Below are 109,989 nucleotides of genomic sequence, written 5' to 3'. Positions count from 1 at the left end.
CGGTAATGCTCCAGTACGACGTTCACTTGAAGGTTGTTGAGATTGATTTATTTTGATGATGAGTGTGATGTATGTCTTCTATTTAGCTTGGTCAACGTCAGCATAAACAGGATGTCTGTTCACTCCTTCACTCACTCGCTGCGCTCGTTCGCTCAGTCGTTCACCGAGACATCAATAAAAGAATGATTGTGTCGTTTGGACACCTCGCTCGCTTCACTCGCTCGGTGTAGTGGCACTAGCTTTTTTGTCTATCTATAGAAATCAGATGTGTCTTACCTACTACGTAGTAGGGGGGTAAATCCAAAAAGCCAGTCATTGCAGGTATTTATGGCTGTCATCATCCCAAAGCATTGGGTCGTTCAAATATTCCCGCTGGTCTTGCGCCATCTCTTCCTCCCTTACTTGTTGTGCAGCCTCAGCATCTCTTCTTTGTTGCTCTAGATCAACTCTGCCTGATTCAGGGTGTATTCGTTTCCATTCACTACTTGCTTCTGCAAGTTCCTTGACCTGCTTTGCCTTTAGCTTCTTAAGTTCTAGCCTTGTTTGATCAGCAGCTTTCTTTCTTCCTTGTTTTATCAATTCCAATTGCTCAAAGGGCTTCATTTTTTTTGGATCTGATTTGTCTAATAAATCATCGGCAACGATTAAGCTTGCGGTGTCCCAATCAACTCTGTAATTACGAACAATACTTAGCTCCAAATAAAATTTGACATCCTCAACGGAATTATCATCCAGCAGGTCTTCAAACCACTGTTCTTGGGCTGACTCATAGTCAGATATTTCTTGGTCTATTTGTGCTCTCATCGACCAAGGCATTGAGCCGCTTTCCTTCTTCCTTTCATGCCGCTCCTCATCCTTGATTTCATTTAAGTAATCAAATAGCTTTTGAGCCTCTTGCAGGGCTTTCTTCAGATTCGCAACTTGCTCGTTGGGTGGTTTTCCTTGGTTGTCTCGACTCCATTGATGCGCACTGGCGTCTTTGCTGACGATCCTGCAGTTCTCAATACTTGTGATCTCGTTTCGTCTGATGCCTAGTTGTAGCCAGATGATTGATAAGCGTATGAACTCTGAATCTGTAATGCCTAGTTCCTTTGCTGCCTTTGCCGCTGCTAGCTGCTCCTTCTTTGGAAGCTTCCATCGCCTCTCTGAAGATCGCCCCTCATGGCCTTTTTCTCTTGATGCCGAGCATGCATATCTAAATGCCATTTCGTGCGGCTTCTTGGGGCTCCTAGATGCTTCATAGAGTGCTATACGGACAGCCTTGGCTTCGTCGCATTTCAATGTATTAGTTAGTCCAACGAGCATTTGCATTTCTTGCTGACTAAACAAAGCTCTCGGTGTGGAACTTGCACATTTGTCCGAGGCTGTACTTGCTGGGTGCTTTGATGCATCGCATCTCCATTTATTGATCGGGAAATAACCCTTTGTTTTGCCTGAGTTGTACTTGTTGTATCTAGGTGTAGACATATGCGCGGGTGTGTATTTGCTAGTTAGTCCTTAAAGATGCCTGCAAGGCTCTATAAGGCGTGTTGGTGAGTGTGAATAGGGGATTTCATCGCTTGAGGTATTTCAGGCGCCTAGTAGGTGATTCTGAGTGGACTCAGTAGTCATGATGATTTCATTCTTCATTGAAAAGATCGACAACGTTGCTGGAATCTTTCCTTTTGCCAAGTCTTGGCATTGTGATCTCCCTTCCTTTCTTGCGCAGGTTTAGACGTGCATAAGTCTTTTGTGTTTCCATCACGCTGTGACCTGCCATCTCGGCTACTTCAAAGACAGGTGTTCCTTTGAGAAGGTGGTCCTCAATGAACGTTGAGCGCATCGAATAGATCGTGTACGGATGCGGTGAGAAACGATGTCCACGCATCTTGTCTTTGACAGCGTTACGAATGTCAGCCCATCCCCTCGTGTAGCTGGAATAGGAGTAGCCCTTCAGGTCGTTGTGTGGGTTGCTGAAGACCACCGTTTCTGGGGTGACCTTCAGGCTGATTCCTCGCTCCTTCATGTATTGCTGCTGAAGCTTCTTCCAACGCTTCAGCTCTTTTGCGATGTTTGCTGGGATCTCGCGTGCCTGCTGGGTTTTGGAGCGAATTGTGTAGATGTACGCGACCTCCCAGGTCACTCGTTTCCCTTCCGACTCGCTGTACCTTCCCTCGTCAACGATCTCGATCTGCTTCCAGGTGAGCTTGTTGATCTCCTCGGGTGACATCCCCGTGTTTTTGGCAAAGAGAATCCAGTGCCAGAACAGGGTTCTCCAGTAGTGAATCCTGTGGTTCTGGAGCTTTTTGGCGCTGTCTCGCCAGTGGCCTCTCGCGTACTTCACGATCGTTTCCCAGTCCTCAGCGCAAATGGCCGGGTTGGCGAGCTTGTCGGTCTGCTTGACCTGCCCTCGCTTGAGGAAGTCCCTGTCCATCAGCAGCTCGGCAGCTAGTAGCCGGTGCTTGACCAGGTAGTTCTTGCAGAAGTCTTTGACGATGGTGATCTCACCGTTCCGAGTTAGCGGCGTCGCTTCAGCTCGGAAGATCTCGTAGTCCCTGAAGGTCGAAAGCTCGATCTGGTTTGTGTACAGGACGTTCTTGTACTGCTCCAGGTACGGCAATAGATGGAGCTTCAGTGCCAGTCGCTTCTGGGTAAGGGTCCTGTTGCTCAGCAGTCCGACATCCACTCTTCGCTGCTCCTCCCGCAAGAAAGCATCAATGGCGTTCTCAATGCGTTGCCTTTTGGGAGCCCTGCGGACCGTTTGATGAGCGATGTACTGCTTGGCTTCTCCAGGGTTGCCTGAGGGGCTTCTGAGCAGCTCTGAGACGCTCTCAGGTGGTTGCTCCTCCTGGAGTTTGAAAGCGATCTCTACAGCTGCTTGTACGGCTTCTTCAATGGTTGTTGCACCTGGGATTCGGCGAGTTTTGTATCGACGTTCCCCTGGGATCTTTTCTTTGTAGAAGTACGAGCCGGCTGAAGTACCAGAGCCATATCTGATCACTTGGCCGCGGCCATTCAGCACCTCTTGTTTTTCAACAATGGTTGGCATCGCTCGGCGCTTGCTTGTGTGAATGCTGTGTGTATGGCAGGGTCTGAATCCTGCAAACACAAGCTATAGCCTCAACCCACTTCACGCCAGGTGAAGTAACTCATTGTCGGCCGGCTCAGGTGGGGCGGAGAACGATCCCCAGCATGACCAGCCCAGCTGTCGCGAGCCAGAACATCGGCACCACCACCTGCTCAGATGTTCCACCCAGTTCGAAATGGTGATGGAGAGGGGCCATTCGCAACACCCGGCGTCCCACACCATCCGGCCCCTTGGTCGCCTTGAACACCCACACCTGGATGATCACCGACAACGATTCAGCCAGGAAAACACCACCCATCACCAGCAGCGGCCAGAGGCTGTTGGTCAGCAACGCCACGGCACTGAGTGAAGCACCCATCGCCAGGGAGCCCGTATCCCCCATAAACACGCGTGCCGGGTTGCGGTTGTGAATCAGAAAGCCGAGCCAGCAACCGGCCATCGCCATGCAGAACGCTGCCATCGCAGGGTCACCCTCGTTGCCGCCCAGCATCAACTGCAATCCCAGACCTGTGAAGACGAGTGCCCCGCAGCCTGAGGCGAGGCCGTCCAGTCCATCGGTGAGGTTGGTGGCGTTGCTTTCCGCAAGGAACACAAACAAACCCAGTGGCCAGATCAGCCAGCCAAAAGCAATCACCATGCCGAGGGGCAGGTTCACCGTGTCAGGGATCCATCCCTGCCAGGCTGACCAGCCCAGAAACACCATGGCTGCTGCACTTTGCAGCAGAATTTTCCCTCTGGGTTTCAGGCCTGTGTTGGTGCGTTTGGTGAGGCTGCTCCAGTCATCGATGCCGCCAATCACCATGTAGGCCAGCGTGACCAGGCCAACAGCCAATAACTGGGCGGCGCTGCGGCCTTCCCAGCTGATCAGGCATCCTGCAATCACCCCGACGGGGACCACTAGTAGGCCACCCATCGTTGGTGTGCCGGATTTACTTTGATGCGCTTCAGGACCCTCGGTTCGGATCACCTGGCCCATCTTCAATGCCCGCAGTCGCGGTGTTCCCCACCAGGTGACAACGGCAGAGATCAGCGTGGCCGTGAGCAGTGGCAGGCTCAGCAGGCTGTTGGGAATCCAGCGGTCTGATGCAAAGGCCGCCATCACGACGGCCATGATCAACACAGCAGCGGGAACACGTCCGTCGAGACGAGTGGATCGATCTGCAGAAGCGCTCAAGTCCCGTGGACGAATCGCAGGGACCTTAAATCAGTCTTCCCAGTTTTCTTCGTTCTCTTCCTCGGCCTTGTAGTCCTCTTTCTCGCCCATCAGCGCGGAGAGCTCCTCCTCTTCCACCGTGCTCACCTCGGGTGAACTGGACTCCTCGTCCTCCACCAGGCGACCGCTGGTTTCCAGCCAGCTCAACAAATCCGGTTCCTCTCGCAGCGGAAGCACCGGTGCAGGCTCTTTGCGTCCGTAACGGGTCAGGGCCGGGTTGACGTTGTCGAGGCCGCTCAAGTCCGTGAGAGCTGAGGACAAGATCTTCAGAGCCAATACTTCATCATAGAAGACTGCGCATTTCCTGTTTTTGAAGAAAGCGGCGATTCTCGCTTCCGTCTGGGGAATCTCTCTGCTAATCAGTACGATTCTGCGTGTCTGGGGACAGCAGCATCCGCAGCCTCTGCAGCCCAGTGCCGTTCCTGTGCTGGCTCTGCTGTTCGTGCCTTCAGGGCTGATGGCCGGATGGCTGCTCTGGTCGTCCCGCGGGAGTGGAGAATCGGAGTAGTTCCGATACAGATCAGGAGTCCGCTTGATGGGACGCGCCAAGAAGGTTGTGCTCGCGTATTCCGGAGGTGTGGACACCAGTGTCTGCATTCCCTACCTCAAGCAGGAGTGGGGAGTCGACGAGGTGATCACCTTCGCTGCAGACCTCGGTCAGGGTGATGAGCTGGACCCGATTCGCCTGAAGGCTCTGGACGCTGGTGCAAGTCAGTCTCTGGTTGGTGATCTGATTCAACCTTTCATAGAGGAGTTCGCTTTTCCAGCGATCCGGGCCAATGCTTTGTATGAAGGCCGCTATCCACTCTCCACAGCACTGGCTCGTCCGCTGATCGCCAGACGCCTCGTGGAGGTAGCTCGTGAGGTTGGCGCCGATGCCGTGGCTCATGGCTGCACCGGCAAGGGCAACGATCAGGTGCGCTTTGACGTGGCGATTGCTGCCTTGGCTCCTGATCTGAAGGTGCTCACACCTGCCCGTGAATGGGGAATGAGCCGCGAGGAGACCATTGCCTACGGCGAGCGTTGTGGGATTCCCGCTCCAGTGAGCAAGAAGTCTCCCTATTCAATCGACCTCAACCTGCTGGGCCGCAGCGTTGAGGCGGGTCCTCTTGAGGATCCGATGGTTGCGCCTCCGGAGGAGGTGTTTGCGATGAGCGTGTCCGTGGATGCGGCGCCGTCTCAGGCTCAGGAGATTGAAATCGGCTTCGAGGCAGGGAACCCTGTGAGCATTGATGGCGTGCGGCTGGCTCCGGTTGAGCTGATTCGTGAAGCCAACCGTCTGGCTGGAATGCACGGCATCGGCAGGCTCGACATGATCGAAAACCGGGTGGTCGGCATCAAGAGCCGAGAGATTTATGAAACTCCCGGTTTGCTCCTGCTGATTCAGGCCCATCAGGAACTGGAGAGCCTCACACTGGCTGCCGATGTGCTTCGCACCAAGCGACAACTGGAGATGCAGTGGGCGGATCTGGTGTATCAGGGCCTCTGGTTCGGACCGCTCAAGGAAGCTCTGGATGGATTCATGGATCGCACTCAGACCCACGTGAATGGCATGGTCCGCCTTCGACTGCATAAGGGCAATGCCATCGTCACGGGGCGCAGGTCCAGCGACAGCAGCCTCTACGTTCCTGAGATGGCCTCCTATGGCAGCGACGATCAATTTGATCACCGTGCTGCAGAGGGTTTCATCTACATCTGGGGGTTGCCCATTCGGCTCTGGTCGGCAGCCCGACGTCGTTAGTTATTTGTGAGTTGCGGACTGAATCAGGCGGCGTTCCGATCGGATCGCCGTTGAAGGTTCTGTCGTGTGTTGCGCCAACGTTCCAGGAAGGGAACGGGAATGTCGCTCAGCGGCTTGGAACGCTCCTCAATCAGGGGCAAAGCAGGTTCACCATGCATCCGCTGCGCTCTCGCCAGCAGCCGGTAACGCTCCATCAGTGGTTCGAGGCGTTGCTGAAACTTGCGCTCAAACATCTCTGGAAGCTCACTCAGCAGGGATTCATAACCCTCGATCATCTGTTCGAGCTCAGAGATGCGCGCTCGCAGAGCATCGGTTTCGAGTTCGTGCTCTCGGTCGGCCTGCACCACGTCCAGTGATGGGTTCCAGAGAGGCAATGGTGCCTGATGGTCGGCTTCCTGGGGCTGCATGACCGAACGGTATCGCCCGGTCAGCAGTTGATCAATGCCCTTGCTTCAAGCAGAAGCTTCGGCTGTTTCAGGCTGTGCTGCGGGTTCAGTGCCTGGAGCCACGCGGGGAGCCGGGAGAGGTCCGTCTTGCTTGACCGTGAGATAGCGGATGACGTCTTCGCTGAGGCGCATGGCTTTCTCAAGAACAGCAACCTGCTGTCCATCACCGTTGTGGCTCAGCTGAACGTAGATGCCTTCCTTATGTTTCGCGATCGGATAGGCGAGGCGACGCTTGCCGCGCATCTGGTTGTCCAGAACATCAGCACCGGTTTCCACCAGGATGTCGCGGTACTTGGTGAGATGAGACTCGACTTCCTCTTCCGGAATGTCCGGACGAAGGATGTACATGGTCTCGTAGTAAGGCGTCTGGGTCATGGAGACAGATCCGACAGGGACTGAAGGCTCACTGCGTGAGCGACGGATCCAACAGCCTATCTCCTTGGGGTTGACACTCTCAGTAGAGCTGCATGCGGACTGCCTGGCTCAACCCGGGAAGATCGGGCTCTCTGCCGCGGATGCATTCGATCAAAGCGAAGAGCACCACGGCCAGCACCGCCACCACCACCGTGCTCGAAAGCGTGCGCAGCATCAGACCACTGCTGAGCGGTTGCAGCAGGATGGCAAAGGCGTAGCCGAGCAGCACCACGATGATGTCCACCAGCAGGGCCTGGAGCGTGTTGAAGCGAAGGAAGTAAGGCACGTTTGGATTGCGCACGACAGCCAGGAACAGCAGGAAGAACACCAGCAGATTTCCGAAAGGGATGCCCCGCTCGAGCAGCACCAGAGGCAATGCAGGCAGCGTGAGCCACTGCATCCAGGGGAACTGACCCATCAGATGGCTTCCGAAGGGAATCGCATCGCTCCAGGGCAGCACATACACCAGCAGACCCAGGAACCGTTGCCAGACGGGAATGGCCATCGCAGCCTCGATAGTGGCCCGAGCGTAGAGCGTGTGATTCGATTCGGTTCGGGGATCGTTCGGGTTAAGCCTGATGCACATTCAGGCTTCGAAGAGCGCCTTCCCGCATCTGATCAACCGGCACATCTGCGCGACCTGACCATCGACGCAGGGCGGCAGCTCCCTGCTGAACCAGCATTTCCAGGCCATCGATGGTGTGGCATCCGCGCTGTTGACCCAGTGCAAGCCAAGGCGTTGGTCGTGGCGTGTAGATCAGGTCGTAGAGGGTCACGGATGCATCAACACCTGCCCAGAGATCACTGCCGAGCGGCATGGCGTTGTCACCTCCATGGCCCTGCATTCCCACAGGAGTGGTGTTCACCACAAGTTTCGATCGCTGCAAGACCCTGCTGAGCGGTTCCGGATCGAAGCTCATGGCGATCAGCGGCGCGCTGTCGCTGCCCTGGCCTGCACGCAGGTCGTTCAGAAAGTCAGCCAGCGCATCAGGGCGTCTGCCGGCGACATGGATTGCGGTGAGGGGAAGTTGCTGCAGCCCTGCTACCACGGCCCGGGCGCTGCCACCGCAGCCCAGCACGACTGCTTCGGCACCCTGCCACTGCTCTGCTTGCAGCTTCAGTGGCGCCAGAAAACCCTCCATATCAGTGTTGTGGCCATGCCAGCCTCCTTCTTTGAGGGGTGTGAGCGTGTTCACGGCACCCAGTCGTTTGGCGAGAGGGCTCAGCTCTCGGCAGAGACCCACCACCTGCTGCTTGTGCGGAATCGTCACGCTCAGGCCGCGGCACCCCACGGCTTGCAATCCATCGAGCACCGCCTTCAGATCTTCAGCGTCACAGGGAAATGCCATATAGCGCCAATCAAGCGCCATGGCTTCTAGGGCGGCGTTGTGCATCACCGGTGACAGGGAGTGGCTTACGGGTTGTCCCAGCAAGCCGATCACTGCAGTGGTTCCGCTGATCATTCGGGGAAGCGCGATCCTCTCCACCAGCCTGCTGCTTCATCGGTCTGTTCGGGAACCACACCTCGCCTGGAGGCATTGCCTCTGCCGAAGATGCAAGGGATCTAATCAGTCATTACGCGGAGCAAGGAGGCACGGATGGGCAAGGTTGTCGGCATCGATCTCGGAACCACCAACAGTTGTGTGTCGGTGATGGAGGGCGGCAAGCCCACCGTGATCGCCAATGCCGAGGGCTTCCGCACCACGCCGTCGGTCGTGGCCTACACCAAGAACCAGGATCAACTGGTGGGTCAGATCGCCAAGCGCCAGGCGGTCATGAATCCCGACAACACCTTCTATTCCGTGAAGCGTTTCATCGGCCGTCGGGTTGATGAAGTGAATGAGGAGTCGAAGGAAGTCAGCTACACGGTGGAGAAGGCTGGCTCCAATGTGAAGGTGAAGTGTCCGGTTCTTGAGAAACAGTTCGCCCCTGAGGAGGTGTCTGCCCAGGTGCTGCGCAAGCTTGCAGAAGATGCCGGCAAGTACCTCGGAGAGTCTGTGACCCAGGCGGTGATCACCGTTCCCGCTTACTTCAATGATTCCCAGCGTCAGGCCACTAAAGATGCGGGCAAGATTGCCGGCCTTGAGGTGCTGCGCATCATCAACGAGCCCACCGCTGCGGCTTTGGCTTACGGGCTCGATAAAAAGAGCAATGAGCGGATTCTGGTGTTCGACCTCGGTGGTGGAACCTTCGACGTGTCGGTTCTCGAGGTTGGTGATGGTGTCTTTGAGGTTTTGTCGACCTCCGGTGACACCCACCTCGGCGGTGATGACTTTGACAAGGTGATCGTTGATCACCTGGCCGACACCTTCAAGTCCAATGAAGGCATCGATCTGCGTCAGGACAAGCAAGCTCTTCAGCGCCTCACCGAAGCTGCTGAAAAAGCCAAGATTGAACTCTCCAGCGCCACTCAGAGTGAGATCAATCTGCCGTTCATCACGGCCACCCCAGAAGGGCCGAAGCATCTCGACCTCACCCTGACCCGAGGCAAGTTCGAGGAACTGGCGTCCAAATTGATTGACCGCTGTCGTGTGCCTGTTGAGCAATCGCTCAAGGACGCCAAGTTGTCGTCCGGTGAGCTGGACGAGATCGTGATGGTGGGTGGTTCCACCCGGATTCCAGCAGTGCTCGAACTGGTGAAGCGAGTTACCGGCAAGGATCCCAATCAGACGGTGAACCCTGACGAGGTGGTGGCCGTGGGTGCGGCTATCCAGGGCGGTGTGCTCGCCGGTGAAGTCAAGGACATCCTGTTGCTGGACGTCACCCCTCTTTCTCTGGGTGTGGAGACTCTCGGCGGTGTGATGACCAAGATGATCACCCGTAACACCACGGTGCCCACCAAGAAGTCTGAGACCTACTCAACTGCCGTGGACGGTCAGACCAACGTGGAGATTCACGTGCTTCAGGGTGAGCGCGAGATGGCGTCCGACAACAAGAGCCTCGGAACCTTCCGTCTTGATGGCATTCCCGCTGCTCCCCGCGGCGTGCCTCAGATTGAAGTGACTTTCGACATCGATGCCAACGGCATTCTCAGCGTCACCGCCAAGGACAAGGGCAGCGGCAAGGAGCAATCCATCTCCATCACCGGAGCCTCCACCCTCAGTGACTCCGAGGTGGACAGCATGGTCAAGGATGCCGAGGCCAATGCCAGCGCTGATAAGGAAAAGCGCGAGCGCATCGATCTCAAGAACCAGGCTGAAACCCTCGTTTATCAGGCTGAGAAGCAGATGGAGGAGCTCGGCGACAAGGTTGATGCAGCCGCCAAGACCAAGGTGGAGGAGAAGCGCACCAAGCTCAAGGAGGCCACTGAGAAGGAGGATTACGACGCGATGAAGACCCTGCTTGAGGAACTGCAGCAGGAGCTTTACACCGTTGGAGCCTCTGTTTATCAACAGGCTGGCGCTGAAGCCGGTGCAGCTCCCGGTGGCGACTCAGGCGCGACTCCCGGAGGGGGTTCTGGATCTGGTGAGTCTGGCGATGATGTGATCGACGCTGAATTCACTGAATCCAAGTGATCCTTGAAGGCCAATCACACGTGGTCTGAATCCTTGTGTTGTCTTCCCCGTCTGTGATCAGACGGGGTTTTTTGTTGCATAAAAAGGGAGCATTCGTTCCCTTTTGATTCGCGAGTTGGTCTAGACGCAGTTGATCTAGAGGTTGCGATCGTTCAGTTGATGGAATCGGCAGCAGCTTTGGCTTGGCTCACAACTTCAGGTGGCAAAGAGACGTAGCCCAGATCAGGGGCTTGCGACTGTGCTTCCTCGGAAAGCATGTAGTTGAAGGTCTGCTTCAACAGTGCCGTTTTGTCGTCGTTGCCTGTCTCATAGGCCAGCACCCAGGTGAAGGTGACGATCGGATAGCCCCTATTGGGATTGGGGTTGCCTCCGATCAGATCGGGGCCGAGGTCAATGGAACCCAGAGCTTCGCTGGCTGTGGCATTGGTGGGTTTCACCTGTTCACCCGAAGCGTTCTGCACTGCAGCGGCCTGGAGATCACCCTTCACATAGGCCAATTCCACATAACCGATGCCTCCAGCGATTTGATTCAGCTGGGCGGAGACACCCTCATTGCCTTTGGCTCCAACACCGGTTGGCCATTTGACCGACTTGTCTGCACCAACCTCCTTTTTCCATTCAGGGCTAATAGCTTCCAGATGTTTCGTGAAGTTGTAGGTGGTGCCGGAGCCATCGGAACGGTGAACCACATTGATCGCCTTGTCGGCACATCCGAGTGTGCTGTAGTTCGTGATCTGCCCGAGAAAAATGCCTGCCAGTTGTTGCTGGGTCAGTGATAGATCGCAGCCGGGGTTGTTGTAAGCCACGGCGATCGCACCCGCGGACATTGGGATTTGCACCACACCACGACTCACCTTGGCGACGGCTTCAGGTTTCATCGGCTTGTCGGATGCGCCGAAATCGACGGTTTCCGCCGTGAATTGACGCACACCAGCACCCGATCCCACGGATTGATAGTTGACCATCACGCCTTGGGGCGACAATCCCTGAAACCATCGCTGGTAAATGGCTGCAGGGAAGGAAGCGCCTGCTGCGGAGAGCTTGCCCTGGACTTTTTCATCACTACCACCACTTGTGGAGCAAGCAGCCAGGCTGAGCCCTGCGGCCACACCCGACATGACAGTCAGCGTTCTCGTGAGAAAAGAGCGTTGCATGAACTCTTCTGAAAAATTGGTGGAGAGTGAAGAACACTCGGATTGAACTTATTGCAATGCGAGGAGTCCAGATTTAAGGGCTGGTTATCGTTTCTTTATCAATGTGTTGGCCAACCCATTCAGCGGTTGCGGGTGCCAGCAACACGCCGTTGCGGTAGTGCCCTGATGCCAGCAGCAGTCCAGGTTCGAGCTCTTCCAGTAGAGGGGCAGGTTTGTCTCGGGGTCGGGCACGCAAGCCATGCCATTGGCCGAGCAGTTGAGCATCGTTAAGCCAATTCGGGGCTAGCTCGTTCAAGCGTCTCATGGTCTCTGTGGCGGCGGGATCCGCGTTCACGCCAGGTTCCAGCGTGGCTCCGATCCACAGGCGATCGTGTCTGTGCGGAATCAGATTGATGCCGCCGCAGGTGAGCACTGCTGGCCACCCTGTCCATTGCTTGGTTGGTTTGTTGAGCTGCAGCTCCAGCACCTGTCCAAGCACGGCATCCATGCGGCGTTGATGCCCAAGGCTCTGCAGCAGTTTGGTGCTGCCCAAAGCAGAGCAGATCACCACTAGATCCACGGCTTCGTTCCGTCCTTCAGCGGTGATGAGGCGCCACTGGCGCCGGGCTGTGCTGCCAGGGCGTTGCAGTTCCACGACCTCTGTCGCCCGTCGCTCCACGTTGTGTTGAATCAGGCTCCGCCTCAGGGCCTTCAACAGCAGCAGAGGATCAACCCGTCCATCACGTTCGGAGAGCATTGCCCCGTTACCAGCCTGGGGCCAAACCGGATCAGTCTCATCAAGCCTGTCGTTGGCGATGAACTGCAGTCCTGAATCGGGTCTTGCATCCGCAAGCTGTTGCATCCGCTGGGCTTCTTCTGCATTGCCGGCAAGTTGGATCAGCGGAGTTTCCAGCTGCAGAGGTGACTCTGGATGATTCAGTTGTTCAACCCACGCTGGCCACAGCGTCATGCTGCGTTGGCGCAGTCTCCAGGCCCTGCCGCTCGAACGGCGGAAGGCGTGGCCCATCAGCACGCCTAATGATGCGGTGCTGCCATTCAGATCACGATCAGCTGGCCTTTCTGGGATTGGCGTAGCCAGTGATGGGTCCACCAGCACAACACTGTGACCTTGCTCGGCAAGTTGCCAAGCGGTGCCGGTGCCGGTGACCCCGGCACCAATGACTGCGATGGATGCGATCAGCTCAGGGCCTGCTCGGGGATGACTGCGGCGTAATTGGCGAAGTCAGCCTCAAGATCGTCGTAAGCCTTCTGAAGTTTGGCGCTGTCCTGCAGACGAGCGGCTTCATCGAGATCAGCCATGGCGTCCTTCAGGGACGTTGCCAATTTGTTGGCTTCTGCTCGGTCCTGGGGAAGCAGCCGCTGATTGATGTACAGCATTTCGCGGCCCACTTCCTGCATGGGGCCGTGGATCAAGTTGCGAGTGAAGGTCCAGTCGCGTTCGTCGACGAGCTTGGCCAGTTCAGGCAGCCGTTCCCTGGCAGCCGTGAATCCTTCCACCTGGCGGCGGATCACAGCCATATCCTCTGGGCTGATGGTGGCAGGCTTGGCATTGGCGCTGCCATCACAAGCTGCGAGGCCGAAACAGAGGGCCAGGCAGAGGCAAAAGGCGGCCACGCGGCGCAGGGCGCTCAGCATCGGAGTTCAATTGAGTGGTGGCGATTTTAACCGCCACCTAAATTCAATTGGTCGGTTGCTTTACGAGTGTGAGCTCATGAGGGTGGACCAGGTGCCGTTGGCTTCCGTCCTCAGACCTCTGCAGCGATTTTTCGACGAAGACAAAGTGGAAGCCCTGATGGCCTCGATTCGCCAGGAGGGTTTGCGCGAACCGATTGATCTGCTGGAGGTGGATGGTCAGCTTTGGGGTTTCAATGGCTGTCACAGGGTTGCCGCCCATGAACGTCTTGGCCTGCCAACCATTCCTGCCCGGATCCGACAGGCCACATCCAGGGACTTGAACCTGCATCTTCGCTGAGACGCAGGCACGCCCCGGCGCAGAATCAACGTTGTCATCTCTTTGACATCCTTGTCTTCCGCTTCGGTCATCCTTCAGCTGATCTGTCCGGATCGTCCGGCACTCGTGAGTGAACTCGCCGGTTGGGTGGCTGCGAACGGGGGCAATATCCGTCATGCGGATCACCACACCGATTCCGGTGCTGGTTTGTTTCTCAGCAGGATTGAGTGGGATCTTGAGGGCTTTGGTCTGCCGCGCCAGGCGATTCCATCAGCAGCGGAGTCTCTGGCACAACGGCTCGGGGGCGAGGCTCAGTTGCACTTCTCCGACGATCATCCCCGTGTGGCGATTCTGGTGAGCAAGCAGAGTCATTGCCTGCTTGATTTGCTCTGGCGTGCCCGCAGTGGAGAACTGCCGATGCAGGTTCCCATCGTGATTGCCAATCATCCTGATCTTGAGAGCAGCTGTAAGGAGTTCGGGGTTCCTTTTATTCATGTGCCTGTGACCCGCGAGACCAAGGCTGAAGCTGAGCAAACCATTCTTGAGCTGCTGATCAAACATCGGGTGGAGCTTGCTGTGCTCGCCAAGTACATGCAGGTGCTAAGCGGTACCTTCCTCGAACAATTTCCCAATGTGATCAATATCCATCACTCATTTCTGCCTGCTTTCAAGGGCGCACAGCCGTATCACCGTGCCTGGGAACGGGGCGTGAAACTGATCGGTGCGACGTCCCATTACGTCACCGAAGAACTGGATGATGGCCCGATCATTGAGCAGACGATCGCTCATGTGAGCCATCGCGATGAGGTGCAAGACCTGATCCGGAAGGGTCGTGACACTGAGCGACTCGCTCTGGCCAGGGCTTTGCGCCTTCATCTCTGCCGACAGGTGATGGTCTATCGCGGCCGTACGGCAGTGTTCGCGTGATGGTCTGGCTGGATCAAGGTCGACCCTCTCTGGCGTCTGCGCGTGGTTGGCGCTGCTTTCAGCTCGGCCTGTTTCTGCTGCCGTCGTCAGCTCTGCTGGGAAGTCTGCTGCTGTTCCCAGCCCTCTTGTTCGGTTGCGCTGGGCGTGAACGACCCTCTTGGCGTGACCCCTGGAATGCTCCGCTGCTGCTGGCTTCAGGCCTGATGATTCTTGGTTGCTTTGGCGCCTATGACCAGGGACTCGCCTGGGTGGGGCTGGGAAATTGGCTTCCTTTTTTCTGGGGTTTCTGGGGTTTTCAGCCGTACGTGATGAGTGGTGAGGCCCGGCGCCGCTCTTCCCTTTTGCTTGTGGCAGGCAGTGTTCCTGTGGTGGTGACCGGTCTTGGCCAGCTCTGGTGGGGATGGCAGGGACCGTGGCAACTGCTTGGTGGATTGATCGTGTGGTTCATGGCAGCAGGTGGCCGTCCAGAGGGGCGTCTTTCGGGACTGTTTGATTACGCCAACATCGCCTCCGCCTGGTTGTCTTTGGTGTGGCCACTCACCCTGGCTGCTCTCGTGCAGCAGGGATTGAACCGCTGGCGTCGTGTGGTGGTGCTGATCCTGGCCGTGTTGTTGGTGGTGGCGTTGGTGCTCACGGAATCCCGCAATGGTTGGGGTGCACTCGTGCTGGTGGTGCCGTTGGTTCTGGGTCCACCCAGCTGGCCCTGGTTGATTCCTCTGCTGGCGCTGGCGCTTTTGCCGGTGTTGCTGTCCGTGCTTCCCGGGGTGCCGCTGATGCTCCAGGATCCTGCCCGGACTCTGGTGCCTGAAGGTCTCTGGGCTCGCCTCAACGACAGTCAGTACGCCGGAGAGCGGGTCCTGGCTTCCACGCGCATCAGTCAATGGAACGTTGCGCTGCAATTGATTGGTGAACGGCCGTGGCTCGGTTGGGGAGCGGCAGCGTTCTCAGTGATCTATCCCCTGCGCACCGGTCAGTGGCATGGCCATGCTCACAATCTGCCGCTGGAGCTGGCGATTGGTCATGGTCTGCCGGTGGCCGTGCTGCTGGTGGGTTTTGTTGTAGCCCTCTTGGTGGTGAGTCTGCGCCGAGGACTGTCTGGGCTGTTCGACCGGGCTTGGTGGACGGCGCTGTTTGTGCTGATGGTTCTGCATGGCACTGATCTGCCCTTTTTTGACAGCCGTCTGAACATTGCCGGTTGGATTCTGCTGGCGGGTCTGCGAGCGTCCTTCAGTCCTGAACTGTCGGAGCGGCTCCAGCTAGAGACAGGCTCTGATGCTTGAGCAAGGTTTTTCGTCCTAGCGGTCCGTTGAGATGGTCCCAGGGCAGCACGACGGCTTCATCCCAGTTGTCGTGTACCACCTGCTCCCATGGAGGGGGCAAAGGCAGATCAACTCCACCGCTTCTGGCCCCCGGCAGTTCGCCGGCCCTGCAGCTGCGGTAGGCCTTCTTCCAGCCTCCGAGGCTTTCCTGTGATCCTCGGACTGCGGCGATCACCGGAGCCAGACGGCGGTCACTGCGAGAGAGCAGGGCTTGGATCACACTCCAGCCGTAACTCTCCGGCCGTAGATCAATTCCCTTCGGCTTCAGTCGTTTGGCCAGTCGTTTGAGGCGTTTGTCGGCTTCAGGTCTCACGCCCTGCCATTGGAAGGGGGTCTGAGCCTTGGGCACAAAGGTGCTCACTCCCAGGGTGAAACGCAAACCAGGGGTGGTCTTCTTGAGCTGAAGCAGCAGATCTGCGGTTGATTCCACATCCTCCTCCTGCTCACTGGGAAGCCCCACCATTCCGTAGAGCTTGAGGGCACGCAGTCCACCCTCTTTGGCATGGCGCGCAGCGGCACTGATCTCCTCATTGCTCAGCTTTTTGTTCACCACCTCCCGGATGCGTTCGCTGCCGCTTTCAATGGCGATCGTGAGTGATTTGCTGCCGCGTCGGGCCAGTCCGCTCGCAAGCTCCGTCGTCACGGTGGCTGCCCGCACCGAACTCACACTCACTCGCACGTCATCAAAGCGGTCATGACCGAGCCAGCTGAGCAGGTCTGCGAACTGTGGATGCTGAGTGACTGATGCACCCAGGAGTCCCAGCCTGCGCGTTGCCACCAGACCTTTCTCCACAGCAGGGATCAGGCCGTCGTCTAGAGAGGGCGTGCGGAAGGGAAGCGTGAGATAACTGGCCAGACAGAAACGGCACAGTTCCGGGCAGCTGCGCACCACCTCCACCATGTGGATATCAGGCCACGCGGATTCCGGGGTGATCACCGTTGAATGGCTGAGGCTGTTGCCACGCCAGGTTTGCTTGCTGATTGTTGCTGGTAGATCTGCTTCGATCGGGTCGATGCTTTGCAGACAGCCGTCATTGCCGTAGCGGGGTGCGTACAGCGATGGCACGTAAATCCCAGGCACCTGAGCCAACCGCCGCAGGCGCACGGATCGTGATTCAGACCGCACCTCTTGAAGCGCGTCGATGAAGCTGGGCAGCAGCTCTTCGCCGTCGCCCAGCAGGATCACATCGAAAAAGGGAGCCAGAGGTTCGGGGTTTGCGGTCAGCACAGGACCGCCACCAAACACTATTGGATCCTGATCCGAGCGCTGTTCGCTCCAGATGGGAATTCGTTGCTGCTCCAGCAAATCCAGCAGTACCGGACCATCCAGTTCCCAGCTGAGGGAGAGTCCGAACAGATCGCACTGCCGATGTGGTGGATCGCTCTGATCGGTGAACAGGCGCCGCACATCCAGATCAGACCGCATGGCCAGGGTGGCCCAAACGATTTGATAACCGAGGCTGGTGATTCCCACTGTGTAAGTGCTGGGAAAGGCCATCACCGCACGCAGGGCTCCGGTTTCCGGCACAGCCGGATCAAACAGCAGCGTTTCCTGGTTCAGGAGGGCCTGGGCTTCAGATGTTCATCCTGAAGGATCAATGATTCAGATGCTCCAGCCAATGTCATCAAGGTTGTACCCCCGCGACGTGAAGATCTACAGACACCTGTTGTTTGTCTGAGCCATGAATGCAGGGTGCTCCTATGGATCAGGCCTTTTGGTGTTGTTTTTAGGAGGTGTTGATGGTTTGGGAGGGTCAAACTTTCTGCGTCGAATCGATCCCTCCCAAGCGTGGTGAATGCCACCGCGTCGTTCCCTGCGGGCTTCCAGGTGATCCTCCTCCAACAGCTCCATGCCCAGCTGGCGCTCATAGATCGAGCGGTCATCAAACAGACGTGCCACAAGGAAGCTGGCCAGGCAAGCCACCAGGATCGGCTTGAGGATCAGCAGATCCTTGGTGAGCGCAAAGGCCAGGAACATCGCCGTGATCGGTGTGCGTGAACAGCTGGCTACGAAGGCACCCATCCCGGCGAACACATAGGTGCTGGGCACATGTCCGGTGAGCGCTTCCACCCAGATGCCGCAGGCCAGACCGATGGCGCCTCCCAAGGTGAGCATCGGATAGAACAGCCCGCCTGGAGCCCCTGATGCAGCAGCCAGACCGGTGCTGAAGAAGAGCACGATGAAGGTGCCAAGCGCCATGGGGATATCGGCCTTGCCATCAGCGATCAGGTGCTGCAGCCCTTCCAGGTTGTGAAAATCCTCAGGCAGAAAGGCGTACACACCGCCCAGAACGCCACCACTGATCACCATGCGCAGCACCAGGTGATCGCCGAACCAGGCATTGCCCTTGCGTTGCATGGCGAGCACATAGCGGCAGTAGAGCTCCGCCAGCACCCCAACCACGACGCCAAGCCCGATCAGATAGCCCAGATCGATCGGCAGGAAGTTCACCAGTGGTGTGTATTCCCGTTCCAGCTGGAATCCCTGTGTGGCATCGAGGCCCCCTCCACTGGAATTGAGGCCTGCCAGACCCAGAACGTCTGCCCAGGCATCGGCCCAGAAGGTGGTGACAATCACCAGCAGCAACACCACCGGTCTGGCGGAATGCAGCAATTCCTCGACCGCGTAGACGAAGCCTCCGATGGGGGCACTGAACACTGCTGCGATACCGGCGCCGCCGCCGGCGGCCACGATCAAGCGGCGGAAGGCCACGGGTGCTTTCAACCAGCGCGCCATCTGCCATGCCACGGAGCCGCCCATTTGAACCGCAGGTCCTTCCGGGCCGAGAGGGAAGCCGCTGCCAATGGCCACGATCCCAGCCACCAGCTTCACCAGGCCCACCTGAAGCCCCATCGGCACCGCCCGGTGTTTCAGGAATCCCATGATGTGGGTGATGCCTGAGCCGCCAGCGGCTGGGGCCAGGTAGGCCACCATCAGCCCTGAAGTCAGGCCGCCTAAGGCTCCGAGTCCAGGCAGAACAGCCCAGGCCGGCAGATCCGCCAGCAGTTCCAGTCGCCAGCCACTCAAGACTTTGATGCCGGCTTTGAACAGCACACCGGTCAAGGCAGCGCCAAGGCCGGTGAGCATCAAGGCCAGCACCACAACCCACCAGCGTCGTTCCAGCAGACGTCGGATGCTGCGGCTGGAGCCGAGCTGGTGGCGGCGTTGTTTTAGTTCACTGAGAACGACCATGGAATGGCCAGTCGGGGATCAGGCCCCGGCCAGCATCTGGGCCTCCTCATCTGCGCTGACAACTCGACCCTGATCCTCGAAGCCACTGATCTGGTCAAAATTCAGATAGCGGTACAGCTCATCGGACAGAGGATCGATCTTTGCGGAGGCGATGCTGCGGTACTCGTCCGCTGTGGGGATCCGGCCCAGCTGGGCACAGACCGCTGCCAGTTCGGCGCTGCCTAGGTAAACCTGGGCGCCTTTTCCGAGGCGGTTGTTGAAGTTGCGGGTGCTTGTAGAGAACACGGTGGTGTCGTCCTCGACTCTGGCCTGGTTGCCCATGCACAGGGAGCATCCCGGCATCTCCATGCGTGAGCCGGCCGCTTCGAAGGTGGCGTAATAGCCCTCGGCCTTGAGGGTCTCTTCATCCATGCGGGTGGGAGGGCACACCCAGAGCCGGGCCTTGTTTTCACCGGCTCCCTCGAGCACTTTGGCCGCGGCTCGGTAATGGCCGATGTTAGTCATGCAGGAACCGATGAACACCTCCTGCACCGGCGCTCCAGCCACCTCGCTGAGCAGCTTCACGTTGTCGGGATCGTTCGGGCAGGCCAAAACGGGTTCGGTGAGTTCATCGAGGTTGATCTCAAGCACCTCGGCGTATTCGGCATCGTCATCAGCGCTGAGCAGCTGGGGATTGGACAGCCAAACCTCCATCTCCTTGATGCGGCGGGCCAGGGTGCGCGCATCGCTGTACCCACGCGCAATCATGTTTTTGAGCAGGGCCACGTTGCTGCGCAGATATTCGCTCACCGTTGCTTCGGAGAGCTTGATCGTGCATCCGGCACAGGAGCGTTCGGCGCTGGCGTCGGTGAGTTCAAAGGCTTGCTCGAGCTTCAGATCAGGGAGGCCTTCGATCTCCATGATTCGGCCATTGAACAGATTCTTTTTGTTGGCTTTCTCCACCGTCAGCAGACCGCGTTGAATGGCGACCCAGGGGATGGCGTTCACAACATCACGCAGGGTCACGCCGGGCTGCAGAGAGCCGCTGAATCGAACCAGTACCGATTCAGGCATGTCGAGGGGCATGGCGCCAATGGCCGCAGCGAAGGCCACGAGGCCAGAGCCGGCTGGGAAGGAGATGCCAAGTGGAAACCGGGTGTGGCTGTCACCGCCGGTGCCCACGGTGTCGGGCAGCAGCATGCGGTTCAGCCAGCTGTGGATGATCCCATCTCCGGGCCGCAGCGCAACGCCGCCGCGCTGAGCGAAGAAATCGGGCAGGTCCTTCTGGGTCTGAAGATCCACAGGCTTGGGATAGGCCGCGGTGTGGCAGAAGCTCTGCATCACAAGGTCGGAGGAGAAGCCCAGACAGGCCAGCTCCTTCATTTCGTCTCGAGTCATCGGCCCGGTCGTGTCCTGGGATCCGACCGTGGTCATCAGCGGCTCGCAACTGGTGCCTGGGCGCACACCTGTGAGGCCGCAGGCCTTACCCACCATTTTCTGAGCCAAGGTGAATCCCTTGCCAGTGTCTTGCGGAGCGCTGGGGCGGATGAATAGCTCGGAAGGCGGCAAACCAAGCTTGGCGCGCACCTTGTCGGTGAGGGCTCGACCGATCATCAGCGGAATGCGGCCACCGGCACGCACCTCATCACTGATCGTGGCTGGCTTGAGTTCGAAGCGGCTCACCACCTCACCATCCCGTTCGATCGTGCCTTGGTAGGGGCGAATGGTGATCACATCTCCGGTGTTCAGACCGGTGACATCACATTCGATCGGCAGCGCGCCCGAGTCTTCTGCGGTGTTGAAAAAGATGGGGGCGATTTTTCCGCCCAGAATCACTCCACCGGCTCGCTTGTTCGGGACGTGCGGAATGTCATCGCCCGTGTGCCATAGCACCGAGTTGATGGCGCTCTTGCGTGAGCTTCCTGTGCCGACAACATCGCCCACGTAGACCACGGGATGGTCACCTTGCTTCAGCCTTGTGATCGTCTGAAGGCCTTCAGGGTCTCGGGTCTCCAGCATCGCCAGGGCATGCATGGGAATGTCCGGACGGGTCGTGGCATGGGTTGCCGGAGAGAGATCATCGGTGTTGGTTTCGCCTTCGATCTTGAAGACGGTCACGGTGATGGACTCAGCCAGCTCCGGTTTGGAGGTGAACCACTCAGCTGCTGCCCAGCTGTCCACCACCTGTTTGGCGAAACGGTTGTCTGCCGCCAGCTCCATCAGTTCGTTGAAGGCGTCGTACACGAGCAGGGTGCGGCTCAGGCCCTCAGCGGCACATCCAGCCAGCTCTTCATCGCTGTGTTTGAGCAGCTCAATCAGGGCGGCGACGTTGTAGCCCCCCACCATTGTTCCAAGCAGACGGATCGCTTCCAGCGGTGACACCAGCGGGCTGGTCGCTTCGCCCTGCGCCACAGCACTCAGCCAGGTTGCCTTCACGTAGGCGGCTTCATCCACCCCAGGTGGAATGCGTTCACTCAGCAGATGCAGCAGTTCCTGCTCTTCTCCAGCAGGAGGGTCCTGCAGCAGCTCTGTGAGCGCTTTGGCCTGGCTGGCATCGAGTGGCAGCGCTGGGATCCCTTGGGCCAGGCGTTCTGCAGCGTTCTCGCGGTAGGTGCTCAGCATCGGAATCGGCGCAGGAACGGCAAAGGCACTTCATTCTCCTGCGTCACCGTTCCATGCTCACGCCATGCGCTCTGGAGCAGCTTGCGTAACGTGACCTTATTGATTGCTCAGGGCATGACCACCACTCACGATCTGCATGTGGTGGATACCCTGCCACTGGTTTCACCGGCTTTGCTGCACGGGGATTTCCCAGCCGACGCAAGGGCCACTGAAACTGTCGCCACCGCCAGACAGCGCATCCAGGCCATTCTCCGGGGAGAGGACCACCGCTTGCTGGTGATCGTTGGCCCCTGTTCCGTGCACGACGTGGATGCGGCCCTTGACTACGCCCGCCGCCTCGCCCCCTTGAGGTCCCGTTATGCAGGGGAACTGGAGGTGGTGATGCGGGTTTATTTCGAGAAGCCTCGAACGACTGTGGGCTGGAAAGGATTGATCAACGATCCCCACCTCGATGGTTCCTACGACATCAATACCGGTTTGCGGATGGCGCGCTCTCTGCTTCTGGATCTCGCCCGGGACGGCATGCCCACTGCGACGGAATTGCTGGATCCAGTGGTTCCGCAGTACATCGCCGACTTGATCAGCTGGACTGCGATCGGTGCCCGCACCACAGAAAGTCAGACCCACAGAGAGATGGCCTCTGGTCTTTCGATGCCCGTGGGCTACAAGAACGGCACCGACGGCAGTGCCACCATCGCCATCAATGCGATGCAGTCAGCCTCCAGTCCTCATCATTTCCTGGGGATCAACTGCGAGGGGAATGCGTCCATCGTGAGCACCACCGGTAATCCCTATGGCCATCTGGTGTTGAGGGGAGGCAACAGCGGTAGTAACTACCACCTGGAGGCGGTTCAGGAGGCATGCTCGGAATTGGCCGGAGCTGGCCTGCCGGATCGTTTGATGGTCGATTGCAGTCATGCCAATTCCAACAAGGACTATCGCCGCCAGGGCGAGGTGCTCAGGGCTGTGGCTGCTCAGGTTCAGAAGGGATCAACCCATGTGATGGGTGTGATGCTGGAAAGCCACCTGGTGGAAGGCAATCAGAAGATCAGTGCTGATCGCTCCTCACTCACCTACGGACAGAGTGTCACTGATGCCTGCATCAGCATTGAAGCAACGGCTGACTTGCTCGCTGAGCTGGCTGAATCCGTGAAGAAAGCTGGCACTCCTGCATCCGGGATTCCGGTGGCTTGAGCAGTGATCAAGGTGGCGGCCGTTCAAACGGTCATCCACATCCAACTCAGCCCCACCGCTATCGGCACAGTGAGGTTGTCGATTCCCCAGCGGCCCCATTGTTCCAGGCCAACGGCCAGAGCACAAACAGCGATCAAACGCAGGGGATGCAGAGGACTCTGGCTGATCAGCACCAGCAGGAGCAACACCAATGCCGTGACCAAGCCCATCGTGACCGTGCCGGCAACGGATTTCCGCTGTTGCCACACGGTCCAGCTGGGAGATGTCATGCCTCGGCCCACAAGGCCCGCCAGCCCATCGGCAAAGGCCATCACCAGCACTCCGGCGCAAACCGCAACCGCTTGTTCGGGCCAGAACAGCAGCAGCAGCAGACTGATGGCTAGGCCATACGCCACGGTTCCGTAGCTGTTGCGGTCAACATCCTCAACAGCAGGTAGAAGTTGAATGCGGTGATTGATCGCGGTGATCACGGTGACGGCGAAGGCCACTGGCACTGCAATCGATGCTGGAATTGAGAGCCACCAGGCCAGGACAACGACAGGACCGGTGCCGATGTGCACGATCTTGCGACTGAGCTCTCGTTGTTCGGGCCATCGCTTCCGACAGATGAGAGCTGCTGAGAGCACCAGCAGCATCCAGATGCCGATGATCAGCAGGGACGAGAGCAAAAACTCAGGCCGCCTGCTGATGGTTGGTCATCACACGCAACTTCAAGATGGCCTTGGCTTCCAGCTGCCGCACCCGTTCCCGCGACACATTGATTTGACGGCCGATTTCAGCCAGCGTCAGTGGTTCGGCTCCATCCAGTCCGAAGCGCAATTTGAGGATTTTTTGCTCACGCTCATTCAACTGAGAGAGCCATCCGCCCAGGTGCTCCTTCTGAATGCTGCGATCCATTCCCTCCATTGGCTCAGCACCATTGGGATCTGGAATCAGTTCACCGAGCGTGCTGCGATCTTCTTCGCCACGGGCATGGGCATCCAGGGATGCGCAGGGCGCGCTTTGGGCAATGAGGTCTTCGAGATCGCGCGGTTCGATGCCCATCGCGCTTGCCAGTTCCAGTCGATTCGGTTGCCGACCGAAGCGGTGAGACAGCTCACGCGTGATGCGGCGCATCTTGGAGAGCTTTTCGCTGATGTGAATCGGCAAGCGAATGGTGCGTGCGCTGTTGTCAATCGCGCGAGTCATCCCCTGGCGAATCCACCAGTAGGCATAGGTCGAAAATTTGTAGCCCATGGCAGGGTCGAACTTGTCGACGGCCCGCTCCAGGCCGATGGCTCCTTCCTGAACGAGATCGAGCAGCTCCAGGCCCTGGTTCTGATATTTCTTGGCAACGCTCACCACGAGGCGGAGGTTGGCGGCCATCATCCGATCCCGGGCACGCTTGCCCATGCGGATGCGGTGACGCTGCCTGGGAGTGCGATCCTCCTCAGCAATATCGAGTAGCTCCTTCATGGCTTGCACATGATGAGCAAGCTCGATTTCTTCGGCTGCAGTGAGCAGTGGAACTCGTCCAATGCTGCTCAGGTAATAACCAATTGAATCAGTGGCCAAGCGCCCGCTTTGACGTGACGAGCGACTGGAAGTTGAGCGTGAACGTGCACTGCTGTCACGACGACCAGTGGTCGGCAACACAGGCTCTGATGAAGCAACTTTTTGAGTTACTCCTTCAGATTCCAGAGGGATCCCCATCATCCTGGCCTCCTGAAAATTAGATTTGCGAAAAATTTAGCACCCGGAGCAAAGAGTGAAGTGATTAATTCGAAAGTTTTTACGAATCAATGATGCAGTGTTAAGTCTCGTGGATCGAATATGAAATAAAGACAAAAAGCACAATTTCGCTGTATCGATGAACACGGGTCTTGCTTGATCAGTTTTTCGCGACCAGCCCTTTTCTCCAGGTTTCAATCAGGCTCAACTGCGAATTACACTCTTCGCCCTTTGGATGGCGCTGACTGAAGGAACCATCGGTCTGCATATCGAATGATCCACGGTTGTCATCGAGATAGATCTGCATCAAGCGTTCCAGTTGCTCCCGAAGCGCTGGTTCTTCAATGGGTGTCACAGCTTCAACGCGTCTGTCCAGATTTCTTGGCATCCAATCAGCGCTGCCGATGTAAACCTCCGGTTCGTTGTGATTGGCGAACCAGAACAGGCGTGAGTGTTCAAGAAAGCGACCGATGATGCTCACCACGCTGATGTTGTCGCTCACGCCCTCGCGACCTGGGTACAGGCAGCACATGCCGCGCACAATCAGTTCGATCTTCACGCCTGCCTGGGAGGCTTCGTAGAGCAGGGCGATGATGCCTGGATCCACCAGTGAATTCATCTTGGCTCGGATATGGCCGCCGCGGTCGTGCTGAGCATGTTCAATCTCACGGCGAATCAGATGTTCCATGCCTTTACGCAGTGATACCGGTGCAACCAGCAACTTGCGGAACTCCTGCTGTTTAGAGAAGCCGGTGAGGTAATTGAACAATTCCACCAGATCCTGGCCGAGTTCGGGTCGTGCCGAAAGCAGGCCAAGATCGGTGTAGAGGCGTGATGTCTTCGAGTTGTAGTTACCGGTGCCGATATGGACATAACTGCGGAGACGTTCCTTTTCCTTGCGCACAACCAGCACGATCTTGGTGTGGGTTTTTAGGCCCAGAACTCCATAAACGACATGCACTCCTGAGCTTTCCAGGTGTTTCGCCCACTGGATGTTGTTGTCTTCATCGAAGCGTGCTTTGAGTTCCACCAGCGCCATCACCTGCTTGCCGTTTTCCGCAGCACGAATCAACGCGGCGATGATCGGTGAATCCTTTGAGGTGCGATAGAGGGTCATCTTGATCCCCATCACCAGAGGATCGTCGGCGGCCTGGTTGATGAATTCCTCCACGGATGTGGAGAAGAGGTCGTAGGGGTGATGCAGAAGCACATCGCGGCGGCGGACCACCGAAAAAATGCTCTCAAATTCCTCCTCTTTGATGGAGCCGTCTTCGAGCATGTTGCGCTGGGCGCGACGCAGTACCGAGGGTGTCTGGCCCGAGTGGGACTCGTTCTTGAGATTCGCCAATGGGATTCCCATCAGACCGAACAGATCGTCGAGCCCCAGAGGACCGTCAACCCTGTAGAGATCGGCTTCCTCAACGGACATGCCATCCATCAGCATCTCGACAACGTCCTGTGGCATCCCCTCGGCGACTTCGAGCCGCACCACTTCGCCTCCCATGCGGCGTTTGCGCAGGCCCTGCTCAATGGCGATCATCAGATCATCAGCTTCCAGGTCGCGCAGTTCCAGATCCGCATCCCGGGTGACGCGGAAGAAGTAGTGCCCCTCGATGCTCATGCCTGGAAAGAGAAGGCCGAGGTTGAAGGCCACCACCTGTTCAAGGGGAACGGCCGTGTGAACTGCCTCAGATTGTTCAGCTGCGAGGTCGGTGGGTATGGCAACGAATCGAGGCAAGATCGTCTGAGGCACCTTCACGCGGGCCAGCAGCCGCTGACCGGTGTCCGGATCGTCAATCAGAGCCGCCACATTCAGGCTGAGATTGCTCACGAAGGGAAACGGATGAGCCGGATCCACTGCCAGGGGGGTTAGCACTGGAAAAATCGCTTTCTGGAAGTAGTTATCAACCCAGAGTCGTTGGCGTTCGTTGAGCTGTTCGTAATCGAGCAGATGGGCGCCGTGGTTGTGCAGTTCGGATCTGAGCTGGCTGCGGTAGTGCTCTTGCTGCCGTTTCAGTAGGGGTGCGAGATGTTCCCGTATGGCTTGCAGCTGTTCCAGTGGTGTGCGTCCGTCCTCGCTGCGCTTATCAATGCCCGCTTCCACCTGGGCCTTGAGGGAGGCCACTCTCACCATGAAAAATTCGTCGAGATTGTTGCTGAAGATGGCACTGAATTTGGCCTGCTCCAGCAACGGGGTGCGTTGATCCAGGGCCTGAATCAGCACGCGCTCATTGAAGGCAATCCAGCTGAGCTCTCGGTTGATATAGAGGTCGGTGGAGAGAGCGTTGTCACTCATCGGGTGACCAGATGTGCATGAACCGACTCGCGAAACGTAGCAATCGTTCAGAGGCCGGACTGCAGGTTTTTTGATGTTCTGCAGCTGGTTGCGTCATTGCGACCTGGAGGGCAGCGGGCTGCCTCCCACCAGCAGCATCACCATGATCAGCAGACAGGCACTGCCAACGAAGGGACTGATCTGTCCCAACAGGTCGTAGCTGAGTCCGGCCAGAGGTGGTCCCAGGAAACTCCCCAGGCTCTGCAGTGCCTGAAGGCTGCCCAATGCCGTGCCCTGTCCCTCCGAGTCGAGGCGGCGCGACACAAGACTGCGCAGGCTCGGGGTGACCAGGCCTGTTCCGGTGGCGAGGATGGCCACGGAACTGAACACGCCGATCTGAGCCTGTTGAGGTGATGTTGAGGGAATCAGCAGGCATCCAAGGATCACCAAGCCCAGACCGATCAGGGTCAGTTTCCATTCTCCGAGTTGTTTCACGAGGGGACCGATCAGGCCTCCCTGCACCACGGTGGCCACCACGCCCACAATTAGGAAGGCGGTTGTGGCGAGCTCTGGCCCCCAGTTGAAGCGCTGTTTGAAATAGAGCACCAGGATGGCGGTGAAGCCGTTGAAGGCCAGAAAGAACAGGAAGAAGCTGAGACAGAGTCGCCCGACAGCGGGGTTGCCAATCACCTTGGCGATCTGGGCGAAGGGGTTGAGGTCTCGTTTGCGCGGCATGGCTTGGCGCGCCGAGCGGGGATGGGTCTCCGGAAGCAAACCCAGCACCACCAGCAGGTTGAACAGGGCGAAACCGGTGGCCACCCAGATCGGCACGGTCACGTTGATGCGGGCTAGCTGTCCTCCCACGAACGGTCCGATGATGAAGCCGAGACCAAAGGCCACCCCGATCAAGCCGAAAGCGCGTGCCCGTTGTTCCTCGGGAGTGATATCAGCCAGCACTGCTCCAGCGGTGGCTGCGGTTCCGCCGCTCACACCATCGATGAGGCGAGCGCCGAACAGCAGCATCAGCGGCAAAGTGGCGCCCTTGGGCCAGTCCATGCTCACGGTAAGGGCGAACAGGCCCAGACCCAGTACCGAGCCTGCAACGCAGGTGGCGATCACGGGCCGGCGGCCGAAGCGATCACTGAGGGCTCCGATTAGGGGTGTGGCAGCAAACTGCGCGAGTGCGTAGCTGCCGGCTAGCAGACCCAGTGTGCGCCCATCGGCGTTGAAGCTCGCCAGTAGGAATGGCAGCAATGGGAAGACGATGCTTTCGCTGAGTCGGTCATTGAGCAGCGTCAGAAAGGCGCTGAGCAGAGTGGGGACACGTGGTTGCTGCAAGGCAGCCGCTGGGCAGGTGAGACTCACATTCCCATAGGCACTGGCCATGGTCCTGCGTTTGATCGTTCCAGATGACGAGATTCTTCTCCGGGAGATCTATGCCGATGCCATCGAGAGTCAGGCTCCACAGTTGTATTCGGATCAGCAGGTGAAGTCCTGGGCAGCACTCGCCTGGTTGCCGGGTGTGCTGGATCAAACCCTGAAGCAGGGTTCCGGCTGGATCAGTGGTGAGGATGCCGCTTTTGCGATGCGTTACCCGCAGGACCGGCTTGCTCTTCTCTATTGCCGGGGCCGTGCGGCACGTCAGGGCCACGGCAAAGCGCTACTAGAGAGACTTGAAGCCGATGCGATCGCGGATGGCGTCAGATTTCTGCGCACCGAAGCCAGTCAGTTCAGTCGTCCGTTGTTTGAGCGCTATGGCTGGAGCCTGGTTGCTCCGGAAACGATCACGATCGCTGGAGTGCCCTTTGAGCGCTATCGGATGCACAAAGCACTGGGCAAGCTGCGTAGCTGATCAAGCTGATCAAGGGCCCGACCCTGTTCCAGCACTGTGGTCGCCCGCTCAATCCCCGAGTCAAGACTCTCGCTCAGGCCAGCATTCCAGAGGTAGGCACCCGCATTCCAGCGCAGAGCTTCGCTGAGGGGACCACGGTTGCTGAGCGCTTCGAGGGCCTGGCTCTTCCAGGTGCTCTCCGACGACCACTCCACGTCTGCGTTGTGGCATCCGTGATCGCGGGGGTGAAGGATCAGACGTTCAGCCTGACCATCGCGGACACGGGCTGTGATGCAGGCCCGACCGATGGGAAGATCTGTTCCTCCTTCCAGGCCTTTCACAGTGAGCAGGTCGGTTTCGCCTGCAAGTCTGAGCGCTTCCCAGGCCCGGCTTTCGGTTGGTGGGTGCACAAACCCACTCACCAGAAGGTGGTCTCCCTGGTGGGCCGTCCATAGGAGCTCGAGGCTGGCCACGGGAGGCCGTTTTCCCAGTTCTTCCCGGTAATGAATCAGTGTTTCCGCGATCGCGAAATGATCCGGTTGATGAATGAGCGCGAAGCCATGTGTGTTGAATCCTTCCTGAACAGTGCTCAGGGGCATTCCACCCAGATTCAGATCCAGAAGGCGGAACAGATCGATGGCTGTGATGCCGTATTTGATCGGCATGCGGTCACCCCCCTGCAGCACGACCGGTTGACCGCAAGCCACCAGCACAAGGCTGGTGAGTGGGTAGATGGGCGCAGTTCTGGTCCGACCGTCAAATGGCATGCCGAAGCAGAGCGGTCTTCTCTGATCGGCAGGGCTGTGAACAACGGGCCCCATCGATCGATAGGTGTCGAGCATGCCGGTGAGCTCTTGGGGCTCCGGCCGGCGTATGCGGTGCGCAATCAGGAAAGCGCCAATTTGTGCCGGCGTGGCCTCCTCCCTGAGCATGAGTGCCAAAGCATCGGCAGCTTCCTCTCGACTCAAGCCTTTGCTGGTGTGTTCGCCGCTACCGACTTTGCGTAGGTGCTGTTTAAAGCGCTCGCGGCCAGTGCCGACAGTGCTTGTCAAGGGCCTTACCAACGCTTCATGCAGTGTTCTGCAGCGAGGTCACTTTCAGGGGTAGCGATTGCTACCGATCGCTTCACGTAAGCATCGAGAGCCCTTCGAACCGTCCATGTTGAGGATGGCTGGGGTTATGGCGCCCATCGGCGTAATAGAGACGCTCAAGTACCAAACTTGTGGTGACGCTTGAGTTGTGATTCTGGTGATTCAGCAGTGTCGCGAGTGTGCGAAAAAGAGTGTTCATCGATCACACGATCAGCGAATTCAATAGAGCAGTTCTGAATCGATCGAGATGTAGTCAATGCATCCAAAATAGGTTTTGGTTTTGGTTGCCTTTGTAGCTGTTTTCTGCTGCAAGGCGCGACAGTCTCTTTTTCGATTTCAGTATTGTTTATGACTGTTTCGCCCATGTCCACGCCATCATTGGCGGCCCCATCGCCCTCCACATTGACCGCCTCGTTGATGGCTGCCAAAAAGGCGAAAGGGATGAGTTTCGCGGATCTTGAGGCGGCTCTTGGGCTTGATGAGGTGTGGATTGCTTCTCTGTTCTATGGACAGGCCACAGCCTCTGCCGATGAGGCGGAGAAGCTGGCGTCCTTACTGTCGTTGGACCCCGCAATCACAGCTGCGATTCAGGAGTTTCCGACCAAAGGCAGTCTTGAGCCTGTGATTCCAACCGATCCCCTGATCTATCGCTTTTACGAGATCATGCAGGTGTATGGCATGCCCCTGAAGGATGTGATTCAGGAAAAGTTTGGAGATGGAATCATGAGTGCTATCGATTTCACCCTGGATGTGGACAAAATTGAAGATCCGAAGGGTGATCGGGTTCAGATTACGATGTGCGGAAAGTTTTTGCCCTACAAAAAGTGGTGATTTCACTTTTTGGTTTTCACTGAAGTCATGCAATAAAGTTTTAAGCCCGACATTTGTCGGGCTTTTGTTTGCTCAGGTTCGAAATTGCTGTTGCAATTGTTGGCAGGCCAATTGTTTGCGTGATTCACTGCTGAGCGTTTGGCTCAGCTCTTTTAGCCAACGTTGACTGATCGGAGTTGCGATGCAGCCAAGGGCACGGAACGCAGCAGCAGCGACATCGTCGGATCCGGTTTTGCACAGATTCGATAGGCGTTCACTGATCACCGCCCCATCCCTGCGTTGCAACACCCGAATCGTGGCGATCACCACTGGATCGCGGAAATCGTTGAGGGGTTCAGTGCACAACTTGAGTAATTCCTCGTCGCTCAGGCTATGAGCGCGGAAACCCACTAACTGCAATCCCGCCAAGCGATGATGTTGTCCGGGGTGATGCAAACACTCCTTCACCACATGTTCTGGAACATCTGCACCCCAGCAAGACAAAGCCTCAAGGATGCACAGGTTGAGTTCAGCTAATTCGGAGCTGTTTTTGAGTTGATCAAGCAGCCAGTCTCTCGCTGCTTGCTGGTGGCACAGTCCAGCTGCCAGCACAAGATCGGGAAGTGCTCCATGCTGCTGAATCAATTGTTCAATGATTGGCCAGCCTTGTTCAGCCAGCATTCCAAGTTTTTCGCAGAGCGCACGGCGTAGCTCAACTGAAAAGCTGGGAGAGTAAACCTCCCCCAGCCATTCGGGCTCCAAAGGAGCACGTCGTGATTTTGAAAGCCGTTCCCAGAGAACGGCTTCATTCACGGGTAGAGACACAGAACATCAATCAGCGGGCGCCAAGCTCAGCGGCCAGCTCGCGTTCCAGTTTGTCATCATGTTCGCTTGGCAGCACGTTACCGATGTTGGTGCGGTGGGTGCTGTAAAAGAGCATGCCGATGAACACCATGCCGCCAATGATGTTGCCAATGGTGACGGGCAGGAAGTTCCAGAAAATGCACTTCCAGAAGGGAACTCCAGATCCGAGGATTGGCCCTGCGGTGTGCAGAAACTGATTCACCACAATGTGCTCCATTCCCATTGATTGGAATGCTGTGATGGGTAGCCAGCAAGCCAGAATCTTTCCAGGCACACTTTTACTCACCAGGGCCATGGTTACACCGAGGCAAACCAGCCAGTTGGCGATCAAGCCTCGAATAATGGCCAGGAAGAATCCCATCGACTGAAGGTTCTCATATTTGACAACAACGTTGGTTTTATTCAACGCGATGATTTTCGCTGCTACCTGTTGCCACATTCCGCCACCATCAGCAGCTGATGCTGGATCAACCGTTCCTCCACTGGTGAGGCTGATCGCCATCAGAACTGCCACAACCGCAGTTCCAATCCAGTTACCGAGCCACACCCAACCCCAGTTTCTAAAGGTTGCACCCCAGGTGCTTTTACCTGCCCAGGTGGCCATTGGTAGAAGAGCGAAGTTGCCTGTGACCAACTCCATGCCAAACAAGACAATGCTGGCGAAACCGAATGGGAAGAGCAGGGAGCCCAGCCATGGTTGACCACTTTTGAGCCCCACTGTGAGTGCAAGGATCACGGCCAGACCAAGGATCGCTCCCGAATAAAATCCTCTGAGCAAGAGGTTTTTAACGCTGACGGTGGATTTCTTGCCACCGGCACCGATCATGCCGTCGACAAGTTCATTGGGTAGGACGTAGTCCATCTGTGAAGCAGTCACACTCATGAGTTCAATGCGGTTAAGAGGGAATGAAGCGGTTGATGAAGTCCTGAGATCAACAGTTAACGGCTGATCTTGTTCATTAATCTGGAAAATGCATCCTGCTTATGCGCAGCCCGTGAAATCGGTTGTTTATCTTGGCCAGCTTTTGTAAACCAGTTGACCAGTCTTGAGAACAAATCGCTGTTGCTAGACATGAATTAATACTGCAAATTTGTTGTGTGATTGGTTTGGCTGTGATGGCCTCAAAAAGTCAGCACCAACACGGCAAAACGATTGATCTGCTCAGCTGTTTCAACTTTTGGTTCGTGGTTTTGCGCCGAACCGTTCAATCAGCACTTCGCGCAGAACCTCTTTGATGTTTTCAGCTGGAATGGCCTTCTGATGGAGTTCACCCACCGTTGGATTGGGTCCCTGCGATCCACCAAGGGTCATCGTGTAGCCATCATCTGTTTTGCCCTCACTGTTTTTGGCTTTGGCGCCTGTTAGGCCGATTGCGCCCATGTACGCCTGGCCGCAGCTGTTGGGGCAACCTGTCCAGTGAATTTTCAGTTCTTCTGGCAGATCAAGCTCCTGATCGAGCTCTTTGGCAGCTGCCAAGGCTTGATCCTTGGTGTTGGTGAGTGCAAATCCGCAATACGTGCTTCCTGTGCATGACACGGTGCCAGCCGAAATCGCACCAGGTTTGAGTGGAAATCGTGCGAGCAGTGGGTCGCTTTCAAAAGCTTCGACCTGTGCTTGCGGCAGTCCAACAATGATCACGTTCTGATCTTCAGTGAGCCGCACTTCTCCGCTTCCGTAGGTGATGCTCGCCGTGGCCAGATCATGAAGATCCTGCGCTGTTAGGCGACCAACCGGAACGTGGAGACCCGCAAAGACCAGCCCATCCTGTTTCTGCGGGTGAATGCCGTAGTGCGACCGGGGCGTGGTGTCAAACACAGACCCTGGGTCGGGTGTTAGAGGCCCGAACTGTTCTTCAACCTGATTGCGGAAGTTGTCGTGGCCAACTTCATCGAGATACATTCTGAATCGACCTTTTGGGCGTTTGTTGCGTTCTCCGTTATCTCTCCAGAGACGAATCACCGTATCGGTCATCCGACAAATTTCATCTGGCTTGACCCAGGCATTCAGCGGGATGGCATAGGCATTCATCTGTGATGAAAGAATGCCGCCAATCCATACACCGAAACCCATCACACCATCTTTTTCTACGGGATGGAAAGCAATGTCGTTGTGAAGAAGGAAATTGTCTTTTGCACCGGCAACTGCCGTATTCCATTTTCTGGGAAGATTGGAATATTCAGGATTTCCTTTGCGGTGATTCGTTAAAAAGTTTTCAAGTTCATCTGTGTAAGGTCTGGTATCGAGGATTTCCTTTGGATCAATCCCGGCGATTGGGTTGCCGGTGACATTACGAGGATTATCAAAACCCGACTGGATCGTACTCAGATCAGCTTCTTCAAGGCGCTTGAGGATTTCTGGCAGGTCGCCAAGAAGCACTCCTCTCAGTTGCAGGTTCTGCCTGGTGGTGATATCACAGCTGCCGTTCTCTCCGTAGCGCTCAACAATGGAGCCGATAACGCGCAATTGTTGAGCGGAGAGCACACCGTTGGGAACCCGCAGGCGCAGCATGAATTTGCCGGGTGTTTTCGGCCGCCAAAACATTCCATACCATTTCAATCGCAATTGAAGGTCGGTTTCATCAACCTGCTCCCACCCCATTTCGGCAAATTTCTCAATTTCACTACCAACGAGCAGGCCATCTTTGGCCGACTTGTTCTGTTCGATCTTATTCAGCTTCTTGCCATCCAGATAGGGCCTGGAAGGAGAGCTAATCGTCATGATCTTGTTCAGCGAGGGGCGAATGATTGGTCATGAAATGCTGCTGATCAATCAAAGGGTCCAGATGACCTGCGCTTCAAAAAGAAGGTGAGCGCTCTTGCGGCAGTTAAGAGGCTTGTCAGGGGTCTGTCGGTAGTGGATTGAACAATTTCCCCAGCCGACTGTTCAATTCAGGTGGGATGGACGAATTGGTGACTGTGGCTACATCTCATCCGCCCGACGGAGCTCTAGAAGGCTGCCTTTCGCGGACTCAGTATTGACGTCCAACTTCGCCAATCATTCGGATCGCTCCGTAGCGAAGCATCTGCCAGACGCGTTTCATGGCGGCGAAATCCCGGTCGAGCTCACTTTTGAACTGGGCGTCCCTGTGGTGACTTCTGCGTCTGTCATCGGCATGCCAATGACGGTGAGCCCTTTCCGAGCGATAGCTTTGAACGGTGGAGTCTCGCTGGAACCGACCTTCAGGGACAGTGCGATCGATGGATCGACGGCGCGACATGGCAGCAGGAGGAATGACAATCCATCGATGACAACAGTCAGTTCGACCTTTGATCCGTGGCCATTGCTACGGAATAGCGATCTTGGTTGTCAGCGAGCGATCAGATTGGTTGTGCATGGACGCTCAGGTGGCGTCGTTCCTGAATCATTGATTGAGCTGCAGCAGGCGCTCCAGCAGCGTCGTCAGGCTCCTGTGCAGCTTGAAGTGCTCACTTCCGAGACAGCACCTGCGTGTCCAGAACAGCCCAGTTGGTTGGTGCCTTTGTTGTTATGGCCGGGATCGCATGCGCGTGCGGATGTGCCTGAGATCAGACATCGCATGCAGCGTGAAGGTGCGGACGTTGAGTTGCTTCCTTTCCTTGGGTCTTGGCAAGGCTGGTGGGCTCTCGTGGCTGAAGCACTTCAGCCCTTTGCTGCTCAGGGCTCAGTTCTGGTTCATCACCCATTGAGTTCTGAAGAGGCCGATCGTTTCCTCCAGGAGTTGTCCGAGCGCATGGGGCTGCCTCTGCTGCCCTTCGACGATTGGTCTGACTATCAGAAAATCCACCCCGAGGCTCACCCACTGATGCTTGCGTTGGCCCCCAATCGCATGACGGAGGCACTGAGCGAGGCTGGAGGTCTTCCACCGCTTCTTGACCTCGCTCTGATTCGTCAGGGCCTGATCGACTTGCTTGCCGCTCTGCCGTGACGACTGCTGAACTCACCGGAACCGTTTATCTCGTCGGTGCAGGCCCTGGAGATCCCGATTTACTCACTGTGAGGGCCCATCGCCTGTTGGGTCGCTGTGATGCATTGGTCTACGACTCCCTGGTTCCTCGCGAGGTTCTTGACCTAGTGCCCGAGCACTGTGAGCGCCATTTCGTGGGCAAGCGTCGTGGGCATCACTCCGTTCCCCAGCCGAGTACGAATGCGGTGCTGGTGACGTTGGCAGCCCGCCACCGCTGCATTGTGCGTCTCAAGGGCGGGGATCCCTTTCTGTTTGGACGCGGTGGTGAGGAAGCTGCGCATCTGGTGAAACACGGCGTTTCGGTGCAGGTGGTGCCAGGGGTGACCGCTGGTATTGCCGCACCCGCCTACGCCGGTATTCCTGTGACCCATCGTCGCGCCGGTTCCTCTGTCACCTTCGTGACCGGTCATGAGGAGATCGACAAGCGCCGTCCCAGTGTGAATTGGCGCTCATTGGCTACAGCCAGTGATGGTCTGGTGATTTACATGGGTCTGCATAACCTGCCGAAGATCGCCGCTGAGCTGGAGGCAGGTGGTCTCAGTGCTGAGACCCCAGTGGCTGTGATTCAGCAGGGGACTGTGGCCGGGCAGCGTTGTCTCAAGGCGACTCTCTCAGACGTTGCTGCGCGCACCCGCAGTGAAGGCTTTGCCTCGCCCTCCGTGATTGTGGTTGGAGATGTGGTGAATGAGCAGGTGGAATCCTGTGCGCCACGGCCTGCCGATGTCACCATGCCGATCCCGTTCTGATGGTCAGGTTGGTGGCTGATCTGCGGATTCCTTCAGCCTTGATCTGAGCTGCACCAGGTTGCAGGGGTGGGTTTCGCTGTTCAGCTGGGCTGAGATCAGTCGCTCCCAGGCTGTGGTGACGGCATCCTGTGATCCAGGCAGAACGAAGATGAACGTGCCGTTGGCCACTCCCGCGAGGCAGCGACTCTGCAGGCTGCTCGTGCCGATGGTCTGGAACGAGAGCATTCGGAACAGTTCGCCGAACCCATCGATGGTCTTGTCCAGCAAGGGGCCGATCGCTTCAGGGCTGCCGTCGCGTCCCGTCAGGCCTGTGCCGCCTGTGGTGATCACCACGTCAACGGCTGAATCGACGATCCATTGGCTGACGAGCGCTCGAATCCGATAGCGGTCGTCCGGACAGATTGCACGAGTCTGCAAGTGATGACCGGCATCGATCAGTCGTTGCTGAAGCAGATCTCCGCTCGGGTCGTTCTCCAGGGTCCGACTGTCTGAAATCGTCAGCAGGGCAATGGACAGCACGCAGCGTTGATTGAGGTGTGATCGACAAACGCTAGAACCGTGAAGCTTTCGTGTGGCACGGATGAACCAGAGTCAATCCGATGCGCCAGCTTCGGTGAAGGTGTTGTTGTTTGCTTCACTGCGGGACCAGGCGGGTTGGTCTGATCGTTGTATTGCACTGAATGCGCCGGCTGTGCAGACAGCCAGAGAGATCTGGGATCTGCTTGAACTGGGTGACTTACCTCAGGTGGTGCTTGTTGCCATCAACCAGGACATCGTCAGCGCCGATCATCCAGTGCAAGCGGGGGATGAACTGGCTTTCCTGCCGCCATTCACAGGAGGTTGATCGTGCTGCCGAATCCTGACGAGGTGCAGATTGTCATTCATGACCAAGCCATCTCGGGTGTCGTGCAGCTCGACGACTGGTTGCGGTCCCAGATGGATGCCGCCACCGCGATCTTCATGGGCCGCGTGCGTGATGTCGCCATGGATGGACGACCGCTGGAGGCCCTGGAGCTCAGTCACTATCCGGGATTGTGCGAACGTTTGATTGAGGCCTCCGCTCGCCAGCTACTGCAGCACCATGGTTGCCGTTCCGTGCTTGTGCTGCACCGAGTCGGCAGGTTGCTGTCTGGAGAGTTGATCGTTTTGGTGGCGGTCAGCGCTGATCGGCGTGGACCTGCACAACGTTGCTGTGCAGCCTTGCTTGAGGCTCTCAAGCATGACGCTCCCTTTTGGAAGCGGGAATGGAGCAATGGCGTTGGGACCTGGCTGTCGGAAAACACAGCGCTTTGACCCCAAGGGTGTTTCAGAGCAATCGCCGACGCAGCAGTTGTGCCCAGAGCTGATCTCCGCGTTCCAGGTCGCCTGACTCCGCAGGGATCTCCAACAGCAGATCCGCATTCTGGAGGGAGCCGATGCGTGAGGAGGCCTGGGATCCATCGACTCGGGCACGCAGTTCTCCGTCAGCAGAGCAGATCAAAGAAGCCCGGGCCAGTTCCGGCCGTCCTGGCCTGCGCCGGTAAGGCGTCTCAAGGCTTACCCGCAGTCGTGGTAACAGCTCCGGTTCCTGCTGGCCCTCCAGCAGCTGCAGCGCTGGCCAGAGCAGCTGCAATGCTGTGACGGCTGCTGCAACGGGATTGCCTGGCAGGCCAAAGAACGGCACGTTATCGCCCACGCAGCCAAAGGCGAAGGGCCGACCCGGCTTGAGGAACAGTTTCCAGAAGTCCACCTCGCCAAGCTCCGTCATCAGCGGTCGGATCCAGTCGCTGTCACCGGCGGAGACACCTCCGGTGCTCACCAACACATCACAACTTGAGCCCAACTCAACGATCGTTTTGCGCAGGACTTGCGGTTGATCAGCTACCACCCGGCAATCCCACGCTTGATAGCCAAGACGCTTCAGTAGGCCTTTCAGCAAGGTGCTGTTGCTTTCCCAGATGGCTCCCTCAGGTCGTCGTTCACCCGGAGACACCAATTCATCGCCGCTGATCAGCAGCCCGATGCGTGGTTGGCGATAAACATTCAGTTGCTGGACGCCACAGCTGGCAGCTTGGGCAAGATCTGCAAGTCCGAGGCGTTGTCCCGGCATCAGCAAAGTGGACCCTTGACTGCATTCCTCGTTGGCCGGCCGGATCCATGGGTTGGCCGAGGCCTCCTGTTTCAAGCAAAGACTGTCGTTCACCCTCTGCACCAGTTCCTGGGGCAGAACCCAGTCAGCTCCTTCAGGCAAGGGTGCACCGGTGAGAATTCGAATGGCTTCGCCGTGGGCAAGTACAGAGGGGTAGGGGGCGGCCGGTGCGGATCGACCCACCAACGTCCAGGTGTCATCAACGGCTGGTTGCTGACTTTGGCCCAGGGCGTAGCCGTCCATGATCGAGGCCCTGAAGCCGGGAACATCGGCCCTGGCCAGCACGGCAGCTGCGTTCACGCGTTCCAGAGCGTCTGTTAATGGAACCGTCTCGATGAACGCTTGAGCACGTCGTGTTGTTCCCAGTTGGATCGCGTCCAGCACACGCATTCGAGCATCTGCAAGCTGTAGGCCCTCACGGCCATAGGGGTCAGCAGCTCCAGCTGCCATGGCGACCCCCATCCTTGTGCAACAGCTGAATTCGGTTGATCGTCATGCCCGGCTCAACCGACTTCAACATGTCGTAGAGAGTGACCAGCCCGATGGAGACGCTGGTGATCGCTTCCATCTCCACGCCGGTTTGACCGGTCGTGCGACAGCTGACCCGCACAGTCAGGCCGGGCAACGATGGGTCCGGTTCAATTTCCACGTCGATGCCGCTCAGGGGCAAAGGGTGGCAAAGGGGAATGAGCTCGGATGTGCGCTTGGCGGCTTGAATGGCAGCAACGCGTGCCACGGCCATCAAGTCTCCTTTGGATGTTTCGCCGTTCAGCACCAGATCCAATGTGGATCTGCGCATCACCAGCGAACCCAACGCGGTCGCCTCGCGTTTGGTGATGGCACGATCACCGACTTCAACCATGTGCACCTCACCCTGATTGGTGAGGTGCGAAAGCTGTTCAGACATCGATGAATCGTGTGCTGACTGAGTTCGTCAGTGTTGATCAGCGCTCACCCAGCACCGACCACATTGCAGCCTGGGAGGTGATCACGGGCTCGACCTGGGTTGAAGAAGTTGACGTCTCGACTGGAGCGACTGAGGCTTGCTGGCTCCGGACCATCTGTATGGCCAGAGAGGCCACGATGAATGCGCCGATGAAACCTGCTGCAACGGTGATTGGGCTACGGCTTGCGCTGGTTGTTGAGTAGGAGCGAACCATTCGGAGATGGGCAATCTCCATTCACTATGGATAAAAACTGTAAGAACCGCTACTGAGCTCACTGAAACTTTGCAGTGACGACCCTTCTTGCTGGGAGTGAATCAGCAGGAGGCCGGAAGCGAGTCCCTCGGAGGCCAACCAGCCGTGGGCTGAGCCAAGAATCATTCCCAGACAGAGGGCGAAACGCATTGAAGTCATCAACGTTGAGCCGAGCATCTCTGCTTTGCGCTTCGTCGTTGGTCGTTGTTGCCACTGTTTCCAGCTAGAGATATGCAAACCGTTGTTGTTACTACCAATGCATCCGCAGCTGGATCAGTCGCGGCACTGTTTTGCATTCGAACAGGACTTCATCGGCTCCTGGCGATGTATCCCCTTATGTGTTCGCCGCAAACTTGATTTGGCAGGCATCAAGCTCAAGCTGAGTCACTGGTTGGCGATGAGTCATGAGCAGCGTCAGGGCCTCGTCGACTGGGGCGATTCCCCCGAGCACCTGGCGCAGATGCGTGAACATCTGCGCGCCTGCACCGCTGCGATGGTTGATGGCATGGTCAAAGATCTGCCTCCTGCCGTGCAGGAGCCCTGGCAGCGACCGGCTCGGCTTCCGGATCAGCTTCTGGATGCTGCTCGACTTCGTGGCATCGACCTGACGTCTCAGACCTGGATGAAGCTGCGGGAGCTGGATCGCTTCGCCCTCTGCAAGCTGGCGCGCCCTGGCCATGATCATCACAACCTTGATGCCGCGTTCAGCGAAGTGCTGGGATGAGCATCCTGCGCAGCCTCTCCAGTCGGCCGCTCTGTTGTTCGACCGGTTGCATCACCGAGACGGCAGGGGCAACCACCACCGCCGTTGCCTTGAGTTCAGGTTGTTTGGAGATCGGGCAGGCCTGATCGTGCATCAGGGTGTTGGCTTCACAGGCTTCGGATTGCGTGAACCCCCAATGCATCGGAAGGAAGACTGATCCCTTGCGGATCCGATCGGTCACGCTCACACGTGCTGTGAGCGTGCCTCGCCTGGAGGTGATCGCCGCCAGGCCCTCATCTTCGATGGCGAATTGTTCCGCATCACTGGGATGAATCTCCAGGCGGGGTTCCGGGTGCATGCTGTTCAGACGCTTCACTTTTCCAGTGCGCGTCATCGTGTGCCACTGACCGAGATAGCGACCAACGGTGAGCACCAGTGGATAAATCTCACAGGGTGGTTCCGCCAGTCCCAGCGGAGCATCCGACTGGAAGCGGGCACGCCCGTTGGCTGTTGGGAATCGCTTGCCGACGTACAGACGCTTGGCTGCTTGCGTCGGCTCATGGCCGAGGGGGAAAGGCCATTGCTGCGGACCATGCTCATACAGCAGCTGGTGGCTCAGCCCTGAAACATCGCAGATTCGGCTTGCGGACAGAGCGGCAAATTCGCTGTACACCTCTGCTGATGAGGCGTAGGTGAACTGATCGACGAACCCCAGACGACGTCCGAGCTCTGCGAAGACCTCCCAGTCGGGTCGGCTGTCGCCATGCTGTGGTCTGAACGCCGGGCAGAGCGTTACACGGCGCTCCGAATTGGTCATGGCTCCAGACTTTTCGCTCCACTGCGATGCAGGCAGCAGTAGGTGGGCGTAGTGAGATGTTTCCGTGTCGGCATAGGCCTCGCTCACCACCACGAGGGGGCAGCGTTCCATGGCTGCTTTCACCCGCTCGAGATCAGGCATGCTCACCAGGGGGTTCGTGGCAGCGACCCACCAGAGATCCAGTTCACCCCGCTCCATTGCTTCCACCTGTTGCCAGGCACTCAGTCCAGGTTCTGCAGCGATGGATCCTGAGGCCAATCCCCAGGCCTGCTCCACTTCGGAGCGATGGTCTGGGTTGGTCACCAACCTGTAGCCCGGTAGCAGGTGGGCCAGGCCTCCGGCTTCACGGCCGCCCATGGCATTGGGCTGGCCTGTTAGTGAAAACGGTCCTGCACCGGGCTTACCGATTTCACCGGTCAGCAAATGCAGATTGATCAGTCCACTCACGACGGCCGTGCCCTCTCTGCGTTGGTTTACGCCCATGGACCAGAGGCTGAGGATGCCTGCTCTGCGACTCCAGAGTCTGCCAACGTCGCGCAGTTCCTGTTCTGTGATCCCGCAGAGCTTGGCGGTCTCCTCAGCTGTCCAGGTATTGATCGTTTTGGCGTAGTCAGAGAAGCCTTCCGTCGCGGCATCGATGAAATCGCTGTCGAAGCCGTTGTCTTCAATGACGAGTCGAGCAAGACCGTGGAGCAGGGCGAGATCGGTGCCCGCGGCGATGGCTAGATGATGGTCGGCAATCTTGGCTGTGTCTGTGCAACGAGGATCCACGACAACGATGGTGAGGCCCTTGGGATCGCGTTTTTTGCGTTTGAGCAGACGCTGGAACAGCACGGGGTGGCATTCGGCCGTGTTTGTTCCGATCAGGAATGCCACGGAACAGTGATCGAGATCCTCGTAGCAACAGGGAGGACCGTCAGAGCCAAGGCTGCGGGTGTAGCCGGCCACCGCTGAACTCATGCAGAGGCGGGAATTGGCATCGAAATTGTTGGTGCCCAGAGCTCCTTTCAACAGCTTCTGAGCCATGTAGTAGTCCTCGGTGTGGAATTGGCCCGAGCCATACATGGCAATGGCATCGGCACCTTTGCCGCTGAGGGTGCTGCGAATCCGGCCTGTCAGGAGGTCAAAGGCACTGTCCCAGCTGATCGGCTGGAAATCATCATTGAAGGTTGGCCGGTAGAGGGGTTGAGTGAGCCTTCCCTTGGCCAGGGTCTCTCCCACCGTGGCCCCTTTGATGCAGACCTGTCCCAGGTTGGATGGATGCTGTTTGTTGCCACGTGCAGTCCACATCGGGTTGCCCTCGGCATCCCGTTTCACAGATTTTCCCGCTTCTCCCGGTGGCATCAGTTCCAGACCGCAGCCCACGCCGCAGTAAGGGCACTGACTCTGAATGCTCTTGCAGGGACTGGTCATCAAAGAATCCGATGGAATGCAAGATCCCCGGTGCTTTCATCACCAGGGATCAGTGATCTCAGTCGAGAGTGCTGATGGCTCAGCGAGCCATGGCAGCAGCTGATGACGAGGGACTTTCACCTTCATGCAACTCATCGAAGGATCCCTTGGGTTCCTTGAGGAAGAAGAAGCAGAAGAAAGCCACGATCAGACCTGCAATTCCCAGAATCTGGAAAAACGCACTGTTGGAGGCGGCGATCACCTCAGGGGAAGGATCCTTGCCTCCACCCATCCAGAGCGGCAGCAGGCTGAAAATGGTGAGGTAAGTCACGGCACCGACGTTGCCGTAGGCCCCAACCAGACCTGCCACCTGACCGGTGACGCGACGCTTCACCAGCGGCACGAGGGCGAATGTTGCGCCTTCCCCTGATTGAACGAAGAAGGAAGCAAGCATGGTGATCACCACGGCAATGAAGATGCCGGTGGAACCGCTGAATGTGCCCGGTTTGATCAGGCTCATCACCAGATAGCCGATGCCGAGGCCGGCTGTGAGAAAGCCCATGGTGTTTTTTCTGCTGCCGAGTTTGTCGGAGATCAGACCACCTGCTGGACGAGCGACCAGGTTCACGAAGGCGAAACAGGAGGCCAAGATTCCTGCTGTTGCTTTCGGCAGGTCGAATGTGGTTTCAAAGAACGTTGGCAGCATCGAAACCACAGCCAGTTCGGAACCGAAGTTCACGATGTAGGTGAGTTCGAGGATGGCCACCTGACGGAACTCATAACGATCTTCTTTGGGATACACCTTGGTTCCCATGATCAGTTCACGGTTGGTGCGGATGATTCCCCAGGTTTGGAAGATGAACCAGACAAGTACAGCCAGCAGGGCCAGTGGGTAAGTTCCAGCGTTCAGGAATCCAACTTTCTGAAGTCTCCAGCAGAGAACACAGAGAATTGCTGCGAAGGGAACATTCATGCCCAGCAATCCCCAGAAATCTCTCATCGAAGTGACTTCAAGACCTGCAGTCTTCTCAGGGCGTTGATATTCCTTTCCTGGAGGGGTGTCGGTGACGTTGAAGAAATAGATCACGCCATACACGGCCGAGATGATTCCCGTTAATGCAATCGCTCCTCGCCAGTTCAGGGTGGCGCCAGTGGGCAGTTCGAATCCCCCGGAGAAGGAGAGAAAGCCAGCCACTGCAACAAGACTCAGCGCTGAGAAAGCGGAGCCGAAATTGCCCCAGCCGCCATAGATGCCCTCCGCCAAACCGATTTCTTTGGGAGGGAACCATTCGGCCACCATGCGAATGCCGATCACGAAGCCGGCGCCCACGATGGAAAGCAGCAGACGGGACACCACCAGTTGATTGAAATCCTGGGCTGATGCAAACATCAGGCAGGGAATCACCGAGAACACCAGCAGGGTGGAATAGGTGCGTCGAGGGCCGAATTTATCCAGCAACATGCCAATGAGCACACGGGCTGGAATGGTGAGCGCAACATTGCAGATTGCAACTGTGCGGATCTGACCAACGGTTAGTCCGAGATCCGCTTTCACTGTTGTGGCGAGTGGCGCCAGATTGAACCAAACGACAAAAGTTAAAAAGAATGCAAACCAGGTGAGATGAAGTGTTCGGTATCTCCCCTGGAATGACCAGAGTTCGCCAAGCATGGGGTTTGTTGGTGTGGAGATTCAAACCCCGGCGTCGAAACGAAGGCACTCAGGATTTCAAAATGCGGCGCTCATGCAGACCGCCGAATAATTGCACCATTTGGTAGCTACATGAATCGTTGCATCGGTTACAAAATTTCAGCCCTGACAGCCCGGTGTCATTTATGTCTGTCGCTGATTTGGGTCTTTTGGTAGTCGTTGTAACTGCAATGTCGTTGGTCTGAGGTGTTACCAAGGCACAAGATCTTTGGCTCTATGTCTCGTCGTCTTCTGGGCGTTGTTCTTGCCGGTGGTGCCAGTCGACGCATGGGTGCAGACAAGGCTCTGCTGACCCATCCGGATGGATCGAGTTGGCTTGAGGCTCAGGTCCAACTGTTGCGCTCAGTGGGTCTTGAGGTTTGCGTCCTGACGGGTCATGGCCGTCATCAGGCGCTGCTCAGTTCCCGTGAAGGAGTGACTGTTCAAGCCGAGCCCTGGCAGCCGGCAGGTCCCCTCTGGGCCTTGAGCTGTGTCTTGCACGATCGTGATGATGAAGCGTTGCTCACGTTGCCTGTGGATATGCCCGGCTTGCGTTGTGAGGCATTGCAGCAGCTGATCCGTTGCTGGAGATCGCAGCCATCAAGGGCACTTGTTGCCGATGACGGCTCCAGGCTCCAGCATCTTTTTGGCATCTATCCATGCGGAGCGCTGTATCGCAAAGCGCTTGATGATGAGCTCACGGAGGGGAAGGGCCGTTGGTGCGGCTGGCTTGAACGGATTCCCCATGACACGGTGAAACTTCCTTCTGATCAGTTGGTCAATGTCAATCGGCCCATTGATCTGGCAGCGTTAACGGGATGATTGCCGCATCTCCCCCGATTGACCAGCGGGCTCGAGCGCTCGGGGTGCTGCGGATGTCGCTCACGGCACGCTGCAATCTGGCCTGTCCTTATTGCTGCCCCGATGCTGTGGATCCCCCAGGTCTGCTCAGCCTTAAGCAGCAATTGCGACTGATCCGGGTTGCTTCCCGGTTGGGGGCCCACACCCTGCGGCTCACTGGAGGCGAACCGTTACTGAGCGATCGGCTGCTCCCGCTGCTGGAGCAGGTTGCCTTGGGGCGTGCCACTCCTGGCAATCCTCTGCAGGGTCTGCGGCAGGTGGCACTCACCAGCAACGGAGTCTTGCTGACGCAGGAACGGGCCCGTGCTCTTCGTGCAGCTGGCCTCGAACGGATCACCATCAGTCTTGATGCGGTCGAGGGTGAGGTGGTGGCGCGCATGGCTGGCCTGCGCGGTGGGGAATCGGCTGGAAACCGTTTGATTCAGCAGGTGCTGGCGGGACTCGAGGCGGCTCGTTCGGCCGGATTTGACCCCGCTGTTGGCGCTTTGAAGCTCAATGCGGTGATCCAGCGGGGCGTGAACGACGATCAGTTGATTCCTCTAGCAATGTTGGCGCGTCAGCAACGGCTGGAGCTGCGTTTGATCGAATACATGGATGTGGGCAATCGCAACGGTTGGGCCATGGAGCAGGTTTTGCCTGCAGCCGTGATGGTCGATCGCATCAGCCGCCAATGGCCGTTGTCGTCACTCGGTCGATCACCTGGTGGTACTGCCCTTCGTTGGCGTTATCGCGATGGGGTCGCTGCCATTGGTGTGATCGCCTCCATCAGTGAGCCGTTTTGCGGAGACTGCAATCGACTGCGCATCACCGCTGACGGACAAGCCTTCACTTGTTTGTTTGCAGCTCGAGGAACGGATCTGAAACCGGCTTTGACGAGTGACGATGACCTGGAGCGAGCGATCTGTAATCTCTGGCAGCGGAGACTTGACCATTACAGCGAAGAGGGCAGGGCTGCTTCAGGCGCGCCACCTCACGCGGAAATGGCTTACTTAGGTGGCTGAACCGTTACCGAAGGCACCGTTTGAGCCGAGAAGTCTCGGTAAAAACAATTAAGTATTCGGGTCATGACTCGGCCCATCGGTGATGTTCGAACTGTTGTCTTTCGAGCGGTTTCGCGACACGCCTTCTGTGCATTTCTTTGACGTCACGGTTGAGACGTCCAATGCCCGTGACCTGGTGATTCACTCCGGCCCTGCCGTGAGCCCACCGGATGACCCCGAAACAGGGGCCTGGCAGTTTTATATGCATCCCAATCAGGAAGACAATCTTTTGGCCGCCAGTGGCGGACGAACGTTTTATTTGGTGAATCTGCTCTGGGAGCAGCCGTTTCACATTGTTCGGCTTGAAAGTGGTGGCGACATCCTGCGTATTCCTCCGCGCACGTTTCACCGATCCATCTCTGATCCTGATGGCTCTGTGGTGTTGAACCAGGCTGTTCGAAAGCCTGGAGTGTCTCTGGAGCATGAATTCCGCATCTACAACAGCGCGCGGATCCCATCGCTGATGGCAGCGACGACGTCGGCTGCTAAACCCCAACTGCATGGGGTCAGACCCCTGCCTCAAGCGGCTTAAGTCAGATTTTTACAAGTCATCTTCAGCGAGGACGGCTTGTATCAGCTCCAATCAGCGGATGTAGGCGACACCTCGGTATTTCAATTCGACTCTTGCTCGCTTGGCCTCTGCGTGGCGTGCTTGATAGACCTGCCGGCGATAAGTGAGCTTGATAGCTGGTTTTGTCGCACATTCTTTGCGCTGGTCGTAGGTGTGACCGCGATAGAGAAGCGTGCTCATGATCAGTTCTCCGAAGCAAGCTCAGGTCCCCGTTCCATGGCCTGAGTCGTACTGCGCTTCACCCAAGGATGAAGTGAACGTTGTGTAGTGATGACTACAAATTGATTGTGATTGGGTGGATTGTTGTGTTGGTGTTCAAGCTGATACCAGTTTCGAAAAGTTTTGGATTCAGTGGCTGTTGATGTTTTGTAGCTGTCTGAACAAATTGGTGAACAACTGGGTTCCACTCTTTTGCAGATGCCCGCCCAGTCGCTTCCAGTCTTTGCGAAGCTGATCGGCTCCGTTCTTTCCCATTGCGCTAACGATGTAAGCGGCGTCAGCTTGAATCCATCGCTCCAGGTTTGCTCCCGAAATTTCGAGGTGGCACTGAAGGCCAACGGCATGGCGGTCGATTTTGAACACCTGCTCGGGGCAGTGCAACGACGAACCAAGCAAGCTGGCGTCATTGGGGAGTCGGATCCGGTCGCCATGCCAGTGCAGGACCAGTGCACTGGGATCAAGGCCATGGAGCAGCGGTTCTTCGCTGGGGTTGACTAGCCAGTGGATGGCTCCAATCCCCAGTTCCTTCAGTGGTGCAGGGGGTTCTCCCACGCTGAGCGGCTCCACCGATCCTCCAGCCGCCACAGCCAGCAGCTGGGCTCCCAGGCAGATCCCCAACACTGGTTTTTTCTGCCGATGCCAGCGCGACAGCCACTCCAGTTCAAGCCGAAGCCAATCCATCTTTGGGTCGTTGCGCTGGTTCACCCCCATCGGTCCTCCAAGCACCACAGCAATGGTGTCTGGAGTGTTGTCCGGGTCGGGTAGGAGCTCGCCGAGATCTGGACGGATCGTCTGGATGCTCATGCCTCGTTGCATTGCGAGTTCATGGATTCGATCAGGACCCTCGTGATCAACGTGTTGAATCACCAGCAGGGAATGATTCACAACAAGAGGTAGCGCTGGGCGAGTGGCAGCACGTCGGCGGGCTCGCAGCTGAGCAGCCGGCCATCAGCGAACACCTCATAGGTCTGAGGGTCGACGCTCATCTTCGGCAGGGCGGAGTTGAGCTTCAGGGAGCTTTTGCTGACTCCGCGGGTGTCTGCGACCGCCACACAAGTTCGTTCAAGTCCCAACTGTTGTTTGAGATCGGCATCCATCGCAGCAGCGCTCATGAAAGTGAGGCAACTGGGGGCGAGAGCTTTGCCGTAGGCGCCAAACATCGGGCGGCCGTGCACTGGGCCCGGGGTGGGAATTGAAGCGTTGGCATCACCCATCTGAGCCCAGACAATCGAGCCGCCCTTGATCACCAGCTCAGGTCGGATGCCGAAGAAGCCTGGTTTCCAAAGCACCAGATCAGCAAGCTTGCCGGTTTCGATGGATCCCACTTCGCTGCTGATGCCATGGGCGAGTGCAGGATTGATGGTCACCTTGGCGATGTATCGCTTCAGTCGATGGTTGTCATTGCGGCTGGAGTCTTCAGGCAGCGGGCCTCGCTGCACTTTCATCTTGTGCGCTGTCTGGAAGGTTCGGGTGATTACCTCGCCGACACGACCCATCGCCTGGGAGTCACTGGCAATAATTGAGAAGGCACCAAGGTCGTGAAGGATGTCTTCTGCCGCAATCGTTTCGCGGCGGATGCGTGACTCGGCAAAGGCCACGTCTTCGGGAATTTTTGGATCCAGATGGTGGCAGACCATCAGCATGTCGAGGTGTTCCTCGAGCGTGTTGGTGGTGTAAGGCCGAGTGGGGTTGGTGCTGCTGGGCAGCACGTTGGTTTCGCCGCAGATTTTGATGATGTCCGGGGCATGTCCACCACCTGCGCCCTCGGTATGGAAGGTGTGAATCGTTCGCCCTTTGATGGCGGCAATCGTGTCTTCAACGAAACCGGCTTCGTTCAGCGTGTCGGTGTGAATGCAGACCTGCACATCCATCCGATCGGCCACTGAAAGGCAGGCATCGATCGAGGCCGGTGTGGTTCCCCAGTCTTCATGGAGCTTGAGGCCGCAGGCTCCGGCACGCACCTGCTCTTCGAGGGCTTCGGGAGTGCTGGCATTGCCCTTGCCGAAGAATCCCAAGTTCACTGGAAGCCCTTCGGCGGCCTGAAGCATCCTGCCGATGTGGAAGGCTCCGGGGGTGCATGTGGTGGCGTTGGTGCCGGTTGCCGGACCCGTGCCTCCACCCATCAGGGTGGTCACGCCGCTGGCCAGCGCCGTTTCAATCTGCTGGGGGCAGATGAAATGGATATGGGTGTCGATCCCACCTGCTGTGAGGATGTGTCCCTCGCCCGCAATCGCTTCGGTGCCGGGTCCTACAACGATGTTGACTCCTTGCTGTGTGTCGGGGTTACCCGCTTTGCCAATGCCAACGATGCGCCCGTCTCTCAGGCCCACATCGGCTTTGATGATTCCCCACCAGTCGAGAATCAGTGCATTGGTGATCACCGTGTCAACGGCTCCTTCAGCTCGTGCTGTTTGCGACTGGCCCATGCCGTCACGAATCACCTTGCCGCCGCCGAACTTCACCTCGTCTCCATAGACGGTGCAGTCTTTTTCCACCTCAAGGATTAGATCCGTGTCAGAAAGACGCACGCGGTCGCCGGTCGTGGGGCCGTAGGTCTCGGCGTAAGCCTGTCGGGAAATGCGGTAGGCCATGGCTCAGGTGTCGAGGGGTCCGTTGATGCAACCGTTGAAACCAATCACCCGACGGGCACCGGCGAACGGAATCAGGGTGACGTCGCGACTGTCTCCCGGTTCAAACCGGATCGCCGTTCCTGCAGGGATGTCGAGCCGTTGACCGCGGGCTGCGGCTCGGTCGAACTGAAGGGCTGCATTGGCTTCCGCAAAGTGGAAATGAGACCCCACCTGCACAGGCCGATCACCGCTGTTGGCCACGCTGATTGTGGTTGTGGGCCGGCCTGCATTGAGTTCAATCTCGCCGGGTTCGCAGAGAAGTTCGCCAGGAATCAATGGGTTCATGGGTCAGTGTTCAGCGGATCGGGTCGTGAAGCGTCACGAGCTTGGTGCCATCGGGGAAGACGGCCTCGATCTGCACCTCTTGCACCAGTTCGGAGACCCCTTCCATCACCTGATCGCGGCGCAACCAGGTGGTGCCTTCCTGCATCAGGTCCGCCACACTTTTACCGTCACGGGCACCCTCGAGGATCAGAAAACTGAGCCAGGCCACCGCTTCAGGGTGATTGAGATGAAGGCCGCGTTGGAGGCGTCGTTCGGCCAGCAGTGCTGCGGTCACGATCAGGAGTTTGTCTTTTTCCTGGGGACTGAGTTGCATGGCAAGCCCTGATCGACGTCAGTGTGTCGCCGATGGTCTGAGCGCATGGTTCGCAGTGAACAGTGATCGTTGCAAAGGCTCTTCCTGTAAGGGTTGTTCCTGCAAGGGCCAAACCCGTGGAATCTTTGGCTCGTTCAGGTTTCTCAACAAACGGGTCCGTCTCCAGATGCGGCTGAACCAGAAACGCGCATCTCTGCTGGATGGACCTGCATAGCGGGCGATGAATCCCTGCTGGAGGCCTCCGCATCGCATCGTTCCTTCAAGCCCCTCGCGATCCTCACGCGCAGCAGCAATCAAGTTTTTAAGGATGTGGGCATACAGGGGCATGGGAGCCGCCCAGACCAGAGTTCCGAACACCGGTTGTTGGTGCAGGCCATGCAGATCATTGAGGCTTGAGTTCCCCAGTTCGAGCCTGTCCACCAGTTCCCAGGACTGCGGCTCCGATTGGTTTGCGCTCACCCGTTGGATGCTCAACGACGAACGCCAGCGGCCTTGCTGCAGTGTTTCGCCAGCGGCGGTTCGGCCCAGTCGAACAATCTCTGCTCCCAGGAACGAGGCGTCTGTCGGTAGACGCACGCTGAGTTGCTGTTCATAGAGAGCGTTGGCGTAGACCACGAGTTCCTGGGGCAACCATTCCAAATCGCTGTGACTGCCGAGTTGGCAATTCACGTGTTGGCGTGCCCAGGATCCCTGCGGAGTCAGGCGGCTGCGACCGACGGAGCCATAGACCTTTTGAGCGGCGACGCTGGTGATCAGGCTGTGGCTGTTGGTCTCAAGAGCAATGTCGATGTTGAGCTGGTCGCCGCCCACCAACCCGCCAGCAGTGTGCAGCAGTGGGATTTCACGGCGGCCGTCAGCGCCGTCTTCTGAGCGCAGCAGTTTGAAGGGAGCACTGCAGCCGCCCTGGTGAATGGTGCGTTCACCTTGCTGGAAAAACTGCAGCCGGCAGTGTCCTTGCCAGGGATCGAGGCGTTGCATCACACCAAGCTCGATGCCCCCCAGCGATCACTCTGTAGCAATGCACACGAAAAGAGGGCTTGGTTCGTGGGCAGGCTCATGGCCAGACAGGGAAGGGTGGTGGTTGAACCTGTGATCGTGCTGGAGCACCGCTTGTCTGTTGGAGGATGGACCAACGCCGAGGCGGTGGGTCGTTTGCAACTGCCGCTCACCGCAGACGAACGCACGGTTTTGCGTGGCCGCCGTCGCACCCACTGCGGCAGGGAGTTGTTGCTGCAGTTGCCTCGTGATGGTGCTCTCCAGCCTGGTGATCTGCTTCTGGATCAATTGCGCAGTTTGCAGGTGGAAGTGATTGCAGCACCAGAACGGCTTTTACGGGTTCGCGCGGCTTCTACGCTTGAACTCCTGCAGGCTGCCTATCACCTTGGCAACCGTCATGTTCCGCTTGAGCTCCATGAACAGGAGCTTCTGCTGCTTGAGGATTCGGTGCTGGCCGTGATGTTGACGAGTCGTGGACTTCAGGTGAGCGCCTGTGAACGGCCGTTTGTTCCCGACGGTGGTGCTTATGGCGGTGTTCATTCGCATTCTCATGGGCTCGCTTCTGCATGACATCGCTCGCCTTGTTGCAGATGGTCAGTCCGGCGCTGCCCGTGGGTGCATTCAGTTATTCCGAGGGACTGGAAGTGTTGATTCAGTCCGGTGGTCTCAGGGATGAGCATGGGATTGAGCTGTGGCTCGCTGCAGAGCTTCAGCGGGGTGCCTTGCGCCTCGAAGCTGCAGCGCTCCCGGAGTTGGCAGCTGATCTCAGGCATTGGCAGGTCAGCGCTGATGCCAGTGCGCGAACCCGAGTGGTTGATCTGGATGGCTGGCTATTGGCGACGCGCGAAGCTGCTGAGCTGCGTGCCCAACAGCGTCAGATGGGTGGCTCTCTGCTTGAGCTGCTCGCAGAGATGGGTCACCCTCTGCCAGAAGCGCTTCCTCTGGCTTGGCCTGCTGCCTGGGCTTGGGCATCTGTTGCTCTGCAAGTCGCTGAGCGGGAGATGGTTGAGGGCTATCTCTACAGCTGGGTTGCCAATCAACTCAGTGCTGCTGTGCGTTTAGTGCCATTGGGGCCAACAAGAGCCCAGGTTCTGCAGCAACGCCTGCTCCCTCAGCTCGTGAATGTGGCTGAACAGTTGTCTGGTGTTCACCCCCATGAGCTTTGGAACAGTGGTGTTGGCGTCTCGATGGCGCAGCTGGCCCATGCTGAGTTGTATTCCCGCTTGTTTCGAAGTTGATGGCTAGCAAGCTTCGTTTAGGTGTGGCCGGACCGGTGGGCTCGGGAAAAACCGCATTGGTGGAGGCTCTTTGCAGGGTGCTGCGCGATCAGTTGCAACTGGCTGTGGTCACCAATGACATCTATACCCAGGAGGATGCTCAGTTTCTGACCCAGGCAGGGGCCTTGGAGCCTGAGCGGATCCGTGGAGTCGAAACTGGAGGATGCCCTCATACGGCGATTCGCGAGGATTGCTCGATCAATCGGTCTGCGGTTTCTGAGCTGGAAGCCCAGTTCCCCGACTTGGATGTGGTGTTGGTGGAAAGTGGCGGCGACAATTTGGCCGCCAGCTTCAGTCCTGAGCTGGTGGACTTGTGCATCTACGTGATCGATGTGGCTGCTGGTGACAAGATCCCGCGCAAGGGCGGCCCAGGCATCACCCGTTCAGATTTGCTCGTGATCAACAAGATTGACTTGGCACCCTTTGTTGGAGCCGACTTGGGGGTGATGGAGCGTGATGCTCAACGGATGCGTGCAGGCCGTCCCTGGTGCTTCACCAATCTCCAAAGCGGAGAAGGTTTGGATTTTGTTGTTGAATTTCTGATGCAACAGTTACCGAATTAAAAACGTATTCAAAAATTGTTATTACTTTTGCTGTCTTTGATACAAAACTAATGTTCGACGTATGTAGCTGCGAGCCCATCACTTGCTTGATGCACATTTGTCGCAATAGTTACTTTACTTAGACACTGTTTAAGAGCCTTAATGTCATTATGTTCTCGTTAATACAAAACTGATTTTGAATCAGTCTTACTCAGTCACTTCCGCCATTCGGCGAGCATCCTGAATTGAGGATTTCATGAGTAATTCTTTGTCCAAGCGGTTGTTTTCTGGCTTGGCTGCTGCCTCTCTAGGCCTCGGCGTCACAGCATGTGCAGGTGGCGGTCAGGCCACCAACGCCACCTGTGATGACGAAGGCAATTGCACAGTCACTGTTGGCATTCTTCATTCTCTGACAGGCACCATGGCCATCTCGGAGAAGACCCTCGTTGATACTGAGAAGATGGCCATTGCAGAAATCAACGCCGCAGGTGGCGTTGAGGTTGATGGCAAGCAATACACCATTGAAACCATCGTCGAAGATGGTGCTTCCACATGGCCGACCTTCGCTGAGAAGTCGAAGAAGCTGATCGACCAAGACAAGGTGCCAGTTGTTTTTGGTGGCTGGACTTCAGCCAGCCGGAAGGAAATGCTGCCGGTCTATGAGTCGAAGAATGCCTTCCTCTATTACCCGATTCAGTACGAAGGCCAGGAGTGTTCAAGCAACATCTTCTACACCGGCGCAACCCCGAATCAACAATCGGAGCCGGCCACCAAATTCATGTATGAGAAGTCGCCTGCTGCAGGCAAGGACTTTTTCCTGGTCGGATCGGACTATGTGTTCCCCCGTACGTCCAACACGATCACCAAGGCTCAGGTTGAGCAGCTTGGTGGCAAGGTTGTCGGCGAGGACTATCTGCCTCTAGGGAATACAGAGGTGGCTCCAATCATTGCCAAGATCAAAAAAGCTCTGCCTGATGGTGGTGTCATCATCAACACCCTTAATGGCGACCAGAATGTCGCTTTCTTCAAGCAGATTCAAGACGCTGGAATCACGCCGGCCAATGGTTATTACGTGATGAGTTATTCCATCGCTGAAGAAGAAATCAGCACGATTGGACCTGAATTTCTTGAGGGTCACTACGGCGCATGGAACTACATGATGTCGATTGATACCCCTGCTTCCAAGAAGTTTGCTGCGGACTTCAAGGCCAAGTACGGCGCTGATCGCATGGTTGCTGACCCGCAAGAGTCGGCATACAACATGGTGTATCTCTGGAAAGCTGCTGTCGAAAAAGCCAATAGCTTTGACGACGACAAAGTGCGCAAAGCACTGATTGGTATCGAGTTCGATGCACCTCAGGGTCCTGTGAAGGTGATGCCAAACCATCACCTTTCTCAGACGGTTCGGATTGGTCAAATCACCAAAGATGGCCAGTTCGCGATCCTTGAAGAGACCAATGGCCCTGTGTCACCACAGGCGTGGAATCAGATCCACCCTGATTCCAGTGGCTATGCCTGTGACCACACCGATTCTTCTAAGGGTGGTAAGTACAAGCTCTGATTCAGCTTCATACCTCGACTGATTGCTGATTGGTCTTCGGAGGAGTTCCTCATGGGACTCCTCCTTTTGTTGTTCCACCGACTGTTTCAGTCCCGACTTCCGTGCAACTGCTTTTTGAAAGCCTGTTCAATGGTGTCGCCATCGGTTCGGTCCTGCTGATGGCAGCACTTGGATTGGCGATTGTGTTTGGCCTGATGGGCGTGATCAATCTCGCCCATGGAGAGTTGATCATGCTCGGGGCCTATACGACCTATGTGGTGCAGCTCATTTTCAAGCTGCCTGCAATGCAGCCCTACTACAACGTCTATGTGTTGGTTGCGATCCCTCTCGCCTTTGTCGTCAGTGGTGTCGTCGGCATTCTTTTAGAGCGAACCGTCATTCGTCGTCTTTACGGCAGCCCTCTGGAAACATTGCTGGCCACCTGGGGAGTCAGTTTGATTTTGCAGCAGTTTGTGCGCAGTGTGCCGATGGCTTATGCCGCCGGATTGGTCCTCGCTCTGGTGAGCGGATTTGGTTTGCCATTGGTGCTTCCCGCTCAGTGGTTTAACGCGAAGCGTGCGCGTTTGATCCGTTTTGGATCTTGGCTTGTGTCTGCCTGTTTTGGGGTTTGTCTTGCAGGAGTTCTGGCTTCACAGATCAACCGCATAGCTCGAGCGGATGCACGCAATGTGGATGTCACGGCTCCGCAGTGGATGCGTGGCGGACTTGAGTGGATGGATCTGACTTTTCCTGTCCCTCGATTGGTGATCATCGTGATGACTGTTCTCGCGGTGGTCTGCGTCAGCTTGTTTTTGAATCGCAGTGTCTGGGGAATGCGCATCCGTGCCGTCACTCAGAACCGATCGATGAGTGATTGTCTCGGCATTCCCACCGACACCGTTGACGTGCTCACCTTTGGTATTGGATCCGGCCTCGCTGGCGTGGCTGGTGTGGCCGTGTCTCTGCTGGGGTCGGTTGGTCCCAATGTCGGGACGTCTTACATCGTGGGTTGTTTCATGGTTGTTGTGCTGGGCGGGGTCGGAAACCTCCTTGGCACGGTCTTTGCTTCCTTTTCAATCGGTTTGCTGACTGATCTGATCGGTGCAGGTCGCTTGCTCACGGTTTGGCCCGAGATGCCGGCACCGCTGGAGCAGTTGGTGACCTTTTTTGCCACAACGAGCATGGCCCAGGTGATGATTTTCGCCTTGATTGTGGTGTTCCTTCAGTTCCGTCCTGCCGGCCTTTTCCCGCAGAAGGGACGCATGGTGGAGGTCTGATCGATGTTGCCATCCTTTTCTCAGCGTCGCTGGACGATCGTCTGCTTTTGGGTGCTGACCATCGCCGTGATCGTGGCAGCGCCGGCTGTCTTGCCTGTGTTCAGGCTCAATTTGCTGGGACGATTTCTGTCTCTGTCGATCGTCGCTCTCGGGATCGATCTGATCTGGGGTTTTACCGGTCTGCTCAGCCTTGGTCAGGGAATCTTTTTTGCGCTCGGTGGCTATGCCGCCGCGATGTATCTCCAGCTCAGCAACGCAGGTGATCTGCCCAACGGCATCCCCGAGTTTTTTGGTCTTTATGGCGTCAAGGAGCTGCCATTTTTCTGGCACCCCTTCGCCTCACCTTGGTTCGCGCTGATGGCGATCTGGTTGATTCCCGGGATTCTTGCCGCTGTGCTGGGTGGCCTTGTGTTCCGTAATCGGATCAAAGGTGTCTACTTTTCGATCCTCACCCAGGCAGCGTTGCTTGTTTTTTACAACCTTTTCAATGGCCAGCAGAAGCTGATCAACGGCACGAACGGCTTGCAAACTCCGGCCACGAAATTGTTTGGCCAATACGTCGGCTCCGATTTGATGCAGCGATGGTTCTTCTGGGTCACCGCCGTGGTAGTGATTCTGATCTGGGCCTTGTTGCGTTGGGTTGTACGTGGCCGTTTTGGTGATGTGTTGATCGCGATCCGCGATGATGAACCGCGATTGCGCTTTGCCGGCTACAACCCAACGTTGTTCAAGACGTTTGTGTTCGGACTCGCTGGTGCATTGGCTGGCATAGGTGGCGCTCTCTACACCGTTCAGTCGGGAAGTGCGTCGCCGCAGTTCATGGAAGTGCCCATGTCGATTGACATGGTCATTTGGGTTGCGGTCGGAGGTCGCGGAACTCTGGTGGGGGCGATTCTCGGAGCTGTGGTGATTAATTTCGCCAAGAGTCTCGTCAGTGAGGCGATGCCTGAGAGTTGGCTCTTCATTCAGGGTGGTTTGTTCATCCTTGTTGTGACCGCACTCCCGGAAGGGGTGATTGGTTGGTTCCGAGGGGATGGACCAGGCAATCTTTTGAATCGTCTAGGACTCTCTCGCCCTAGTGCGACGTATCCAAGACTTGAACTGGATGGTCAGGAGGAGGTGCAGCCATGACCATGCTCTCAACAGGAGTTGAAGCTCTGTTGGAGCTGCAGCAGATCACCGTCAGCTTTGATGGTTTTCTGGCTCTGAGAGACCTCAACCTCAGCCTCACTCCTGGCGAACTTCGGGCGGTGATCGGCCCCAATGGCGCCGGCAAGACCACATTCCTTGATGTGATTACGGGCAAGACGGCACCAACGGAAGGCGATGTTGTTTTCAAAGGTTGTTCATTGCTGGGACGTCCAGAGCACCGCATTGCTCGCATGGGCATCGGTCGCAAGTTCCAGAGTCCAAGGGTGTTTGAACACTTGAGCGTTCAGGACAACCTTGTGCTGGCTGTGAATCAGCCGAAGCAGCCCTGGTCGCTGCTGGTCGGTGGCCTGAATGCCAGCCAGAGGGATCAGGTGCATCACTTGATGAGCATCGTCAACCTGCAGAACCGAGCTGACTGGGCTGCCGGTTCGTTGTCGCATGGTCAGAAGCAGTGGCTCGAGATTGCCATGCTTGTTGGCCAGGACCCCGATCTGTTGCTGGTGGATGAACCGGTTGCTGGTCTGACTGATGAGGAGACTGATCTCACCGCAGATTTGCTCAAGTCATTAGCTGGGGATCACACCGTGCTGGTGATCGAGCACGACATGGAATTCATTCGTCGTTTGGAGAGCCCAGTGACGGTGCTGCACCAGGGGCATGTGCTTTGTGAAGGAACGATGGATCAGGTTCAGGCCGATCCAAGTGTGATTGAGGTTTACCTCGGAACCACAGAGGAGGACAACGGATGACAACGCTTTTGGAAATGCGCGGTCTGAACACCTACTACGGGGAGAGTCACATTCTTCGCGATGTCGATCTAACCGTGAAGGCTGGTGAGATGGTCTGTCTGATTGGACGCAACGGGGTCGGCAAAACGACCTTGCTCAAATCTCTGATTGGCTTACTTCGACCACGTCGCGGTGAGATCGTTTTCAACGGTATCCCCCTCGATCGACAGGCTCCGCATCAGCGGGCGCGTGCTGGTTTGGGTTATGTGCCTCAGGGACGCGAAATCATTCCGCAGCTCACAGTTGAGGAGAACCTCATGCTCGGTATGGAGGCGTTGCCGGGAGGTCTTGGCCGCCAACGAGCGATTGATCCTTTCGTTTATGACTTGTTCCCGATCCTGAAGGATTTCCTGCCTCGCAAGGGCGGAGACCTCAGTGGTGGTCAGCAACAGCAATTGGCGATTGCACGCGCGCTGCTTGGAAAACCCAAATTGCTCCTATTGGATGAACCCACCGAAGGGATTCAGCCCAATATCGTTCTTGATATCGAATCTGCAGTGCAACAGATTATTTCCCAGGCTGGAATCAGTGTTTTGCTTGTGGAACAGCATTTGCACTTTGTTCGCCAGGCAGATCGTTATTACGCGATGCAACGTGGTGGCATTGTTGCCAGCGGCCCAACGCAAGAGCTGAGTCAAGCAGTCGTTGATCAGTTTCTCAGTGTTTGATCAAAAGGTTCAATAGCATTCGCCTGAATTAACTTGCCATGGCTGATTCGGGAACTTGATCATTGTCCATCGCGTAGTCGGCTGCATACGCTCGCACATCCAACATCTGACCTTGTGGCGACATCAGCCAGAGTTCCAGTCGAGCCTCTTGTGGGGCTTCAAACCAGAACATCTCTTTTGGCATGACAACCTTTTCCAGGTAAAAGTGTGATTCCCCAATGCACTTCACAATCACCATCTTGTTGGTGTTGTTGCGGTATACGCATTCGATCATCTTGTGGCAAAACTCATTCCCCTAATGTCGTCAAAATCTGACAGGTCAAATGTCTGATTCGTCACAAAACCAGCCTCTGCAATATTTCAATTTTACGGGCTTGATACCAAATCCTTTGATTCGGTAGTTATTGCAACATTGCCTGAAGTTCGCTGAGTAACACCCATCATTTTTTTGTTCGCTGATTGGCAAGAAAGGCCTTGCTTCATGCTCAGCCTCACGCTGCTGAGATTGTTGAAGCTTTGGCCTGATCTTCGAGTCTTGCTGGTGAATGGTTGGGACGTCTGAGTCTGATAGCGGTTGGTGTGTAGCTCGATGACTGGCGGCCGACTCTGCCAGCTTGTGCGAGGTCCATGGCAAAGGATGGATTACAGCTGTTGAGTCGCGACCAGCTGGGCAGCTGATGTGCGATCGGCGAGGCCAACAGACCGCTCAGGCTAGGGCGCAGCAGGTCTGCAAATCTGTGCAATGCAAGCTCTTCACCATGACGGTCGTAGGGAAGACGGTTAATGGCGGAGTCGAGCCCGAATTGACGCACTCTGTCTTCTCCGACACGCCGGTACAGAACCTCCAGGGTGGGTAGTTGATCCATCGACATCACGCAGCCTTCGTGTTCCATTAGGCTGCGCAGGACGGTGCAGAAGATTTCGCTGGCCATGCGTTGCAGGCCTTCGTCAGGTTTGTTCCCCAGGCTTTTGTGCTTGTGATCAAACAACCCCAGATCCACCTGCGTAATTCGGCTTGGTGCCACGTGGCGATACACCTCTGAGAGCAGTCCCATCTCCAGTCCCCAGTCGGAAGGGATCCGCAAGTTCATCGCCAGATCGCGGGTGAAGGCGAACTCACCTGCCAGTGGATAACGAAAGGTCTGGAGGTAGCGGAGGTAGGGCAGTGCTCCGAAAATCTGTTCCAGGCTTGCCAGTAAGGGGCCGACGAACAATCGTGTGGCGCGCCCCTGCAGGGCCTGGGTTTCTAGCGAGAGTCGGCTGTAGAAGGCCTTCACATAGGCCATGCCATGGGATGGGTTGAGCAGTGGTCGCAGCATTCGTTCCGGATAGCCAGAACCAAAGGTGCGGATGTCTGCGTCAAATAAGCCAATGACCTCAGCTTGCTGGCAGGCCACCCCGAGCCCTTGCCAGACAGCCCAGCCTTTCCCGGGCGGGCCGGTTAGATCCAGACCCAGGCTGCCCATGGAGGAGAGCACTTCATGCACTCCTGGGCCGTTGGTCCAGTGCACTTGCACTGGGAAAGGCATATTTGCAAAGAAGGCTTCTGCGGCATTGACGTCCTCAATGCTGTCGGCGGAGAGGGCGACCACCAGACAGGAAAGTCCCGTGAGCGTTGACAGGGTGTCGCGGATCAGGCTCAGGGCCGGACGCTTGAATTCCTCCATCAGACACGGAATCAGCAAAGCGGTGGGCCTTTGCCGAAGCTCCTGGTCGAAGTCGATGGCGTCGAGATTGCCAAGGCTGTAATCATGAACCGTGGTGATCAGGCTTTGCTGAAAATCCATGCGGTGTTCGATGAGACAACAGAGGAGAAGAACTTGTTCCATACCTGAACGACGTTCTGGTGGAACCTGATGCAGCCTCCGCGCGATGAAACGCTGCGAACCCTGCTAAGTGATCTCTACCCGCATAATTCTTCCGGCGATCTCCAAGCGTTGTCGTCGCAATTGCTGCAAATTCTCGGACCGGCTTCAGCGCATGCCGATTCGGCAGACGCGAACCACTGCTGGCATCGAGACGATGTCGTGCTCATCACCTATGCGGATTCTGTCGTTGATGATGCAAAACCTGGATTGCAGGGGCTGCGCAGCTTTGTGAACCGCCATCTGCAGGTTTTTGCATCTGTGATTCATGTGCTGCCGTTTCTTGAGTCCACCAGTGATGGGGGGTTTGCCGTTTCGAGTCATGAGCAGTTGGAGGAGCGGCATGGCGACTGGAGTGATCTCGCTGCGTTGGCCGAGGGCCGCCGATTGATGGCCGATTTGGTGCTCAACCATGTTTCTGCGTCCCACCCATGGGTGCGGCAGTTTTTGAGAGATGAGGAGCCTGGTCGCTTGTGTGTGCTGGAAGCTGCCCCTGATCCCTGCTGGGACGACGTGGTCCGTCCGCGCAGTTCAGCGCTGTTCACCCATCTGCAGAGCTCTGTCGGTCAGCGTCAGGTGTGGACCACATTCGGACCGGATCAGGTTGATCTGGATTGGCGTTGTCCTGAGGTTCTGCTTGGCTTCACGCGTTTGTTGAAGCAGAAGCTCGCCCATGGTGTGCGCTGGATTCGACTCGATGCCGTTGGCTTCGTCTGGAAGGAGCCGAACACCTCATGCATTCATCGCCCTCAAGTCCATCGACTGGTTGAGGTGCTGCGATATCTGCTCACCTACGCATGCTCTGGTGGTGGCGTGGTGGTGACGGAGACCAATGTTCCGGAGGAGGAGAACCTCTCCTACCTGCGCAGTGGTCGCGAAGCCCATCTCGCCTACAACTTCCCGCTTCCTCCTCTGTTGATGGAGGCCGCCATGAGCGGGTCTGCCGATCTGCTCAACCGCTGGCTTTCGCGCTGGCCCCAACTGCCAAACTCCACTGCATTGCTTAACTTCACGGCATGCCATGACGGCGTGGGGTTGAGGCCTTTGGAGGGTCTGATGCCCCAGCGGCGTCTGTTGAATTTGCTGATTGCTTGTGAGCACAGAGGTGGCTTGGTGAGTCACCGTCGACTCGCTGATGGGGGTGACGTTCCCTATGAGATCAACATCAGCTGGTGGAGCGCCATGGCCGATGCTGGTGTCGATCCAGCTCATCTTCAGCGCCAGCGTTTTCTGGTCACCGAAATGCTGAAGTTGGTGCTTCCAGGCATTCCTGCCTTTTATCTACCAGCCTTGCTTGCCAGTCCGAATGATCTGGCTCGCTTTCGTCAAAGTGGTCATCGCCGGGACCTCAATCGTCCTCAATTCAAAGCAGCAGCGCTGGAGCGTCGCCTTGATGATCCCGATAGCGATGCAACCGCTGTGTTGATGGCGCTGCGCCATGCACTCACGCTGCGTGCCGAGCTGCCTGCACTGCATCCAGACAGCGTCTTGGAGGTGCTCAGTGTCGATCGCGTGGATCGTGTCGTTCTGCGTTGCTCCCATCAGGGTCACAGTTTGGTGGCTGTGCACAACTTCACAGCCTCACGTTTGACGTTTGATCCCACCGTTATGGGCGGACGAGATGATCTGGTCTGGGTCGATCGCCTCACTGATCAGCAGTTTGCGCCGCGAAGGCGGCATGCACTCGAGCCGTATGCCGTGCTCTGGCTGGTGCAGGCATGACGATGACTCCACACTCCAACTGGTGGGTTGTGACTGATCTCGACGGCACGCTGATGGATCATCACTACGACTGGTCAGCCGCGAAGGACGCGATCTGTTGCCTGCAGCGTCACGGCATTCCCGTGATCCCCTGCACGAGCAAGACGGCTGAGGAGGTGCTCCGCTTTCGCGAGTTGGCGGGTTTGCATGATCCGTTCATCGTCGAGAACGGTGGGGCCATCTATGGAGAATCCTCGGCCGGCGAGCTATGGCGCCAAGACCTGGGTCCATCTTGGAGACAGCTCAGACCGCAACTTGCTGATCTGGAGCGTGAGCTCGGGGAGCCGCTCCAGGCACTCGATGATCTCAGTGACATGGATGCCGATCGGCTCTTAGGCCTCAGCGGTGAGGCTCTGCAGATGGCACAACGCCGTCAGTGCAGCGTTCCCTTCGTCCCACCGATGCTTCCTGAATCTCGGCATCGTCTTCAGGTGCTGGCTGAGATGCGTCAGCTGGGAGTGGTGCAGGGCAATCGTCTCGGTCATCTGCTGGGTGCCGGGGTGAGCAAGGGCGAGGCATTGCAGACCCTCAAACAACGTCAGGGAGTTCCGGATGTGAAGGTGCTGGCCCTGGGGGATTCGCCGAATGATCTGCCGCTGCTGGATGCCAGCGACTGTGCGGTGGTGGTTCCAGGAGCAGCCGGACCGCACCCCGAGCTGAAGGTCGGCGTGGCTGAGGGGCGTTACCAACTGGCGCCAGCACCCCATGGCGAGGGTTGGTCGGCAGCAGTGTTGAAGTGGATTCCAGGGTTGCAAGACAACAACACATTCTTTAGTTGAAAGCCTGTTCTGCCTCAGCCAAGAAGCAGCTGCTGCCACAGCAACTTTGCTTCTGCAGAGGGATGCAGCTCCATTCCATCGACCTGTTCCAGGGACCTGCAGCCCAGGCTGTTGATCAGCAGCGCTTGGTCGTCGGCTTCCAGTGTTGGACCAATGCGCGTTGCTGTCACGAGTTCTTGTTGGAGTGCTTTGGCTCGCATCACACCTGGCAGGCAACCGCTGCTCAGCGGTGGGGTGATCCAGGCGCCTTGTCGTTTCACCAGCAGGTTGGCGCTGTCGCCGCAGCAGAGATCACCACTTGTGTTGCGCAGCAGAGCCAGCTCTGACCCCTGTGCTTGCGCTTCTCGCCTGGCCTGAATCGCCTGGCCGTAGGCGAGGGTCTTGCATTGGCTCAGAACACTGTTGGCGTTGCGTTGTTCCTGAACACTGATCCAGGCCTGCGCGGGTTGAAAATTGGGCTGATGGGGTTGAAGGGTGAGCCAGAAGCGGTGCTGATTTGGATCCGGATCAGCTGTTGGCAAGCCGATTCCACGGCTCGCAATGCTTCCCCTGCTCCAGTTGAGACGCATCGCCCCTGCTGCTCCTGTTGTGTTTAGGCCTGTACGGCTGATAGCTTCACCAACCAATTGCTCCAGCCAGGGGCGAGCGGGAGGAGCTGCCATCCCGAGCAGTGCTGCGCTGCGCTGCCAGCGCTGCAGATGTTCACTCAGCAGCTGGGCACTTCCGTCTTGGATCAGGACCGTCTCGAACAATCCATCTGCAAGCTGCAGACCTCGATCCGTGAGCGGCATGCCTAGTGCATCGGCGTTGCCCCACTCGCCGTTATGCCAGCCAAGGATTGTTGAGGTCATCTGAGTGCCTCCAGCAAGGGCAGCAGTTTCCAGTCGAGTTCGTCTGCTTCTGCTTCCGGATCGGAGTCAGCCACAATTCCGCAGCCTGCATGGAGCCGTAGCTGCGTGTCTTTACGCAGCAGGGTGCGGATCAGGATGTTGCTGTCGAAGCAGCCGTTCCAGTCGATGTGGAGGATCGATCCGCAATAGGGGCCACGGGCTTGAGCTTCCAGTTCGTGGAGCCGTTGACAGGCCCTCAGTTTGGGTGCTCCTGTGATTGAACCTCCTGGCCAGCTGGCCTCCAGTAGATCCACCCAGGTGGCGTTGGGACGTAGCTGGCCTGTGACAACGGAGGTGAGATGGTGAACCCGGGCGTAGCTCTCCAGCCGTACAAGATCCGGTACCTGCACCGATCCAGGCCGGCAGACACGACCAAGGTCGTTGCGCAGCAGGTCCACGATCATCACGTTTTCGGCGCGATCTTTGGCGCTGCACACCAGGTCTGCTGCTAGGTCGTCGTCGATGCATGGGTCGGCATGGCGCGGCCGGGTTCCTTTGATCGGTCTTGTCTGGACTGCTCCGCTGGCCTCCACCTGCAGAAAGCGTTCGGGGGAGGTGGAGAGAACCGCTTCACCTGTGGCAGCACCGCTGCCAACCAGGAGACCGCTGAAGGGAGCGGGGCATTGATCGCGCAACCGTCCGTACAGCTCCAGATTGCTGACGTTGTTCCTGAGCGTGCTGCTTGCGCAGCTGGTGAGGTTGGCCTGGAACAGATCGCCGCTGGAAATCAGCTCACGGATTTTGCTGACGCCGGCTTTGTATGTGGAGCGGTCACTGTGCCGATGCCAGCTGCATCCAAGCGTCTTTCCTTGCCATGACGTGATCTTGGTTGGTGTCAGGCGCTCCAGGGTCCTGGCCATGGCCGCGTGGCGTATGGGGTCGATGCCTTCCAGATGGATCTCTCTGGCTTTGAGATCAAATCGCAGCACAGGATCGTGGCGTGCGATCCAGAGGGTTGCCATCACATCGCGACGCCAGGGGTTGCCGGGTTCCGTCCAGGCGGCTGCGTCGTAGCTGAGCCATCCAGTCCAGTGGCCGTCCTTGAGTTGTCGCAGTGTTGTGAAGGGATTGGACGCTCCCGGGTCACCCGGCAGCCCTCGGCAGCAGTACTGCTCCAGAGGATCAACCGCCAGGGTGATGTGCCGTCCAAGTTCGCTGCCATCTCCATCGAGCCAGATCAGACCGTTCTCACCGTGAAGGTGAGCCAGGTTTTCAGCGACCAAGACTGGCTCTAGCCAGGGCAGACGGCTTCGCAACAGGGTCATCGGCTTTCGCTGCTGCATAGATCGGGGCGGCCGGCATCGCGCAGGGCAGCATCACGAATGCGACAGCTGTCGCATACGCTGCACGGTTTGCTCCCACCGCTGTAGCAGCTCCAGGTCGACTCGATCGGCACACCCAGACGCATGGCTTCCTCCACGATCCGTTGCTTGCTCCATGTCACCAGTGGTGCCCAGAGCCGGGGGCCATGTCCTTCCCGGCCCACCTTGCTGCTGAGGTTGGCAAGGGTCTGGAAAGCCTCCAGATAGTCGGGCCGGCAATCGGGATACCCCGAGTAGTCCACGGCATTCACTCCAAGAACGATGCGGTCTGCGCTGCGGGCCTCAGCCAGGCTGAGGCCGATGCTGATGAACACCGTGTTCCTTCCAGGCACATAGGTGTTGGGGATAACTCCCTCCTGCACCCCATGGGTTGGTAATGCCTGTTGCTGATCCGTCAGCGACGACCCCCCCCAACTGGCCAGGTTCACGCTGATGGTGTGGTGCTCGGCCAGGTTCAGAGCTTCGGCGATGGTATTGGCTGCCTGCAGTTCACGTCGATGGCGCTGGCCGTAATCGAAGGAGAGCCCGATCACTCGCCCGCCCGCTTCCGTTGCCAGAGCTGCCGCTGTTGCGGAATCTAGTCCGCCTGATAAGAGGGCAATCGCGGTGAAATCGGTCATGCTGAGCATTCTGTTGCCCTTGGGCTGATGACGAAGCCTCCGCATCAGTTGTTGAAGCCGATCGCCTGCCTTGGAGCTGCTCTGTCGCTCTCCGCTTTGGCTGCGCTGCCTGGTGTTGCGATTCCTCGTTTGAATCTGACCGGTTATCCGGAGCCAGCCCCCGGCCTCAAGCGTTGGGTGATTCAGCCCTCGGGTTTGCTTCCCAAGAGCACAGATCCACTGATCTCCGCACATCCAATCGACTGGCGGATTCAGTTGATCGTGGGCCAGACGGTCAGGCTCGATTGCAACACCAAGCGCCTTTCAGGCTCTGGTATGACCATGCGCATGCTGCCCAAGGCATCCGGTAAGGCCTTGTTCGAAGTGAAGGGACCCGTTGCTGTGATCAGCACCAAGATGGCGTGCCCTGATGATCAGCCCACCCGAACGACTTTCCTGCCGCTGGGCAACCAGCCCTATTTGGTTCCGTACAACGCTTCCTGGCCGATAGTTGTGGACCTGCCCGAGAACGTCCAAATGCGTTGGCGGATTTGGAAAGCCGAGACCCTTCAGCAGAACGCTGTGAAGCTTTAATCACAGTTGCCTGAGTGAATCAGTCTTGCTCTGGAAGGTGTTTAGCAACAGCTGTAGGTAGCTGACGCTGCGCAGCTTGATATTTGCTGTGAGTGACATGCCCACCTGAAGAGGTAACTGCTTGCCGCTGCTTAGCCTCAGTTGCTGACTTGCCAGCTTGATAACTGCCGGGTAGGTGTATTCCTGACGCATCTGCTGTGGGTCAGGTGGCAAAGCGTCCGATCCAACAGATTGAACTGTTCCTTCCAGCACACCGAAGTCGCTCGCGGGGAATGAGTCGATGCTGATGTCGACTGGTTGACCCACTCGCACGAAGCCGATCTTTTTACTTGGGATCATCACATCGGCCTCCAAGGTGTTGAAAGGCACCACCTTCAACATCACTTCCGACGACATCGACTGAGAGATGAAGCCAGGGTTATTGAGCTTGAGGTCGAAGACGATTCCATCGACAGGTGCTCGCAAAGTCTGGTTCTTGTTGGTTACCCGTACTTCAGTGAGGTTTGCATTGAGCTGAGCTCGTTCGCTCCGGAGACCAGCTAATTCGGCATTGATCTGTTCAATTTGTTGGTCGATCAGGTTGATCTGTCGGCGACCGTCTAGTTCCTGTTTGGTGAGCTGACCCTTGAGCTCCTGCACTTTGTTGCGTTGTTGTAAATACTCAATTTTTTTCACCCCGCCCTCCGCGGTCAGACTTGCAAAGCGACTGAGGATGTCATGATGGAGTTTGAGATTAATTCGAGTACTGGCAACTTGCTCGCGATTGAGTTCATTTAGGCGTTCACGTTCAAGCTTTTTTAGCACAAGTTGCTGCTGCTTTTGCCTGATTTGAGTGGACTTTTCTTCCACGCCTTTGGTGAGTGATTTGAGCTGCTCTGAGCTGCTTTCCTGATCAAGACGAATGAGAGCTTGTCCTTTGCTCACCCGTTGGCCGTTGTTCACCAAAATGGCTTCGACGACACCTCCAGGCGGTAAGCGCACGTTCTTGACGTTGCCGATGGGTTCAAGTTTTCCCGTGGCCACCACCACTTCCTCGGTTCGTGCAATCGCTAGCCAGCCGATGCCGATCACAGTGGTGCCGATTAGGCTCCAGGTGACCGCCTTCATCCAGAAGTTGCTCTGTTGCAGGACGTTGTCCTGATCGGAGATCGTTGTGATCCGACTCTCGAGCGCGGAGCGGGCTTGTTTGACCAATTTGCCTGCGGCGGTGTTCTTGTCGTTGCCGTTGGGATCCATGGTCATCTCAGCTGGCCTCCTGTTGTCGGTAAAGCGCGTAGTACCGACCGCGCCGGCTCATTAACTCGTCGTGTGTGCCTTTCTCCACCACAGCTCCCTGATGCATCACAACAATCAGATCGGCCCGACGCACAGTGGATAGGCGATGAGTGATGAAAAAGACTGTGCAGTCATGCAGAGTCTGGATCAGGTTGTCGCAGACCTTTCGTTCAGTCTCGTAGTCGAGTGCGCTGGTGGCTTCATCCATCACCAGAAGCTTGGGGTTGGCCAATAGGGTGCGTGCGATGGCGATGCGTTGACGTTGCCCACCGCTTAGGGAGGCACCTCGTTCTCCGACTGGGGTGCTGTAGCCAGCGGGCAGTTCCATGATGAAGTCATGGGCGCAGGCGACTTTGGCTGCCATCACGATCTCTTCACTGGAGGCGTCAGGTTGCGTAAGAGCAATGTTTTCGTTGACGCTTCCAGAGAAGAGCAGTGGATCCTGGGGAACGATTCCGATCTGACGGCGGAGTGAATAAAGCTCCACCTTGTCGATGTCGTAATTATCGATAAGGATCCTGCCTTGATTGGGTGAGTAGAGACGAGGTAGCAGTTTCATGAGCGTGCTTTTGCCGCTCCCGCTCTGCCCCACAATTCCCACGAATGTGCCTGACTTCACCTCGAGTGATACATCATTGAGGACCGGAGCCGTCCCAGTTGAGAAGGCGAAGCTGAGGTTGTCAAAGCTCACTGCACCATCGATTGGAGGTAGCGGAACCTTTGCTTTGTCTTGGTCATCCGACTCCTGAGGAGTGTCGATCACATCCGCCAGTCGCTCGAAGCTCACTCTCAGCTCCTGGATCGTCTGCCAGATCGAGGAGAGGCGCAATAATGGTTGCGTCACGTAACCGGAGATGATTCGGAAGGCGATCAACTGCCCCAGAGTGAGGTCCCCTGACAGCACAAGCGAGGCACCTACCCAGAGCACCAGCAACTGAGAGATTTTCTGCAGAACTTGAGAGGTCTGGCTGAGGGCCGTGCCTGTGATGGTCTTCTCGAAACTTCGATTGATGTATTTGCCATAGCGCTCTTGCCAGGTCCAGCGGCTGATCATTTCTACGTTCTGGCTCTTCACCGTTTGAATACCGGTCAGCACTTCAACCAAGTGGCTCTGAGTTGAGGCATTGGCTTCGGCCGATTTGCGGTACTGACGACGGAACAGAGGAGCACCCAGCAACGTGAGGCCTACCTGAATCGGAAGGACTGCTAGGGCGATCAGCGTCAGCACCCAGCTGTAAAAAAGCATTACCACGATGTAGATGACGGAGAAAGCCGCATCAAGCACGGTGGTCAGGGCCTGACCCGTGAGGAAGTTGCGTATCTTCTCGAGTTCGCTGATCCGTGAGCCCAGTTCTCCGACAGGGCGTCGATCGAAATAGCCCAGGGGTAGACGAAGTAGATGATCGATTACCTCGGCGCCGAGTCGCTGGTCAATGCGGTTGGTGGTCTCTGAGAACAAGTAAGTTTTCAGACTTCCCAGCACGCCTTCCAACAGGGTGACGGCTACCAGTGCAATCCCTAAGACCTGGAGGGTGTCAAGGCTGCGCTGATTGATCACCTTGTCAATGATCACCTGGATCAGAAGGGGATTGGCCAGGGTGAAGAGCTGAACTACGAAACTGGCCAGCAGCACTTGAATCAGCACACCTCGGTAACGCTTCAAGGCAGGCCAGAACCAGGCAGGTCCGAATTTCTGCTCTGGCGTGGTGCTTGTGCGATCCATCAGCAGCAGATCAATTCCTTCGGGGAAGGAGTGCTCCAGCTGATCGGCATCTAGCTCCACGAAACCCTGACTGGGTGATGCCAGCACCAGGCCGCGCTGGTCGCTGCGTACTGCCAGCGCAAAGGCTTGCCCCCAGGGCACCAGGGTGGGCGTTTGCAGGCGCATGCCCATACGCGCTGCCACCTTGGCTCCCGAGACGTGCAGGCCGAGTCCAGCAGCAATTTGGCCGCAGAGTCTCAGAGTGGGTGACTGTCCGCGCCGCAGCTGATCTCGGAGTACCCGTTCGATCGCATCACGCCGGAACGGCAGGTTCATCAGCTTGGTGAGCATCTGGAAACAGGCCAGGGTCTCTTCCAGAACTCCTTCACCGGCAATGAAGAAATCGCGATTCTCATCACTGTTCTGATTGAACCGGCTGACAGGTGGTCGCAATGGAGCCTGTGGAATTTCGATGCGGGTCAAATCTGATCTGTTCTTTTCATTGCTGCCCGCTAGGTCGGGCTCCATTAATTCGGGCGCTTGTTCAGCTTCCAGCAATTGCATCGCTACATACGGCAGTGCGATCAACCGCGCCGGCAAACCATGAATATCCGCGGCCAAGTCACGAATGCTCTCGCTGTCACAGAGCTCATCTCCAAGTGAGACAGTGTCTGTAGCAATGGGTTGGCTGGCGAGGAACAGTCGTTGTCCCTCCCCCAGTGCGGTTCTGATGGCACCGGTATCGGAGGCATCCAGCATCCGGGCCATCGTCATCAGCTCATTCAGAAAACTGCTCAGTGGGCGTGACTGTTTCGGTGTTCGTTCGAGTCGGCTTTGAAGTAAAGCTGCCAGTTCTGCTTCCCAAACATGATTCCGGCAGGCAGTAGCAATGGAGGTGTCGTTCCTGACTAACCCCAGCAGTTGGTCATCGCTCAGGCAGTAGGCCACCAGCTCTGAAGCGGCGCGTACTTCTTCGCAAGGAGCCCCTCTTAGCAAAGAGGCCACTCCAACAAAATCACCAACCTTAAGGCGGGCCATAGTGCTCAAGCGTCCGTCTTGTTCGCCCAGCAAGCGGGCGATACCACTGTCGATCAGCAGAACTTGGCCAGGTATGAATCGGCTTTCACAAAGAGGTTGGCCAAGTTCGTAGCGCTGAGCTATTCCCTGTTCGCGGAATCTGGCACGCAGTGCTTCTAGTTGATTCGAAGGTGCGAGTTCCAGAGTTGTGAAGGTTCGGCTTAGCTATTTTCTACCGCGCAGAGGGATTTGACTACTTCCTTTGCTTCATTACTCAGCCATTCTTGAAGCAGCTCAGTGGCCATCCGTTGATTCATGGCGGCATCGAAGCTTGCCTCGTGACGTTCTTCTAAGCGAGTGACAACCCACCATTGTTCGATCAGCATTGGCTCAAGAACTACTCCAGGTGTTGCCGTGCGCAAGTGATGGCGAAGCTTGGGGTGGGCACGCATTAGGCTCCCGGGCCCAATTCGGCCACTGCTGCTCTTTTCAGGTCCTTCACTGTGATCTCTTGCCAGGCTTTCGAAGTCTGCTTCACCAGCTTCTAACCGCAGGTAAAGCTCGTGAGCCATACCGGAGTCTTGCACGCGTAGAAGGCTGTAGGTCACCTGATCGAGTGATTCCTTGCGCTGCAGGAATCGTGCCTCTGCCTGAATCCCAAAACGATCTAAGGCCAGCTTGGAAAGCTTGAAAGACAGGCTCAATTGATGAAGCAATTCATCTCTGCTCAAACAGCGCTCTTCTAACCAGCTGTTTAGAGCACTCTCGTTTTTGAGTTGTTCCTGCTGGCAGTGGTGGATCAGCGCCTTTTGCATCAGCTCTTCTGGTGGGGTTGATGCTGCTGTGGCTTGCTCGATCAACTGGCGGCGGACCAGTGACTGGAGTAGATCGCTGCGCCGCAGCAAGTCGATGGTATTGGCACCCAGAGCTGTGAGAGATGCCTGAACTGTCGGCCGGAAATCATCCATGTCTCAGAAGTTAGCGAGCGTTTTCGTTTCCTCTTCGGTGATCGTTACCAGTGCAGTAGCAGCGGGCCGAGGTCCAGGGCAAAGGCCTGGCGTCCTTCCAGTCGTCTGAGCTCCACGTGCAGATGGTCGGTGCTGGCGGAGCCGCTGCGCCCCACACGACCGATGGGTTCACCGGCGCGCACCAAGTGACCGGCTTCAACGTCAGCGCTCTGCAGGTGGGCATAAACGGTCTGCCAGCCGCGGCCATGGTCGAGCAGCACCGTGAGTCCATAGCCGTTGATTGCTTGCACCAGCTGCACCCTTCCTGAAAGCATGGCAAGCACGGGTGTTGAGGCAGGCGCGATCAGGTCATGGCCCACATGCATGTGCCAGCGTTGGCGATGCTCTGAGTAGCGCCAGCCATAGGGCTGAACCTCCTGGGCAGCTTGAGGTAATGGATACACCAGACGTAGCGTTTCGCCTTTTCGGAACGGGCGGTGCGAATCGGGTAGCCGTCTTGGGCGGGATTGGCTCAGCAAGGCCAGATTGGAAACACCGGTGCGTTCAGGGACCTTGTCGGGAGGGAGAGGTTGTGCACAGATGCTCTGTGTCAGACCGACAAAGGCCCATGTGATCCCAATCGCCGTGGGTGCGATCAGCAGCAGATTGTTGCGCTGCATGGCAAACCGATTCGATTCCGCCGTTGTATCGATTCAGCGCACGCCGAGCCACTTGTGGTTCTGCAGGCTCAGCCGCCAGCGTCCGTCTCCCTGTGCTTTGGTCACCGCTAGCTCCTGGCCTTCCTGGCTCTCCCACCCCGGTTGCACGAGCCAGTGAGCCTGAGGAGCTTGAGCGGCCACCACATCGGCGAACAGCAGATCTTCAGCTTGATGAACCACCACCTTCAGTTCATGGCAGCAGCTGAGCAGATCCTGTCTGGGTGGATTGTGTCGTTTCGGCGAAAGCGTGATCCAGTCGGGGCTGCCGCTGAGGGGATCCACGCCGCTGGTTTCGAGGTGAATGGGAAGTGAACAACTGCTGCGGATGGCGCTGGTGAGCGGTTCGAGTGGGTGATGCAGTGGTTCTCCGCCTGTGATCACCACGAATGCTGCTCCCGCCTCGGCGGCCTGCAAGGCATCCTGCGCAAGGTCGGCGACGCTTCGTTGCGGATGCATGTGTGCAGACCAGGAATGCTTGGTGTCACACCAGCTGCAGCCCACTTTGCAGCCACCAAGGCGGATGAAAAAAGCGCTGCGACCTGCGTGTAGCCCCTCCCCCTGCAAGGAGTGGAATGTTTCCACCAACGGCAGGTCGTTCATGGACTCGGCAGTGCTCAAGGGTTGCGGCTGGCCTCAGGGAAGTCGCGGCCGCCGATGGCCGAACTCTGTTGACGTATTGCCTCGCTTGGACTGGAGGGCAAACGCTGTTGGGCTGCCTCGATCAAACCGCGGAATAGCGGGTGAGGCCTGCCCGGGCGCGATAGGAATTCCGGGTGGTACTGGCAAGCCGTGAAGAAGGGATGGCCAGGCAATTCGATCAGCTCCACCAGACGGCCATCCGGTGAGCTGCCGCTGATGCAATAACCCGACTCGAGGAAGAGGTTGCGGTAGGCGTTGTTGAACTCATACCGGTGCCGGTGGCGCTCGTAGACGACCTGATCGTCGTAGAGGCGTGCAGCCATCGAGCCTTCTGCAATTCGGCAGGGGTAAACGCCCAGACGCATGGTGCCGCCGAGATCGACGACGTCCTGCTGCTCTGGAAGCAGGTGAATCACTGCATGTTGGGTGTCTGGATCGAGCTCAGCACTGGATGCATCGGTGAGACCGGCCTGATTGCGAGCCCATTCGATCACCGCTGTTTGCATGCCGAGGCAAAGACCCAGGAACGGCACTCGTTGTTCTCTTGCCCAGCGAATGGCGGCCACTTTGCCGTCAACTCCTCTGTTGCCGAAGCCACCTGGCACCACAACGGCATCCATGCCTTTGAGCAGGCTTTCGGCTCCGTCGTTTTCAATCTGCTCTGCGCAGACCCAGTGCAAATCCAGTGAGGCATTCTGCTCCAGACAGGCGTGGCGAAGAGCTTCGACAACCGAGAGGTAGGCGTCGTTGAGTTGTACGTACTTGCCCACCAGCGCCACCTTGACGGTCGGTCCTGGGTTGCGCATTTGATGCACCAGTTGGGCCCAGCCCGCCATGTCGCTGTCATGGTCCTCCAGTTGCAGAACATCGAGAACTTCGCGGCAAAGGCCTTCGTCCTCAAGGGTCAACGGCACGGCATAGATGCTGTCGGCATCGAGGGAAGGGATGACGGCTCGTTTAGGAACCCCGCAGAAGCCGCCGATCTTGCGTTTGAGGTCCTGGTTAATCTCTCGGTCGCTTCGGCAGACCAGCACATCGGGTTGGATGCCGATGGACCGCAGCTCCTTTACTGAGTGCTGGGTGGGTTTGGTTTTGAGTTCTCCAGAGGTGCCGATGAAGGGCAGAAGGGTCACGTGGATGTAGGCCAGGTCGTGGCGACCTACATCGCCCCGGAATTCACGGATGGCTTCCAGAAAGGGAAGCGATTCGATGTCACCGACGGTGCCGCCGATTTCGGTGATCACCACATCGGCGCCACTGTTGGCTGCAACGCGATGGATCCGTTCGCGGATCTCACCGGTGATGTGGGGAATCACCTGCACCGTGCCGCCGTTGTAATCACCGCGGCGTTCCTTATTGATCACCGACTGGTAGATCGAACCGGTGGTCACGCTGTTGAGGCGCGACATTGCTGTATCCGTGAAGCGTTCGTAGTGACCTAGGTCGAGGTCGGTCTCAGCCCCGTCTTCAGTGACGAAGACTTCACCATGCTGAAACGGACTCATCGTGCCTGGGTCCACATTCAGGTATGGATCCAGCTTCAGGATCGACACGCTGTAGCCACGTGATTTCAGCAGGCGCCCCAGGCTGGCGGCCACGATTCCTTTGCCGATGCTGGAGACGACACCACCGGTAACGAAGACGAACTTGGCCATGAACCCCTGGTCGATTCTTCAATGTACCGATCGCACCAAGGGGTTGAGGTCTCGCTGAGGGTCAGCCCTCCAGCAGGCTCCTGAGCATCCAGGCGGTTTTTTCGTGAATCTGCAGGCGTTGGGTCAGTAGGTCAGCGGTGGGTTCATCGCTCGCGGCCTCCGCCAGAGGAAAAATGCTGCGAGCGGTTCTGGCTACGGCTTCATGGCCAGTCACCAGTTCCCGCACCATGTCGAGGGCGGCAGGTTGCTCGGTGACTTCCTTGATGGAGGCCAGTCCGGCAAGGGTCGAGCCGCCGTAGGGAGCCACTACGCCGAGAGCCCTGATTCGTTCGGCGATCTCGTCTAGGGAGTTCCACAGCTCGGTGTACTGGTCCATGAACATCAGATGCAGGGTGTTGAACATCGGACCGGTCACATTCCAGTGGAATCCATGCGTTTTTCCATACAGCACATAGGTATCAGCCAGTAAGCGACTTAGGCCTGCTGCGATCTCTTCCCGCTGTTCTTGAGGGATACCGATGTTGATCTGGGGCGCGCTGGCCATGGGAGTGGATTGGATAACGGTTGTTGGAGTTAGGAATCCAGGCCCAGGATGTAGTCCTTCACCTTGGATCGCCGCTGTGGTTGACGCAGCTTGAGCAAGGCGCGCGTCTCGATCTGGCGAACCCTTTCTCGCGACAGCGCCATCGCTTCACCGATTTCCGCCAGGGTGCGCGGGTGATCATCCTCGAGTCCGAAACGGCTACGGATCACTTCCGCTTCCCTTGGTGTGAGCTCATCCAGCAAGTGCTCCAGGTCGTCATGGAGGGAGTCGCGGGTGAGGGTCTGCTCAGGAGTGGCACTGCCGTCTTCCAGCAGGTCTCCCAGCTGGGTGTCCTGGTCCTTGCCCACGCGGGTCTCCAGGGAGACGGAGCGAGGAACCCGCATGAGCGTCATGCGCACGGTTTCTTCGCTCAGCCCCAGTTCCCTGGCCAGATCACTCACCGACGCCAGTCGCCCCTTTTCGGTGGCGATCTCCTGCTGGACGCGTTTGATGCGGTTCAGTTTTTCGGTGACATGCACCGGTAGGCGAATTGTTCGACTCTGGGTGGCGATGGCCCGGGTGATTCCCTGTCGGATCCACCAGTAGGCGTAGGTGCTGAAGCGGAAGCCTCGGGTGGGGTCGAACTTCTCAACCGCTCGCTCAAGGCCCAGCGTGCCTTCCTGAACCAGATCCAGCAGCTCCATGCCCCGTTGCTGATACTTTTTCGCCACCGCCACCACAAGGCGCAGGTTGGCCTGAATCATGCGGTCGCGGGCCCTGCGGCCTTCACGAAGTCTGCGCTGCAGTTCCTTCGCTTCAAGGCCCACCTCGTCTGCCCAGAGGCTGTACCCCTCATTCAGCTGGCGATTGAGTTCCTCCAGGGGCAATTCAGCTGCCCGTGCCCATTCCTGACGTGTGGGCCAATGGCTCACCTGATTGGCTTCGCGCAGCTGCAATTCCTCCAGATCCAGAAGGATCCGGATTGCGGCATGGCGATTGCTGAGGTCCCGCTCCTGCACCAGCAGTTTCTCTCGCGCCTGGACCAGACGAGAGAGAGTGACTTCTTCCTCGCTCGTGAGCAGGTCGACTCGACCGATGTCCTGCAGATACAGGCGCAGCAGGTCGTTGCCACCGCTCCAGCGGATCGGGGCATGCCCCGTCGATCGCGCGTGTTTGGCCAAGACCCTGGATGGCTCACTGTCCTTCCAGGGTTGATGCTCTGAGGGTTCAGTGCTCCGAACCGCTGGTTTCTGTTCGGGTTCTAGTTCACGGCCTCGTCGTTCTCTTCGACCCAGGTGCTGGCCACATGCAGCTCCTCAAGCTGCTTATCTGCAACACCGCCGGGAGCGTTCGTCATCAGACAACGCGCTTGCTGAGTCTTAGGGAAGGCGATCGTGTCACGGATTGATTCCTCGCCGGCCAGCAACATCACCATCCGGTCGACGCCGAAGGCCAGGCCTCCGTGGGGAGGAGCCCCCACATCAAGAGCGTCCATCAGGAAGCCGAACTGCTCCTGGGCTTCCTCCAGGGGCAGACCCACGGTCTGCAGCACCTGTCGCTGCAGGGCCGAATCATGGATGCGCAGCGAGCCACCACCAAGTTCGAGTCCGTTGAGCACGAGGTCGTAGGCCTGAGCGCGGGCTTGCGGCAGTGTCTTGGCCCACTCCGATGGGTCATTGCCCAGATCTTCGGCGTTGGGAGCGCAGAAGGGGTGATGCAGAGCCTCAAAACGATTCTCATCGCTGTTGAACTCGAACATCGGGAAATCCACGACCCAGAGGAAGTTCCATTGGTTGTTGTCCCGGTCGGCTTGGACCATGCCCAGCTCCTTGGCCAGATACTGACGTACCCGGTCGAGGGCTTTGTTCACCGTGGCGGTGTCACCGGCACCGAACAGCAGCAGCGTGCCTGGCTGGGCTCCGGTGCGACTGAGCAGCTCCTGCTTTTGTTCCTCGCTGAGGTTGTCTTTAATCGCGCCGATGGTGTCGATCTCGCCTGCTTCGCGCACGCGGATGAAGGCCAGGCCACCAGCTCCAGCGGCCTGGGCCTCACTGAACACATCTCCACCGGGCTTGATGCGCACATTGGAAAGGGCGTCGTTGCCGCCTGGCACCGCTATCACCTTCACCGCGCCGCCGGACTTCACCGCACCGCTGAACACCTTGAAGCCCATGTCCTTGACGATGTCCGAAACGGTCACCAGCTCCATGCCGTAACGGGTGTCGGGCCTGTCGGTGCCATAGCGCTCCATCGCGTCATGCCAGGTCATGCGCGGGAAGGGTCTCGGCAGCTCGATTCCTTTTACCGTCTTCCAGATGGCGCAGATCAGCGATTCATTCAGCTCCAGGATCTCTTCCTGGTCCATGAAGCTCATCTCGATGTCCAGCTGGGTGAATTCTGGCTGGCGATCGGCGCGCAGGTCTTCGTCGCGGAAGCAGCGGGCCACCTGGTAATAGCGCTCGATGCCGCCCACCATCAGCAGCTGTTTGAATAGCTGGGGCGACTGGGGCAGGGCGAACCAGTCGCCGCCACACACGCGGCTGGGCAGTACGTAATCACGGGCGCCTTCCGGCGTGGAACGCGTTAGGACTGGAGTCTCCACCTCAATGAAGCCCTGCTCCTCCAGGAAGCGGCGCGCGGCCTGGATGGTCTGGGCGCGCAGGCGCAGGTTGTCGTTCATGCGCTTGCGGCGCAGATCCAGATAGCGGTGGCGCAGGCGCAGCTCCTCGCGTGTGTTCTCCTCGTCGTGCACCGAAACGGGGAAAGGGAGGTTTCCTTTCACGCTGTTCAAGACCTTGATCCCGCTGGCCAGCACCTCCACAGCACCGGTCGCCAGCTTGTCGTTGAGAGATTCGGCAGGGCGGGCTCGCACCTTGCCATTCACCTGTAGAACGGTTTCGCTGCGCAGATGTTCGGCCACAGCAAAAGCCTCAGCGCCCAGGTCGGGGTCAATGGTGATTTGCACAGTGCCGCTGCGGTCGCGCAGGTCAACGAAAATCACACCGCCGTGGTCGCGGCGTCGATCCACCCAGCCGCAGAGCTGCACCTGCTTATCAATGTGCTGCTTGCGCAGGTCGCCGCAACCGTTGCTGCGCATGGGAACTATCAGCTTGTGACAGGCGAGTTTCCCATAGCCCGGGACCCTTTATCCACGTCGGTAGAAGGGCCGCTTCACCACTGTGGCCGGTTGCACCTGCCCTCGGATCTCCACGCCCAGTTTGCTGCCGACTTTGGCCAGTTCCTTGGGCACGAGGGCAAGGGCGATGGCTTCTTCCAGGGTGGGTGACCAGCTGCCGCTGGTGACCACCCCCACCTTTTCTCCGTTGTGCAGCACTGGGTAGTCGTGCCGGGCAATGGCGCGTCCCTGCAGCTTCATTCCCACCAGCCGCTGGGAGGCTCCCTGGGCGGCGACTTGTTCCAGGGCCTGTCGTCCAACGAAGTCTTGCGGCATTTCGAGGTGCACCAGCCAACCCAGGCCTGTCTCGAACGGGTTGGTGCTGGCGGTCATGTCCTGGCCATAAAGATGCATGGCGGCCTCCAAACGCAGGGTGTCTCGTGCTCCTAGACCGCAGGGCTCGACATCGAGTTCCAGCAGTTGCGCCCAGAGTTTGCGACCGTCTGTCCGGCTCAGCAGCAGTTCAGCACCGTCTTCTCCCGTGTAGCCGGTTCGGGCGCAGAACACCTGGTCGCTCAGCCCTTGCAGTTGCAGCAGGCGATGGCCAAAGCGGGGTAGCTCGTGCAGAGACTCTCCGCTGAGTGTCTCGAGTATTCCGATCGCCTTCGGACCCTGCAGGGCGAGTAGCACGCCATCTCGCTTTTCATCTTGAACACTGAGACCTAGCGGTTCCAGCTGCTGTTTCAGCCAGGCCGTGTCGCTGTTTGCGCAGGCGGCATTGATCACCACCAGCACGGTGCCGTCGCCGGATTCAGTTTCCCCCTGGTCGTAGACGATCAGGTCATCACGGATGCCGCCTTTGTCGTTCAGCAGCACGGTGTAGCAGGCCTGCCCCACTCCGATCCGGTGCAGGTCCGTTGGCACCAGAGTTTGGAGTGCGTCTTTGGGGTTACTGCCTTCGATTCGAAGCACGCCCATGTGGGAGATGTCAAACATCCCCACGCCTTCACGCACGGCTTTGTGCTCTGCGATGAGCCCTGAAAACTGCACTGGCATTTCCCAGCCAGCGAAAGGAACCATGCGGCCCTTGGCCTCTCGGCAGAGGTCATGGAGAGGCGTGCGTTGCAGATCCATGACGGAGATCAGGCGTTCACAGCGGATCCTATGGATGATGTTTCGGTTTGCGTTGGAAGTGGAAGCAAAGCCGCAGATTGCGCCTCCAGCATCGACCGCTACTCAAAGCGTCCTTAGCTTGAATGACCCCGTTCAAATAGCCTTCTGTCCAAGTCTTCCTGCCAGTCCTGCCAGCACTGCATCCCTGCACAGGGTGGTGGGGGTGGTAGATGGTGCAGGTTGCGCAATCTGACGGTTCACGTTGAGCTTGCACGAGTGATTTGGTGCCATCACTGGACGGCTCGTGCCCCGGTGCTTCCTGGCCTCGTTCCTCCTGATCAGCCTCTCGTTGGAGGCGACCGACAGTTGGATCTTGGATCTTCCGTGGATGGTCTTGGTCAGTCCGGAGAGCCAGCGCAGGTGTTGTGACCCAACTGGGTGTGTTGTTTCAATTACAACAACCCTTGAATCGGCCGCAACAATAAGGAGGCTGATAGTGATTCGTGTTTCCCTTGTCGGTCCCCACCCCTATGCCGACCGCTGTTCAGCTGATTGCTGAGCATCGCAATGTTGAGCCATTGCTGCTGCCGACAGGGAGCATCCTGTTTGAGCGGGGTGAGTCGGTGAGTGCTCTCTACGCGATTGAGCGTGGACTGGTGGAGCTCACGACCGGTGGTCGTGACCGCCTCCGCTATGGCGACGGAGAGGTCTTCTTTTATGAAGATCTGGTGGTTGATGACGCACATCACAGCCGAACAGCGCGTGCGATCACCCCGGTGCACGTGCTTCGGTTGGATCGCAACAGCTTTTTAGAGCTGATTCACAGGCATCCCACACTCGTGCTCAGCCTGCTCAGTGGTCAGCACCGACGACTGCGGGAGCAGCGTCTTGGCGCTGCTCACTTTTACTGAGCCATCAGCAGCAGCAGGCTGCGGGTCACCTTGGCTGCCAGAACGCTGCTGATGCCACTTCGGTCCAGTTGAGGAGCCAGTTCAACAACATCGGCTCCGACAAGGTTGTGGTGGCGTAATTCGCTCACCAGTTCAGCGAAGTGTCGCCAGAGGAAGCCTCCTGGTTCGGGGGTCCCTGTACCCGGCATCACGGCCGGGTCAAACCAGTCCAGGTCAACGGTGAGATAAAGAGGTAGGCCCCGCAAATTTTCCAGCCTGCAGACCATCTGATCGATGGGTACCAGGCGATTGCTGCTGCGCAGTTCGGAGAACTCTTCCCTGGTGCCACTGCGAATCGCGATTTGCAGCAGCTCCCGGCTGGGCAGAACGTCCAGGCAGCGCCGCATGGCACACGCGTGGCTGTGGCGAGATCCCAGCCATTGATCGCGGAGATCCGCGTGGGCATCGAGCTGCACGAGCGCCAGATCAGGATGCCGCTTGGCGACTGCGGCGACAGCTCCGGAGCTGATGGAGTGTTCTCCGCCCAGTATCAACGGCTTGAGCTGTAGGTCTTGGACATGGATCGTGGCGTTGTGAACGGCCTCCAGCACCGGTTCGGGAGCACCGAAGGGGATCTCGACCGCTCCGAGGTCGGCGTAGGCCATGGTTTCGAGGTCAAGGTCGAGCTGGGGGCAGTAGGTCTCAAGGCCTGTACTCACCTCCCGCACGGCTGCAGGTCCGAAACGGGTGCCTGGCCTGAACGATGTCGTGCCGTCATAGGGCACGCCGAACAGGCCCACCTTGCAGCCGTCTGGATCCCGGCTGGCGCCCATGTAGATCGCCCCCTCTCGATCAAACAGTGAGTGGCTTGGGATGCTCACGCCAAGAGCTCCCGTTCGATGAAGGCAGGCATCGCTTCAAAGGCACCGGATTGCCAGCGTGGGCTCCAGATCTCGCAGGCTGCGGCGATCCTGGCCGCCCGCTCCGGGTCGGGGTGTCGGTAGCGGGGGCCGTCCACCGCCGCGAACGTCCAGCTCCACCAGCCGCTGGGGTACATCGGCACCCAGCCGTAAAGCGGGTCGGCATGGCCGAAGACATCCTTAAGCAGGCGAACAGTCTCGATATGAACCTGCTGGAAGGCCTCCGGTGATTCGCTCTGGGTGGCGAAGACGCCTCCCGGCCTAAGGATGCGCCGGCAGTGCTCGAAGAAGCTGCGGTTGAACAAACCTTCGGCCGGACCTGCCGGATCGGAACCATCCACGATCACCACGTCGTAGCTGGCGTCGGTGCAGTTCGCGGCCCAGGCAATGCCATCCCCCACCGTGAGGTGAAAGCGGGGGTCCTGCCAGCAGCCTCCACCCAGCGAAGCCAGATGCTTCTGACTGAGTTCTACCACCCGGCCATCGATCTCCACCATGTCGAGATGTTGGACGCCTGGATGGCGAAGGCACTCGCGGGCGGTACCGCCGTCGCCACCGCCGATCACCAGGACCCGTTCAGTGGCCGCGGCAGCGCAAAGAGCTGGATGCACCAGTGATTCGTGGTAATGCCGTTCCTGGTGCTCTGCCGTCATCCAGCAACCGTCCAGCAGTAGCCCTTTGCCGTAGCGCTCGCTCTCGATCACGGTGATGCGCTGAAAGTCGCTTTGCTCTTCCACCAGCACTCGTCCTGCGAGGCCATAACGAACCCCTTCATGGTGTTCATCAATCCAGCCGCCATTGGCCGCGGATGCCTTGGTCATGAAGGTTGTGGAGGATTCCTTCCTCCAGCTAAGAACAGCGTTGGTTCATCTTTGCCCCGCAACGGACCCAGACTGCCGAGATCACTTTCAGTGCTCGCTGGAGTCGGAGCGTGATTCAGGATCTGCCGATCAATGACCGTTTGGTGATCCCAGCCGCTGAGTTGCAGTGGCGGTTCTCCAGGTCCTCGGGTCCGGGCGGGCAGGGAGTGAACACCACCGATTCGAGGGTGGAGCTCAGATTCGACCTGGAGAGTTCCAAGGCCCTGGGTCCGTTTCGCAAGGCCCGGTTACGGCAGCAATTGGCATCGCGACTGGAGGGGAACTGCCTGAGGGTGGTTGCTGCTGAGGAGCGTTCCCAGTGGCAGAACCGTCAGAGGGCCATGGCGCGACTGGCTGACTTGCTGAGAGAAGGACTCAAGCCGCCGCCGCCGAAGCGCAGGTCCACACGACCGGGGCGTTCTGCTGTTCAACGCAGGCTGGATGCCAAAGGCAAGCGCAGCGAACTCAAACGTCGCCGGCAAGGCAGGCCCTCACTGGATGACTAGTGCCTTGGGCCAGATGCATTCCTTGGTTAAGGTGTGATTAAACAAGCTGTCTTGGAGGTGGATTGATGAATCAATCGCATGCTCACCATCCCTCAGCTGATCTGGTCAACCTGATGCGCCTGGAAGAAGGTGCCAGGAGTTGCACAACCCGTGAACAGGCCCGCGCATATATCCGTGAAGCCGACCAGGTCAAGCGCCACCTCTGGGGCACAACGGAAGGCACTATCGCTGCACACGACTAATGCCGATCAGCTGATCAGCGTTCCTGATCCTGAGATTCGCTTCGGATCGCTTGCTTGGCCTGCTGCCACAGCTCCTCCAGTTTTTGGATGCTGTGGCCTTCCAGATCACCGTCCAGAGCTGCTTCCACCCGTGAGAAGCGATCCAGGAAGCGTTGATTGGTTCCTGCCAGTCCTTCCTCCGGGCTGATCTCACACCAGCGGGCCACATTCACCAGGGTGAACAACACATCTCCAAGCTCCTCCTGTGCATGGGCTTTGTCGCCTGAGCAGATGGCGTCCTTGAGCTCCTCGAGTTCCTCATTCACCTTGCTCCAGACGCCGGCGATGTCCTCCCATTCGAATCCAGCCTCTGCGGCTTTTCTGGAGATGGTCATCGCCCCAGAGAGGGCCGGCTGTCCACGCACCTTGCTGGCGAGCTGATTGCTGAGGGGAGATGCAGAAATTGCAGCAGCTTTGGTCCCAGCTTTTTCCTGAGCCTTGATGGCTTCCCAGCTGATGCGAACAGCTGCGCTGTCGCGGGCTTCGGCGTCAGCAAAGACATGGGGATGGCGACGGATCAGTTTGTCGCTGATGCCCGCTGCCACAGCATTGAGATCGAAACGGTTGTCTTCCTCGGCGATGCGTGCATGCAGCACCACCTGCAGCAGCAGGTCGCCGAGTTCCTCCTTTAAGTGCTGGTCATCGCCATGACGGATTGCATCGGCCACCTCATGGGCTTCTTCCAGCACATAGGGGGTGAGGGATTGGTGGGTCTGTTCCAGGTCCCAGGGGCAGCCTTCTGCGGGATCGCGTAACCGTGCCACCAAGTTCTCCAGCCGGCGCAGGGGCTCCTGGTGCTGGAACTCGTTGGAGCCTGAGGCCATGGAAACCGCACACGCTTGTGGTCACCCTCTCATCGACGTCGACGCCTTCGCCAGGGTTTTGCGCACTCTGCAGGCAGTGGATCTCCATCAAGGATCAGATGCAGCCATACGCTGCTTTCCAGACCGAGTAGGACGCCGATCAAGGTCCGGGGATGTTGCCTGAATGTCATCACAAGGTCTGGCCATGCCTGGGACGGGGTTGGGATGGCAGGTGCAAGTAGGGATGCAGCGCTTATCCAGACCAGCAGCATCAGGGCTGACAGCCATGCCAATCGCAGTGCCATGCCGATTAGGGGGCCGTGGGATAAGAGAGATCGATGCGGCAGCAGGCGTCGATAGGGCCACCAGATCGCACCCAATACCCCCCAGCGCCTGAGTGCGGCGGAGCGCACGTCAAGGTCTGGTGATAGCCAGAGGCCTCCCACGATGAAGGCCAGCGCCGTCAGGGCACCGTTGATCCATCCCAGCCACCATCCCGTCAGCAGGCCTATGGGCAGGCACCAGGCCAGGGTGGCCCGGTCATGGTCTCGGCCTGAGGCCACAGCAAATCGTGTTGAGCTGTTCCAGCGTGCCTCGATCAGGCAGAATCTGCATCTCGGGCGATTAGCTCAGCGGTAGAGCACCTCCCTTACAAGGAGATTGTCACAGGTTCGATCCCCGTATCGCCCATTCCGAGCCATCACTTCAAAACGCAGCTCTAAGGCGGTAACAAGGCTTGCGTCTGAGAAGCGGCCTAGGCAGGAGCTAAGCCAAGTTCTGGCTGCTGGATTGCGTTCATGGTGTTGTTGAGCTCGGCAACATCAAGGAGCCCTTCAGCGCTGAACCATGGAGAGTTTTCCCAGCTGAAGCCTTCGCCAAAGGTGTTGTCTGGAGCGACGACATACCAATGGCAGTCAACGTCTGGTACGTCCACCGAGCACTGCGACCAATCGGCTTGCCATTGCGGAACTTGCACCCACATGACAGCTGCAAGGACGACTGAAAACAGGCTTTGCAGCATCGCCATCTCGATCGAGGAGGCCGACCCTACTCGTGGGTGAACTCAGAACGATGTTCAGATCTTGAATGGCCTGATCCAGCCCCACAAAAAACGCCCCTTTCTCAAGGGGGCGCGAAATGAGGATCCGTGTCATGGGTATTCAACTTGAGATTTCTGTGCTGTCCAGCCCGTCAGTGATGACCAACCATGACTCAAGTCCGACAGCGGACCGTTGGAGAAGGTCGAAACGGACAATTAGGACGCCCCGATCCGCAGCAGGTACGCCTGTTTCCACTCATGCGCAGATGCGCTCTTCAGCCAGAGGGGTTTCAGCACCTTTCCCAACCGAATTCAGCTGAGGTCAGTTCAGTCACCGGGAGCCACGCCAGCACCCATGCGATTGCCATGATCGCTTTGCGGGGAAATGAAAGGCCCACGCGCGTCTCGACAAACCCGGCGGCGTAATGCGGATTGCAGCGTCGGGTTAGTCAACGTTGGTCAGGCGTTGAATCCTGCTTGTTTAACCAGATTTTGTCGCTTTCTCGTTGGTTGATGAAGGCATCGACCAGAGCATCTCGATCCGTTGTTTGGTTTCCTCTGCTGAATCCTGTGGAGACGTCTGCCATGTGGAGGCGGCTGAGCATCGTGTTGGGCTCTTCAGCCAACTGCTTCTGGACATTGGATCCATCGCTGTTCAAGCCACCATCTCGGAAATCTGTCCTTGTGTCTGTCAAGCAGGGGACACATCTCTCGCAATGCTCAGCTGCAGGGCCCCATCGCTTTTGGCGAAGCAATCAGGGCAGGGATGAGGCTGCTGCTTGCTCGAGTCGATCGAGCCTTTGCTCACGGGAGCCCCAGAGTTCGATCAGCTTTGACCGATTCTTGTCTGGCATGACTGAGAAGCGTTTATCCCGATAGATCTGTTTAAAGATCGCATCGACTTCTGCTCGGTAAGGAAGATCGACGGGTCTGATGCCGTCATCCTCCATGTCCACTGACCAGCGATCAGTCATGGGGACAAAGACTACCAAATCAAGCCTCTGAAGCCTCTCTATGACTCTCGGTACCATTGCTTCCACAAATGCATTATCAATATCGGTTATTTGTTTATCGGCTGTGTATTGCGAGTAGGCGATGTAATCAATGGGTGCCCGATCGAAAATGACACAGTCGTTGATTGATGAATAAAGACTCACGCGACTAGCGTTGTAATACATCTGGATGCCGTCGTGAAGACGGTTGCATTCCTGACGGAATCGGATGTCATACATTTCGCCATAGAGGGCACGAAACGGCTCCTCTTCACGAGTGTATTGGGGATGCCGTTTGATCCAGTCCCAGACCAAGGTGCTTTTGCCGAGAGAGTGAGATCCGCTGATGGCGATGCGCATGTTGATTTCGGCGGTAGAGGCCCGTCATTCATGGTGTTTCGACCTCAATGAATGGATCAGCTAGACATCGTTTGAGCGTCGATGTCTGGTTTGGATCACGGTTAAAGGCCAATGGTGTGGAGTAAGCCTTCGCCACTGATCAATTCCGTTGCGATCGCAGCAATGAATCCGAGCATGGCTAGACGCCCGTTTAACTGCTCCGCCCGTGCGTGGAACCCCCAACCAGCGTCGGGTCCCGCAAGTTCCATTTGTGGTTCCTTGGGGTAGACGTTGTCGTGCCCCTCAAGATCGTGAGTCACCAGTCCAGTGGGTACCTCAAGTGTGGTTGCTGTCATGGATGTCTCCGAGTGGGACCTGTTTGGTCTACGCCTGCTGTTGGCTGCGTGGGAGGCAGGACAGCCGCCCATGCAGGTTCGGTTTCAGGACCTTTTCAGACGGGTTCCACGGGAGCACATTCACTGATTGGTTGTCCCAAGTGCGGGACACTGACCTCCGCCTACTCAGGCAAGTTTTCGACCGCACGGTGCATGAAACGTTTCACCAGCGGCATGGGCCAACCTTCGCGCTGCAGTGACTCAGCAATGTGATCAATCTGGAGGGCAATTTCCTCTGCGACGACATCCTCCAGCAAGGATTCGGAATGGTCAGTGCTGCTTGTCATGGGGATGGACGGCATCCACTTGCTTTAGCCCTGGTTCAGACAGGCCCGCAAATGCTTCAGCAATTCAGGAAACAATTGCGCATTTGCTTGCCCAGGTGATTTGGGTTGGCCAGAACTAAACCATCCGTGCAGTCTTGATGGCACCGAGCTCTCCCCAGAGGCATCCCGATGACATCACCCACCATCTGGTGCGAGCTTTCGGGGTTCTGGTCGGGGTCAGCGTTGTAGCTGTGGTGGTCTGGCTTGTCACTGCTTCGCAAGCCAACAGCTCCAGACTGCCGCTTGACACTGCCCTGGATCGCGTTGACTCCTCCGAAAGGACTCTGATTCGAGTACACCACTAAATCGCCAGGTCTGGACCTGTGGAGAGTCATGGTTTCTGTGGAGAGTCACATCTCCGAGTCTCTAGTGCACTGGCGGTGAACAGCGTCGCCAGCCTGTCTTCAGCATCGTCTCCCAAGCTTCCATGGCGTTGTGTCTGAGCATGCGTCGTCGTGACTGGGGCTCGGGCGGATGCGGTGGCACCCATCCATAAGTTCTCACGGAGACCCACTGCTCCTGGGCCGATGGCGTGTCGGGTTTGAACTGCACCAGCAGCTTTTGTGCACCGTTCACCAACCACCCCTCTCCTCCTGACCTCACTGGGGGTTCTGGGGTGGTTCGATTGCGGTTTGGCATGTTCAGCAGTCTGATCACACCCTGCTCAGAAGGATCAACAGGCCCAATGCTGGCTTGATCCGTTGTTGGTGTGATTCAGCTCTTGGGACGGCATCTATTGCAGAGACCGAAGAATTCCAGCGTGTGAAAGATCAGCTTGAAGTTGTCCGTTTTCGGAGCCTGCACGTTCATTTCATGAATCGGGCACTGCTCGAGTGTCTGCGTCGTGCCGCAGCTCACACAGGTGAGATGGTGCTGATCACGATCGACCGGTGCGTAGAGCGCTTCGCCTGTCGGCAGATGCCGGCAGCGCACCTTGCCCTGTTGATGGAGTTTGCGCAGATTGCGATAAACGGTTGCAAGCCCCATGGAGCCCGGTTGCCCTTCCAGGCAGCGATGCAGCTGCTGGCCGGTCATTTCGGACTGACTCTTTTGCAGTTCTTCCAGCAGCAATTGCTGCCGTTGCGTGCCTGGGGATCCTTGCTGCTCCATGCTGAAATCTGACCTCATGCCGCTGCGCCTCTGCTCTGGATCAGTTCGGCACTGATGGCCCAAAGGCGGGATCTCTGTTCTTGGCTGCGAGCGGCGCGAGCCACGGGCTGCTGTTTTGGAGCACCTCGCAGTCCTCCAAACTGACTGGGGCCGTAGTGCTCTCCACCTTTTGCTGATGGGGATGTTGCCGCCAGTAGCTGCGGTAGTGCCCCCTGTGCTGCGCTCTGGAACATGGGATCCATCAATCGGTAAGCCAGGGCTTCCTGCCAGGCGCCACTGGATGCCACCGAGAGCGGTTGAAGATTCGTCCGCGCCAGGCCTGGATGGGCCGCCAGCGATCTCACGCTGCTTCCAGATTGCTCGAGACGCTGATTGAATTCCAGTGCAAACATCACATTGGCCAACTTGCTCTGGCTGTAAGCCTTCCAGCGGTCGTAGCACTTTTCACCGCTCAGGTCATCCCAAGCGATCGCTCCGAAATATTGCGCTCCCGAGGTGACGGTGACGACTCGAGCGTGCTCACGGCCCTCCATCAGAGGCAGTAAGGCCTGCGTCAGAGCGAAGTGACCAAGGTGATTCACCGCGAACTGCATTTCATGCCCCTGCCGACTCAGCAGCCGTGGAGGTGCCATCAATCCCGCGTTGTTGATCAAAAGATCCAACCGCTCGTAGCGCGACCGAACCTCTTGGCAACAGGCATCGACACTGTCGAGATCAGCGAGATCCAGGTCGAGCAGGTCCACGCCTGAGGACCCCAGCTCTAACAATTCCGCGCGGGCCGCCTCTCCTTTGCGGCGGCTGCGACAGGCCATCAGCACAGTCGCTCCTGACCGCAGCAAGGCCCGCGTGGTTTCGAGGCCGAGGCCGCTGTTGGCACCTGTGACGAGGGCGATCCGTCCTCGCAAGTCAGGCATGTCGTCGATGGTCCAGCCCATGCGGCGAAGTCAGCGCCGGATCAGTCTCGCGGGTTCGCTCAGTCTTCGGGGAAGAGCAGGTCAGCAAGCTCGTCGGCATCCACGTCATAGACGCGCGCCAGCGAAGTTTCGATCGCGCTGGTCACCTCGCCAGGCAGGAAGCGCATGGCATTGAGAGCGTCTTCAGCGATCTCGTCGGTGAGCAGGACGTCTTCGGAATCCAGTTTTTCGTCGTTGATGATGGCCATCACCCAGCTCTGATAGGCATAAACCAGATCCGAGAACTCGAGTTCGGGATCATTGAGATCCAGGGTCATGGTCAGGCGTAGACGCGCAACACCAGTCTGACCCCCGGGGGAGAGGATGTCTTCAAGTGAGGGTCAGCATGAGCCGTCCGGATCCCGAACAGTTGCAGGGCACGCTTGTGGACTTCGCTCTGCTGGAACTGATTCGCCAGCACCGCGAGAGCTTTCAGCCGCTCTGGACCGTTGATAGCTGGGCCAAGTTGATGATCTGGCTTTCGCTCAATTGCGGTTTGTCCGGAGAACGCGATGCCCTGGAGCACTTCGCTGCTGCCCTTGGTGAACGCATTACCTCGCGTCTGCGTCGAACCTTCTTTGAGCGAGAGCTGGCGGATCTGGAACTGCAGGTGCTGGCTGATCCGGCTGAACAGCAGGTTTTGCTGTTGTCGCAGGCTCCCCAGGACCCCGCTGTGCTGAAGCCTGATCGACTCTCAGCAGCTCTGGACAGGGTGGGACTGACCGACCGGGTTGTTGCGGAACGCAGTCGCTGGCAACAGCTGGAGGCTGTGGTGGCGATTCCCTGGAAGGGCTGATGTCTGAGAACAACGGCACCAGCCTGATCGGTCGCTACGGCAATGCCGGCTATGAAGCCGTCGCGGATGCGGTGATGGCATTTTTTGATCGACGCACTGACTTGCACCGACCGGGTATTGCCTTCGGTCCTGCCGCAGATCAGCAGCCGTCGAAGCTGAGCACCGATATCAGCCTGGTGGCCATCGATCGAGAGGATCCGGAGTCCTGTGCCCTCTCAGAGGTGATTGTCCGGGGAGTTCGTGCGGGGTTGGATCGCTATGTGCAAGAACGCCCCCTGTTCCGTGAAGTCTGCCCTGACCAGGCTCTGTTCGTGTTGCCGATTTTCAATCTGCAGCGCTACGCGCCCGGTGAGGGATTTCGTCAGTGGCACTGCGACTGGACCATCAGCGATGAGGCGACGGAACCTGTTCATCGCGTTCTGGCTTGGATCCTCTACTGCGACACCGTGGCTGAGGCCGGTACGGAGTTTCACTGGCAGCAGCATCACGAGGAGGCAGTGCGCGGAAAACTGGTGATCTTTCCTGCTGGCCCCAGTCACATTCACCGCGGCAGGGTGACGCAGAAGCACAGCAAAACCATTGCCACAGGTTGGATCAACGCAGGGACACAGGAGGGTTATCTCCAGCGCTTGGCTCGTTCCTGAACGCTGGGATCTCACGCACGGTGTTGACCTGCTGTGGGAAAGGAATTTCAATCCCGTCCCGTTTGAACGCTGTCCAAATCGCCTGATTCACCTCACTCACAATGCCGATGTTGTCCATGGGGTCGGAGATCCAATAGCGCAGTGAATATTCGATGGCGGAGTCGCCGTAGTGCACCTGCAGCGCCCTCGGCGCTGGATGATTCAGCACTCTTGGCACGCTCAGAGCTGTTTGCTCCAGGAGCTTTAGCACCAGCTGGGGGTCATGGCGATAGGCGGCACCAACACGGATCTCACTGCGCCGCATCCGGTCGGTAGCGGTGTAACTGGTGGCTTGCGCGGTGAAAAACATCTGGTTGGGAATCAGCAGTTCCGCGTTGTCTCGATCTCGCCAGAGCAGGGTGGCGCGCAGGCCCAGCTTGCGCACTTCGCAAGGATCTCCATCCACCATCAAAATTTCGCCTGGACGCACTGACCCTTCAAACAGCAGCCAGATGCCGCTGATGAAGTTGGAGAACACCTCCTTGATGCCGAAGCCAAGGCCCACGGACAGTCCACCGGCGATCGCGACCAGAGCCGTGGAGTTCAGCCCGATGTGAAACCCCACAGCCGTGATGCCAATGCCAACGACCAAATAGCGGACGATCAACTCAAGAGCCTTGCGGCTGCTGTCGCTGCAGCTGAGCAGTTTCTGCAGCATCCAGGCCAGGCCAGCGGCTGGAAGTTTGGTGCCCACCAGCAGCAGATAGGTCACCAGCAGGGCGACGACCAGGTTGTTCACGGTGAGGATCTCACCGAAGAAGCTGCCCAGCTTGATCACGCCCAGATCAGCGGGATTGTCGAACTTGCTGATTAGGTTCAAGCCCACGAGAAGCAGGAACAGCGGTCTGAGCAGACGACTTTCCAGTTGATGAACGCTGGAGGTAGGCAGTAGCAGCTGCAGCAGTTGGTTCAAGAGGTTGAGCAGATTCCAGCCCAGCCAGCAGAGGCCGGCGTAGCTCACCAGCCCAGTCTTTCCTCCTGGAAGCTCGATCAGCCAGGCGATGAACAACATCGCGATCGGCGCCACCAGCAATCTCATTGCCGGATGGAGGCTCTCAAACCGCCGTTGCGGGTTGCTCAGGTGCCAGCCCACACTCAGTCCAAGGATCAGCAGCACTTGGGCGACGACAGCGCTTCGCTGCAGATAACCCAGCCAGCCGACGATTTCCCAGAACAGTTGGTTCATGATCCACTCCCCAGGGCTTTGAGCAGGGAATCCAGGCTGGACCGTGGGTTTGAGGTTCCAAACACCAGTGGAACCAGCACTTGTGACCCATCGCGAGCCAGGTTGCGATGGTGAGCCAGCCGTGCCAGGGCTGATTCATGCAGCATCGAATCTTCTCGAGACTGCACCAACGTGGCCAGCGTTTGGGAACTCCGCACCGGCACAGACACGGCAGGGTTCACTGGCAGGAAAGCAAGGGAGCGCAGCGACAGATTCCTCTGCACCATCGGGTTGGTGAGGAACTGGGCCAGGCTCACGGCTACTTCACGTTGGCGTGGACTTGAGTTCGCTCCGAGTGCCAGCACCCTCACGGCATTCATGGGGCTTGCGGTGCCGGCAGGGCCTCTGGGAAGTGGCGAAACCCCGAGGTTGTCGCCCATCAGCTCTTTGAGTCGCAGCAGGCTGTTGGAGTTACAGCTCACCCAGTCGAGCTCACCCTCGTTGAGCAGGTTTTCCAGTTGCCCCTGGTCCTGGAAAAAGGAGATGTTTTGCTGAGCACTGGCTCGTTGCAACCAGGTCAGCCACGCCACCAGCGACTCGGTGTCTTGTGCACTCAGGTTCTGGTCATCGTTGGCGCGCGACAGGCTTTGCATGGCTCCCAGACTCCCAGCGGTCCACAGCACTTCCGAGAAGCTCACCGCCAATCCAATGCGGGTCCCGGATGCGCCCTGTTGGAGAAGCTCCTGCAATGTGGTGGGAGGGCTCTGAACGATCTCGCGGTTGAAGCAGGCGATCTGCGGATAGATCACGATCGGCTGGGCCGTGATTCGGCCGTCGTTGAGCTTCACCCGCTCCCACAACGTTGTCTCAGTTTGTTGGCGTTTGAAGTCCTGCAAAGGAAGCTCGTCCGTCAGCCCGTCACTCAGCAATTGATTGGCTTGAGGGGCATCCGTGACCACAAGGTCAGGGCCTAGATCTGAGGCATTGCGGCGCTGCAGTTCCTGGTTGAGATTGGCGCGCTTGTAAAGCGCGACCTGCACTTCCACGTTGGGCTTGATCTTGCGGAAATCGCTGATGATCAGCTCAATGCGCTGGCGGAAGTCGGTCTGTGTGGTGGTGTCGATCGTGCTGTCCTGGTCGATCACCATGGCCAGGTAAAGCATCACCGGCAGCTCATTGACGAGGCGGCTGCAACCGCTGACGCTGAGCAGCAGTGTGGAGAGCAAGACGCTGGCTGCAAGCCGAGCCCGCACGATCGAGAAGTGATTGACAGAGCCATTCTGATCTTCAAATTCGTGGCTGTCTCGCCACTGCTCTCTCAAGGGCCATCCAGCTCGCCCGATTGTCCAGCTTGTTGATATTGCGGACTTGGTTTGTTCAGACAGCTGTTTTGCGAGCATGGATCGCTGTTGTTGAGCGCGTCCTGTGTCCGAGTTGGCCAAGACCTATGACCCGGTGGGTACCGAGGCCCGCTGGCAGCAGGCCTGGGAGGAGCAAGGTGCTTTTCATCCCGACCCAAAGGCGCCTGGGGATCCGTTTTCGGTGGTGATCCCCCCTCCGAACGTCACCGGCAGCCTGCACATGGGCCACGCCTTCAACACGGCATTGATCGACACGATCGTGCGCTACCAGCGCTTGGCGGGAAAAAACGTGCTCTGCCTTCCCGGCACGGATCATGCTTCGATCGCGGTTCAGACGATCTTGGAGAAGCAGCTCAAGGAGGAGGGCAAGACCCGTCATGGTCTCGGCCGTGATGCCTTTCTGGAGCGGGCCTGGAAGTGGAAGGCCGAAAGCGGTGGCCGCATCGTCGATCAGCTGCGCAGGCTCGGCTATTCGGTGGATTGGGGTCGGCAGCGTTTCACCCTGGATGAAGGCCTCAGCGAAGCCGTCAAAGAAGCCTTTGTTCGTCTGCATGAGCAGGGTCTGATCTATCGGGGCGAGTATCTGGTGAATTGGTGCCCTGCCTCCGGTTCGGCGGTGAGTGATCTGGAGGTGGAGATGAAGGAGGTGGATGGTCACCTCTGGCATTTCCGTTATCCGCTCAGCAGTGGCGAGGGCCATCTGGAGGTGGCCACCACCCGACCCGAAACGATGCTTGGCGACACGGCGGTGGCGGTGAATCCCAGCGACGAGCGCTACGCCCATCTCGTGGGCCAGACCCTCACGCTCCCCTTTGTGGGTCGTGAGATTCCGATCGTGGCTGACGACCACGTGGATAAGGAGTTCGGTACTGGTTGCGTCAAGGTGACGCCTGCCCATGACCCCAATGATTTCGCCATCGGCCAGCGCCACGGTCTGCCCCAGATCACGGTGATGCGCAAGAACGGCACCATGAACAAAGAGGCCGGTGAGTTTGAGGGTCTGGATCGCTTTGAGGCGCGCAAAGCGGTGGTGGCTGGTCTCGAAGACCTTGGTCTGCTGGTGAAGGTGGAGGACTATCGCCACAGTGTTCCCCACTCCGATCGTGGCAAGGTCCCTGTGGAGCCTCTCTTGTCCACGCAGTGGTTCGTCAAGACCGAGCCGTTGGCAGCTCGTTGTCGTGAAGCGCTGGAGAAGCAGGATCCACGCTTCATTCCCGAGCGCTGGGAAAAGGTCTATCGCGACTGGCTCACCGACATCCGTGACTGGTGCATCAGCCGTCAGTTGTGGTGGGGACATCGCATTCCGGCCTGGTTCGTGATCAGCGAGACCGGTGGCAAGTACACCGACACCACGCCTTATGTGGTGGCACGCAACGAAGCGGAAGCTCTGGAGAAGGCCAAGGAAACGTTCGGTTCAGCCGCCGTGATTGAGCAGGACGAGGATGTTCTCGACACCTGGTTCTCCAGCGGCCTCTGGCCCTTTTCCACGTTGGGTTGGCCTGACGCCAACAGTGCCGATCTGCAGCGCTGGTACCCCACCAGCACCCTGGTGACAGGCTTCGACATCATCTTCTTCTGGGTAGCCCGGATGACGATGATGGCTGGCGCCTTCACGGGCGAGATGCCGTTCAAGGACGTCTATATCCACGGCCTGGTGAGGGACGAGCAGAACCGCAAGATGAGCAAGAGCGCTGGTAACGGCATCGATCCGCTGCTGTTGATCGAGCGCTATGGCACCGATGCTCTGCGTTTCGCCTTGGTGAGGGAAGTGGCTGGCGCCGGTCAGGACATCCGCCTGGATTACGACCGCAAAACAGACACCTCCGCCACTGTTGAAGCCTCACGTAATTTCGCCAACAAGCTTTGGAACGCCACCCGTTTCGCGTTGATGAATCTCGATGGCGCGACTCCGGCTCAACTGGGAGATGCTGATCCTGCTGCTCTGCGGTTGGCGGATCGTTGGATCCTGTCGCGCCTGGCCCGGGTGAATCGCGAAACAGCAGACCGCTACAGCCGTTATGGCCTGGGGGAAGCGGCCAAGGGGCTGTATGAGTTTGCTTGGAACGACGTTTGCGACTGGTATCTGGAGCTGAGCAAGCGCAGGCTGAATCCAGGGGACAACGCCAGCGCTGAGGCACTCGCTGACCAGCGCACTGCCCGGCAGGTGCTGGCCAAGGTGATCAGTCAGATGCACCTGATGCTGAATCCGCTGATGCCGCATCTCACCGAGGAGTTGTGGCACAGCGTTACCGCAGAGCCTGAGACCACGTTTTTGGCACTTCAGGCCTGGCCGGCCGTCGATCAGGCAGCTCTGGATGACGATCTCGAGGCCTCATTTGCCGAGTTGATCGCCGCCATCCGCGTGGTGCGCAATCTGCGCGCGGTGGCGGGCTTGAAGCCATCCCAGACCGTTCCGGTGCGTTTCGTGAGTGGCCGCGGCGATCTTGTTGAGGTGCTGCAGCAGGGGATGGCCGACATCACGGCGCTCACCAGAGCTGAAACGGTTCAGGTGATGTCGCCGTCTGAGGCGGATGCAGCACCGGTGACCAAGGCTTTGGCTGGTGTCAGCGGTGAGCTTCAGGTGCTGCTTCCGATTGAAGGCTTGGTGGATCTCGATGCCTTGAAGGCTCGTCTGGAGAAGGACATCGCCAAGGCCGAGAAGGAGATCAAAGGTCTCTCCGGTCGACTGGCTAATCCCAATTTCGCTGATAAGGCACCGGCTGCGGTGGTGGCGGAATGCAAGGCCAACTTGGCTGAGGCTGAGTCACAGGCTGATCTGGCCCGCAGGCGTCTGGAGGATCTCAGCTGAGTCGCTTGCGCCGCTCAGATCTTTAGCCTTCACCAAGCTCTGGTTGTGACCGCTGGACTCTCCGTTGATCAAGGTCGAAAGGCTGAGTAAGACGTATCGCGTCGCTGACAAGCAGCCTGGCCTGGCCGGTACCCTGCGCCATTTTCTGCGTCGGCGCCAGCGAGATGTGTCGGCGGTTCGGGATGTGTCGTTCGCGATCGCTCCCGGGGAGATGGTCGGTTTTCTCGGAGCCAACGGCGCCGGCAAGACGACCACGCTAAAAATGCTGTGTGGCTTGATCTATCCCAGTTCTGGACAGGTGCTGGTGGCTGGTCATCACCCCCAGCGACGGCACCCCGATTTTCTGCGGCGTATCACCTTGGTGATGGGCCAGAAGCAACAGCTCATCTGGGATTTGCCGCCGATGGATTCGTTGCGCGTCAACGCGGCGGTCTACGGCATTCCGGATCGTGTTGCCAGCAGACGGATTGCCGATTTGTCAGACCTGCTTGAGCTCGGCGAAGAACTCACCCGTCCGGTGCGCAAGTTGTCGTTGGGTCAGCGCATGAAGGCTGAGCTGCTCGCTGCCTTGCTGCATGAACCGGAGCTGTTGTTTTTGGATGAGCCGACCCTTGGGTTGGATGTGAACGCCCAGTTGCGGGTGCGCCAGTTTCTGGCCGAGTACAACCGCCGCACCGGTGCCACTGTTTTACTGACCAGTCACTACATGGCCGACATCACGGCTCTTTGTCCCCGCGTGTTGCTGATTCACCAGGGTCAGTTGTTCCATGACGGTCCCCTGGATCGCCTCACCAGTCGTCTGGCTCCAGAGCGCCATGTGAGGCTTGAACTGGAAGAGCCCGCTCCTGCCGAAGCCTTTTCTGGATTGGGTCATCTCGACAGCCTTGAAAACTGCGAGGTCAACCTGCGGGTGGACCCGGCATCACTCACCAGGGTTCTGGCACAGATCTTGGAACGTTTTGAGGTGCGTGATCTGGAGGTGAATGACCCTCCGATTGATCAGTTGATCGGCGAGTTGTTTCGCCAGGGAAGCCTCTGATGCGTCTCTTCGGGCTCAATCGTCGAATCGTGCACGCTCTGTTGGGTAGTCAGTACGCGCACATGCTCGAGTACCGCGCTGAGATCGCACTCTGGGCTTTGTCTGGAGTGCTGCCATTCATCATGCTCAGCCTCTGGAGCGGCAGTGACGCCCGGTCTCAACTGGGTTTAGACGGAGTGGCTCTGGACCGTTATTTCCTCAGCGCCTTTCTGGTGCGTCAGTTTTCGGTGGTTTGGATGGTTTATGCATTCGAGGAAGATGCGCTGCTGGGCAGGCTCTCGCCCTATTTGCTTCAACCGTTGCATCCCCTCTGGCGCTATGTGGCCTCGCACCTGGGTGAGCAGCTCACCCGGCTGCCCTTCGCTGCCGGCATCGCCGGTGTGTTTTTTCTGATTCAGCCGCAGGCCTTCTGGATTCCATCGCTGGGTGGGTTTCTGTTGGCCTGGCTCGCCACCTGGATGGCCTTTGCCATTGCCTTTTTGCTCCAGAGCCTGATTGCATCGCTGTGTTTCTGGAGTGAGAAGGCCACGGCGCTGGAGCGGTTGCTGTTTCTGCCTTTTCTGTTCCTCTCCGGACTGCTGGCTCCCTTAACGGCCTTCCCACCTGCGGTGCAGGCCTGGGTGCGCTGGACACCTTTCCCCTATCTGATCGATTTTCCAGCTCGGGTCTTGTCGGGTGATCCGGTGGATCTGGCAGCAGGTTTCGCTGCACAGTTGGCATGGGTGGGCTTGCTTCTGCCGCTGGTGTTGTTGCTTTGGCGAGCCGGTGTTCGGCGCTACAGCGCCATGGGGGCTTGAGATGGGGCGCTACTGGCGAACCTTGCGCCGTTTTTGGGGAACCGCTCTGGCCACCCAGCTGGAATATCAGCTGAATGTGGTTGTGGAGCTGCTGGCCGTGGTCCTCAGCCTCGGCGGCAGCCTGCTGCTGTTGTCTCTTTTCTTTGGTCCCGGCCGGGAGCTTGGGGGTTGGAACTGGAACCAGGCTTTGATCGTTCAGGGGTTCTATACCGTGTTCGACGGTATGACGACCGCCTGGCTGAGGCCCAACCTCGGAGCGATCGTCACCTATGTGCGTGAGGGCACCCTTGATTTTGTGCTGCTCAAACCGATCGACAGTCAGTTCTGGGTGTCACTGCGCACCTTCGCTCCAGCGGGACTGTCTGAAGTCGTTCTGGGCCTAGGCCTGGCCGCTTGGGGCGCGTACCAATCCGGTGTCGTGCTGACTCCGGCTGTGCTGGTCACTGTGTTGCTGATGCTGTTGGTTGCTGCGCTGATTCTTTATTCGCTGTGGTTTCTGATCGCTGCCACCAGCATCTGGTTCGTGAAGACTTGGAACGCCACGGAAGTGCTGCGGGCCGTGTTGGCGTCTGGGCGCTATCCGCTTGAGGCTTACCCCGCCCCCTTGCGGCTGCTGTTCACCCTGGTGATCCCTGTCGCGTTTCTCACCACAGTGCCTGCTGAGGTGCTCTTGGGGAGGGCATCACTTCCGTTGTTGGCTTTGGGTTTTGTCTTGTCAGCAGTGTTTTTTGCCGCTGCCCGGAGCTTTTGGTTGTTTGCACTGCGTCACTACACCTCGGCGTCCAGCTAACTGAGCTGATTTGGCTCTCATGACGTTGGGTTGCTTCGATTCAGTGAATTGATGAGGGTGTTCGAATCGGAGCCTGGTGCTGGATACAGCGTGGTGCAGTCAAAGGCAAAATCAGCGCCGCTGCGTTGAACAATTCCAGCAATATCAAGAAAAATGGATTGTTGAATATCAAGCCAGTCTTTCCATACTGTTGTTTTGGTGAAGCAATAAACCATCATGTTGATCGACGATGCATCCCATTCGTTGAAGTTTACAAGAATGGTTTGACTCTGATCAATGTCTGGATGTAGCTGAAGGTGCTTGCGAACTTCCTTGGAAATGCCATCAATCTTGTCTAAATCTTCATAGCGCAAGCTGACATTAGCTCGAATTCTGCGGTTATACATTTCGCCTGGATTTTCAATCGGGTTTGTTGCAAACACTGAATTCGGAATATATAAAGGCCGGCGGTCAAAAGTGCGAATTCTGGTGTAGTACCAGCCAATGCTTTCAACCGTCCCTTCCAGGTTGTTTGCGTTGATCCAGTCGCCTTCGCGGAATGGGCGGTTGAAAAACAGCATGAAGCCAGAGAGAAAGTTCTGACTGATTTGTTGGGTCGCGAAGGATAAGCCGATTCCTGCTCCGCCAAGCATGGTGGCAATGGCTCCCGACGGAACTCCGAAGTTCACCATCAGAACCGCGGTCGCAACAAGCAGCACAAAAATGGTGTATAGCCTGCTCATCACATTGATCAGCATGGCTTCATCCTGCTGGTCTTCGATTCGAATCCATCGCCTCATCGAGGCAGATCGCACCACGGTCTGGCCGATATTCATCACGGCCCAGGTGATGCTTGCAATCACCAGAGTTGTGGAGATTTTGTTCACTTGAGACTGAGCGACTAGCCCGAGTCCAAGCTCTTTGTTCAGTTGATGGATGATCCAGCTGGCGTAGAGCGAGGTGCCGAGCCCGAACAGCACAGGTCGCCGCAGCGCTGCGGCGAGATGGCTGCCCATGTTGCGTCCATGGCGGCTAAGAATCTGCAGTAGCAGCCAGGCCCCTAAAAGAGCCAAGGTTCCGACTAGTAATCCGAGGTTGGTTTGCAGGAACTGGAGGTGTAACTTCTCTGCCAAATGAGACTGAGTCACGCGACTCGTGCTTCGCTGTCGCGAACCTAGCTCATGTCTTCTGTGGCTTCCTGATCAATCACCTGCTCAGCTTGCAGCTGGGGCCTGAGGCTTTGTTGCGTTTTGGGCGGCCACTCCATCGGGTAAATCTGACGCTGAGGGAAGGGAATGGTGATCTTCTCTTTCTCGAAGCGTTCCCAGATTGCACGACGTAGATCACTGCCCACATTGAAGGCATCGAGAGGATCTGTGACCCAGAACGACATCTTGTAGTTGATTGAGGATTCCGCAAATTCAGTCACAACAGCCGCTGCCGATAGAGAGCGGGTTGAATGCGTAGGCCTGGAACCACATCCCAAAGATTGTTCTGAAAGCTGCTCAGACGCTTCCGATCCCGGGAACTGTCAACCGTGGTGACCTTTTCATTGGTCGGCATGATGCGGGCGACCCGCAGCAATTTGATCGAGGTTCGACCGCTACTGCTGCAGGAGCTCAGTAGCCCAGCTGCGCAGAGAACCCCCAGCAACAGCAAGCGCTGGCGGATCAGTGGTGCCCGGAGACAATGATGTTGCACAGCAGCCTGCAAGTCTTCCTTTCAAGGCCTCGACGCTAAGCCTGACAAGGGTTGGGTCAGTGTTCTGATCTCACTGTTGCCTTGGTCAGTGTGGTGCGGTTGTGTTGTTGCTGCGGTCCTAGGAACAGTGATGGCACAAATGGATGAAGGATGGACGTCATCGCACAGCTGATCGATACCGACGCTCTTTTGGCATGGCTGGAGTCGCCTGCAGGTGCCCTGCTGTTCATTCCGCTTTACGCCACCTGGGTGACCCTGCTGCTGCCAGGGATCTGGGCATCGATGTTGGCGGGCGCGTTGTATGGCCCCTGGTTGGGAAGCCTGATTGTGTTCGCTGGGGCAACCCTTGGAGCGGAGGCTGCATTCCTGCTTGGTCGGCACTGGCTCAGGGGCTGGGCGCAGCAGCGCTTGAGTCGTTTCCCGAAGTTGTTGGCGATTGAGAAGGCCGTCAGTCGGGAGGGGTTTCGCTTGGTGTTGCTGACGCGCCTCTCACCCGCTTTCCCGTTCTCTTTGCTGAACCTGGCTTACGGATTGAGTGAGGTGAGTCTGCGGGACTACAACCTCGGTTTGATAGGGATCATTCCCGGCACGATTTTGTTCTGCGCTCTCGGCGCCCTGGCCGGCAGCGCAGCAAGTTTTGGTGAGGTGCTGGCCGGAGAGACCTCCGCGCAGGCCTGGGTGCTTCGTGTCGTGGGGGTGCTGTCCACGGTGGGTGTGGTGTGGCTAGTGGGACGCTCCGCTCGCAAAGTTCTCCAGGAAGCAGGCGCGGAGGCTCAGGATCCTGAGCTCTGATCAGGATCAGGCAATCGCCAGTCACGCAGAGCTGCGATGACGACAAACCAACCCAGCCTGGCTTTTGCGGTAAATCCGCTGCGGCTGCTGAGGTCGGCATATTTGGTCCGACCGCACTCCGTTTTGATCCAGCGGAAAACGGCTGGATGATGATTGGCTTGGTTCATCGGCTTGTTGGCAAGGTCATGGCATCGCTGAATTTGTTGATCTGATTCGGAATCACGCTGATCGTGACCTTGATGTCATCGAGGCCTAACTCCTCTTTCCCTTTCTTCACTAAGGCTGCAGAGAAATTGTTGGCCAAGTCTTCTGTGAGTACTCCCTTTGGTGCGCTGAACACCAGATCCACAGTGGCGTTGTTGTTGATCACGCCGACATTGCTGAACAGCAATCGCACCCTTTGCCAGAGATAAGGGTTGTCGCTGGTGAGCTTGAGCTGACGGACCTGCCCAGCTTTGAAGGTATCGAACTTGCTTTCAATCTCCTGCTTGATGCTGAAGTCGTGCAGAGCTGAGGACAGTGGAATGCATAACAGTCCTAGAAAACCCAGCCAGAGCGCCAGATTGCGCCAGCACTGAAGGACGCTTCCGTAGCGCTGCACGAGGAACACGAACAGGCTTGCCACTGTGATTCCGATCAGGTTCGCAAGGAACAGCAGGAACGAGCCCTCGGAGATCTGATTGGTGATGCCGGCCACGGTGCCGCGACCAAACACTGCCACCACCTCATTGCCCATGCTCAGGCCGATGCCGCAAACGCACAGTGGTGGAACCAGCGCTACGGCGATGGCAACACCGGCCAGCGAATTCGACAGCCTCTCGCGGGTCATGCTGAAGGATCCGGCCACAGCAGCCGCTACGGCGACGCCAAGGTCGATCAGGTTGGGAGCTGTGCGGGAGGTCATCTCCCGGTTCACTTCACTCACATCCAGCAGGGATGCGAGCAGTGCTGATGTGGCGACTACGGTGATCACTCCGATCACCACCGTCAGCAGCGAACGCTTCGCCAGCTTGTTGTTGCTTATGGAGAGTGCAAACGCGAGGCTGAGGATTGGATCCATCAGCGGCGCCACGATCATGGCTCCGATCACCACTGCAGTGCTGTTGGCGATCAGTCCCAGCGTGGCGATCACCGCTGCGCAGAGCAGCAGTACGAAAAAACCAAGAGAAGGCTTCGATGACGCGATGCGGGCCTGGTAGAGCTCCTTGCGTGGGATCCTGCTTTCCAGGTTGATCTGCCATTCACCGGACAGATTGTTCAGAAAGCTTCCAAAGGGAGATGAGGAGTCCACTGGCGCTTGACGCTGAACATGACGGTCTGTTCAGTCTCCGTCATCACAACCCGTGATCGGACGCATCGATCACGGGCAGCGATGTTCAGGTTTCGATGGATTGCAGCAAGGTGACCAGTCCCGCTTCATCAATCACCTTGATGCCCAGTTTGTTGGCCTTCTCCAGCTTGCTGCCGGCCTCTTCTCCAGCGAGCACGAAGGAGGTCTTTTTGCTGACGGAGCCGCTGACTTTGCCACCTGCGGCTTCAATCAGGTCTTTCGCCTGGCTGCGGCTCATCGAGGGAAGTGTGCCAGTGAGGACCACGGTCTGCCCGGAGAGCACTCCATCCGAGCTGCTGCGGCTTGCCAAGTCTTGACGCTCTTGCTCAGTGGTGGCCAGCGAGAGGCCCACGTTTTGAAGTTGCTGAATCAGCGTCTGATTGGCTCCTGTGTTGAACCATTGCTGCAGGCTTTGAGTGATCTCAGGACCAATCCCATGCAGCTCGCTGATCGCTTCAGGGTGATCAATGGCTGTCTCGGACAGTGTGGCAACGTCCGGAAATGTTGCTGCGAGGGCTTTGGCGTTGACCTCGCCCACGTGGTGAATGCCGAGCCCATAGAGTTGGCGTGCCCAGGGCTGGGCACGGGATACCTCCATGGCTGACACAAGGTTCTCGGCGCTTTTCTCCCCCATCCGTTCCAGGCTGCTCAGCAGTGCGGCATCGAGGCGGTATAGGTCGGAGATCGCATGTACCAGACCCCTTTCCACAAGCTGTTCGATCAATTTGCCGCCCATTCCCTCCACATCGAGAGCTCCCTTGCTCACCCAGTGACGCAGAGCGCCGCGCAGGATTGCCGGGCAGCTGCTGTTCACGCAGCGGGTTGCGGCTTCGCCGCTTTCGCGAACCAGCTCGGAGTTGCAGCTGGGGCATTGATGGGGAAGGTCAAGGGGCTGTGCGCCTTCAGGCCTGAGTTCGGGAAGTACGCGAAGCACTTCGGGGATAATCTCGCCGGCCTTGCGCACCACGATCGTGTCGCCGCTGTGGAGATCCAGTTCCACCAGCCGGTCGGCGTTGTGCAGTGTGGCCCGACTGACGCTGGTACCAGCCAGAGTAACCGGTTCGAATTCGGCCACTGGGGTGACCACGCCGGTGCGACCGACTTGGCAGGTGAGGCGTACCAGCCGGCTTGGAGCTTCCTCGGCGGGGTATTTCAGAGCGATGGCCCACCGTGGTGCTTTCTGCGTGAAACCCGCGGTGTCCTGGAGGCGCAGGTCGTCGAGCTTCACCACCACTCCGTCTGTGGCGTAGTCAAGGTCGTGACGGCGGCTGTCCCATTTGTTGAAGAAGCTCTCCACCGCAGCGAGATCCGGCAGCAGGGCTGCATTGGGATTAACCCGGAAGCCTGCGTTTCTCAGCCAGCTGAGGCATTCCCACTGGCTGGTCGGGCGTGGCCCATCCCAGTCTTCCGGTAAGTGCAGTGTGTACGCGAAGAAATCCAGTCGTCGTGCCGCTACGACTTTTGGATCGAGTTGGCGCAGGGTGCCGGCACAGGCATTGCGGGGATTGGCAAAGAGCGGTTCATCCCGCGCTGCACGCTCGGCATTGATGGCACCGAAGGTGCGGTCGGGAATCAGAGCCTCGCCACGAACTTCCACCCAGTCGGGTGGGGGATCGAGATGCAGCCTCAGGGGGATCGACGTGATGGTGCGCACATTGGTGGTGATCTCTTCTCCCTGTTCCCCATCGCCGCGGGTGGTGCCTCGGATCAGCACTCCGTTCTCGTAACTCAGAGCGAGGGCATTGCCGTCGATCTTGAGTTCACCGATCATGGCTAGTGCAGGGACGGGTGCACCCGCTTGTGGCTCTCTGTCGAGCACCTTCAGCAGGCGTGCATACCAGCTGCGCAACTCTTCGGGGCTGAATGCGTTGTCGAGGCTGAACAGCGGGATGCGGTGGGTCACGCTGGTAAAGCCCTCCGAGGGCGTTCCCCCTACGCGCTGGGTCGGACTGTCGCTGATCACCAGTTCGGCGTGAGCTGTCTCCAGATCCAGCAGTTCGCGGTAAAGCCTGTCGTAGACAGCATCCTCCAGTTCGGGAGCATCCAGCACGTAGTACGCGTGGGCGGCCCGGGTGAGCAGCTGCCTCAGTTCAGCGGCGCGCTCGCTGATCTGATTCGGCGCGTTGTCTGGAGCTGGAGCTGTCACGGGCAGGCCGACTCAGCTTTTGACGGTGGCGATCCGCTCGATTTTCCAGGTGTCTTCCACCTTGGTAAAGGTGAAGTCGAGGGGCATCTCTTCCTTGTTTTCCGCGATCAGCTTCACGGTGAGGATCATGCTGCCCTCCTGCAGGCGTGGCCGACCGGATTTGAGGTTGCGAAAGCGGTTGAGCTTGAGGCCTGCGAGGAAGCGAATGAATTGCTGTCGGTTGACGTGCTGTCGGTACGACTTGGTGGTGAGTAGATAGGCCGCATCCACACGCCCTGCCGCCACCTGCGTGAAAAATTGCTTGATCAGCGGGTTGATGCCGCGGGCGCTGAGCACCAGCTTTACGGCGGTGATCGTCCAATAAAGAAGCAGGGCACCACCCCCGGCCAGGAGGGCCTTGCTCCCGATCTCCCGCACCAGACCCAGATCCATCAGCTGATTCCAAGTGAGTGCAGAGTCTGACTGACGGACCGCTAGATGGAGGCAGACTGGGCCGACCATCTTGTTCAAGGCCACCGCCACTCATGCCGCTCGAGCCGCTGCTCCCTCTGTTTCATCGCCTGAATCGGGAGCATTTCGAGGGAGCTCTCTGCCAAGGACATCAACCCTTGCTGGCGTTGCGTTGGAGTGATGGTCGCTTGCGTCGTACGGCCGGTCTCTACCGGCGAGGGCCTGCTGTCGCGCCCCCCTTCGGACGTGAAATTGTCTTGTCCAAACCCTTGCTGGATCCTCTACCGAGAGAGGCCACTGAAAGCACCCTCTGTCACGAGATGATCCATGCCTGGGTGGACCTGGTGCTGAAGCGCGAGGAGGGGCATGGACCCTGCTTTCGGCATCGTATGGAGACCATCAACGCCGCTCAGACACGATTTGAGGTCAGCGTGCGCCACCGCTTCCCTGTGCCGCAGAGCTCTCCGCGCTGGATTGCGATCTGTCCTCAATGCGGCCGCCAGACTCCGTATCGCCGCAGGATGCGTCAGGCGGCCTGTCGATTGTGCTGCGATCGGCTTCATGGGGGTCGCTGGAATGCCAGTTGTCTGCTTCGCTACGAACCAGCAGCGGAACTGAGCTGAGCGAAATGGAGGTATTTCTCTGGGTGTTGGAGGCAGGCGGCGTTTCGATCGTGCTGATTGGCCTGCAACGGGAGCGTTGGTTGCAGCACAGACGTCGGTAACGTCGGTGCATGGATTCACGTCGACAACGCTCGCAGCGCAGTCCTGATCCCTTGGACCGGCGGCTGGACCGCTGGTTGGATACCGGACGTCAGCTCGTGGATGGTGTCTCCGGAGCCAGACCGGGGCGACGCAGTTTGGATCGCCTGGATGGCGCCTCCCGCTTGGATGCGATGGGTCGTTGGGTTGGTGACCGAATCGACTGGCTGTTGGATGAAGAGGATGACTGGCGTGAGGTGTCTGAGCGGCCCCAGAGTTGGCAGTCCGCACGTCCTAAGCCTGCAGACGTTTCACCATCGCTTGAACGATCAACGCCTTCAAGGCGCAAACGGCCACTGCAGGCGCTCTCCCGCCGCCAGCCGGTGTTGCCTCCGCCAGTGACTGCGACGTCGTCTGTGAGTCCGTCCGAAGAAGACGATGTCTGGCCAGAAGACGACAGTTTCCGGGTGGAACGCTGGAAGCGATCCGCCAATCGTGATGGCTTGACAGAGTCTGGTTCTTCGCCAACAGCTAGTTCTCCGACAGCCTCATCGCCAACCTCTCGGTCGTCATCCCGACGTCCCTTGCCACGTTCGAGTCGCCGTCGCGATTGAGTGACAGCATTTCGATTTGCGATTGATGCTGTTTCATCAACACGATGAGTAATACTACTTAATTCGTCTCTTGAAGCTCAAGGAACAGTTTGAGCAGGCGCGCAAGCAGGCCGAAGCCTTACGGATGGCCTGGCCCAATTAGCTCAGTGCCGGTTACTAAGTGGCCGGCGCACCTGATAGCTGCAGCCCCGCCTGTTCAGTTGATGGTTGACGTCTTCCACCAGATCGGTGGGTAACTCCTCAGCCATCTGATCCGCTGTGGTGGTGATCGATGGCGAGCCGGCGGTCATGGCCTCCAATAGATCTGTCCATTGGCTGATGCGCTCAGATCGCGTCACTGGCCTGTAACCACATCGCTCAAGGATGTTGGCGCAAAGATCAGCGTTCCAGAGCACTGAACGTCCACTCCGATGTGGTGTGAGTTGATCAACGGCACCTGCCGCGAGTGCTGCGTCTGTGGGACGTCCGTGTCGGTCACGCCATCCCTCATGTTCGAGGGCACGTCCGCAGTGGATTGAGGAGATGCCGAAATTCCGGCCCAGATCGTTGAGGGTTATCCAGGTGGAGGTGGCCATGGAACCATTGCCGATGAGGTCATGATTGCTCCAGCACAACAGCCGGCAAGTTGTCAAGTGAAAATCCGCATCAAACGCTGATTTTCTTCATGACGTTGCATGAAGCGGTCGCCTCGGCGCTTCTCCGAGCCAGCGCTCAAGTGCCGGGCTGAACACTTCACGGATCACGGTGAGTTCTTTGCCCTGCCGGAAGAAGCGGTAATGGCGGCTCCAGAAGGGCCCTTGTTCGCCAAACCCCTCTTCCAGCCATGGTTCTGTGACTAGTGCCAGTCCATCAACTTCACGGAACAGTTCCGACCGTCCTTGGGTGAGGCTGAGCCAGATCGGCTGTTCACGGTTGCTCAGATTGCGCTCTGCTTCATCCTGGTTCCACCAGCTTTCGGCCCAGGCCAGTGTGGTGTCGCCACAGTTCAGCCACACCTGGCGGCGCAGCAGGGGTGGTTGCAGTTCCTGAACCTCCGCTGGTCGTGGTCCGCCTGTTGCGTTGTTGAGGCTGGCGTCCGCGTCCATCGCGATCAGACGCACTTGCACGCTGTGACCTGTGAGCAAGCGCAGGTGCCTGGTGGGACTGCCATCTCCGAGCAACATCAGTCTCCATGGGCCTGGTAGCCAGCCAGGTTCGTCGCCTGCCAGAACTGAGGATGTCGGGGCTTCCCACAGCACAGAAGGGGAGGGGATCAGGGCGCTCACCGTGTTCAGAAGGCACCTCCGACACTCAGGGTTTGCCTTGCACCCGATCGCTCAATCACCGCGCCATTGGTGCTGACGCTTTGCAGAGTCCAGCCGCTGTTGCCGATTGCTTCACCGGGGACCGTGGAGAGGGAAAGGTCACCGAGTTGAAAGATGGCTGAGCCGTCGCCGTTGCCGGCGTGAACGACACCAACCAGCAGAGGTTGCGGTGCGACCGCTGGTGCTTGACCAGCGATTGAAGTGGTGCTGGTGACTTTGGCTGTCGGCAGTGGAACTGTGATCGGATCAAGTTGTGTCGCTGATGCGTTCGGTAGTGCGCTGATCTCCAGTTCGTTTGATGTTGAAGTCGCTTCGCTCGATGGCTCCGTGGCTGTCTGTGATGTGGTTGTTGGAGCAGGTTTGTTTTGGTTGTTCGTGCGTTGAGCGAGTTGGTTGTTGCGCAGTCGTTCGATCAAGGCGAGATTTCCTTCCCGCTCCAGCGCCTGCTGGCTCAGCCCCCAGTGCAGTGCCAGGCCGCTGCTGCCCAGCACGGCAATCAGACCCAGGGCAGCCAGGCTCACTTGCGGCCAGGTGAGTGCAGGAAGATTGAGAGTACTTGCTTCTGTCTGAGCTCCCTGCGCTGACTGAGCTGTCTGCGGATAAACCTGGACCTGCACGGTCTCCAGGATGTTGTCTCTGTCATTGAATACGCGGTCCATGACCTGCTCGGCGCGCAGATTCCAATAATCCCTGGAGGTGGGGAGACGTGTGGGCACCGCAGACTGGTGAGTGCGCTAACGCTATCGAGCGTTTGCGTTGGAGGCGAGTGATGCCTTGTTATGGTTGCGACGCTGCTGCAGTTCCAGCCAGACGAGCAGGGCGCTGAGATCTGCCTGGCTGACACCGGGAATCTGGCTGGCCTGGCCCAGGGTGAGCGGACGCACGTCGGCCAGTTTTTCACGGGCTTCGCGCGACAGCGTGTTGATGAGGGCGTAATTGATCCCTGCGGGCAGCTTGCGTTTGCCCTGACGTCTCACCTGATCGATCTGCTGCTGTTGCCTCTGGAGATAGCCGCTGTATTTGATGTCGATCTCTGCTCCTTCCCGCACCGGTAGGGGCAAATCGGCATCAGCCAAGCCATGGCGTATCAGGTCTGCTGCGTGCATTCCTGGTCGGCGCAGCAGGTCTGCCAGCGTGATCGATCCTTTGATCGGGGCGCCGGTCTCCGCTTCCACAGCCGCTGCCACCGGGTCACTCACTTTGAGCCGCTGGCTCTGCAGCCGCAGCTTTTCGGTTTCCATGGCAGCGAGTTTTTGCTCGAACAACTGCCAGCGGCGGTCATCGATCAGGCCCAGGTCTCGGCCGAGAGGTGTCAGGCGCCTGTCGGCGTTGTCACCGCGAAGCACGAGGCGGTATTCACTGCGGCTGGTCAGTACCCTGTAGGGCTCGCGCAGATCCTTGCTCACCAGATCATCGATCATCGTGCCGATGTAGCTGCTTTCCCGAGAGAAGTGCACGGCCTCCTGGCCGCGGATGCGTCGCACGGCGTTGAGTCCGGCGACCAGGCCCTGAGCAGCGGCCTCTTCGTAGCCGGTTGTGCCGTTGAGCTGGCCTGCGCTGAACAGCCCCTCCACTCGCTTGGTTTCCAGCGACGGCAGCAACTGGGTGGCTGGCAGGTAGTCGTAATCGACTGAGTAAGCCGGTCTCAGCATCACGCACTGTTCCAGTCCAGGCAGGCTGCGCAGCAATTGCAGCTGGATGGGCTCAGGCAGCCCAGTGGAGAACCCCTGCACATAAATCTCAGGAGTGTCGCGACCTTCGGGCTCCAGAAAGATCTGGTGGCTGTCCTTGTCGGCAAAGCGAACGATCTTGTCTTCGATCGATGGGCAGTAGCGGGGCCCCTTGCTGTCGATCACGCCGCCGTAGATCGCGGTGAGGTGCAGGTTGTCTTTGATCAGTTGATGGGTTGCCGCTGTGGTGCGGGTGATGTGACAGCTCATCTGTTCGCCACTGCTCCATGAGCCTGGGTCAAAAGAGAAAAAGCGGTCTGCAGCGTCGCTGGGTTGTTCCTCCAGTTGATCGAGCGCGATGCTGCGCCGATCGACACGAGCTGGGGTGCCGGTTTTAAGACGGTCGGTGTGGAAGCCAAGCTGCTGCAGGGCTTCGGTGAGTCCTTCTGCAGCCTGCTCACCGGCACGGCCAGCGGCCATCGACTGGTGCCCGACCCAGATACGGCCTCCCAGGAAAGTGCCTGCCGTGAGCACAACCGCTTTGGCGCCGTAGACGCTGCCGAAGTAGGTGCTCACACCCGTGATGCGTGTGGCTGGTCCCTGGCTGGGATTCCATGCTGGTCCGCAACCGCTGGGATCGCCTTCGATCTCCAAACCTGTGACCATCGCTTCGCGCAGAGCCAGGTTGGGGGTGTGTTGCAGCAGTTGCAGCATCTGCCGCGAATATTGTCGTTTGTCGGTCTGGGCACGGAGGGCCCACACGGCCGGGCCGCGGCTGGCGTTGAGGATTCGCTTTTGGATGGCTGTGGCATCAGCGAGGCGCCCAATCACGCCGCCGAGAGCATCCACTTCGTGCACCAGCTGGCTTTTGGCTGGTCCACCCACGGCCGGATTGCAGGGCTGCCAGGCGATGCGGTCGAGGTTGAGGGTAAAGAGTGCTGTGTTCAGCCCCAGGCGGGCAGCCGTGATGGCGGCTTCACAGCCGGCATGGCCTCCTCCCACGACGATCACGTCGAAGACTTCGGTAGGAGCTGTGGGGGCAGTCATCACTTCATTCTCTGATGCAGCAGTTTTCTGTGCTTTCTGGCAATCAACTGACGGCAATTCGACAATGAGTTAAAGACCAGCAGGAGTGTGAGCTGATCAGGCGGCGAGGTTGCGGAAGCGCGTGAACTGTGGCTCGAACAGCAGTTTCACGGTGCCCACCGGTCCGTTGCGGTGCTTGGTCACGATCACTTCCGTAATGCCGCGGTCGGGAGTTTCAGGGTTGTAGTACTCGTCGCGGTAGATCATCAGCACCAGATCGGCGTCCTGCTCAATCGAGCCCGATTCGCGCAGGTCGCTGAGCATCGGGCGTTTGTTGGTGCGCGATTCCACGCCACGGCTGAGCTGAGACAGGGCAATCACCGGCACGTTCAGTTCCCTTGCCATGCCTTTGAGAGCTCTGGTGATCCGTGAAATCTCCTGCACGCGGTTATCGGGACTCGATCCTTCCATCAGCTGCAAGTAGTCGATCACGATCAGCCCCAGCTCCTTGCCCTGTTCGGCCATCAGTCGCCTGCAGAGGGAACGCATCTCCAGCACGCCGGAGTTGGGTTTGTCGTCGATGTAGATCGGCAGCTGGCCGAGGGTGTTGATGCCCTGGCCGAGCAGGGGCCATTCCTCTTGTTGCAGGCGACCTGTGCGCAGCCGGCCCGCTTCGATGCCTACTTCCATCGACAGCAATCTGTAGGTGAGCTGCTCCTTACTCATCTCCAGAGAGAACACGCACACCGGCAGGTCGTGCAACTGGGCCACGTTCTTGGCCAGGTTGAGCACGATCGATGTTTTGCCCATGGCAGG

General features: G+C 57.9%; 121 protein-coding genes and 1 tRNA gene (1 of these 122 running past the window's edge). 45 read left to right on the top strand and 77 right to left on the bottom strand.

All coding sequences use genetic code 11. The annotated features are described in order from the left end of the window. Positions 1–312: 312 nt before the first annotated feature. The 4 genes from DXY37_RS06430 to DXY37_RS06415 all read right to left on the bottom strand — a co-directional run bounded on the left by DXY37_RS06430 (position 313) and on the right by DXY37_RS06415 (position 4,541). Positions 313–1,311 (bottom strand): hypothetical protein, encoded by a 999-nt coding sequence (locus DXY37_RS06430; RefSeq protein ID WP_115125869.1) that lies wholly within the window; start codon positions 1,309–1,311, stop codon positions 313–315. Between the two features lie 307 nt (positions 1,312–1,618). After that, positions 1,619–3,028 (bottom strand): tyrosine-type recombinase/integrase, encoded by a 1,410-nt coding sequence (locus DXY37_RS06425; RefSeq protein WP_115125868.1) that lies wholly within the window; start codon positions 3,026–3,028, stop codon positions 1,619–1,621. Positions 3,029–3,143: 115 nt separating this feature from the next. Then, entirely contained in the window at positions 3,144–4,178 is a 1,035-nt protein-coding gene (gene mraY / locus DXY37_RS06420; protein WP_244276943.1) for a phospho-N-acetylmuramoyl-pentapeptide-transferase, read from the bottom strand. A 93-nt stretch (positions 4,179–4,271) separates the two neighbouring features. Next, complete coding sequence (locus tag DXY37_RS06415; protein ID WP_082825010.1) at positions 4,272–4,541, bottom strand: DUF3134 domain-containing protein; 270 nt, start codon at positions 4,539–4,541, stop codon at positions 4,272–4,274. Positions 4,542–4,590: 49 nt separating this feature from the next. Here DXY37_RS06415 and DXY37_RS06410 point away from each other — a divergent pair, with 49 nt between their 5' ends. After that, the gene (locus DXY37_RS06410) at positions 4,591–4,788 is read left to right on the top strand and encodes a hypothetical protein (RefSeq protein WP_244276921.1); all 198 of its coding nucleotides are present in this window, start codon (positions 4,591–4,593) and stop codon (positions 4,786–4,788) included. Positions 4,789–4,815: 27 nt separating this feature from the next. Beyond that, on the top strand, positions 4,816–6,021 hold the full coding sequence (locus tag DXY37_RS06405; RefSeq protein WP_115125866.1) for an argininosuccinate synthase: 1,206 nt from the start codon (positions 4,816–4,818) through the stop codon (positions 6,019–6,021). A 23-nt stretch (positions 6,022–6,044) separates the two neighbouring features. On the opposite strand, the gene DXY37_RS06400 is transcribed toward DXY37_RS06405, so the two are convergent. The 4 genes from DXY37_RS06400 to DXY37_RS06385 form a co-directional block, all read right to left on the bottom strand. Next, positions 6,045–6,428 (bottom strand): hypothetical protein, encoded by a 384-nt coding sequence (locus DXY37_RS06400; protein WP_115125865.1) that lies wholly within the window; start codon positions 6,426–6,428, stop codon positions 6,045–6,047. A 45-nt stretch (positions 6,429–6,473) separates the two neighbouring features. Then, entirely contained in the window at positions 6,474–6,842 is a 369-nt protein-coding gene (rpsF, locus tag DXY37_RS06395; RefSeq protein WP_066908700.1) for a 30S ribosomal protein S6, read from the bottom strand. Positions 6,843–6,921: 79 nt separating this feature from the next. Next, complete coding sequence (locus tag DXY37_RS06390; protein ID WP_067093818.1) at positions 6,922–7,386, bottom strand: Tic20 family protein; 465 nt, start codon at positions 7,384–7,386, stop codon at positions 6,922–6,924. 64 nt (positions 7,387–7,450) lie between these two features. Then, a complete protein-coding gene (locus DXY37_RS06385; RefSeq protein WP_115125864.1) occupies positions 7,451–8,344 on the bottom strand; it encodes a shikimate dehydrogenase in 894 nt (297 codons plus the stop codon). Between the two features lie 135 nt (positions 8,345–8,479). Between DXY37_RS06385 and dnaK the strand changes: the two genes are divergently transcribed. After that, positions 8,480–10,396 (top strand): molecular chaperone DnaK, encoded by a 1,917-nt coding sequence (gene dnaK / locus DXY37_RS06380; protein WP_115125863.1) that lies wholly within the window; start codon positions 8,480–8,482, stop codon positions 10,394–10,396. 152 nt (positions 10,397–10,548) lie between these two features. On the opposite strand, the gene pstS is transcribed toward dnaK, so the two are convergent. The 3 genes from pstS to psbQ form a co-directional block, all read right to left on the bottom strand. After that, positions 10,549–11,550 (bottom strand): phosphate ABC transporter substrate-binding protein PstS, encoded by a 1,002-nt coding sequence (gene pstS / locus DXY37_RS06375; protein ID WP_115125862.1) that lies wholly within the window; start codon positions 11,548–11,550, stop codon positions 10,549–10,551. A 73-nt stretch (positions 11,551–11,623) separates the two neighbouring features. Continuing rightward, on the bottom strand, positions 11,624–12,709 hold the full coding sequence (locus DXY37_RS06370; RefSeq protein WP_244276941.1) for an FAD-binding oxidoreductase: 1,086 nt from the start codon (positions 12,707–12,709) through the stop codon (positions 11,624–11,626). Positions 12,710–12,726: 17 nt separating this feature from the next. After that, positions 12,727–13,185: a photosystem II protein PsbQ gene (gene psbQ, locus DXY37_RS06365; protein WP_115125860.1), complete on the bottom strand. Its 459-nt coding sequence runs from the start codon at positions 13,183–13,185 to the stop codon at positions 12,727–12,729. A gap of 91 nt (positions 13,186–13,276) precedes the next feature. On the opposite strand from psbQ, the gene DXY37_RS06360 reads away from it, so the two are divergent. From DXY37_RS06360 to DXY37_RS06350, 3 genes are read left to right on the top strand one after another with little or no spacing between them, the layout of a single operon-like run. Continuing rightward, positions 13,277–13,522, top strand: a complete 246-nt coding sequence (locus DXY37_RS06360; RefSeq protein WP_371637972.1) for a sulfiredoxin — start codon at positions 13,277–13,279, stop codon at positions 13,520–13,522. Positions 13,523–13,573: 51 nt separating this feature from the next. Continuing rightward, entirely contained in the window at positions 13,574–14,428 is an 855-nt protein-coding gene (gene purU / locus DXY37_RS06355; protein ID WP_115125858.1) for a formyltetrahydrofolate deformylase, read from the top strand. After that, positions 14,428–15,708: an O-antigen ligase gene (locus DXY37_RS06350; RefSeq protein ID WP_115125857.1), complete on the top strand. Its 1,281-nt coding sequence runs from the start codon at positions 14,428–14,430 to the stop codon at positions 15,706–15,708. The genes purU and DXY37_RS06350 overlap by 1 nt, the downstream gene beginning before the upstream one ends. On the opposite strand, the gene DXY37_RS06345 is transcribed toward DXY37_RS06350, so the two are convergent. The 3 genes from DXY37_RS06345 to acnB form a co-directional block, all read right to left on the bottom strand. Beyond that, positions 15,656–17,245 (bottom strand): radical SAM protein, encoded by a 1,590-nt coding sequence (locus DXY37_RS06345; RefSeq protein WP_170951811.1) that lies wholly within the window; start codon positions 17,243–17,245, stop codon positions 15,656–15,658. The two genes, DXY37_RS06350 and DXY37_RS06345, sit on opposite strands and share 53 nt — an antisense overlap. 201 nt (positions 17,246–17,446) lie before the next feature. Then, on the bottom strand, positions 17,447–18,940 hold the full coding sequence (locus DXY37_RS06340; protein WP_115125855.1) for a ClC family H(+)/Cl(-) exchange transporter: 1,494 nt from the start codon (positions 18,938–18,940) through the stop codon (positions 17,447–17,449). An 18-nt stretch (positions 18,941–18,958) separates the two neighbouring features. Beyond that, positions 18,959–21,541 carry a bifunctional aconitate hydratase 2/2-methylisocitrate dehydratase gene (gene acnB / locus DXY37_RS06335; RefSeq protein ID WP_115125854.1) on the bottom strand — a complete coding sequence of 861 codons (2,583 nt, stop codon included), beginning with the start codon at positions 21,539–21,541 and terminating at the stop codon, positions 18,959–18,961. Between the two features lie 114 nt (positions 21,542–21,655). On the opposite strand from acnB, the gene DXY37_RS06330 reads away from it, so the two are divergent. Beyond that, positions 21,656–22,735, top strand: coding sequence for a 3-deoxy-7-phosphoheptulonate synthase (locus DXY37_RS06330; protein WP_115125853.1), 1,080 nt, complete (start codon positions 21,656–21,658; stop codon positions 22,733–22,735). A gap of 23 nt (positions 22,736–22,758) precedes the next feature. Here the strand turns inward: DXY37_RS06330 and DXY37_RS06325 are convergent, their stop codons facing one another. The 4 genes from DXY37_RS06325 to DXY37_RS06310 form a co-directional block, all read right to left on the bottom strand. Next, positions 22,759–23,403: a diacylglycerol/polyprenol kinase family protein gene (locus tag DXY37_RS06325; RefSeq protein WP_244276919.1), complete on the bottom strand. Its 645-nt coding sequence runs from the start codon at positions 23,401–23,403 to the stop codon at positions 22,759–22,761. Between the two features lie 4 nt (positions 23,404–23,407). Further along, the gene (locus DXY37_RS06320; protein ID WP_067093499.1) at positions 23,408–24,427 is read right to left on the bottom strand and encodes an RpoD/SigA family RNA polymerase sigma factor; all 1,020 of its coding nucleotides are present in this window, start codon (positions 24,425–24,427) and stop codon (positions 23,408–23,410) included. Between the two features lie 178 nt (positions 24,428–24,605). Then, positions 24,606–26,741, bottom strand: coding sequence for a polyphosphate kinase 1 (gene ppk1 / locus DXY37_RS06315; RefSeq protein ID WP_115125852.1), 2,136 nt, complete (start codon positions 26,739–26,741; stop codon positions 24,606–24,608). 93 nt (positions 26,742–26,834) lie between these two features. Next, on the bottom strand, positions 26,835–28,106 hold the full coding sequence (locus DXY37_RS06310) for an MFS transporter (protein WP_074160720.1): 1,272 nt from the start codon (positions 28,104–28,106) through the stop codon (positions 26,835–26,837). Here DXY37_RS06310 and DXY37_RS06305 point away from each other — a divergent pair. Beyond that, positions 28,105–28,572: a GNAT family N-acetyltransferase gene (locus DXY37_RS06305; RefSeq protein WP_115125851.1), complete on the top strand. Its 468-nt coding sequence runs from the start codon at positions 28,105–28,107 to the stop codon at positions 28,570–28,572. The two genes, DXY37_RS06310 and DXY37_RS06305, sit on opposite strands and share 2 nt — an antisense overlap. On the opposite strand, the gene DXY37_RS06300 is transcribed toward DXY37_RS06305, so the two are convergent. After that, complete coding sequence (locus tag DXY37_RS06300) at positions 28,533–29,603, bottom strand: anthranilate phosphoribosyltransferase family protein (RefSeq protein ID WP_115125850.1); 1,071 nt, start codon at positions 29,601–29,603, stop codon at positions 28,533–28,535. The two genes, DXY37_RS06305 and DXY37_RS06300, sit on opposite strands and share 40 nt — an antisense overlap. Before the next feature lie 155 nt (positions 29,604–29,758). Further along, complete coding sequence (locus DXY37_RS13305) at positions 29,759–30,070, bottom strand: hypothetical protein (RefSeq protein ID WP_170951793.1); 312 nt, start codon at positions 30,068–30,070, stop codon at positions 29,759–29,761. On the opposite strand from DXY37_RS13305, the gene cynS reads away from it, so the two are divergent. Next, a complete protein-coding gene (gene cynS, locus DXY37_RS06290; RefSeq protein ID WP_370594401.1) occupies positions 30,021–30,473 on the top strand; it encodes a cyanase in 453 nt (150 codons plus the stop codon). The genes DXY37_RS13305 and cynS overlap by 50 nt on opposite strands. A gap of 72 nt (positions 30,474–30,545) precedes the next feature. Here the strand turns inward: cynS and DXY37_RS06285 are convergent, their stop codons facing one another. The 4 genes from DXY37_RS06285 to DXY37_RS06265 all read right to left on the bottom strand — a co-directional run bounded on the left by DXY37_RS06285 (position 30,546) and on the right by DXY37_RS06265 (position 34,534). Next, positions 30,546–31,265 (bottom strand): HEAT repeat domain-containing protein, encoded by a 720-nt coding sequence (locus DXY37_RS06285; protein ID WP_244276914.1) that lies wholly within the window; start codon positions 31,263–31,265, stop codon positions 30,546–30,548. Positions 31,266–31,287: 22 nt separating this feature from the next. Further along, on the bottom strand, positions 31,288–32,178 hold the full coding sequence (locus DXY37_RS06280) for a formate/nitrite transporter family protein (protein WP_115126013.1): 891 nt from the start codon (positions 32,176–32,178) through the stop codon (positions 31,288–31,290). 309 nt (positions 32,179–32,487) lie between these two features. Beyond that, a complete protein-coding gene (locus DXY37_RS06270; RefSeq protein WP_115125845.1) occupies positions 32,488–34,035 on the bottom strand; it encodes a ferredoxin--nitrite reductase in 1,548 nt (515 codons plus the stop codon). Positions 34,036–34,285: 250 nt separating this feature from the next. Then, positions 34,286–34,534 (bottom strand): hypothetical protein, encoded by a 249-nt coding sequence (locus DXY37_RS06265; protein WP_115125844.1) that lies wholly within the window; start codon positions 34,532–34,534, stop codon positions 34,286–34,288. Positions 34,535–34,645: 111 nt separating this feature from the next. On the opposite strand from DXY37_RS06265, the gene DXY37_RS06260 reads away from it, so the two are divergent. Together DXY37_RS06260 and cobA are read left to right on the top strand one after the other, a co-directional pair. Beyond that, a complete protein-coding gene (locus tag DXY37_RS06260; protein ID WP_371637930.1) occupies positions 34,646–35,221 on the top strand; it encodes a DNA mismatch repair protein MutS in 576 nt (191 codons plus the stop codon). After that, positions 35,218–36,006 (top strand): uroporphyrinogen-III C-methyltransferase, encoded by a 789-nt coding sequence (cobA, locus tag DXY37_RS06255; RefSeq protein ID WP_115125842.1) that lies wholly within the window; start codon positions 35,218–35,220, stop codon positions 36,004–36,006. The genes DXY37_RS06260 and cobA overlap by 4 nt, the downstream gene beginning before the upstream one ends. Before the next feature lie 3 nt (positions 36,007–36,009). On the opposite strand, the gene moaB is transcribed toward cobA, so the two are convergent. Continuing rightward, positions 36,010–36,525: a molybdenum cofactor biosynthesis protein B gene (gene moaB / locus DXY37_RS06250; protein ID WP_115125841.1), complete on the bottom strand. Its 516-nt coding sequence runs from the start codon at positions 36,523–36,525 to the stop codon at positions 36,010–36,012. 61 nt (positions 36,526–36,586) lie between these two features. Here moaB and DXY37_RS06245 point away from each other — a divergent pair, with 61 nt between their 5' ends. Further along, positions 36,587–36,850 (top strand): MoaD/ThiS family protein, encoded by a 264-nt coding sequence (locus tag DXY37_RS06245; protein WP_115125840.1) that lies wholly within the window; start codon positions 36,587–36,589, stop codon positions 36,848–36,850. A gap of 50 nt (positions 36,851–36,900) precedes the next feature. Beyond that, complete coding sequence (locus DXY37_RS06240; protein WP_244276939.1) at positions 36,901–37,299, top strand: molybdenum cofactor biosynthesis protein MoaE; 399 nt, start codon at positions 36,901–36,903, stop codon at positions 37,297–37,299. A 13-nt stretch (positions 37,300–37,312) separates the two neighbouring features. Here DXY37_RS06240 and DXY37_RS06235 read toward each other — a convergent pair whose 3' ends face one another. Both DXY37_RS06235 and moaC read right to left on the bottom strand, forming a co-directional pair. Beyond that, positions 37,313–38,596 carry a molybdopterin molybdotransferase MoeA gene (locus tag DXY37_RS06235; protein WP_244276912.1) on the bottom strand — a complete coding sequence of 428 codons (1,284 nt, stop codon included), beginning with the start codon at positions 38,594–38,596 and terminating at the stop codon, positions 37,313–37,315. Beyond that, positions 38,565–39,041, bottom strand: a complete 477-nt coding sequence (gene moaC, locus DXY37_RS06230) for a cyclic pyranopterin monophosphate synthase MoaC (RefSeq protein ID WP_115125838.1) — start codon at positions 39,039–39,041, stop codon at positions 38,565–38,567. The genes DXY37_RS06235 and moaC overlap by 32 nt, the downstream gene beginning before the upstream one ends. A 2-nt stretch (positions 39,042–39,043) precedes the next feature. Here moaC and DXY37_RS13745 point away from each other — a divergent pair, with 2 nt between their 5' ends. Further along, a complete protein-coding gene (locus DXY37_RS13745; protein WP_170951806.1) occupies positions 39,044–39,283 on the top strand; it encodes a hypothetical protein in 240 nt (79 codons plus the stop codon). A 35-nt stretch (positions 39,284–39,318) separates the two neighbouring features. Here DXY37_RS13745 and DXY37_RS13295 read toward each other — a convergent pair whose 3' ends face one another. After that, positions 39,319–39,483, bottom strand: coding sequence for a hypothetical protein (locus tag DXY37_RS13295; RefSeq protein WP_170951805.1), 165 nt, complete (start codon positions 39,481–39,483; stop codon positions 39,319–39,321). Between the two features lie 106 nt (positions 39,484–39,589). On the opposite strand from DXY37_RS13295, the gene DXY37_RS06220 reads away from it, so the two are divergent. Beyond that, positions 39,590–40,057: a nitrate reductase associated protein gene (locus DXY37_RS06220; RefSeq protein WP_115125837.1), complete on the top strand. Its 468-nt coding sequence runs from the start codon at positions 39,590–39,592 to the stop codon at positions 40,055–40,057. On the opposite strand, the gene DXY37_RS06215 is transcribed toward DXY37_RS06220, so the two are convergent. Both DXY37_RS06215 and DXY37_RS06210 read right to left on the bottom strand, forming a co-directional pair. Then, positions 40,038–42,266, bottom strand: coding sequence for a molybdopterin oxidoreductase family protein (locus DXY37_RS06215; RefSeq protein WP_115125836.1), 2,229 nt, complete (start codon positions 42,264–42,266; stop codon positions 40,038–40,040). The genes DXY37_RS06220 and DXY37_RS06215 overlap by 20 nt on opposite strands. Before the next feature lie 79 nt (positions 42,267–42,345). Further along, positions 42,346–43,914, bottom strand: a complete 1,569-nt coding sequence (locus DXY37_RS06210) for an MFS transporter (protein ID WP_115125835.1) — start codon at positions 43,912–43,914, stop codon at positions 42,346–42,348. Between the two features lie 255 nt (positions 43,915–44,169). Between DXY37_RS06210 and DXY37_RS06205 the strand changes: the two genes are divergently transcribed. From DXY37_RS06205 to DXY37_RS06195, 3 genes are all read left to right on the top strand, one after another. Further along, positions 44,170–44,754 (top strand): molybdenum cofactor guanylyltransferase, encoded by a 585-nt coding sequence (locus DXY37_RS06205; protein WP_115125834.1) that lies wholly within the window; start codon positions 44,170–44,172, stop codon positions 44,752–44,754. Further along, complete coding sequence (locus DXY37_RS06200) at positions 44,751–45,794, top strand: GTP 3',8-cyclase MoaA (protein WP_115125833.1); 1,044 nt, start codon at positions 44,751–44,753, stop codon at positions 45,792–45,794. Before DXY37_RS06205 ends, DXY37_RS06200 begins: the two co-directional genes overlap by 4 nt. 82 nt (positions 45,795–45,876) lie before the next feature. After that, a complete protein-coding gene (locus DXY37_RS06195) occupies positions 45,877–46,365 on the top strand; it encodes a redox protein (protein ID WP_115125832.1) in 489 nt (162 codons plus the stop codon). 51 nt (positions 46,366–46,416) lie between these two features. Here the strand turns inward: DXY37_RS06195 and DXY37_RS06190 are convergent, their stop codons facing one another. From DXY37_RS06190 to DXY37_RS06165, 6 genes are all read right to left on the bottom strand, one after another. Beyond that, positions 46,417–46,584 carry a DUF4278 domain-containing protein gene (locus DXY37_RS06190; RefSeq protein WP_115125831.1) on the bottom strand — a complete coding sequence of 56 codons (168 nt, stop codon included), beginning with the start codon at positions 46,582–46,584 and terminating at the stop codon, positions 46,417–46,419. A gap of 168 nt (positions 46,585–46,752) precedes the next feature. Then, positions 46,753–47,508, bottom strand: a complete 756-nt coding sequence (locus DXY37_RS06185; RefSeq protein WP_115125830.1) for a type 1 glutamine amidotransferase — start codon at positions 47,506–47,508, stop codon at positions 46,753–46,755. After that, the gene (gene ureC / locus DXY37_RS06180) at positions 47,505–49,214 is read right to left on the bottom strand and encodes an urease subunit alpha (RefSeq protein WP_115125829.1); all 1,710 of its coding nucleotides are present in this window, start codon (positions 49,212–49,214) and stop codon (positions 47,505–47,507) included. Before ureC ends, DXY37_RS06185 begins: the two co-directional genes overlap by 4 nt. 3 nt (positions 49,215–49,217) lie before the next feature. Next, positions 49,218–49,538 (bottom strand): urease subunit beta, encoded by a 321-nt coding sequence (locus DXY37_RS06175; RefSeq protein ID WP_115125828.1) that lies wholly within the window; start codon positions 49,536–49,538, stop codon positions 49,218–49,220. Between the two features lie 10 nt (positions 49,539–49,548). Beyond that, positions 49,549–49,851 carry an urease subunit gamma gene (locus DXY37_RS06170; RefSeq protein WP_067093570.1) on the bottom strand — a complete coding sequence of 101 codons (303 nt, stop codon included), beginning with the start codon at positions 49,849–49,851 and terminating at the stop codon, positions 49,549–49,551. Between the two features lie 18 nt (positions 49,852–49,869). Next, a complete protein-coding gene (locus tag DXY37_RS06165; RefSeq protein ID WP_115125827.1) occupies positions 49,870–50,829 on the bottom strand; it encodes an urease accessory protein UreD in 960 nt (319 codons plus the stop codon). A 78-nt stretch (positions 50,830–50,907) separates the two neighbouring features. Here DXY37_RS06165 and ureE point away from each other — a divergent pair, with 78 nt between their 5' ends. From ureE to urtE, 8 genes are all read left to right on the top strand, one after another. Then, a complete protein-coding gene (gene ureE, locus DXY37_RS06160) occupies positions 50,908–51,417 on the top strand; it encodes an urease accessory protein UreE (RefSeq protein ID WP_170951804.1) in 510 nt (169 codons plus the stop codon). Beyond that, positions 51,414–52,085 carry an urease accessory protein UreF gene (locus tag DXY37_RS06155; RefSeq protein ID WP_115125826.1) on the top strand — a complete coding sequence of 224 codons (672 nt, stop codon included), beginning with the start codon at positions 51,414–51,416 and terminating at the stop codon, positions 52,083–52,085. The genes ureE and DXY37_RS06155 overlap by 4 nt, the downstream gene beginning before the upstream one ends. After that, the gene (gene ureG / locus DXY37_RS06150) at positions 52,085–52,687 is read left to right on the top strand and encodes an urease accessory protein UreG (protein ID WP_115125825.1); all 603 of its coding nucleotides are present in this window, start codon (positions 52,085–52,087) and stop codon (positions 52,685–52,687) included. Before DXY37_RS06155 ends, ureG begins: the two co-directional genes overlap by 1 nt. Positions 52,688–52,922: 235 nt before the next feature. Further along, positions 52,923–54,227 carry an urea ABC transporter substrate-binding protein gene (gene urtA, locus DXY37_RS06145; RefSeq protein ID WP_115125824.1) on the top strand — a complete coding sequence of 435 codons (1,305 nt, stop codon included), beginning with the start codon at positions 52,923–52,925 and terminating at the stop codon, positions 54,225–54,227. A gap of 101 nt (positions 54,228–54,328) precedes the next feature. Then, positions 54,329–55,483 carry a branched-chain amino acid ABC transporter permease gene (locus tag DXY37_RS06140; RefSeq protein ID WP_115125823.1) on the top strand — a complete coding sequence of 385 codons (1,155 nt, stop codon included), beginning with the start codon at positions 54,329–54,331 and terminating at the stop codon, positions 55,481–55,483. Between the two features lie 3 nt (positions 55,484–55,486). Further along, the gene (gene urtC / locus DXY37_RS06135) at positions 55,487–56,614 is read left to right on the top strand and encodes an urea ABC transporter permease subunit UrtC (RefSeq protein WP_115125822.1); all 1,128 of its coding nucleotides are present in this window, start codon (positions 55,487–55,489) and stop codon (positions 56,612–56,614) included. Then, on the top strand, positions 56,611–57,384 hold the full coding sequence (urtD, locus tag DXY37_RS06130) for an urea ABC transporter ATP-binding protein UrtD (RefSeq protein ID WP_115125821.1): 774 nt from the start codon (positions 56,611–56,613) through the stop codon (positions 57,382–57,384). The genes urtC and urtD overlap by 4 nt, the downstream gene beginning before the upstream one ends. Continuing rightward, on the top strand, positions 57,381–58,091 hold the full coding sequence (gene urtE / locus DXY37_RS06125) for an urea ABC transporter ATP-binding subunit UrtE (RefSeq protein ID WP_115125820.1): 711 nt from the start codon (positions 57,381–57,383) through the stop codon (positions 58,089–58,091). The genes urtD and urtE overlap by 4 nt, the downstream gene beginning before the upstream one ends. 28 nt (positions 58,092–58,119) lie before the next feature. Here the strand turns inward: urtE and DXY37_RS06120 are convergent, their stop codons facing one another. Both DXY37_RS06120 and DXY37_RS06115 read right to left on the bottom strand, forming a co-directional pair. Then, positions 58,120–58,329: a DUF1830 domain-containing protein gene (locus DXY37_RS06120; protein ID WP_371637923.1), complete on the bottom strand. Its 210-nt coding sequence runs from the start codon at positions 58,327–58,329 to the stop codon at positions 58,120–58,122. A 253-nt stretch (positions 58,330–58,582) separates the two neighbouring features. After that, on the bottom strand, positions 58,583–59,878 hold the full coding sequence (locus DXY37_RS06115) for a glycosyl transferase (protein ID WP_115126009.1): 1,296 nt from the start codon (positions 59,876–59,878) through the stop codon (positions 58,583–58,585). Between the two features lie 69 nt (positions 59,879–59,947). On the opposite strand from DXY37_RS06115, the gene DXY37_RS06110 reads away from it, so the two are divergent. After that, the gene (locus DXY37_RS06110) at positions 59,948–61,678 is read left to right on the top strand and encodes an alpha-amylase family glycosyl hydrolase (protein ID WP_115125819.1); all 1,731 of its coding nucleotides are present in this window, start codon (positions 59,948–59,950) and stop codon (positions 61,676–61,678) included. Further along, the gene (locus DXY37_RS06105) at positions 61,675–62,496 is read left to right on the top strand and encodes an HAD-IIB family hydrolase (RefSeq protein WP_115125818.1); all 822 of its coding nucleotides are present in this window, start codon (positions 61,675–61,677) and stop codon (positions 62,494–62,496) included. The genes DXY37_RS06110 and DXY37_RS06105 overlap by 4 nt, the downstream gene beginning before the upstream one ends. Before the next feature lie 14 nt (positions 62,497–62,510). Here the strand turns inward: DXY37_RS06105 and DXY37_RS06100 are convergent, their stop codons facing one another. The 3 genes from DXY37_RS06100 to queC are packed head-to-tail and all read right to left on the bottom strand — an operon-like array spanning position 62,511 to position 65,328. Further along, positions 62,511–63,347, bottom strand: coding sequence for an aminotransferase class IV (locus tag DXY37_RS06100; protein ID WP_115125817.1), 837 nt, complete (start codon positions 63,345–63,347; stop codon positions 62,511–62,513). Further along, positions 63,344–64,651, bottom strand: a complete 1,308-nt coding sequence (locus DXY37_RS06095; RefSeq protein WP_115126008.1) for an anthranilate synthase component I family protein — start codon at positions 64,649–64,651, stop codon at positions 63,344–63,346. The genes DXY37_RS06100 and DXY37_RS06095 overlap by 4 nt, the downstream gene beginning before the upstream one ends. Next, complete coding sequence (gene queC / locus DXY37_RS06090) at positions 64,648–65,328, bottom strand: 7-cyano-7-deazaguanine synthase QueC (RefSeq protein WP_115126007.1); 681 nt, start codon at positions 65,326–65,328, stop codon at positions 64,648–64,650. Before queC ends, DXY37_RS06095 begins: the two co-directional genes overlap by 4 nt. Positions 65,329–65,355: 27 nt before the next feature. Between queC and DXY37_RS06085 the strand changes: the two genes are divergently transcribed. Beyond that, the gene (locus tag DXY37_RS06085) at positions 65,356–65,901 is read left to right on the top strand and encodes an ecotin family protein (RefSeq protein WP_115125816.1); all 546 of its coding nucleotides are present in this window, start codon (positions 65,356–65,358) and stop codon (positions 65,899–65,901) included. On the opposite strand, the gene DXY37_RS06080 is transcribed toward DXY37_RS06085, so the two are convergent. The 10 genes from DXY37_RS06080 to gcvT form a co-directional block, all read right to left on the bottom strand. Further along, entirely contained in the window at positions 65,902–67,137 is a 1,236-nt protein-coding gene (locus DXY37_RS06080) for an HlyD family secretion protein (protein ID WP_115126006.1), read from the bottom strand. It lies immediately after the preceding gene. A gap of 7 nt (positions 67,138–67,144) precedes the next feature. Next, complete coding sequence (locus tag DXY37_RS06075) at positions 67,145–70,066, bottom strand: ABC transporter transmembrane domain-containing protein (protein WP_256377368.1); 2,922 nt, start codon at positions 70,064–70,066, stop codon at positions 67,145–67,147. Between the two features lie 50 nt (positions 70,067–70,116). Next, on the bottom strand, positions 70,117–70,863 hold the full coding sequence (locus tag DXY37_RS06070) for a peptidylprolyl isomerase (protein ID WP_115125814.1): 747 nt from the start codon (positions 70,861–70,863) through the stop codon (positions 70,117–70,119). 44 nt (positions 70,864–70,907) lie between these two features. Next, positions 70,908–71,522: a M23 family metallopeptidase gene (locus DXY37_RS06065; RefSeq protein ID WP_115125813.1), complete on the bottom strand. Its 615-nt coding sequence runs from the start codon at positions 71,520–71,522 to the stop codon at positions 70,908–70,910. 33 nt (positions 71,523–71,555) lie between these two features. Continuing rightward, positions 71,556–72,161 carry a 7-carboxy-7-deazaguanine synthase QueE gene (locus tag DXY37_RS06060; RefSeq protein WP_115125812.1) on the bottom strand — a complete coding sequence of 202 codons (606 nt, stop codon included), beginning with the start codon at positions 72,159–72,161 and terminating at the stop codon, positions 71,556–71,558. A 14-nt stretch (positions 72,162–72,175) separates the two neighbouring features. Further along, positions 72,176–73,855, bottom strand: a complete 1,680-nt coding sequence (locus tag DXY37_RS06055) for a CTP synthase (RefSeq protein WP_115125811.1) — start codon at positions 73,853–73,855, stop codon at positions 72,176–72,178. Positions 73,856–73,916: 61 nt separating this feature from the next. Continuing rightward, on the bottom strand, positions 73,917–74,399 hold the full coding sequence (locus DXY37_RS06050; protein ID WP_115125810.1) for a Dps family protein: 483 nt from the start codon (positions 74,397–74,399) through the stop codon (positions 73,917–73,919). 29 nt (positions 74,400–74,428) lie between these two features. Beyond that, positions 74,429–75,559 (bottom strand): RNA polymerase sigma factor, RpoD/SigA family, encoded by a 1,131-nt coding sequence (locus tag DXY37_RS06045; protein ID WP_115125809.1) that lies wholly within the window; start codon positions 75,557–75,559, stop codon positions 74,429–74,431. A gap of 80 nt (positions 75,560–75,639) precedes the next feature. Next, complete coding sequence (gene aspS, locus DXY37_RS06040; protein ID WP_115125808.1) at positions 75,640–77,475, bottom strand: aspartate--tRNA ligase; 1,836 nt, start codon at positions 77,473–77,475, stop codon at positions 75,640–75,642. A 48-nt stretch (positions 77,476–77,523) separates the two neighbouring features. Beyond that, a complete protein-coding gene (gene gcvT / locus DXY37_RS06035) occupies positions 77,524–78,627 on the bottom strand; it encodes a glycine cleavage system aminomethyltransferase GcvT (RefSeq protein WP_115125807.1) in 1,104 nt (367 codons plus the stop codon). Between the two features lie 219 nt (positions 78,628–78,846). Between gcvT and DXY37_RS06030 the strand changes: the two genes are divergently transcribed. Both DXY37_RS06030 and DXY37_RS06025 read left to right on the top strand, forming a co-directional pair. Further along, positions 78,847–79,035, top strand: coding sequence for a hypothetical protein (locus DXY37_RS06030; protein WP_231856363.1), 189 nt, complete (start codon positions 78,847–78,849; stop codon positions 79,033–79,035). An 83-nt stretch (positions 79,036–79,118) separates the two neighbouring features. Further along, complete coding sequence (locus DXY37_RS06025) at positions 79,119–79,517, top strand: cyclic nucleotide-binding domain-containing protein (RefSeq protein ID WP_244276910.1); 399 nt, start codon at positions 79,119–79,121, stop codon at positions 79,515–79,517. Here DXY37_RS06025 and speB read toward each other — a convergent pair. Continuing rightward, positions 79,511–80,329, bottom strand: coding sequence for an agmatinase (speB, locus tag DXY37_RS06020; protein ID WP_115126005.1), 819 nt, complete (start codon positions 80,327–80,329; stop codon positions 79,511–79,513). The genes DXY37_RS06025 and speB overlap by 7 nt on opposite strands. Positions 80,330–80,373: 44 nt before the next feature. Beyond that, positions 80,374–81,237: a polyamine aminopropyltransferase gene (gene speE / locus DXY37_RS06015; protein ID WP_115125804.1), complete on the bottom strand. Its 864-nt coding sequence runs from the start codon at positions 81,235–81,237 to the stop codon at positions 80,374–80,376. Between the two features lie 110 nt (positions 81,238–81,347). On the opposite strand from speE, the gene arfB reads away from it, so the two are divergent. Beyond that, complete coding sequence (gene arfB / locus DXY37_RS06010; protein ID WP_115125803.1) at positions 81,348–81,782, top strand: alternative ribosome rescue aminoacyl-tRNA hydrolase ArfB; 435 nt, start codon at positions 81,348–81,350, stop codon at positions 81,780–81,782. A gap of 65 nt (positions 81,783–81,847) precedes the next feature. Then, entirely contained in the window at positions 81,848–82,024 is a 177-nt protein-coding gene (locus DXY37_RS13290) for a hypothetical protein (RefSeq protein ID WP_170951803.1), read from the top strand. Between the two features lie 14 nt (positions 82,025–82,038). Here the strand turns inward: DXY37_RS13290 and mazG are convergent, their stop codons facing one another. Both mazG and DXY37_RS06000 read right to left on the bottom strand, forming a co-directional pair. After that, the gene (mazG, locus tag DXY37_RS06005) at positions 82,039–82,887 is read right to left on the bottom strand and encodes a nucleoside triphosphate pyrophosphohydrolase (protein ID WP_115125802.1); all 849 of its coding nucleotides are present in this window, start codon (positions 82,885–82,887) and stop codon (positions 82,039–82,041) included. Positions 82,888–82,916: 29 nt separating this feature from the next. Next, complete coding sequence (locus DXY37_RS06000) at positions 82,917–83,429, bottom strand: metal-binding protein (RefSeq protein WP_115125801.1); 513 nt, start codon at positions 83,427–83,429, stop codon at positions 82,917–82,919. A gap of 55 nt (positions 83,430–83,484) precedes the next feature. On the opposite strand from DXY37_RS06000, the gene DXY37_RS05995 reads away from it, so the two are divergent. Continuing rightward, positions 83,485–83,556: transfer RNA gene (locus DXY37_RS05995), tRNA-Val, on the top strand. Between the two features lie 64 nt (positions 83,557–83,620). On the opposite strand, the gene DXY37_RS05990 is transcribed toward DXY37_RS05995, so the two are convergent. The 3 genes from DXY37_RS05990 to DXY37_RS05975 form a co-directional block, all read right to left on the bottom strand. After that, a complete protein-coding gene (locus DXY37_RS05990) occupies positions 83,621–83,887 on the bottom strand; it encodes a hypothetical protein (RefSeq protein ID WP_115126004.1) in 267 nt (88 codons plus the stop codon). Between the two features lie 773 nt (positions 83,888–84,660). Next, entirely contained in the window at positions 84,661–85,257 is a 597-nt protein-coding gene (locus tag DXY37_RS05980) for an ATP-binding protein (protein WP_170951802.1), read from the bottom strand. Positions 85,258–85,358: 101 nt separating this feature from the next. Next, complete coding sequence (locus tag DXY37_RS05975; RefSeq protein ID WP_115125798.1) at positions 85,359–85,592, bottom strand: chlorophyll a/b-binding protein; 234 nt, start codon at positions 85,590–85,592, stop codon at positions 85,359–85,361. On the opposite strand from DXY37_RS05975, the gene DXY37_RS13670 reads away from it, so the two are divergent. Then, on the top strand, positions 85,591–85,719 hold the full coding sequence (locus tag DXY37_RS13670) for a hypothetical protein (RefSeq protein WP_256377365.1): 129 nt from the start codon (positions 85,591–85,593) through the stop codon (positions 85,717–85,719). The two genes, DXY37_RS05975 and DXY37_RS13670, sit on opposite strands and share 2 nt — an antisense overlap. A 34-nt stretch (positions 85,720–85,753) precedes the next feature. On the opposite strand, the gene DXY37_RS13060 is transcribed toward DXY37_RS13670, so the two are convergent. Beyond that, positions 85,754–85,918, bottom strand: coding sequence for a hypothetical protein (locus DXY37_RS13060; RefSeq protein ID WP_170951801.1), 165 nt, complete (start codon positions 85,916–85,918; stop codon positions 85,754–85,756). Between the two features lie 137 nt (positions 85,919–86,055). Here DXY37_RS13060 and DXY37_RS13055 point away from each other — a divergent pair, with 137 nt between their 5' ends. Then, complete coding sequence (locus DXY37_RS13055; protein WP_136975563.1) at positions 86,056–86,262, top strand: hypothetical protein; 207 nt, start codon at positions 86,056–86,058, stop codon at positions 86,260–86,262. 61 nt (positions 86,263–86,323) lie between these two features. On the opposite strand, the gene DXY37_RS05965 is transcribed toward DXY37_RS13055, so the two are convergent. The 4 genes from DXY37_RS05965 to DXY37_RS05950 all read right to left on the bottom strand — a co-directional run bounded on the left by DXY37_RS05965 (position 86,324) and on the right by DXY37_RS05950 (position 88,298). Further along, positions 86,324–86,596 carry a DUF1651 domain-containing protein gene (locus DXY37_RS05965; protein ID WP_115126003.1) on the bottom strand — a complete coding sequence of 91 codons (273 nt, stop codon included), beginning with the start codon at positions 86,594–86,596 and terminating at the stop codon, positions 86,324–86,326. Between the two features lie 75 nt (positions 86,597–86,671). After that, positions 86,672–87,085, bottom strand: coding sequence for a transcriptional repressor (locus DXY37_RS05960; RefSeq protein ID WP_244276908.1), 414 nt, complete (start codon positions 87,083–87,085; stop codon positions 86,672–86,674). Beyond that, positions 87,082–88,002, bottom strand: a complete 921-nt coding sequence (locus DXY37_RS05955; protein WP_115125796.1) for an oxidoreductase — start codon at positions 88,000–88,002, stop codon at positions 87,082–87,084. Before DXY37_RS05955 ends, DXY37_RS05960 begins: the two co-directional genes overlap by 4 nt. A 38-nt stretch (positions 88,003–88,040) precedes the next feature. Beyond that, positions 88,041–88,298 (bottom strand): hypothetical protein, encoded by a 258-nt coding sequence (locus DXY37_RS05950; RefSeq protein WP_115125795.1) that lies wholly within the window; start codon positions 88,296–88,298, stop codon positions 88,041–88,043. A gap of 68 nt (positions 88,299–88,366) precedes the next feature. Between DXY37_RS05950 and DXY37_RS05945 the strand changes: the two genes are divergently transcribed. Beyond that, positions 88,367–88,816 (top strand): protein phosphatase, encoded by a 450-nt coding sequence (locus DXY37_RS05945; protein ID WP_115125794.1) that lies wholly within the window; start codon positions 88,367–88,369, stop codon positions 88,814–88,816. Continuing rightward, positions 88,816–89,460, top strand: coding sequence for a 2OG-Fe(II) oxygenase (locus tag DXY37_RS05940; protein ID WP_115125793.1), 645 nt, complete (start codon positions 88,816–88,818; stop codon positions 89,458–89,460). The genes DXY37_RS05945 and DXY37_RS05940 overlap by 1 nt, the downstream gene beginning before the upstream one ends. On the opposite strand, the gene DXY37_RS05935 is transcribed toward DXY37_RS05940, so the two are convergent. Both DXY37_RS05935 and DXY37_RS05930 read right to left on the bottom strand, forming a co-directional pair. After that, a complete protein-coding gene (locus DXY37_RS05935) occupies positions 89,411–90,685 on the bottom strand; it encodes a mechanosensitive ion channel family protein (protein WP_115125792.1) in 1,275 nt (424 codons plus the stop codon). The genes DXY37_RS05940 and DXY37_RS05935 overlap by 50 nt on opposite strands. Next, positions 90,682–91,917 carry an extracellular solute-binding protein gene (locus DXY37_RS05930; RefSeq protein WP_244276906.1) on the bottom strand — a complete coding sequence of 412 codons (1,236 nt, stop codon included), beginning with the start codon at positions 91,915–91,917 and terminating at the stop codon, positions 90,682–90,684. The genes DXY37_RS05935 and DXY37_RS05930 overlap by 4 nt, the downstream gene beginning before the upstream one ends. Positions 91,918–92,089: 172 nt before the next feature. Between DXY37_RS05930 and DXY37_RS05925 the strand changes: the two genes are divergently transcribed. The 4 genes from DXY37_RS05925 (at position 92,090) to DXY37_RS05910 (ending at position 97,460) form a co-directional block, all read left to right on the top strand. Beyond that, on the top strand, positions 92,090–94,834 hold the full coding sequence (locus DXY37_RS05925) for a valine--tRNA ligase (RefSeq protein ID WP_115125790.1): 2,745 nt from the start codon (positions 92,090–92,092) through the stop codon (positions 94,832–94,834). A gap of 64 nt (positions 94,835–94,898) precedes the next feature. Further along, entirely contained in the window at positions 94,899–95,873 is a 975-nt protein-coding gene (locus tag DXY37_RS05920) for an ATP-binding cassette domain-containing protein (protein ID WP_115125789.1), read from the top strand. Continuing rightward, positions 95,873–96,670, top strand: a complete 798-nt coding sequence (locus DXY37_RS05915) for an ABC-2 family transporter protein (RefSeq protein ID WP_115125788.1) — start codon at positions 95,873–95,875, stop codon at positions 96,668–96,670. The genes DXY37_RS05920 and DXY37_RS05915 overlap by 1 nt, the downstream gene beginning before the upstream one ends. A gap of 1 nt (position 96,671) precedes the next feature. Continuing rightward, entirely contained in the window at positions 96,672–97,460 is a 789-nt protein-coding gene (locus tag DXY37_RS05910) for an ABC transporter permease (protein WP_115125787.1), read from the top strand. Between the two features lie 17 nt (positions 97,461–97,477). On the opposite strand, the gene DXY37_RS05905 is transcribed toward DXY37_RS05910, so the two are convergent. Genes DXY37_RS05905 through DXY37_RS13050 form a run of 3 tightly spaced genes read right to left on the bottom strand, consistent with a single transcriptional unit; the run spans position 97,478 to position 99,152 of the window. After that, complete coding sequence (locus DXY37_RS05905; protein ID WP_244276903.1) at positions 97,478–98,587, bottom strand: mechanosensitive ion channel family protein; 1,110 nt, start codon at positions 98,585–98,587, stop codon at positions 97,478–97,480. 26 nt (positions 98,588–98,613) lie between these two features. Continuing rightward, the gene (locus DXY37_RS05900) at positions 98,614–98,832 is read right to left on the bottom strand and encodes a hypothetical protein (RefSeq protein ID WP_371637917.1); all 219 of its coding nucleotides are present in this window, start codon (positions 98,830–98,832) and stop codon (positions 98,614–98,616) included. A 32-nt stretch (positions 98,833–98,864) separates the two neighbouring features. Further along, entirely contained in the window at positions 98,865–99,152 is a 288-nt protein-coding gene (locus tag DXY37_RS13050; protein WP_136975562.1) for a hypothetical protein, read from the bottom strand. Positions 99,153–99,290: 138 nt separating this feature from the next. Here DXY37_RS13050 and DXY37_RS05895 point away from each other — a divergent pair, with 138 nt between their 5' ends. Continuing rightward, positions 99,291–99,932 carry a TVP38/TMEM64 family protein gene (locus DXY37_RS05895; RefSeq protein ID WP_115125785.1) on the top strand — a complete coding sequence of 214 codons (642 nt, stop codon included), beginning with the start codon at positions 99,291–99,293 and terminating at the stop codon, positions 99,930–99,932. On the opposite strand, the gene DXY37_RS05890 is transcribed toward DXY37_RS05895, so the two are convergent. The 4 genes from DXY37_RS05890 to DXY37_RS05875 form a co-directional block, all read right to left on the bottom strand. Continuing rightward, positions 99,914–100,099 (bottom strand): hypothetical protein, encoded by a 186-nt coding sequence (locus DXY37_RS05890; RefSeq protein WP_115125784.1) that lies wholly within the window; start codon positions 100,097–100,099, stop codon positions 99,914–99,916. The genes DXY37_RS05895 and DXY37_RS05890 overlap by 19 nt on opposite strands. Beyond that, positions 100,096–101,223 (bottom strand): TIGR00341 family protein, encoded by a 1,128-nt coding sequence (locus DXY37_RS05885; RefSeq protein WP_244276901.1) that lies wholly within the window; start codon positions 101,221–101,223, stop codon positions 100,096–100,098. The genes DXY37_RS05890 and DXY37_RS05885 overlap by 4 nt, the downstream gene beginning before the upstream one ends. 85 nt (positions 101,224–101,308) lie before the next feature. Then, entirely contained in the window at positions 101,309–103,372 is a 2,064-nt protein-coding gene (ligA, locus tag DXY37_RS05880) for an NAD-dependent DNA ligase LigA (RefSeq protein WP_115125999.1), read from the bottom strand. Positions 103,373–103,420: 48 nt separating this feature from the next. Then, positions 103,421–103,840 (bottom strand): hypothetical protein, encoded by a 420-nt coding sequence (locus DXY37_RS05875; RefSeq protein WP_067093707.1) that lies wholly within the window; start codon positions 103,838–103,840, stop codon positions 103,421–103,423. 92 nt (positions 103,841–103,932) lie between these two features. Here DXY37_RS05875 and DXY37_RS05870 point away from each other — a divergent pair, with 92 nt between their 5' ends. Then, the gene (locus DXY37_RS05870) at positions 103,933–104,481 is read left to right on the top strand and encodes a SprT family zinc-dependent metalloprotease (protein ID WP_115125783.1); all 549 of its coding nucleotides are present in this window, start codon (positions 103,933–103,935) and stop codon (positions 104,479–104,481) included. Positions 104,482–104,591: 110 nt separating this feature from the next. Further along, a complete protein-coding gene (locus DXY37_RS05865; RefSeq protein WP_115125782.1) occupies positions 104,592–105,173 on the top strand; it encodes an RNA helicase in 582 nt (193 codons plus the stop codon). Between the two features lie 143 nt (positions 105,174–105,316). Here DXY37_RS05865 and DXY37_RS05860 read toward each other — a convergent pair whose 3' ends face one another. From DXY37_RS05860 to dnaB, 5 genes are all read right to left on the bottom strand, one after another. Continuing rightward, positions 105,317–105,748, bottom strand: a complete 432-nt coding sequence (locus tag DXY37_RS05860; protein ID WP_115125998.1) for a hypothetical protein — start codon at positions 105,746–105,748, stop codon at positions 105,317–105,319. 87 nt (positions 105,749–105,835) lie between these two features. After that, positions 105,836–106,429, bottom strand: a complete 594-nt coding sequence (locus tag DXY37_RS05855; RefSeq protein ID WP_115125997.1) for a chorismate lyase — start codon at positions 106,427–106,429, stop codon at positions 105,836–105,838. Between the two features lie 14 nt (positions 106,430–106,443). After that, a complete protein-coding gene (locus DXY37_RS05850; RefSeq protein WP_115125781.1) occupies positions 106,444–107,193 on the bottom strand; it encodes a hypothetical protein in 750 nt (249 codons plus the stop codon). Between the two features lie 24 nt (positions 107,194–107,217). Beyond that, entirely contained in the window at positions 107,218–109,194 is a 1,977-nt protein-coding gene (gene mnmG / locus DXY37_RS05845; protein ID WP_115125996.1) for a tRNA uridine-5-carboxymethylaminomethyl(34) synthesis enzyme MnmG, read from the bottom strand. 96 nt (positions 109,195–109,290) lie between these two features. Then, positions 109,291–109,989, bottom strand: partial view of a replicative DNA helicase gene (gene dnaB, locus DXY37_RS05840; protein ID WP_115125780.1) — the 3' end only. Its footprint extends 720 nt past the window's final position; 699 of the gene's 1,419 nt are visible here — the last part of the coding sequence; the start codon falls outside the window, past its right edge; the stop codon is at positions 109,291–109,293.

Source organism: Synechococcus sp. GEYO (assembly GCF_900473955.1).
GTDB lineage: Bacteria > Cyanobacteriota > Cyanobacteriia > PCC-6307 > Cyanobiaceae > Synechococcus_C.
This window is presented reverse-complemented; position numbering and strand designations above follow the sequence as displayed.

Excerpts from the sequence above, each read along its gene's own strand:
- DXY37_RS06430 (WP_115125869.1), bottom strand. The coding sequence starts at position 1,311 with ATGCAAATGCTCGTTGGACTAACTAATACATTGAAATGCGACGAAGCC.
- DXY37_RS06425 (WP_115125868.1), bottom strand. The coding sequence starts at position 3,028 with ATGCCAACCATTGTTGAAAAACAAGAGGTGCTGAATGGCCGCGGCCAA.
- mraY (WP_244276943.1), bottom strand. The coding sequence starts at position 4,178 with ATGGCCGTCGTGATGGCGGCCTTTGCATCAGACCGCTGGATTCCCAAC.
- DXY37_RS06405 (WP_115125866.1), top strand. The coding sequence starts at position 4,816 with ATGGGACGCGCCAAGAAGGTTGTGCTCGCGTATTCCGGAGGTGTGGAC.
- DXY37_RS06400 (WP_115125865.1), bottom strand. The coding sequence starts at position 6,428 with ATGCAGCCCCAGGAAGCCGACCATCAGGCACCATTGCCTCTCTGGAAC.
- rpsF (WP_066908700.1), bottom strand. The coding sequence starts at position 6,842 with ATGACCCAGACGCCTTACTACGAGACCATGTACATCCTTCGTCCGGAC.
- DXY37_RS06390 (WP_067093818.1), bottom strand. The coding sequence starts at position 7,386 with ATGGCCATTCCCGTCTGGCAACGGTTCCTGGGTCTGCTGGTGTATGTG.
- DXY37_RS06385 (WP_115125864.1), bottom strand. The coding sequence starts at position 8,344 with ATGATCAGCGGAACCACTGCAGTGATCGGCTTGCTGGGACAACCCGTA.
- dnaK (WP_115125863.1), top strand. The coding sequence starts at position 8,480 with ATGGGCAAGGTTGTCGGCATCGATCTCGGAACCACCAACAGTTGTGTG.
- pstS (WP_115125862.1), bottom strand. The coding sequence starts at position 11,550 with ATGCAACGCTCTTTTCTCACGAGAACGCTGACTGTCATGTCGGGTGTG.
- psbQ (WP_115125860.1), bottom strand. The coding sequence starts at position 13,185 with ATGCTGAGCGCCCTGCGCCGCGTGGCCGCCTTTTGCCTCTGCCTGGCC.
- DXY37_RS06350 (WP_115125857.1), top strand. The coding sequence starts at position 14,428 with ATGGTCTGGCTGGATCAAGGTCGACCCTCTCTGGCGTCTGCGCGTGGT.
- DXY37_RS06345 (WP_170951811.1), bottom strand. The coding sequence starts at position 17,245 with ATGGCCTTTCCCAGCACTTACACAGTGGGAATCACCAGCCTCGGTTAT.
- DXY37_RS06340 (WP_115125855.1), bottom strand. The coding sequence starts at position 18,940 with ATGGTCGTTCTCAGTGAACTAAAACAACGCCGCCACCAGCTCGGCTCC.
- acnB (WP_115125854.1), bottom strand. The coding sequence starts at position 21,541 with ATGCTGAGCACCTACCGCGAGAACGCTGCAGAACGCCTGGCCCAAGGG.
- DXY37_RS06330 (WP_115125853.1), top strand. The coding sequence starts at position 21,656 with ATGACCACCACTCACGATCTGCATGTGGTGGATACCCTGCCACTGGTT.
- DXY37_RS06320 (WP_067093499.1), bottom strand. The coding sequence starts at position 24,427 with ATGGGGATCCCTCTGGAATCTGAAGGAGTAACTCAAAAAGTTGCTTCA.
- ppk1 (WP_115125852.1), bottom strand. The coding sequence starts at position 26,741 with ATGAGTGACAACGCTCTCTCCACCGACCTCTATATCAACCGAGAGCTC.
- DXY37_RS06305 (WP_115125851.1), top strand. The coding sequence starts at position 28,105 with ATGGTCCTGCGTTTGATCGTTCCAGATGACGAGATTCTTCTCCGGGAG.
- DXY37_RS06310 (WP_074160720.1), bottom strand. The coding sequence starts at position 28,106 with ATGGCCAGTGCCTATGGGAATGTGAGTCTCACCTGCCCAGCGGCTGCC.
- DXY37_RS06280 (WP_115126013.1), bottom strand. The coding sequence starts at position 32,178 with ATGGACTACGTCCTACCCAATGAACTTGTCGACGGCATGATCGGTGCC.
- DXY37_RS06270 (WP_115125845.1), bottom strand. The coding sequence starts at position 34,035 with ATGACGATTAGCTCTCCTTCCAGGCCCTATCTGGATGGCAAGAAGCTG.
- DXY37_RS06265 (WP_115125844.1), bottom strand. The coding sequence starts at position 34,534 with ATGTCGCGCCGTCGATCCATCGATCGCACTGTCCCTGAAGGTCGGTTC.
- DXY37_RS06245 (WP_115125840.1), top strand. The coding sequence starts at position 36,587 with ATGAACCAGAGTCAATCCGATGCGCCAGCTTCGGTGAAGGTGTTGTTG.
- DXY37_RS06235 (WP_244276912.1), bottom strand. The coding sequence starts at position 38,596 with ATGGGGGTCGCCATGGCAGCTGGAGCTGCTGACCCCTATGGCCGTGAG.
- moaC (WP_115125838.1), bottom strand. The coding sequence starts at position 39,041 with ATGTCTGAACAGCTTTCGCACCTCACCAATCAGGGTGAGGTGCACATG.
- DXY37_RS13745 (WP_170951806.1), top strand. The coding sequence starts at position 39,044 with ATGAATCGTGTGCTGACTGAGTTCGTCAGTGTTGATCAGCGCTCACCC.
- DXY37_RS13295 (WP_170951805.1), bottom strand. The coding sequence starts at position 39,483 with ATGCGTTTCGCCCTCTGTCTGGGAATGATTCTTGGCTCAGCCCACGGC.
- DXY37_RS06220 (WP_115125837.1), top strand. The coding sequence starts at position 39,590 with ATGCATCCGCAGCTGGATCAGTCGCGGCACTGTTTTGCATTCGAACAG.
- DXY37_RS06215 (WP_115125836.1), bottom strand. The coding sequence starts at position 42,266 with ATGACCAGTCCCTGCAAGAGCATTCAGAGTCAGTGCCCTTACTGCGGC.
- DXY37_RS06210 (WP_115125835.1), bottom strand. The coding sequence starts at position 43,914 with ATGCTTGGCGAACTCTGGTCATTCCAGGGGAGATACCGAACACTTCAT.
- DXY37_RS06205 (WP_115125834.1), top strand. The coding sequence starts at position 44,170 with ATGTCTCGTCGTCTTCTGGGCGTTGTTCTTGCCGGTGGTGCCAGTCGA.
- DXY37_RS06200 (WP_115125833.1), top strand. The coding sequence starts at position 44,751 with ATGATTGCCGCATCTCCCCCGATTGACCAGCGGGCTCGAGCGCTCGGG.
- DXY37_RS06195 (WP_115125832.1), top strand. The coding sequence starts at position 45,877 with ATGTTCGAACTGTTGTCTTTCGAGCGGTTTCGCGACACGCCTTCTGTG.
- DXY37_RS06190 (WP_115125831.1), bottom strand. The coding sequence starts at position 46,584 with ATGAGCACGCTTCTCTATCGCGGTCACACCTACGACCAGCGCAAAGAA.
- ureC (WP_115125829.1), bottom strand. The coding sequence starts at position 49,214 with ATGGCCTACCGCATTTCCCGACAGGCTTACGCCGAGACCTACGGCCCC.
- DXY37_RS06175 (WP_115125828.1), bottom strand. The coding sequence starts at position 49,538 with ATGAACCCATTGATTCCTGGCGAACTTCTCTGCGAACCCGGCGAGATT.
- DXY37_RS06170 (WP_067093570.1), bottom strand. The coding sequence starts at position 49,851 with ATGCAACTCAGTCCCCAGGAAAAAGACAAACTCCTGATCGTGACCGCA.
- DXY37_RS06165 (WP_115125827.1), bottom strand. The coding sequence starts at position 50,829 with ATGCAACGCCTCGATCCCTGGCAAGGACACTGCCGGCTGCAGTTTTTC.
- ureE (WP_170951804.1), top strand. The coding sequence starts at position 50,908 with ATGGCCAGACAGGGAAGGGTGGTGGTTGAACCTGTGATCGTGCTGGAG.
- DXY37_RS06155 (WP_115125826.1), top strand. The coding sequence starts at position 51,414 with ATGACATCGCTCGCCTTGTTGCAGATGGTCAGTCCGGCGCTGCCCGTG.
- ureG (WP_115125825.1), top strand. The coding sequence starts at position 52,085 with ATGGCTAGCAAGCTTCGTTTAGGTGTGGCCGGACCGGTGGGCTCGGGA.
- urtA (WP_115125824.1), top strand. The coding sequence starts at position 52,923 with ATGAGTAATTCTTTGTCCAAGCGGTTGTTTTCTGGCTTGGCTGCTGCC.
- urtC (WP_115125822.1), top strand. The coding sequence starts at position 55,487 with ATGTTGCCATCCTTTTCTCAGCGTCGCTGGACGATCGTCTGCTTTTGG.
- urtD (WP_115125821.1), top strand. The coding sequence starts at position 56,611 with ATGACCATGCTCTCAACAGGAGTTGAAGCTCTGTTGGAGCTGCAGCAG.
- urtE (WP_115125820.1), top strand. The coding sequence starts at position 57,381 with ATGACAACGCTTTTGGAAATGCGCGGTCTGAACACCTACTACGGGGAG.
- DXY37_RS06120 (WP_371637923.1), bottom strand. The coding sequence starts at position 58,329 with ATGGTGATTGTGAAGTGCATTGGGGAATCACACTTTTACCTGGAAAAG.
- DXY37_RS06115 (WP_115126009.1), bottom strand. The coding sequence starts at position 59,878 with ATGGATTTTCAGCAAAGCCTGATCACCACGGTTCATGATTACAGCCTT.
- DXY37_RS06110 (WP_115125819.1), top strand. The coding sequence starts at position 59,948 with ATGCAGCCTCCGCGCGATGAAACGCTGCGAACCCTGCTAAGTGATCTC.
- DXY37_RS06105 (WP_115125818.1), top strand. The coding sequence starts at position 61,675 with ATGACGATGACTCCACACTCCAACTGGTGGGTTGTGACTGATCTCGAC.
- DXY37_RS06100 (WP_115125817.1), bottom strand. The coding sequence starts at position 63,347 with ATGACCTCAACAATCCTTGGCTGGCATAACGGCGAGTGGGGCAACGCC.
- DXY37_RS06095 (WP_115126008.1), bottom strand. The coding sequence starts at position 64,651 with ATGACCCTGTTGCGAAGCCGTCTGCCCTGGCTAGAGCCAGTCTTGGTC.
- queC (WP_115126007.1), bottom strand. The coding sequence starts at position 65,328 with ATGACCGATTTCACCGCGATTGCCCTCTTATCAGGCGGACTAGATTCC.
- DXY37_RS06085 (WP_115125816.1), top strand. The coding sequence starts at position 65,356 with ATGACGAAGCCTCCGCATCAGTTGTTGAAGCCGATCGCCTGCCTTGGA.
- DXY37_RS06080 (WP_115126006.1), bottom strand. The coding sequence starts at position 67,137 with ATGGATCCCAACGGCAACGACAAGAACACCGCCGCAGGCAAATTGGTC.
- DXY37_RS06070 (WP_115125814.1), bottom strand. The coding sequence starts at position 70,863 with ATGGATGATTTCCGGCCGACAGTTCAGGCATCTCTCACAGCTCTGGGT.
- DXY37_RS06065 (WP_115125813.1), bottom strand. The coding sequence starts at position 71,522 with ATGCAGCGCAACAATCTGCTGCTGATCGCACCCACGGCGATTGGGATC.
- DXY37_RS06060 (WP_115125812.1), bottom strand. The coding sequence starts at position 72,161 with ATGAACGACCTGCCGTTGGTGGAAACATTCCACTCCTTGCAGGGGGAG.
- DXY37_RS06055 (WP_115125811.1), bottom strand. The coding sequence starts at position 73,855 with ATGGCCAAGTTCGTCTTCGTTACCGGTGGTGTCGTCTCCAGCATCGGC.
- DXY37_RS06050 (WP_115125810.1), bottom strand. The coding sequence starts at position 74,399 with ATGGCCAGCGCGCCCCAGATCAACATCGGTATCCCTCAAGAACAGCGG.
- aspS (WP_115125808.1), bottom strand. The coding sequence starts at position 77,475 with ATGCGCAGCAACGGTTGCGGCGACCTGCGCAAGCAGCACATTGATAAG.
- gcvT (WP_115125807.1), bottom strand. The coding sequence starts at position 78,627 with ATGGATCTGCAACGCACGCCTCTCCATGACCTCTGCCGAGAGGCCAAG.
- speB (WP_115126005.1), bottom strand. The coding sequence starts at position 80,329 with ATGGGCGCCAGCCGGGATCCAGACGGCTGCAAGGTGGGCCTGTTCGGC.
- speE (WP_115125804.1), bottom strand. The coding sequence starts at position 81,237 with ATGACCAAGGCATCCGCGGCCAATGGCGGCTGGATTGATGAACACCAT.
- DXY37_RS13290 (WP_170951803.1), top strand. The coding sequence starts at position 81,848 with ATGAATCAATCGCATGCTCACCATCCCTCAGCTGATCTGGTCAACCTG.
- mazG (WP_115125802.1), bottom strand. The coding sequence starts at position 82,887 with ATGGCCTCAGGCTCCAACGAGTTCCAGCACCAGGAGCCCCTGCGCCGG.
- DXY37_RS05990 (WP_115126004.1), bottom strand. The coding sequence starts at position 83,887 with ATGCTGCAAAGCCTGTTTTCAGTCGTCCTTGCAGCTGTCATGTGGGTG.
- DXY37_RS05980 (WP_170951802.1), bottom strand. The coding sequence starts at position 85,257 with ATGCGCATCGCCATCAGCGGATCTCACTCTCTCGGCAAAAGCACCTTG.
- DXY37_RS13670 (WP_256377365.1), top strand. The coding sequence starts at position 85,591 with ATGGATGTCTCCGAGTGGGACCTGTTTGGTCTACGCCTGCTGTTGGCT.
- DXY37_RS05975 (WP_115125798.1), bottom strand. The coding sequence starts at position 85,592 with ATGACAGCAACCACACTTGAGGTACCCACTGGACTGGTGACTCACGAT.
- DXY37_RS13060 (WP_170951801.1), bottom strand. The coding sequence starts at position 85,918 with ATGACAAGCAGCACTGACCATTCCGAATCCTTGCTGGAGGATGTCGTC.
- DXY37_RS13055 (WP_136975563.1), top strand. The coding sequence starts at position 86,056 with ATGGCACCGAGCTCTCCCCAGAGGCATCCCGATGACATCACCCACCAT.
- DXY37_RS05965 (WP_115126003.1), bottom strand. The coding sequence starts at position 86,596 with ATGCCAAACCGCAATCGAACCACCCCAGAACCCCCAGTGAGGTCAGGA.
- DXY37_RS05960 (WP_244276908.1), bottom strand. The coding sequence starts at position 87,085 with ATGAGGTCAGATTTCAGCATGGAGCAGCAAGGATCCCCAGGCACGCAA.
- DXY37_RS05955 (WP_115125796.1), bottom strand. The coding sequence starts at position 88,002 with ATGGGCTGGACCATCGACGACATGCCTGACTTGCGAGGACGGATCGCC.
- DXY37_RS05950 (WP_115125795.1), bottom strand. The coding sequence starts at position 88,298 with ATGACCCTGGATCTCAATGATCCCGAACTCGAGTTCTCGGATCTGGTT.
- DXY37_RS05945 (WP_115125794.1), top strand. The coding sequence starts at position 88,367 with ATGAGCCGTCCGGATCCCGAACAGTTGCAGGGCACGCTTGTGGACTTC.
- DXY37_RS05940 (WP_115125793.1), top strand. The coding sequence starts at position 88,816 with ATGTCTGAGAACAACGGCACCAGCCTGATCGGTCGCTACGGCAATGCC.
- DXY37_RS05935 (WP_115125792.1), bottom strand. The coding sequence starts at position 90,685 with ATGAACCAACTGTTCTGGGAAATCGTCGGCTGGCTGGGTTATCTGCAG.
- DXY37_RS05915 (WP_115125788.1), top strand. The coding sequence starts at position 95,873 with ATGCGTCTCTTCGGGCTCAATCGTCGAATCGTGCACGCTCTGTTGGGT.
- DXY37_RS05910 (WP_115125787.1), top strand. The coding sequence starts at position 96,672 with ATGGGGCGCTACTGGCGAACCTTGCGCCGTTTTTGGGGAACCGCTCTG.
- DXY37_RS05900 (WP_371637917.1), bottom strand. The coding sequence starts at position 98,832 with ATGTCGTTCTGGGTCACAGATCCTCTCGATGCCTTCAATGTGGGCAGT.
- DXY37_RS05895 (WP_115125785.1), top strand. The coding sequence starts at position 99,291 with ATGGACGTCATCGCACAGCTGATCGATACCGACGCTCTTTTGGCATGG.
- DXY37_RS05890 (WP_115125784.1), bottom strand. The coding sequence starts at position 100,099 with ATGAACCAAGCCAATCATCATCCAGCCGTTTTCCGCTGGATCAAAACG.
- DXY37_RS05875 (WP_067093707.1), bottom strand. The coding sequence starts at position 103,840 with ATGGATCTGGGTCTGGTGCGGGAGATCGGGAGCAAGGCCCTCCTGGCC.
- DXY37_RS05870 (WP_115125783.1), top strand. The coding sequence starts at position 103,933 with ATGCCGCTCGAGCCGCTGCTCCCTCTGTTTCATCGCCTGAATCGGGAG.
- DXY37_RS05865 (WP_115125782.1), top strand. The coding sequence starts at position 104,592 with ATGGATTCACGTCGACAACGCTCGCAGCGCAGTCCTGATCCCTTGGAC.
- DXY37_RS05860 (WP_115125998.1), bottom strand. The coding sequence starts at position 105,748 with ATGGCCACCTCCACCTGGATAACCCTCAACGATCTGGGCCGGAATTTC.
- mnmG (WP_115125996.1), bottom strand. The coding sequence starts at position 109,194 with ATGACTGCCCCCACAGCTCCTACCGAAGTCTTCGACGTGATCGTCGTG.